Below are 115,343 nucleotides of genomic sequence, written 5' to 3'. Positions count from 1 at the left end.
CAAGTTACGTCTACTTTGATGATTCTACAAATTCGGTTTTGAGTTTAGGTAAAGTTATTCCTCCCGATTCGTTAGTTAACAATCCGAGTGTGATGAATTATTATTCCCAAATATTAGTATCAAAAAAGAGTATTGAAACAGATTATGAAATCGATCAATTTAGTAAAGACGGAATAAAATTCACGCAATTTTCTATAGATAGAGGAACAATCGTATCAAAGAGAATTGTTTTCCAGAATAAATTTAATGAGATAATTCAATTCGAATACACTTCCCGAAAAAATTTCTTTGATACTGAATATCAAAAGATTCTTCAATCGATTGGATCGATTAAACTTCTGTAAAGCGACGATCCCTCGTCGCTTACCCATAAATTTGTTAGTCCAAAATATTCGACCATGGATGATCGTTTTACAATAATGACTTGCCTTTCAATTCTGAATATGTTACACTTACTGTAACAAATAAAGAAAATTATGTCAGCATCTACAAAATTATCAACATCAGTCAAAGCGTTAAGTTATTTAGCATCCAAACATCCAATTCCACAGAACAGTTCGCAGATCGCAGAATATATTGGAACAAATGCATCGAAGCTGCGAAGATTGATGTCTTTGCTGACTAAAAGTGACATCGTAAAAAGTACGCAGGGTACAAGTGGAGGATTTTTATTAAATAAAGATCCGAAAGTTTTGCATCTTCAAGAGATTTACTGCGCTATTGAAGACAGAAAAGCATTCCATTTAGATGTAAACAAAAATGGCGGTAAACAGAAAAATGTTTCACAGACATTTAATAAATATTTTTTAAATCTCTTTGCTGATGTGCAAGTTGATATCGAAAACAAAATGAAAAAAATAAACTTACTATCAATAATGAAACAAACCGGAATCAAATCATCATTTAAATGATTTTGATATGGAGGAAAAAATGGATTTCTTAAAAGTACTTGGAATCAAAGATGAAAATCTTGGTGCATCTACTGGATTAAAGTGGTATGGACAAAAATCAGGTGATAAATTAGACGTCAAATCACCGGTTGATGGAAAACATATCGCGACAGTTTATCAAGCATCGGAAGAAGATTATGAAACCGTTGCAAAAATATCTCATGAAGCATTTCTAAAGTGGAGAAGAATACCCGCACCCAAAAGAGGTGAAGTTGTTAGACTTGTAGGACAACAATTACGAAAATTCAAAGAACCGCTTGGCAAATTAGTCTCATACGAAATGGGTAAATCTTTGCAGGAAGGATTGGGCGAAGTACAAGAGATGATTGATATTTGTGATTTTTCAGTTGGTCTTTCTCGTCAACTCTACGGTTTTACCATGCAGTCCGAAAGACCAAATCATAGAATGTATGATCAATATCATCCGCTTGGAATTGTCGGAACGATTAGCGCATTTAATTTTCCGGTTGCAGTTTGGTCGTGGAATGCAATGATTGCGACAGTCTGCGGTGATACAAACATTTGGAAACCTTCATCCAAAGTACCGTTAACTGCAATTGCAGTTCAAAACATTCTTGCTGACGTTATTAAAGAAAACGAATTGCCCGAAGGTTTATTCTCACTCGTAATTGGTAGAGGAAAAACTGTAGGCGAAAGAATGCTGAATGATAAAAGAGTTCCGTTAATTTCTGTTACTGGATCTACATCGGTTGGAAGACATGCAGCACAGGTTGTATCAAAAAGATTCGGAAGAACAATACTGGAGCTTGGCGGTAATAATGCGATAATTTTAACTCCAAATGCTGATCTTAAAATTGCTATCCCAGCAATAGTTTTTGGTGCGGTTGGAACTGCCGGACAGAGATGCACATCAACTAGAAGAATTATCTTGCATGAATCAATCTATGATAAAGTAAAAGACTCATTACTAAAAGCATACGCCACATTGAAAATCGGGACATCATTGGATGCTTCGAATCATGTTGGCCCGCTCATCGATAAAGCTGCAGTTGAAGATTTCACAAACGCAATCAAAAAAGTAAAAGAAGAAGGCGGTAAAATAATTTTTGGCGGTGAAGTTTTGCAAGGTGAAGGTTATGAATCCGGTTGTTATGTTAAACCGGCAATTGCCGAAGTAGAAAACCATTTTCAAATTGTTCAAGAAGAAACATTCGCTCCGTTACTATATTTAATTAAATATTCGGGTGAAGTCAGCAATGCTATTGAAATACAAAATAATGTTGTACAAGGACTATCATCTGCCATTTTCTCAACCGATGTAAGAGAAACAGAAGAATTCCTATCAGCATGGGGAAGTGACTGTGGAATTGCAAATGTTAACATCGGAACATCCGGTGCGGAAATCGGTGGAGCATTTGGTGGTGAAAAAGAAACCGGCGGAGGTCGTGAGTCAGGTTCTGATGCATGGAAAGCATATATGCGTCGCCAAACAAATACAATTAATTTCGGAAAAGAATTACCTCTGGCACAAGGTATTAAATTCGATATATAACTATATTGAGGCTAATGAAAAAGATACTCGGTATAAGAAAAGAAATAAAAAATAAGTGGGAGCGAAGGGTAACCTTAACTCCCACAGCCGTATCTGAACTAAGTAAGAATTTTGGAATTAAAACTTTATTCCAATTATGTGAAAAAAGAATTTTTGACGATCAAGACTACATTGATGCCGGAGCTGAAGCGAGAGAAATTCTTGATGAAGCTGAAATCATTCTTGCCGTAAAAGAAATTCCTATAAAACATATTCTCGAGAATAAAATCTATTTATTCTTCTCTCACACGATTAAAGGGCAGCCATACAATATGCCTTTGCTTCAAATCCTCATCGATAAAAAATGCACACTTATTGATTATGAACCCATTAAAGATGAAAATGATCGAAGACTCGTTTTCTTTGGTAGACATGCCGGTTATGCCGGAATGGTTAATGGTTTGTCTACTCTCGGGAAAAGATTAAGTGCGTTAGGAACTCCAAATCCATTTGAAAAAATAAAGCAAGCAAAAGATTATCCCGACTTGGAAACAGCCAAGGAAGAAATCAAAATGTTGGGAGAAAATTTAGAATTACCTGATGAAATAAATCCGTTAGTTATAGGAATTACAGGTTATGGAAATGTATCAATCGGTGCACAAAAAATAATAGATTTACTTCCGGTGACACAAATTTCGCCAAGTGAGTTAGTTACTGTCAAGTTAGAAAAAAACAAAATCTATAAAGTTGTTTTCAAAGAAGAAGATATTGTTGAACGGATTGACGGAAGTAATTTTGACTTAGAAGAATACTACAACGAACCGGAAAAATATCAGTCTAAGTTTGATCAATATTTACCTAAGGTAAATTTATTGGTCAACGCAATTTATTGGGAAGAAAAATATCCACGATTAGTTACAAAAGAATTTATTGCAAATAATTATCTTAAAAACTTAATTGCAATTGCAGATTTAAGTTGTGACATAAACGGCTCAATAGAAATGACAGAAAAAGCAACACTTTCCGGAAATCCCGTTTTCATTTACGATCCTAAAACAAACTCAATTGAAGATGGATTTCGCGGAAACGGAATTGCGCTAATGACAGTTGATAATCTGCCCGCGGAAATTCCGGTTGAATCTTCCGAATGGTTCAGTAAATCATTGATGCCGTTAGTCCCAAAATTATTTGAAGCAGATTATTCAAAGGATTTTGAGCAATTGAATTTAAGCGATGAATTAAAAAATGCATGTGTTGTTTATAAAGGTGAGTTGACACCAAACTTTAAGTATTTGGAAGAATATTTGGCAAATTAATTATTAACCACTAAGTGCACAAAGAGTCACAAAGCGATATGCAATCACTCAAAAAAGAAATAGCAGAGCAATGGAATCAACTCAAATCACTCGACAAAAAAGTGGTGATTATTTTTCTTGCTGTTGCGGTTCTTCAAACTATCTCTTGGTATTACACTTCAAGAAAATTTTTCAGAGCTAATTTTTATTATCAGTATTTCGCCGACAATCAATTTGTTAAACTCTTCGAATATTTATTCTGGTTTATTGGTGATTTTGTCACTTTATTTTTACTTCCTTCTTTAATCATTCTTTTTATCTTCAAAGAAAAAATCTCCGATTACGGAATCAAGTTTGGTGATTACAAATTTGGTTTTATTGTTACGTTAATTTCAATTGCAGTAATGCTCCCGGTTCTTTGGCTTGTCTCAGCATCGCCAGAATTCGCTGCAAAGTATCCACATCTTCAAACGGCAAAAAGTGATTGGACGATTTTTCTTATTTATGAAATCGGCATGCTGATTTACTTATTCGCTTGGGAATTTATTTGGCGCGGTTTTATGCTGTTCGGTTTAGAAAAAAAGTTTGGATATTATGCTGTCTTTATTCAGATGATTCCGTTTGTTATCCTACATAACGGCAAACCTGAACTTGAAACTTTCAGCTCGATTATCGGAGGAATAATTTTAGGAATTGTTGCATTACGTACAAGATCATTTTTATATGGAGTCTTTATTCATTTTGCAATCATGTTGGGAATCGATCTTTTTTCAACTATTCGTGGTAAAACTGAAAGTATAAGTGAATTATTATCAAGATTATTTTAAGAAATATAAAATATTCTCTATTTTTATTTCGTTAATTCAAAATCATAGGTGGCAGAATGTTATTTAGTCTGAATGTCGATCACGTTGCGTTTTTAAGAAATGCAAGAATGGAAGTCAATCCCGATCCTGTTACGTATGCTTTAATGGCAGAACAATATGGTGTTGATGGAATAGTTGTACACTTGCGTGAAGATAGAAGACATATAAACGAAAGAGATCTGCGTTTGATGCGAGAAATGTTGACTACAAAATTAGATCTTGAAATGGCTGCCGTTGAAGAGATAATCAAAATTGCAATAGATGTTCAGCCGGAATTAGTTACAATCGTTCCTGAAAAGAGGCAAGAACTCACAACAGAAGGTGGAATTAATGTAATCGATAATATTGATCATCTTAGGACAACAATTGAAAGAATGCACGAAGCCGAAATTCCGGTTTCACTTTTTATTGAACCGGAAATTGCACAGATAGACGCCTCCGCCGAAATTGAAACCGACTTTATAGAAATTCACACTGGTAATTATGCAAACGCTGTTTCGGAAGAAGATATGTTTGATGAACTCGAAAAAATAAGAATGGCCGCGAAACATGCGAAAAAATTGGGTCTTGGCGTAAATGCCGGTCACGGACTAAATTACAATAATATGAAACAATTCATAGCGATTGAAGATATTGACGAAGTAAGTATCGGTCAAGCTGTTGTCGCACGCTCTGTATTTGTCGGATTAGAAAAAGCAGTTCGAGAAATGATTGAGTTAATTCGGTTGGCTAAGTAAGATTCGATTTACGTTATTTATAAACTATTGATTCAATGTTCATAAAATTTCTTCTTACAAGTACAACCTATGACAAAAAAAGAAAAACTCCTCAAACAAAAATTAGATTATCATTACAAGTATTTTGACTTCACAAAAATCTCACCCGATCCATTGGAATTTCTTCATCGATATAACAATTATTTTGATATAGAAATTTCAGCTTTATTATCTTCAGTCTTTGCCTATGGAAATGTTAAGCAAATCAATACAACTCTTGGAAAACTGCATACAATCATGTATCGTAAGCCTTCTGAGTTCATTCAAAATTACAATCCGAAAAAAGATTATAAATTATTTAATGATATTGTTCATAGGTTTTATACATCCCAAGATATTGCATCTCTGTTTAGTACATTAAATAAAATTTACTTGACTTATGGTTCACTAAAAAAGTTATTTCTTCTATACTATTTTCAAGAAGAACAGCATTTAAAAAATACAATTCACTTCTTCTCAAGAAATATGATTGAGATTCTGGCTGATCATAAAAAACCAAGTAGGGGAATGATATTCATGTTTCCCGATCCATATAAAGGAAGTGCATGCAAAAGGACAAATTTATTACTTAGATGGATGGTTAGAAAAGATGAACTTGATTTTGGTTTATGGTATGAAATACCCACAAATAAACTTGTAATACCGGTTGATACTCACATCGCAAAAATTTGTTCTAGATTAAAATTAACTAAACAAAAAAATGTGTCATGGAAAATGGCAGAAGAGATCACTGATAATCTTAAAAAATTTGACGAGAATGATCCTGTAAAATATGATTTTGCAATTTGCCACATCGGTATGAGAAAAATGCAATTCTAAAAATCTTTATTTGTTCACTTAATCAAAATAGAATATATTAATCCTTTGAATCAAAAATCTACTAATAAAATCTTGTGAGTAAATTATGACCGATCAACATTTGAATGCAAGAAAAGAACCACCAAAATTTTATCGATGGTTAGTTCTTGTCGTAATTAGTATTGCAATGTTTGGCAATTACTATGTATATGATAGTATTGCACCGATTGCTGATATTCTTAAATCCGATCTGGGTTATTCCGATGAAAACATTGGACAGCTTTATTCATTTTATAGCATAGCCGCGATTGTTGTTTTGTTGATTGGTGGAATCATCATTGATAAATACGGTACGAAGAAATCTACATTAATGTTCGGTGCAATTTGTTCTGTCGCCGGAATTATAACTGCTCTTTCTCCTGATTTAACCATAATGATTTCCGGTAGAGTTTTATTAGGGCTTGGTGCGGAACCACTGATCGTTGCAATCACAACTGCACTTGCAAAATGGTTTAAAGGAAAAGAACTTAGCTTTGCTTTCGGAATAAATTTAACTATAGCTCGTCTCGGTTCAGTTGCAGCCGATAATTCTCCATCTTGGGCGAGCGGTGTTTATACTAACTGGCAAGACCCGTTATATTTATCCGCAATGATCGGTTTAAGCTGCGTAGTTGCCGGATTTACATATTTCATTTTAGAAGGAAATGCTGAAAAAAGATATTCACTTGGTGAGGCTGCAGAAACCGAAAAATTTGTTTGGAGTGATTTATTCAAATTCGGGAAATCTTATTGGTACATTGTTGGTCTTTGTATCGTTTTTTACTCTGCAATTTTTCCATTCAGAAGTTTTGCGATTAAATTTTTTATTGAAGCACATGGCGAATCACGTGAGTTTGCCGGATTCTTAAACAGTATTCTTCCATTATCTGCAATGATTGCAACCCCAATTTTTGGTTTGATTGTCGATAAGGTCGGAAAGCGTTCTCTTTTCATGATGGTTGGTTCGATCGTATTATTGCCAGTGTACCTGATGATGGTTTATACAGATATTTCATTGTATGTCCCAATAGTTTTGATGGGAATTGCTTTTTCATTGATACCTGCTGTCATGTGGCCATCAGTTGCATATATTGTTAAAGAAAATAGACTAGGAACTGCCTATTCATTAATGACATTAATTCAGCAAGTCGGTTTAGCTGGATTTAATTGGATGATAGGTGCGGCTAATGATTATGGTGGTGCATCTGTAGAAAATCCACAAGGTTATGAATACGGAATGTGGATATTCTCTGTTTTAGGCTTCTTCGGTTTATTCTTCTCGTTTATGTTACGAAGAAGCGAAATGGGTCCCGGCGGACATGGTTTAGAAAATCCTTCCGGTTCGAAATGAAAGAAATCCTGAATTATATTCCGGTTAGGGAATGTAGTCATGAAATAAAAGATGACAAAGTGTTTGTTATCTATGATAAATTTGAGAAAACATGGTTTGATAAAATCATCAAACCAAAGAAAGAAAAAATTGCTCGAATAGAACTTGATGAAGTAGGGTCTTTTATTTGGTTGAATTGTGACGGAAAAAATAAATCGGAAGATCTAGTTAAGTTAGCTCAGGAGAAATTTACAGATTACGAACAAATTGAGCAGAGAGTTTTACTATTTCTTACACAATTGGAAAGCAAAAAGTTTATTCGTTTTTACACCATTAAATGATGTGGTTTAAGCTTATTTTTTGTACTTTAAGACATCAATACTCTTTTTTGGAATAAATGAAAAAATATACATTCATATCAATATTTTTATTACTCGGGTTTTCATCTTTAAACGCCCAAACATTCGGATTCGGTTGCCTCGGTTTAAGTGGTTTTTACGGTGGTTACGGTATACATACTTATGAAGCATCCGGTTTGAATCAATCATTAAATTCAGTACATAATAATTTGTCGCCGCAATCCGGAACAATTAATTTTGAAAAAGCAACCGGATTCAGAGCCGGAGCAAATATACTAAGAGCGGATTTCAATAAAGTATTTATCACTGCAAAAGGATTTTTTCAATTTTCGAAAGAAACAAAGAATTTCGAATTTACCACAGGTACAGATCCATCGAAATTAGATTTGGAATTAATTACTAATCATTGGGGAATTGGTATCGATTTCGGATTTCCGGTTTTCTCATTTCTAAATCTTAAACTGATAGAAGGTGGAGTAACTTTTTATAACATCGAATTCAAAGAAAAACTTTTTGTAAATGATGAAGAAATCAGCGACGAGGCTTACACAAACGATGAGACTGAAATTGGTTATTATGTGGGCACAGGTTTGATAATTAATTTAATTGAAGGTTACATCAGCATTGAAGGTTCTGCAATGTATCACTTCTATAAAATTGATTCCGTTCAAAACTCAGACGGAATTAGTTACCCTATCGCATCGGTAAATTCACCTTTTATTGAAAAGGGTGGATTTGCTGCCGCAGTTCAACTTAATATTGGTTTTCCACTTTAAGGAGATTATATGGCACTAACAAAATTAGACAAAGCTTCCCAAATAGCTATAAGAGACTGTATGGGAGCTAAGAAGAAAGAAACAATTCTTGTAGTTACAGATGAGCTCAAACGCGAAATCGGATTATCACTTTATGAAAATGCGAAATCTTTAGGTCACGAAGCTTTATTTATCGAAATGAAATCACGCGAAATTAATGGTGAAGAACCACCGGTGTATGTAGCCGACCTAATGAAAAAATTTGATGTTGTTCTTTGTCCAACCGCAAAGTCATTAACACATACAGACGCTAGGAGAAATGCTTCGGCTTCGGGAGTCAGAGTTGCAACATTCCCGGGAATTACAAAAGAGGTAATGATACGCGGATTGAACGCAGACTATAAAAAAATTGCCGCTTTAACTCTTAAACTAAAAAAACGCTTGGAGAAAACTAATGTTGTGCGTGTTACTACTGCAAGAGGTACGGATATTACACTGCCTGTTGCAAATCGTAAAGTCATTCCAAGTAAAGGCTTATTTCATAAAAAAGGGGAAAGCGGTAATCTTCCAACCGGTGAAGCCTTTCTTGCTCCGATTGAAGGCAAATCTGAGGGTGTTTTTATTGCTGACGGTTCTTTTGCAGGAGTTGGAATGTTGAAAACTCCAATCAAAATAAAAGTTGAAAAAGGTCTTGCAACTGAAATTTCCGGAGGGAGAGAAGCTGAGCAATTATGGAAAATGATTTCAAAATTTGGAGATAAAGGAAGGAATATCGCAGAATTTGGAATCGGTACGAATGATAAGGCAAAATTAAGCGGAATGTTGCTAGAAGACGAAAAAGTTTTAGGGACTGTACATATTGCGCTCGGTGATAATAAAAGCATGGGCGGAAAAGTTCATGTTCCTTTACATTTGGATGGAGTGATCAAACAACCTGATGTCTATTTTGATGATAGACTTATAATGAAAAAGGGTAAACTCCTTATATAGATTTTTTAAAAAATATTTAAGAAAAACGATCAAAAACCGGGTTTATCGCCCGGTTTTTTGCTTTAGAATTTAGTAAGCCGGATTTTTTGTTTAATTATTAAGTATTGCGTATATTTGCAAACTAAATTTTCAAAAAATCGGGATTTACATGTCGAAATCAAAGATTTTAGAAACACTTAATCCAGCCCAAGCCGGAGCGGTAGAATTCAATTCCAAACCCCATATGATTGTAGCCGGTGCAGGATCAGGAAAAACTAAGGTATTAACTCATAAAATTGCATACATTCTCGCTGATGGATTTGAACCTGAGAACATTTTAGCGCTTACATTTACAAATAAAGCCGCTAATGAAATGAAAGAAAGAATTACTCAGTTAGTTGGTAAAAGAGCAGAAAAAATATGGATGGGCACTTTCCATTCTATACTTGCTAGAATTCTTAGAATGGAAGCAGATAAATTAAATTATAATCACAATTTCTCAATATACGATAAAGAAGACTCGGTTTCTCTTGTAGGTAACCTTATGCAAGAGTTGGAAATTGATATCGAAGGATTAAGTGCGAATAATATTCATCACCGCATTAGCAATTTGAAAAATCAAATGATTAATCCGGATGAATATGAAAAGGATTTTGCCCAAACCCCAAAAGAAAGACAAATTGCAAAAGTTTATAGAGAATATAACAGAAGATTAAAAGTAAATAACGCAATGGATTTTGACGATCTATTGCTCAAACCGATTGAATTATTTAATAGCAATCAGAGAGTTTTACAGAATTATAGAAAACAATTCAAATATATCTTGGTCGATGAATTTCAAGATACTAACAAAGCTCAGTACGAAATAATTAAATTCTTTTATACACCAAGGACAAAAGTTTGCGTTGTTGGTGATGATGCTCAAAGTATTTATGGATGGCGCGGTGCACATATAGGCAACATGTTAGATTTTGAACGCGACTTTGATAAAGCCGAAGTATTTCGACTTGAACAAAATTATAGATCAACAAAAGTAATTTTACAGGCAGCAGATTCTGTTATCAAAAACAATAAGAATCAAATCAAGAAAACACTTTGGACGGAAAATAACGATGGCGAACAGCTCACAATTCTAAAATGTGCCGATGAAAAAGATGAAGCTTTTCAAATAAGTAAACGAATTAAGAAGGAAGTTTCACAAAAGAAAATTTCATTAAATGATATTGCAATTCTTTATCGTGTTAACTCACAATCAAGAGCGTTGGAAGAAGCATTAAGAAGAGATAAAATTCCATACAAAATTGTCGGTGGTGTTGAATTTTACCGTCGTAAAGAAATTAAAGATATTATCGCATACTTAAGAATTTTAGCTAACCAGGAGGATGAAGAAAGTTTGTTAAGAATAATGAACTTTCCTCAAAGAGGAATTGGAAATACGTCAATTTCGAAGATGATTGAATTTGCGCGTAAGTTGGATCTAAGTCTTTTCACTACGATGTCAAGGGTTTTCGAAGTTATTGCTGTAAAAGAAAGAATTCAAAAAAATGTTAAGCAATTCAAACAACTTTTGGACAAATACATTGAATTGAAAGACCAACTCTCGATCGCGGAATTAAGTTCAGCATTAATTGATGAATTAGGAATTCTAAGAATTTACAAAGAAGAGAACTCACAAGATTCTAGACAACGATATGAAAACGTTCAAGAATTATTGAGAGCAATTCAAGAGTATCAAGAGGAGAATAAAGATGCTACGCTCGATAATTTTCTTGAAGAGGTTTCGTTGATTGCCGGTGTGGATCAAATGGATGAATCTCAAAATAGTGTTACTCTAATGACGATTCATTCATCCAAAGGTTTAGAATTCCCGATCGTTTTTGTTACTGGCTGCGAGGAAGATTTATTCCCACTCAATTCTAAATTTGATATGGATGCAAACGATGAAGAGGAGAGAAGATTATTTTATGTCGCGTTAACTAGAGCCGAGAAAAAAGTCTTTATCACTTATGCTAGATCGAGATACAGATTTGGTGAAGTTGCTTACCAAAGTAGATCGAGGTTTTTGGATGAAATTGATCCGGCTACTTATGCCGAATTAAATGGCGGTACGGGAAGAAAATCCGGTAGAAGAAAAAAAGCAACCGACTACGATGAATTTTATCAAGAAAGTTATGATGATGAATATAGTCAAGAGAGAAGATCAGTTAGAGTCGGAAGCAGAGTTCAGCACGAAGTTTTTGGTGAAGGTAAAATTCAATCGATTTCGGGAACCGGTGATTCGCAAAAGATTACAATCGATTTTGAAGAACACGGCGTTAAAACACTTCTAATTAAATTTGCCAATCTAAAATTAGCCTAAAAAAAAGCCCGACTTCTTCAAGAAGTCGGGCTTTTAATTTTAATCACTTGCCATAATAAATAACGGTTTTGATTCAAAACTCTTGTAGAATGGTCTAAGTCTTTCGGTATTGTAATATTTATCTACGTCAACTTTTTTCTTGAAACTTGTCACAACTTCAAGATGTTCGTTATCATATCGTCCGTTTTTAAGAGTTACTAATCTTCCGGAAGTATTTTCAAGTATTAAATCGAGAGCTAAGTTCCCGAACGCCATTGGTACAATAGAATCAATAGCATCTGGATCACCGCATCTGACAATATAACCAAGTCGTTGATTGATTACATTTACACGTTGTCCGTTATTAAACTTCGGTGAAAGTTCCTTCATTTTACTTGAAACCATGTCGCCGATACCGCCAAGTTTTTTGTGACCGAACATATCCATTTCACTGTTTTCAAAAACCATATCACTTTGTCCGTCAAACATTGCGCCTTCTGAAACTAAACAAACAGAGTAATTGCTTGGATTTTTTTGTCTGTCGTAAGTCATTAGTTCTGTCAACTGCTCAACATTAAACTTATGCTCCGGTATAATGCAACGGTTTGCTGCTCCGGCCATTGTAGGAAGCAAGGCAGTAAAACCAGCATATCTTCCGAAAACTTCAATAACTAAAAATCTTTCATGAGAACCGGCAGATGTTCTTAACATATGCGTTAATTCAATTGTTCTAGTCACACAAGTACTAAACCCGATACAATAGTCTGTACCTGGCACATCGTTATCCATTGTTTTAGGAATTGCAATGACTTTCATTCCTTGATTATGAAGATGAACACCATAGCTTAAAGTATCATCACCGCCGATTGGTATCAGGTAATCGAGTCCGAGATAATCGATATTCTTAATTACTTCATCGGTCAAATCATTAATTTCATTTGTGTACTTGTCTTTTAAATGTGTGGGGACATTTACTTTAGGTACATGTGAAGCTCGTGTTCTTGAAGAATGAAGAAAAGTTCCTCCGGTTCTGCCAACTTTGTTAACTAATTCCTCAGTCAGTTTAATATAGTTTCTGCTATTATCGTACTGATCGTCGCGTTGCATTTCAATCATACCGCCCCAACCACGGCGAATACCGATAACTTCATAACCTTCTCTGTTAGCGCGTATAGTTACAGCACGAATTGCGGGGTTCAATCCGGGTACGTCGCCACCACCGGTTAAAATTCCAATCCTACCCTTAATCTTGTTGATGTTTGCCATTCTATCTCCGTAAAGTTCTAATTTTTGCTTCGCAAATATATTAATGGAATGTTACAAATAAAAGATTATAAAAATATGAAACCTTCGAGACTGAAATGAAATATATTTCTTCAATCTCGAAGGTTAGAAAAGGCTATGGTTCTAATTCATGTTTCGCTGAGGTTTCACCTTTAGCTACATACTCTTTATAAGTAAGGTGTTTGTAAGAAAAATATTCTTTAGTAGTTTTTTTCAAAAAACCAGAAAGAAGAATAATTGAAATTAAATTTGGGAAAGTCATAAAACCAAGTGCCGCATCACCAAATCCCCAAACAGCTTCAAGTTCAGCGATAGCACCAATAAATACAAAAAGGAGAAATACCCATTTGTAAATTTTAATTGATTTTTCACCGAATAAATAATCCGACGCTCTATCGCCATAATAAGACCAACTTATTGCTGTAGAGATTGCAAATAACAAAACTGATATCGTTACAATCTTATCACCGTAGGCAAATAACCAACTTAATCCAACTTTAAATGCGTATGAAGTCAAAATACTGCTGTTCATCATTTCACCGGTAAAATTTGGATCTATAAACTTCACATAAAACTCTGTGTGATGCCAAGAACCAGTTGAAAGAATCACTAGTCCGGTTAGTGAACAAATAAGAATGGTATCAATAAATGGTTCGAGAAGTGCAACAGAACCTTCTCTTACCGGATACTTTGTTTTTGCGGTTGAGTGTGCAATTGGTGCTGATCCTTGTCCGGCTTCATTTGAATACAATCCTCGTTTAATTCCCCACATCATGGTATTTAGAATAAATAAAAACATACCCCCGGCAACACCTGCAACTTGAGCAGGTGGATTGAAAGCCATTTCAAAAATTAACATAATACTTTGACCGAGAGAATCGAAGTTTGCAAATAATATAAGCAAAGAAGCAACAACATAAACTGCGGCCATAATTGGTGCTAATAAACCGGTAACTTTACCGATTCTATTAATACCACCAATAATAACAGCGCCGACAACACTTACTAAAAGAAAACCATTTATAATTTGTTGAATTGAAAGCTGGAATCCTTCAAAGACAGCAAACTTTGATGTAAGAAAATGTTGTGAACCTACAATTTGTATCACTTCAGAATAGATTTGATCTGAAGCTGTAAATGATTGAATAGCATTACCGGTTGCGAATGAACAAATAATTGCAAAACTGGCAAATGCAACAGCGAGCCATCTCCAATTAGGTCCTAAACCTCTCTCGATAGTGTACATCGGACCGCCTTGAGTTTTACCTGTGCTATCGAAACTTCTATAATGGAGAGCTAGTGTACACTCCGAAAATTTCAATGTAGTTCCGAAGAAAGCAGTTACCCACATCCAAAAAATTGCACCTGGACCACCGTAATATAGTGCGGTTGCAACGCCGGCAATATTTCCAATACCAACTGTAGCAGATAATGCAGTAGTTAAAGCACGGAAGTGATTTAAGTCTCCCTGATCATTTGGGTCATCATAAATTCCGGCTGTAACTTTTATCCCATGCCAAATATATCTTAGTTGCGGAAACCCTAATTTGATCGAAACAAAAATACCGGTACCGAGTAAAGCAATAACCATGAAAGGAATTGAGCCGATTGGAATATCTTTGGAAGGGAAATTACCTATTGATTCAAAATTTCCGGGAAAAACCCAGACTGTTTCAAAGAAAGAAACACCCCATAAAATAAGAATAACAAATATTATTGAATAGGTTACGAGAGCAGCTAATGATTTTTTCATTATCCTCTTTATTTATTTTAGGAAATAGATTAACTACATACCAAGTGCTTCTAATATTCCCATTGAATGTAATAGGACTAAGAAAATAAGTACAGGCGCAAAATATTTGACAAATATCTGCCACAATGTAATCAGTAATGGATATTTATTAAATAAATTTTCCGCACCATTTTTTAATTCAACAAGTGCTTTATCAAATTTCCAAACGTAAGCGATAAACACTGCGATTAAAAATCCGCCTAAAGGAAGCATTATATTGGAAGTTATATAATCAACTAAATCAAAAAAGTTCAAACCAAACACTGAAAAATCAGAAAGTATATTGAACGATAGGGCAGATGGAATCCCAAGTAAAAATGTAACACCGCCAAAAACAATTACAGCTTTTTTCCGGCTCCATTTTTTTTCATCAACAAAATATGCAGTTATAACTTCAAGTAAAGACATGGCTGAAGTCAAGGCTGCTATAGTCAATAGTATGAAAAAAATTGGACCAAAAAATTCTCCTCCTGGCATCTTTGTAAAAACGACAGGCAATGTATGGAAGATTAAACCTGGTCCGGCATTTGCATCTAAACCAACCGCAAATACTGAGGTGAAAATTGCGATGCCAGCAATTAATGCAATCGAAGTATCAAGAATTACGATCTGAAATGCAGAGGATGGAACGCTATCTTTTTTTGACATGTAACTACCATAGGTGAGCATTGCACCCATTCCCATACTTAAAGTAAAGAAAGCTTGTCCGAGTGCGATTAAAAAAGTCTGTCCGTTTACTTCAGACCAATCGGGATCAAGTAAAAAATTTATACCTGCTTCAGCTCCTTCAAGAGTAATTCCACGTATCATGACAAATATGAGTAAAATGAAAAGCAACGGCATCATTATTTTACTTCCTCGTTCAATACCTTTTTGAACACCTGAAATAACAACCAACATTGTTATGACCATAAAAAAAGCAAAATAACTCATTATCCATGTAACGTTTTGTGTTAGATCAACAAAATGTTCTGCTGCTTTTGTTGGATCAGCATACTGAAAAAAATCACCGGAAATTGATTGATAAATATATCCAACTGACCAGCCTGCGATAACAGCATAAAATGATAAAATGAGAAAACCTGCGATCACGCCCATTCCGCCAACACCGGCCCAGAACTTTGAACCACTTAACGCACGGAATGCACCAACTGGATTTCGTTGTGTTGTGCGGCCGATTAATATTTCACCGACTAATACCGGCAGACCGATTACGGCAGTGCAAAGAAGGTAAATAATTATAAATGCGGAACCACCGTTTTCACCAACAACGTAAGGGAATTTCCAAATGTTTCCTAAACCGATTGCTGAACCGGCAGCTGCTAATATGAATCCAAGTTTTGAACCCCATTGTTCGCGGGAAGGTGAAGGTGTGGACATAATTTCTTCTCAACTATTTTAATGAGTAAATGATGAAATAAAAATTGTGGTCAATATGTGACATTACTAGCATAAATTCAATATAAGAAAGCAAATATTAAATAAGAATCTTATTCTCATTAAATAAATATATCAAAAATAAGATGCATTATCTTTTGATAGACTTGATTTTATTCTTTAAAACTCATATGTTCTATTAGTATTTCTCAGTAAACTTAAACTTCTTTAAAAAAGTAAAATCGAATCAGCCAAAGCAAGTAACAACCAGCCAAAATATGTTTTGTTCTGAAGTAACGAGAGAACCAGCCAACACGCATAGTCGCAAGGATGTAATTGCTTTGAGGGAAGCAACAGTACTAAGTTAAAAAATCCAGCCACTATTTTTTAACTAAACATAAAGGGTGCTTTTATGAAACTCAAACTACTACTACGTATGTTTTTACTACTCTTTTTCTTAAGTCTTGTTGGGCTTAATGCTCAAACAACTCCTGTAGTGCCGTTTGACGGATCGAATGAATCCTATAACTCTACAACAAACACGAACAAAGTTGTTAGCTATATGGAAATTATTCAGTCGATTAATGAGGTCTTCATTACTGGAGGTAATCGACTTGTCGAAATGCAAAATTCCGATGGTACTTGGGGTTGGCCTCTTGAAGGCAATAATCCGACTAATACGATTGGTCCAATTGGAATGGGTCTTGCACAAGCATATCAACAAACAGGTGAGCAAACATTCCTCGATGCACTGCAAAAAACTGGTGATTTATTGTTAACAAAAACAGTTTTCTCTCCAAGCGATGGATATCTAGCAGATGAATTGGATAGAATCTTTGGAGTAAGTACATATACAGATTACGTCAAAGCAAATTTTTATGATAAGCTTGTTAATGGCAGCTACGAAAGAGATGGTAACTTCTATAATACTGAAGACTATGTTAATTATATCAGAACATATAGAAGTGGTGGTCAAGCTAACATGGCAGCTTGGGATATTGGGCTCGGGTTAGTTGGTGCCGCAATGTGCGGTGCTAGCACTATCGAATGGATTGATGGTGTAAAAGCTGAAATTGACGAACTCGATGGGAATGCATATTATGATGTAATTGGTCTTGCTGGTGCATTGTACGGTCTCGCTTTTGTGGGGGAAGATTATGATCCAACCGCTGGTGAACATGCAGCAGCAAGTAGTATAAACGATTTGGCAGATATCTTAGTCAGCTATCAAATTAATTATGGTGGCTTTGCTTGGAATAGTGACTATGTAATTCCTGATGACGCTAATGAAGCTTTACAAGAAACAGCTTATGCGATTTTAGCACTTAATGAAATTGATAGAGCGAATTACCTAACTCAAATTGAAGGCGCTGCAAATTTCATAACCTCAGTTCAACTTTCTACTGGTGGATGGGAAAATTATTTGACATCCGGAGAAAATAATGAGATTACAGGCGAAGCACTTTGGGGATTAAGTATTTCATTCCCAACTGGAATTTCGAATGAAACTACTGGTGTAAACTATCCTTCATTACAAGTGGCAATTAATGAAGCTTCAGAAGGTGATGTAATTGTTGTAGAAGGTGGAACTCACAATGCGATCAGCATAAGTAACGATGGCATTACTGTAATTGGTAAAGACGGTGCAGTAATTAATTATAGTTCACCTGCAATAGTTATAAATGCAAGTAATGTTACTATTACTGGGTTTACATTCAATTATAACCCTAGCTATTATGCAATAAGAATTGACGGCGGTTCAGATATAGCGATTCATAATTGTAAATTTTTAACTAAGTGGGGAATAAATAATCTTACATCCAATACTATTGATGCAAGAAATAATTATTGGGATGACCAAAGAGGTCCAACACATTCATCAAATCAACTTGGCGAAGGTGCAGTTATTACAGATAATGTGAATTATTCTCCATGGTGGATTGATGACACTTTTACAAATTGGACAGGATTTACAACTCCCCTAAATGGATTAACTGGTGTTTCAATTGAACCAACTTTCACTTGGCCTGAAGCGGCTAACACAAACAGTTATGCATTGTTTGTATCAACTACCAATGATTTTTCAAGTCCTTCTACTAATCCAAACGTAATTTATTATGTAAACCAAGGTAATAATATTACTAAAGTAATGAGTGAACTTGAAGATACTTTCCCATTAGTCAACGGTAATAAATATTATTGGAAAGTTGCTGCAAGAATAGATGGAGTCTGGAAGCACTCAAAAGCATGGGAGTTTAATACTGCACCTGAAGTAAATGTATCTATTGGTCATCCTGCTGAAGGTAGTGTTATCTATACTAATTCTACAATGTTTACTTGGTCAATTGGACAGGCAATCGGTAGTATGAAATTCAAACCACAGATCGTAAAAAAAGCTACGCAACCAGATGCATTGGATTGGTCTACAACAACACTTACGGAAATAACAACTAACACATATCGCACATTTTCACTTTGCGGTGGCAGCAAGTATTATTGGAGAGTTGTGGTATTAAATAGCAGTAATCAAGTAATTTCCTTTTCAGATGTAACTTCATTTACAACTTCTGGTGGAACAACTGTAGTTGCGACACCTTCTTGGCCAATTGGGGAAGCATTGGCTTATACAAACACTCCTACACTTTATTGGTATTTAGATCAATATGCACCAGGTGTTAAATATGAAGTCACTTATGTCGCTTCAACTACCGGTGATCTTGATGGAAACGGAAGATTAATTGGTGGGATTACATTACCACTAACTAGTAACCTTTATTTAAAATTACCGACACTTTTACCTGGTACTCAATATTATTGGCAAGTCCGTTCAGAATATAATGGCACTTTTGGGGAATATTCTGATGCTGAAAGCTTCATTACAAATGGCAGCGGTACGTTGCTGGTTCCAACTCCTTCTTATCCAACAGATGATTTAGAAATCTATACGGTTTCACCGACATTTTATTGGTATCTGGAAGGAAGTTCTTTTGGTCTTACTTTCGAAATCCAATTCGGCCCTCAAGGTAATGAAAACACTTTAACCAGCCAATCAATTTATAAGAAAATAACCGGGCTTACGCCAGGCGAAACATACAAGTGGAGAGTCCGTTCATTTAATGGTATTTCTTATAGTGATTGGTCAGATTATGGTACATTTAAGATAGCCGGAGGTGTCACAAGTTCAACACCAGTCCTTAATTTCCCAATTGGTGAAGAAACTGTTTATACTAATAGACCGACTTTTTCTTGGTATTTAGATGGTTCATCATTAGGAATAACCGGTTACGTAGTTAAATATTCAACAAGTGATTTAACGGGTTCGTGGGGAACTACAAATCTTGGTACACCGGATGCAACTGATGGTCAGTTTGTAATCAACAATATTTATACGACTTTGTGGAAAGTTACTGCTGACTTAAGTTATGGGGAACAATATTACTGGGCTGTAGCTGCAAAAGATGCAAGCAATAATTTATCTACTTTCTCATCTACCGAATCATTTGTATTAGCAGGTGGACCAGGTTCGGGTAATGTTGAATTAACCATGCCTATCGGTGGTGAAACAATTTATACTGACTCACCAACCTTTAGATGGTATTTTACGGGTTCAACTCTTGGAATCGTAAGTTATCAGCTGGCTTATTCTGATAATGGCGGCTTATCATCATGGGTTTATGTAACAACAGATAAGACATTCTTTACAGTAAATAATCTTTCAGCCGGTGCAACTTACAGCTGGAAAGTTAGAGCATATTATGGTGGATCGGTTTATAGTACTTGGTCAACCATAGAAACATTTACGATCGATAATGGCTCAACAATTGCACAGCCAATAGTTGGTGGCCCTCATAACGTGACTTTAAATCAAGCTAATGTCACACTATCTTGGATCAATCCTATTCAAGGAAATGAAGATGTTACGTATGAAATTGAGTTCTCAACCTCAGGCCATTTTCAAAATAGCGAAGTATTTGAGTCATCACAAAAATATCAGCAAGTAAATAATCTTTCAGAAAATTCTGAATACTTCTGGAGAGTTAGAACAAAATCTGCGGATGGAGAATATTCTAATTATTCAACCACGGGAAAATTCAGTACCGATAATAGCGTTACCTCAGTCGAAGAAGATATTGTTCCGGTTACATATTCACTTGATCAAAATTATCCGAATCCGTTTAACCCGGCTACGACAATTTCATACTCTTTACCTAAAGCTACTTATGTAACAGTAAAAATATATAACACACTCGGTCAAGAAGTGAAAACTCTATTAAGCCAAGATATGAAAGCCGGTGTGCATTCGATTAATTGGATAGGAGATAATAACTACGGACAAAAAATATCTAGCGGTACATACATTTATCAAATTGTTGCCGGTGAATTTATGCAAGCAAAGAAAATGGTCCTATTAAAGTAAGCAATTCATTTAGTCCGATTTAACTGCGGTCTGAGTGCCGCAGAATTTAACTAAAAAATTACTAACGAAAATATAGGAAGACGAAAAATGAGAAAGCTGGCATTAACCTTATATATGTTTTTTCTTGCGATGGTGATCACCCTCTCACTCATCGCTTGTCAATCAGCATTCTTTTAGCACCTGAATGCTTTGTGAATAATAGCCCGTCAATTCAAAATGGCGGGCTTTGTTTTATATCACATAATGTCTTATTTTTAATTTCTGGTGTTGCATGTCTTTAACTATTTTCGCATTATTTGACTAGTTAAAATGGCTGCATTTTAGTATATCTGGAAAAAAGACAAATACTCGAAGTTTTTACTTGACAGATTAAAAAATACATGATATATTGAAATTACCAGCCAAAAAAGTTTTACCTCTTTTATTGAAAACGAACTTAAATCTACTTTTGAGGGAAAGTAGATTGATTAAAATAAAATTAAACCCAGCCAAAGTTTATTTTATTCACAAAGCATGAGGGTGCTTATATGAAACTAAAACTACTAACCTTATTAGCTAGTTTGCTTGTCTTTACTAGCTTAATAGTTGGTCAATCACCAACAGGACTCAATAATCAAATAAGTGGTACAATTGAGATACCAGCCGGATTAGACCCAACACTTGCCGACGGAACTCCTTATGACATATTGATTATAGAAGATCCGAGCGGAACTCCATCTTTAATCCAAACGCTTGATTTCGTTTATGATAATCTAAATGGAAATTCAGTCCCGTTCGCTGGTAACTTGAATTATAGCTCAGACTACTCATGGGCAGTTCAAATAGACGGTTATGGATATACAACTTATTTACAATATCAAACTGATGCAATTTACGGCGAATATTTGTTCTCAACGATTGATCAGCTGACTGCAGCTTCAAATTTAGCTCCAGATGGATTAGCTGACCAGACATTGACACCAACATTAACCTGGGATCCGGCTACAGGTGGAACAATTCCTTACACATACACAGTGAATATCTATGATGATGCATTATTAACATCACTCGTCTGGAGTGGAGTTCTGAATAGTGGTGATCCGGTTCCCGGCGGTCAGTTAGATTTCAATACAAATTATTGGTGGGAAGTTGTGACCGATGATGATTCCGATCCGGCACAACAAGAAACTTCAGTAGATGCTCAATTCAAAACCGGTTTTCCAGATCTCACATTGGACACGCCGGCTGATGGATTCAGTTCTTCAGACAGAACTCCGACATTAACATGGAGTACTGCTTCACCTGTATCGAATGTAACATATACTTTAGATGTTACAGGAAATAATGGTTTTGCTCAGAATTCACCTGAAACAAGTCCTTATACTTTTGGTGCAAATCTTAATTATGGTACTTATACATGGGATGTGACTATTGATGATAGCAATACACCTTTAGACAATACTCCAGTTTCGTCATCAAATGGACCTTGGACATTTGATGTAGTTCCTGAACTAGTTTCTCCTGTAAATTCAATTACCGGAGTATCTATTAAACCAACTCTTGAATGGGTGGATGATGGTGTTGCTACCGGTTATAGAATTCAAATTGCTACTTCTACGGATTTTGTAGGTGATCTCGTTTTAGAACATAGCGTAGGGGCTGGAATTGATAACTATAAATTTAATGGTTATTTCCATCCTGAAATTCCTCTCAATAATAATACAAAGTATTATTGGAGGGTAATTGCTGAAGTAGGTGGTAATGATTATGCCTCACAACCTTGGTATTTTACAACTGTAGCAAATATTAATATTAGCTTGTGGAATCCAGGCGATAATATAGAACTTTATTTATATGATCCTGCAACTTTTACATGGAGTATTAACCAAGCTCAAGGTTCACTTAAGTTCTTCTTGCAAATAATTGAGCAACCACTTGCACCAGATTATGTACAATGGGCAAGTTTTGAAATTACTGCTGCACAAGGAGCAAATCCAGTTCTATGGTTTGATAATATCAACGATTTATACCGAGCAGTTAACTCGTTAGACGGTGGTTCAAAATTTTATTGGAGAGTTTGTGCATACTATGATGATGGCAGCGCATCAAATGTATTCGATTTCGATGATCGAGTTGTCAAATATTCTTCAGTTTTTTCATTCACAACCAAAGGCGGAGCAGTAAAAGCATATCCAAGTTGGCCGATAGGCGGACCGATATATTATTTAGACCCGACATTCTACTGGTATACAATGCAGTGGGAGCCGGGAGCTCATTTTACTGTAATGTATTCAACAGATAATACAGTAGTCGGAGATTCTTTAGTAAACGGAGTAACTGAAGTTTACGCCGGAACAAATACATATGTATATATCGGAACTGATTTAAATCCGTCAACAACATATTATTGGCAAGTAAGAACACGTTACGGAAATGAATACAATTATTCATCAGTTGCAGAATTTACGACATATGATGCCCCGGGTTTAGTACCGACGGCAGCTAATCCGTCATATCCAACCGGTGGATTAGAGATATACACAACAGCACCAACATTTTATTGGTGGATAGGTGCAATGAATGTTGATGTGAATTATGAAGTTGAAGTTAGCACAGATAACACTTTCGGAACAATAGATTTTACATTTGGACCTACAACTGACTTGTATGTACAAGGCAGCGGATTATTACCGGGAGAGTACTACTATTGGAGAATCAAAGCTTCGAAGACAGGATATCCTACTGTCTATTCATCAACTGCAGAATTTAGTGTAACCGGAGGACTTAACAGTTATCCGGTAGCCAACTGGCCTGTGGGTAACCCAACAGTTTATACAAACACCCCGACACTTTCTTGGTACTTTGAAGGTTCAACGTTAGGTTGGTTCCATTACAAAGTTGTTTGGTCAAAGAAAGATAAGACGCCGGCAGAATGGTTGACACAAGTATTAGCAAATGATTCAATCTATGTAACAGCAGATATGAATGAGACCTTCTACACCTTTACCAGCCCCTTAGAATATGGAGAAACCTATTATTGGGCAGTAGCAGCGCATGATCATCCTGCTGGTCCATATTCTGATTTCGCAGAGGGTAGCTTTACAATTGCCGGCAACAATGCAAGTATAGTACAAACAAATCCTGCAAATAATACGGTAGTCTTAACAAAGAGTCCATCATTTTACTGGTATGTAACCGGTTCGTTGTTAGGAGTTACACATTTTAGAGTAACATATAGCAATACAGAGTTATTCAACGCAAACGTGGAAACTGTGACAACAACTACAACAAATGCGAGTGTTAACTCACCATTAACTGAGGGAGCTACATATTGGTGGTATGTAGAGTTATCTTATGATAATGGAGTAACCTGGGAAAATCCATCAAGTACTTGGAAGTTCACAGTAGATCCGGGAGCCAACGCAGTAGTCCCGATGGTAGGCTCACCAGCCAGAGGAGTAACGATCAGTTCAAATAGTCCGACGTTATCCTGGTTTTTACCCGCACAATCACAATCAGCCCTCTCGTACGAAGTTGAAGTATCTAACAGTTCAGACTTTAGCAATGCAACGAAGTATGAAAACCTTGAGCAATTAAAAGCAAAGGTAACTGAATTATCAGATGGAGAATACTTCTGGAGAGTAAGAAGTAAGACAGACGGATCAACATCGGAATATTCATCAGCGGGTAATTTCAAGATAGGCAGTGTAACTAGCGTAGAGGATACTGAAGAGTTACCGTTGACATACAATATAGATCAGAACTATCCTAATCCATTCAATCCAACGACAACGATAAATTACTCATTGCCTGAAGCAAATCATGTAACAATAAAGATATATGATATGTTGGGACAAGAAGTAAGAACATTGCTAAGCCAAGAAGTAAAAGCAGGCAGACACAGTGTAGAATGGAAAGGTGATAACAATTACGGAAGCAAGGTATCGAGCGGAACGTATATATACAGGATAAGTGCAGGAGAATATATGCAAGCCAAGAAGATGATTCTTCTAAAGTAATACTATTTATTTTTTGTAAAAATTTAAGTGCGGCCTGAGAGCCGCACAAACTAACTAAGAATAAAAATTTTGAAAGAAGAGAGAGGAACCTAAAATGAAAAAGCTTGCACTTACAGTTTACATGTTTGCTTGGGCAGTGGTGATTACACTTTCATTAATTGCCTGTCAATCAGCATTCTTTTAGAAATAATTGTAATCGATAAATAAATAAAAAGGCTGCTCAATATAGCAGCCTTTTTTTGTATAGCAAGTATCATTGCTCGCTTATGTTGTATATTCGGAAATTTCTAAATAAGGGAGATAAAAAAAAGCGACGAAGGATCGTCGCTTTACAAACACTTATTCTACTACTGCTAAAATATCAGCTCTTTGAATTATCTTATAATCTTTTCCCTCGACAGTTATTTCTTCTCCGCCATATTTTGCATAAAGTACTTTATCACCGACTTTGATTTTCTCTTGCAGATCTTCATCGGTTCCGACAGCAACAACAGTACCCATTATCGGTTTCTCTTTGGCTGAATCGGGAATGATTATACCGCTTGCTGTTTTAGATTCTTGCTGCATTGGTTCAATTAGAACGCGGTCATCCATTGGTTTTACTTTCATTACTTATTCTCCTTTATAGATTTAATAATTTATCAATTTTATTTTTGTCAAAACCCACTATTGGTCTGTTATTAATTAATATAACCGGTACACCGGTTTGTCCGGTTTTTCTCTGCATATCTAATGCAGCTTTTTGGTCCTTGGAAACATCGACGTCTGTAAAACGAATTTTATTTTCTCTGAAATACCGCTTAGCGGTATTACAAAAACTGCAAGTCGGTGTGCTGAATAAAATAACTTTTGGTTGATTCATTTTCTCTCACATTTTTTCTTGGGTAAGATGCAAATATGTGTAGAATAGATTCATAAAAATTAGCAGAAAAATCATAAAACTTGTATCTTGCTTAGTCTTTTAACAAACAATTTTCTTAATAAGCATCGGAGGGGGAATGCGGATTACGTCATTACTTTCCTTATTTATTCTAATAATTTTCATAGCTTTAAGCATGAATGCACAAGAAAAAATATTTCCTTATGAGGTTCATCGTCATGTACTTGATAATGGTCTCACGACGATAATTATCCCGATGGAAAGTCCTGGACTTGTTTCCTACTATAGTGTAGTAAGAACAGGAAGCCGGGATGAATGGGAACCTGGTAAATCTGGCTTTGCACATTTTTTTGAACATATGATGTTTCGTGGAACTGAAAATTTCCCGGGACCGGTTTATGATAGTTTGGTAACTAGTATTGGAGCTGATGCAAATGCCTACACAACAAATGATAGAACAGTTTATCATCTCAACTTTGCGAGCGAAGACTTGGAAATGGTAATGAATCTTGAATCAGATCGTTTCCAATATCTTAATTATTCAAAAGATGATTTCCAAACAGAAGCCGGAGCAGTTTATGGTGAATACCGGAAAAGCATTACAAGTCCGTGGTCGGTAGGTTTCGAAAAAATGTATGATATGGCATTTGATAAGCATACATATAAACATACTACTATTGGATTCGAAAGAGATATTAAGCAAATGCCCGAACAATACGAATATAGTCTAACCTTTTTTGATAGATATTACAGACCCGATAATGTGATACTTTTAATCGTTGGTGATATCAACCCAGTGGCAACGTTGGACTTAGTTAAAAAGTATTATGGGAATTGGAAACCCGGTTATGTTGAACCACAAATAACTCCGGAACCTCCACAGAAAACTGAACGCCAAGCTTTAGTAAAATTTGATGGTAAAACCTTACCTTTACTTATGATTGGATATAAAGGAGACGGATTTGATGTAAATAACAAAAATCTACTCGCAACTTATTTACTTGATGATCTAGCTTTTGGTTCGACGAGCGATATATATAAAAAGTTAGTTCTTACAGAACAAAAAGTGCAGTTTATTTCCGCCGGATTTAATTTTTCACGCGATCCCGGATTATTATTTATTTACTCTATGATAAAAAATCAAGATGATGTTGACTACGTTCGAGATGAAGTTTATATAACTCTGGAAAAGTTTAAAACAGAATTAGTAGATGAGAAAAAATTAAACGATCTTAAAAAGCGAACAAAGTATCAATTCTTAATGGCCCTCGATACTCCTGATAATGTTGCATCTGTTTTACCGTCATTTCTTTCCTATACTACAACTGTCGATGTAATTGATGATCTTTTTAATAATTTAATGCAGATCACACCTGAAGATATAAGAACAGCTGCGAATTATTATTTTCAAGAAAATAGAAGAAATGTAGTAAAAGTTGAGGGGGTACAATAATGAAAATGAAATTTAATTTTATAATTCTATTAACGGCTTTAATTATGTTAACAGCATGCTCAAATAAATCTGAAGATAATATTATTCTAATGCCAGTTAAAAATGACCCTACTGTTTCTATTAAAATATGGTTTAAAGTAGGTTCACAAAACGATCCTGAAGGTAAGGAAGGATTAGCTTCATTGACTGCAGCAATGCTGTCAGACGGGGCCACAATAAATAATTCATACGAAGATATTTTAGAAAAACTATTTCCGTTAGCGTCAGGGTATAATTGTAATTCATCAACGGAAATGACAATATATTCAGGACGAACACATGTCGATAATATTGATGAGTATTATCCATTATTCGTTGATGGATTCTTAAACCCGGCATTTGAAGAAACGGATTTCAATAGACTTAAAGATGAGACACTCAATTACTTGAAAACAAATTTGAAATATTCGAGCGATGAGGAACTTGGTAAAGCTGTATTGTACAATGAAATTTTTGAAGGAACACCATACGGACATATCTCTCCCGGTACAATATCTGCTTTAGAAAGTATAACTCTTGAAGATGTCAAATCATTTTACAATCAATATTATACTCGAAGCAATTTCGTTTTGGGAGTTGCGGGTGGCTATGAAGAATCTTTAGTTGATAAACTGCTCGAAGACTTGAGTAAACTTTCGGAAAACAAACCTGCAGAAATTGCTAAACCAAACTTTACTCCTATTGAAGGACACCAAGTTGCAATTGTAGAAAAAAATGCTCCGGCAACTGCAATTTCAATGGGTTTCCCAATTCAGATTTTACGCGGGTCAAAAGATTGGTATGCATTGGCGATTGCTAATTCTTGGTTTGGCGAACATAGGAATTCAAGTTCACATTTATACCAAGTTATTCGTGAAGCTAGGGGATTGAATTATGGCGATTATAGTTATATAGAAAATTTCCCGAATGGCGGATCTAGACAAATGCCTCCGACAAATGTTTCCAGACGACAACAAATTTTCGAAATTTGGATTCGACCTGTTCCTAATGAAACTAAACATTTCTCTTTGCGTGCAGCTTTACGTGAGTTAAAGTTACTTGTTGATGAAGGATTAACTCAATCAGAGTTTGAGCTAACCAGAAATTTCCTCAAAAAATATGTTCTTCATTACGCTCCAACCACAAGCGAAAGATTGGGTTATGCTCTTGATGATAAATTTTATGGAATTGAAGGTAGTCATTTAGAAAAATTCAGAAAAATGATGGATGAAATGACTCTTGAAGATGTCAATAATGCGGTTAAGAAATATCTACAATACGATAATATTCAGATCGCTATTATTACGAACAATGCAGATGAATTTAAAAATGCACTAGTGAATAATACGTCCTCGCCTATAGAATATTCTTCACCAAAACCTCAAAGTGTATTGGATGAAGATGTGCAAATAATCAATTATCAATTGCCAATCAAAGAAGAAAATGTAAAAATAATCCAGCTTGAGGATTTGTTCTTGTAATAGAATCTTTTCATCCGGTTAGGGGAGTTCATATGGAACTCCCTAATCTTTTTATACTACCTATACTTATTTACACTCAATCTCTTTTTATTTATATTCGCTGAATAATTAAAACAAACAGAGGATTTTACTATGGCAAAAAATTATGTTTCGAACAAAGATGAAACAGTCAGAATGTTTGAAAATGATTTTTTGGAAGCTTTATCTAGAGTGCATTGGACTGTACCTTTGTGGTTGTTTACACCTGTTGTTCTATTCTTTCTTTATAGGGGAATTTTTACTTTCAACATCTCGTTAGGCACAATACTGTTATATTTTATAATAGGTTTATTTATTTGGACATTTACAGAGTACACTTTGCATAGATTTATTTTTCACTTTAACGCAAAAAGTAAATTCGGTAAAAAGATACATTTTATGTTTCACGGTGTTCATCATGATTATCCAAAAGATTCAAGAAGATTAGTAATGCCTCCGGCTGTTTCAATTCCACTTGCGACTTTATTCTATATCTTATTCTATTATATTTTTGGCCCTTATTTGGTCGCACCATTTTTTGCAGGTTTTATAGTCGGTTATATTTTTTACGATACTACGCATTATGCTATTCATCACTTTAATATGAAAAGTAAATTCTGGTTGGCTATTAAGAACCACCATATGTTACACCATTACAAACATTCTGATAAAGGATTTGGCGTAAGTCAACCGGCGTGGGATCATGTTTTCGGAACTACATATCCTGAAGATACAATTCAAAAGTAGAACTTTTTTCAGTACTCGGTTTATAATAACATTATGAAAAACTTTATCACGAAAGCGAGGCTTGGCCTCGTCTTTTTTTTATTAATAATAAACATAGTATCGGCTCAAGTATATTTCCGTCTAAATCAATTAGGATATTTACCTAACGATATAAAGACTGCAATCATTCTCTCCGATAATGAACTTCAAGGAAGAGAGTTTGTTGTTAAAAATCAGAATGGTAAAATTTCGGATCGTGGTATTATAAAGCAGTCAATAGGGGAGTATGGAAATTTTAGATATATATACGAAATAGATTTTACTTTACTATCCAGTATCGGAAAATATTATATCCAAATTGCGGATTTTAGATCACCAAAATTTTCGATAGATCACCGGTTGTATAATTCAATTACCGATGCTGTACTTTCGTTTTATAAAGTACAAAGGTGTGGTTACACTTCACCAGTAGGACATGAAATTTGTCACATTGCAGATGCCACAAGTCTTATTGAAAATGGTGTTAATAAGAAAACTTCCATTGATGTAACTGGTGGATGGCACGATGCAGGTGATTATACAAAATTTCTAAATACGACCGCATTTACAACCTACATGCTTCTCTTTGCCTATGATTTTGATCCGGTGAAATTTGGGTTTGATAATAATCGTAACAATATACCAGATATTCTAGAGGAAGCAAAAATTGGACTTGATTGGTTAATAAGAGCATCTTACAATTCAAAATTTATAACACAAGTTCAAGATGAAGATGATCAGACAGTTGGATGGAGAATGCCTGAAGATGATCCATTACAATTCGATCGTCCGGCTTTTGTTGGTATAGGTAAAAATTTAATTGGTATTTATGTCGCAACTCTTTCATTAGCAAGTAGAATCTGGCAGGAAACACTCAGGTATAATTCTTTTGCAGAAAAATGTTTAACACTTGCCGAAAATTATTATTCATTAAGAAATAATGTTCCAAACATTTCAGGTGCGGGTACTGGTGTTTATATTGATAAGTCTTTTGAAGGTAAAATGGCATTAGGCGCTGTTGAACTCTATTTATCTACGAATCGGCAACAATTGTTAGATGAAGCAAGAACTTATGCAGATTTAGCAAAATCTGATTATTGGTGGAGTTGGGGCGATATAAATGCTCTGGCTCATTATAGGCTATCATCTTTTGATAAGACGCATGTTGAATTCCTAAAAAATAATCTTGAGCATTTTCATGAATTCAGCAAAGAAAATGTTTTTGAGCGGGGAGTTGATGTTTCTTGGGGAACTAATCATGCAATTCTTGGTGTAGTTTTACAAAATATTTTTTATGAAAAATTAACCGGTGACAAGTCATATTCAATTATGGCTTCAAAACAAAGAGATTATATTTTAGGAAGAAATCCCTGGGGGGTATCATTCGTCTCAGATTTTGGTGAAATTCACACAAAGTATTTTCATCATCAGGTGGCTCATTTTAATGGTGGTAAAATACCCGGAGCAGTAGCTGCAGGGCCAATTCCAAAATCAATATTAGAAGAACGAAAAATTGAATTTGAAAGACCTGATAGATTTGTTAAATTTCAAACAGAAGATATGGTTTATTTCGATGATAGGATGGATTATATCTCTAATGAGCCGACGATTTCTTCTAACGCAACAGCTTTATTTGTTTTTGGCTTTTTTTCATCGAGATAGACATTTTGTCTTAAATTGAATCATTCTCGTTATACAATCTCATAATTGGATTTTTACGGATAAAAATATTGCCAAAAATTAGCATAAACACACATTTTGTGGCATATTGATTGCGTAACAACTCTTGAAAAAAGAGGTTAATATGAGTTCTAGTATCCGATTAATATCATCTGGTTTTAACTTTTTAGATAAAAAGTGGGGTGGGATATACCGCGGCGGTAGTTATATGCTTATTGGACCAAGAAAATCAGGCAGAACATTACTTGGTTTGCAGTTTGCATTAGAAGCAGCTAAGTCGCAGGAAGTTTGCCTTTATTTTACCACTATGCGTCCGAAAGATTTAATGATTCAAGCAGCTTCATTAAATTTTGATATTCAGTCATACATGAACCAAAATCTCATAATTGTAGTCCGAGTTGCCCCTCCAAATGAAGTTTATGATACTCCTAATCCGGACGATTATTTAGTTGAATATATGAATGACATTATCACGGTTGTTAATCAATATAATCCACAGAGAATTATATTTGATGAATTAACTCCCTTTATAGGTTTCCGAAATTTAGAAATGATGAAAGATTCATTTTTAAAAACGCTTGAACATATTGAAGAGAGAGATGTTAGCAGCTTATTTATTATAGGTGAACCTGCAACCGAAAAAGCAGAGGAGATAGTAGATTCGCTTGCACAGTTTGTTACAGGATTAATCTATTTGCGAAAGTCTGGCAAAAAGTTAGAAGATCGTTTTCATGGCGGGCAAGTTATAATTAGCCCGAATGTCGGTCATACAGAAGGTCAATTTTCATCGGAATATAAAATTGAACCCTACAAAGGGGTAACAACTGATTACAAGAGACGCGAAGAAACAAAAGTAGTAACCGAAAGAACTGTAAACGATGAATACTCGAAATTTTCATCAATAAAAAAATCAAATGGAAATGGGCATCATTCTTCTGATGCAGGCGGTTATACTAATGTCTATACCTATAATGATTTTCAGTTGATTCTTAATAACCAAATTGCACTTTACAAAAGTACCGGTCAAACTTTTAATATTGTCTCATTCAAGCTAGATCCTACGGCAATTAGTAAGGGCTTATTAACATTGAATCAATTGCAAAATGCAATTCGTCTATCTAGTGACAAGAAAGATAAAATTTGTGCTTTTGATAATAAGGTACTAGTTTTATTGGTAAAAAGTAGTTCAAAGAATGTGATTTCGCTTATTCAAAATGTTCAAAGTAATTTACCGAGCACAGATTTTGATTACTTGAATGCAATACAAGAATATATTTCTATTTTCTCAATAGAAGTTGATGAAACAATAGATAACGCAGAGAGTTTGATAAAACATGCTATTGAAGCAGATAGAAATATGGGGAACCCATATACTCCGCTCACAAAATTCAATGAATAATGAACACCTGTTCTAAAATATTCATTATTCTCACACTCCTCCTTTTTACAACATCGTTTGCTCAAAATACCTCGGAATCCATGAAACGACGTGCACTACAGCACATGCAAGCCGGACGTTATGGCGAGGCTATTGATCAGTTAAATAAATTTATCGCACAAAATGCTCGTGAGGGAGAAGGTTATAATTTACGCGGTCTTTGTTATGAACAACGCGAAGAATATCAACTTTCTGTCCTTGATTTAAGGAGAGCAACAAGGCTGGATGCAACAAATCAAGAATACAGAAATAATCTGGAAAGAGTTTTAAATACATGGCACCAAATTTTATATCAAAGAATCGATGGTTATCAAAGAGAAATTGCAATTGATCCCATCAATCCATTTAACTACTTAGAAGTTGGTAAATCATATCGATGGTTGGAAGAATGGGCAATAGCCGAATTATGGTATGACAGGTATTTGGAGCGCGATAATAATGCATCTCCTGATGAAATCATACGATACACAGAAATATTATCACATACTGGTTCGATTCGCAAAGGAGAAATAAAATTAGCCGAATGGGTACAAAGACATCCCGATGATTGGCGCCTCTGGAGTCGTTATGGTTATTTTACAATGTGGTTGGGAAACTTTCAAAATGCTGAACGAGCATTCAGAACTGCACTAAGTTTTAAACCGTTCTTTAAAGAAGCTGAAGACGGATTAGATTTAGCATTACGACAAGGATATTTAACAAGAGAATCTCCGCGTTCTTTCGAAAGAGAGGAATATCCTATTGATAGATATTACAGGGTTCTAAGAAATAATCCTAACGATGATGGAGCTCGTTACGCATTAATTGATTATTTAATGCAAGAAAAACGATATGAAGAAGCTTATCAGCAATTACTTTATTTAGCCCCAAACCATGAAGGTACATCAACTTTTGAATCTTTGAGAGAACGAATAACAACAACAAGAGAAGAGTATTATACCGCAAAAATTGATACTGCCCTTGGTATTCTAAAGGAAGATCCAACGGATAGAGAAGCACTCATTCAAATGGTTGATTATTATTCGAACATGGAAGATTACGAACCTGTGGAAGAATTATTAAATGAGTATTTAGAATTAATCCCAAATGATGATGAACTTCGATTCAGGCTTGCAAAAGTATATTCATATCAACGCAAACTTCCTGAAGCTTATGAGCAAATTTTAATAGCCTTAGAGAATAATCCGAATAACCCGGATTATTTACTATTGGCCGGACAAATTCCTGTTTGGGATGACTCTGATTTGGATGCTGCCGAAGAAAGACTTGAAAAGGTATTGCAATTTCAACCAAGTAACATAAACGCTATTATTACACTCGGTACATTGAATTTTCAACAGCAAGAATTTGAGACTGCCCAAATATACAATCAACGCGCGATGTCATTAGCTCCGGATAATCCTGATGCCCAACAATTAAATTCAATGCTTGAATTACATTTTATTCGAGAAGAAGAAAATAGACGTTTCGAAAGATTGAATGAAGGTAGAACACTAGCTATGAATGGTTATTATAATGATGCCATTCCTTATTATGAAGAATACTTTAGTGAAGTCACCCCTACAACTGACTTAAAATATGAACTAGCAGATGTTTATGTAGGTGCTGAAAGATATTATGATGCGATAAATATGTACGATGAAGCATTAGCGGAATCTTATGACCTGGAGATGGACAAGCTTCGTGCAAAGGTAATGTATTGGAGTGATGATGCCTCTAGAGCGTTGCCCGAGTTTGAACGCTTGACTCAAGAGGATCCGTATGATACGGAAATTCAACTTTATCTTGGTGATACTTATTCAAAATTGGAGATGTTTGATAGCGCCAGAACCGTTTACAATAATATGCTTGATAATAATTTAGGACAACCCGAATTAGTTGAAGAAAGAATAGGGTGGCTGCCAATTCGACCCGAAGACGAAAGCTTTTTTACTCAAGGTATAAGATATCTAGGAAGTTATCTCTTAACGTATATGGTTGTGCAACCTGTAGCTTACGTTTTTATTGACGATCTAGATTTTCATTACAATTACTTCGGCGGAAATTTAGAAACTAGTTTCCTCCCATATTTAAGTGGTGGTGTTACTTGGATGCGAGGAAGATTAGAAAATGATTTTGGTGGGTTTAACTATACTGCCTTTAAAGGAAATTTATTTATTAGACCAATCGATGATTTGCTATTCCGTTTTAGCTATGGTGAAATGTATTCACCGGGCATTGTGCGTACCCCGATTGTCGAAGCTGGTGTTAAATATGATTATAAACATAAGGAAGGATATAGTTACGGTGTTGATTTATCATATACTCGTACTGATGCCTCAACCATTTTATATTCTCCTGGTTTAGTATTTACACGGTTAACCGGTGAACTTGCCAACTTAAAAGGATATTATGAATTTGAAACTAATATCAAGCTTGATCTTACTTATCAATTAATTAGAACGAAAGAGGGTAGTGCAATTCTAACAAATGGACTAACAATTATTCCTGAAAATTTGGGGAATAATTTTATTGGTAGAATTGGAAGAAAATTTTATCCGAATCTTTTGATAGGTTATGAATATTTATTCTCAGATTTCAAGTATACAGTTCCAGTCTATTATAGTCCCCAAGATTTTAATCAACATAGTGTATTCGCTGAATGGATGATTCTTAAAAACGAATTATGGGAAATAATGGTTGCCGGTAAACTTGGCTATATTCCACAAAGTGATTACGTAGTTAGGGAATTATCCGGACGAATTTATTACAATATTTCTGACACATTTCGTCTAATGGCAACCGGATTTGTAAGCAATTCATTTAGAGAACAATCCGGATATACATCCGCTTCTGCGTCAATAAGCGCGCTCTGGTCAATCTATTAGTCAAATTACTGTCTGATTTGGATAAAGCAACGTTCGTCTTATGTGTTACTTTAATGATTCTTTTGTAAGTTATTTAGTTGCAATGATTTAATTTAAGAGTTATATTCACATAAATTGTGTATAAAATTGAGGCATGATTCCGCTTATGTTCTCAATTGGAACAAGATATCTTATAAATAATTGTGAATTTAGCTTAATTAGAAGACTTTTATTGGCATTCAGTTTGTTTCTTAAATTTGTTATCAATATAGATTTCAAATATGCAAAATCGACTTCAAAAATATAAAATAGCTCTTGATAATAGAGAGCGTAAAGAACCAAAACGAAATGAGGGCAGAGATAAATTAAGAGCAATCATTATATCAGGATTGGTTTCACTCTTTTTATTAATTGTAATTTTAGTAACACTTCCGCTTACAGTTCTGTCTTGGAGTGGTTTATTTGTATATTCTTCCATCGTTGCACTCGTAATTTTTCTATTCGTTTTACTCTTTAGGTACTTTTCGATATTAGTAATGGCTTACCTTTATATCACTAAATATTCGGTTGAAGACAAGGAAGGCTATTATCCATTTGTTTCCATCATTGTCCCCGTATATAATGAAGGAAAGATTTTAAGAAGTTCAATCGAGTCATTGCTTGATATTGATTATCCAAACTATGAAATAATTGTGGTTAATGATGGTTCAACTGACAACACGGCCGCGGTAGCAGAAGAAGTAGTTGGTTATCAACAGGGAAGATCGGCACTTGTAAAAGTTTCATTAATCAACAAACCGAATGGTGGTAAATCAAAAGCGCTTAATGCAGGTATTCAATACTCTGAAGCTGAGTTTGTATTGTGCATGGATGGTGATTCTCAACTATCATCTAATACATTAAAGATGGGTGTTAGACATTTTGTAGATCCCAATGTCGGAGCTGTTGCTGGAAACGTAAAAGTTGAAAATCGTAAAAAAGTTTTAACTGATCTTCAGGCACTTGAGTATGTTGAAGGTCTTAATATGCCAAGAAGTGCGCAGGGCTTTTTAAGAATGGTCAATATTATCCCGGGTCCAATCGGAATATTTAGAAAAAGTGCACTCAGGGATGCCGGTTATTATTCAAGTGATACTTTTGCGGAAGATGCTGACATTACTCTTAAAATATTAGAAAAAGGTTGGAAGATAAGTTATGAACCTAATGCAATAGCTTATACGGAAGCTCCATCAAAATTACATCAACTCTTAAAACAAAGATATCGTTGGACAAGAGGAATTTTACAAGCTATAAGAAAGCATAGAAAACATATATATAACCCAACAGTTAATTTTAACAATACTCTTATACTTTGGTCAATGTTTTATGAAGCCTTAGTTTGGCCTGCGATGAATATTTTTGCTAATCTGTTTTTTATTATTGCTGCATTCTACGGTATGTCAAGTTTAGTCTTTTTCTGGTGGGTCGGTATTATGTTGTTGGATATGATGGCCGCAATTTATTGTATTGCTGCTGAAAGAGAAGAATTTAGACTTGTACCTTACTCAATTGTGTATCGGTTGATTTTTATTTTGCTTATCGACATCACAAAAGCGATGGCTACAGTTGAAGAGTTTTTAGGTATCAGTATGACTTGGGGAAAATTAGAACGTTCCGGAGTCGGGTCAACAACAAAGTCTATCAATAAACCGGATAGCGGTGTTAGATATAAAAAAGTTTAATTTATAATGGGAGTGCACTATGGAATTAATTCCTATACTATCCTTAATAGTTCTTGTTGCAACAATATCTACATTTATCCTTGCGGTGGGGGCTTACATACTTTACAAAATTCGAGAACGTAAAGGCAAAACAGCTCAAGCTCCTCAACCTTCAAGCATACCGGCAGAGTTAGTTGCTCCGACTCCTGTGATTGCCGAGCAACACACCGGCACCGGTATTAGAAGAACATTCGAGGAACCTTATCCTACAAGAGAAAGGACCGGAGAATATCAAAGAATGCCGGCCTACGAACCGCAACGAGCCCAAGGTGGTCCGGAAATGAGACCTACTTATGTTTCATCACCGCCACAATCGCCTTCTAGTAGCAGATATACGTCTGCTTCTGAAGACCGCTATTCAACTTCAGAACGTAAAAAGTTCATGCGCTATACAAAAGATGGTTATGTAGAACCGACAACCGAACGTGAAAAGAAGAAAAAAGAGGATCAACTTAAGTGGCGATAACCAGAGAACCAAAGGGTCTTCGGGTTAATTACCTGATAATATTTTTAAGCGGCTTAGTATTGCTTGCTGCAGCAATACTAATATTTATGCTTGTCGTAAAAAATGTGTATGGTAATTATGAGTTATCTGAAATTCTTCCTTCAAGGGAGAACTTAAATGTTCTTACTTGGGATAAACAAAAGAAAGTTGCAATTCTATATTCAAACTATACAGAAAATATGCTTCCCGAAGGGAGTACGTGGATAAGTGATAACATCGACACTTGGGAAACATTTATAAAAGCATCACGTATGAATTACGATCTGATTAGCGATCAAATTATTGAACTTGGCGAACACTTTGAATATCCGGTTATCATTTTACCCGCAGCCAAATCTATGAGCGACAAGCAACTGATTCAATTAAAAAAATATCTAGAAAACGGTGGAAGTATATTTGTAACTAGCGGAATCGCTACATATTCAGATGAAGCTAAATGGCGAGGTTGGGAATTTTTTACTGAAACTTTTGGGATGAATTTTTATAAAGAAATTCATCCACGTGATTTTGAACGAAAGGTACATACTCTGAGAGGTAACTTACCATTAACAGCAGGCATCCCAACAGGGTATTCCTTAAAAATTGCAACTTGGGATAGACCTATTTATGCGGAAGTTTTAGAACCACGAACAACACAAGTTAGTTTCTGGTATGACTATACCCGTGAAGCTGGTCTTGTTATGGAAGAAATTAAAAAAAGTGCTGGTATTGCTTATGGTACTTACGGCAAAGGTAGATTTGTTTGGTTTGGTTTTGAACTCAATTCAGTGCTGGGTGAGCAAGAAGATTATATCTATTTCGAAAAATTGTTTAACAATAGCATGAGTTGGCTGACATATAGACCTACGGCTTATATTAAAGACTGGCCGGCAACTTATGATGCAGCTATGATATTAGTTCCAATAATTAATGAACAACCCTCTAACATAAATAATATTTTACCGATTGTTAACAAATATAAACTTCCCGCATCGGTATTTGTGCATCCGCAAACAGCAATAAATTATCCGTCATTAATCAAATCGCTTTCGGGCAAGGTAGATATCGGACCTATAGTTGATGTAGGTTTCTTAGAATCACCATTTGACACAATAAACGCACTGTATGATAGAGAACTTCAATTCGCAAATATGGGAATAGCCAAAGATACTTTGGAATCTATTAGCGGTTCCACAGTAAAAGGATTAATGCCACAGTATGGTTATTATGACGATAATACTATTCTTGGGATGTCAAGATACGGCTATGATTACCTAGTAACCGATTCTTTGACGGACAGATCTGTTCCAAAGATAGTTTTTCGAAATGAAAAACCTATTCTCATCATAACAAAAACTGCACGTGATGATTATGAGGTTATTGAAGAATATGGGCTAACTAATAAAGATTTTCAGCGCTATACTTATGAAGAAGATATTAATAGACTGTTGTTTGAAGGCGGACTTTACGTATTAAAAATTCACACTGAATATCAGTTGCAACCACAATATGTTGATGTAATGAATGATGTTATAAAATATGCTAAAGACAATAATATTTGGTTGGCTTCGGTTGATGATATCTTAACATGGTGGAAAAGAAGAGGAAACATAGAAGTTAGATACGAATGGAGAAGTAAAAGAAGAATTAGTGTAGAAGTAACAAATCCTTCCGATAATATAGTAGAAGAATTTGTTGCCGAAGTAAATATTAATAAACCTGTAAGAAATGTCAGCATCTCATCGGAAATAATAAATACCGATATCCCGGAATATGAATTTGATCAGGGTGCAAATGCGATATACATGTATGTGAAAAACTTAAAGCCAAATGAAACTCGTATTTTCTTGATTGATTTCGAAAATGAACTTCCATTGTAAATGATAAAGAATTTGGGATTTATTTATCGATTAGCTAAATATTCACTAAATTACCGGAATAAAAAATTAACCGGTATTTATACTCATGATGAAAGTTAAATTCTTACTCGTACTTTCAGTTTTTATACTGTTTTCTTGTGTAGAAAACGTAACTGACTCAACATCAACCAGACCGACAATTCGAATAATCAGCCCAACTTCAGGAGACACTGTGCAAATTGGTTATAATTTAATAGTGTATGAAGCATCGGATTATACAGGTGGTCAAGGTTTGGACCAGTTTGAGGTAATTATTGAAAGTGTAAATGGAAGGTTTGTTGAAGTCTATGAAGCTGATCAAGGATCTAATACTGATATCTATTTAAATGTAGATTCAACTTTACTCGGTACTAAAATCGATTATTTTGTGAATGTCCGAAATGTTGAAGGCACTTATGCTACCAGTGAAGTTCAAAAAGGATTACCTGTTGTTCTAACATTGGAAGCACCTCCGGCGCCAACCAATTTAATTTTTACAAAAATATCAACAGGTTCGGGTAATCTATCTTGGGATGATAATTCAAAAACCGAAGATAATTACGAACTTTGGAGAAGAGTTGGTACTACCGAAGAATATAATTTATATAAAACCTTGCCGCAAAATACAATCAGTTTTAATGATAATGGATTATCAGAGCTTCTAGTTTATTATTATAAAGTAAGAGCAATCAATAAATATGGTGAATCTCCTTTTAGTAATGAAATAAGCTCAAAAGGCGGAGAAGCGTTTAATTTACAAGCTGTAGCTTTAGGCGCAAATCAAATATTACTTACTTGGGAAAGCGATGAAGTAAACATACTCGGATTTAAAATTCAGCGGACAAATCCAACGACTGGAAATTATGAGCAAATAGCAGTGGTTGCCCCTTCAGTAAGAGAATATACTGATAAGAGTTTACTTGCTAGTACAACATACTCATATAGAATAGCATCTTTTACAAGCACATCTCAAAGTGCTTGGTCAAATGTTGCTTCAGCAACAACAGCATCGGCGGATGTACCGGCTCCCACTAATCTAATTGCAGAGTTTGATTCTGAAGAAAGGAAAGTAATTGTTCGCTGGACTGACAATACAGATCAAGAAATTGGAACTTATGTAGAAAGACGTGAGGGAAATACCGGCAACTTTGTTCAAATAGGCAATACAACTGCGGATATAAATATATTTAAAGATTCCACTTATAATACAGAGACCACTTATTATTATAGAGCTCGTCATAGAACAGTTCAAGGATTTTATACTCCGTACAGCAATATTGACGATGTATATATTCCACTTTTGCCGCCATCAAAACCTACAACATTACAGATTTATGAAGTGCTGGGAAGTAGCAACCAGTTTTCTCTAGTATGGACAGATAATTCAAATGATGAGGATGGTTTTACTGTTTTTATTAAAGTCGGTAGTTCCGGAACATATACTTCATATGCAAATTTTGCAGCTAAATCAGGAACTGGAATATATGGAACAACAATATCAGTTCCTGATGCAAATTCTAACGAATACTTTTTTAAAGTCAGAGCATTTAAGGGAAATCTTAACTCAGATTTCTCAAATGAAGTTAGTACAAGAGGAAATACGGGAACAATTGTCCTAACAATTCCTTCAAATGCTATAACTCCGAATACTGCAGTTTTATTATGGCAAGACATTTTTGAAAATGAGTTTGTTTACTTTATTGAAAGGAAACGATTGTCCTGGCCTTCTGAAAGTGAATTTAGTGTTGTTGGAACAATCGGTGGTGCGGTAAATTCCGGAGCTACAATATCATATACTGATCGTAATTTGGATCCAAACACTCAATATGTGTTTCGTGTAAGAGCTTTACTTAACACTCAACAATACTCTAATTACTCAAATGAAGTAACAATAACAACTCCTTTTAACTAATGACTGTTGATAAAAACATATTGTCGATTTTAGAAAACTTAATTCCTTTTCCAACATTTATTTTAGATGATGACGGACGAATTGTTGATTTCAATCAAAAAGGTAAAAAATTCCTACCGGATGTAACATTCAACACAAGTATTTTTGAAGTGCTCGATAAAGAATTTACTACTGTATTAGAAAGATTACTTTATGAAGCTAAGAACTATGATAAAAGTGTTAAAGAAAATGTGCTAGTACAGAAAGGGGAGAACAATGAGGAATTTGAAGTTGCAGTGACTCCTTTTACTGATAATGTACAAAAAACATTTATAACTACAGTTAGGTTGATAATCGGCGGTAAAGGAAAAAAAGAACTGCAGCGTTTTACAATTGTTACTGAAGAGATCGATAAAATTGTACACGATGAAGATTTGTTTGAAATTATTAAATCTGTAAAGTCGGCATTCCCTTTTACTTTTATCGGGAAAGCGAAAATCCAAAAACAAATTGATATGCTTGAGGGATTTTTTTGGATTAAAGATAATTCAAGAAGATATATTCTTGTTAATCAAAAATTTGCTAATGTACTAGGAGTAAAATCTAAGCAATTAGAAGGACGCTTTGAAAAGGATGTTCTTCCTCATTTCCAAAATAAATTATACTCTACAATTGATTCTTATATTAATGAAACTACTAATTCTGTAATAATTGAAGCAACTTCTTCTGTATCACCTTACGGAGATCAACCGTATGAAGTTTTAGAGTTCCCGATACTTGATATAGATAATAATGTTGTAGCAATCGTAGGTATTTCACAAAGAGTTAAAACAAAATCATCTTCGGTAGACACTTCGAATAAACTCAGTTTTGATCTAGTAAAAGATCTTGGTCTAAAGTATTTAGTAACGGACAGTAGAGGAAGAATAATTTCTTACGATGAAAAAGTCCGGACATTCTTCCATTCGTCGCAAGATATTACAAATCAAAATATTTCTGATTTATTTGAAGACGATAATATTAGACAAGAACTTACGAATTTTCTAAAATCCCAAAACAATAAAATAGTTCTGAAATTTTCTGAAAGCATTGAATTAAATGTATTGCGGTTGCAAAATGAAAGAGAAAAGGAACCAAAAATTCTTTTGCTTTTTAATGACCAAAACAATTTAGATCCAAAAACTGCGGGGATATTAAAAATGTACGACGCAATAATGAAAATCAGTCCACAGCCAATGTTTATATATGATATAGAAAATTTAAAATTTCTTGAAGTAAATGATGCGGTTGTGAAGTTGTACGGTTATTCAAAAGATGAACTACTAAATATGGATCTAACCGATCTCTATTCACCGGAAGATATCCAAACCTTATTGGAATCCACCAACAAGAAATCGCAATCTAACGATTTCACTGGTCCGTGGCGGCATAAAAAGAAAGACGGAACTTCGATATTTGTCGAGATCAGCAAATCACAATTAGAATTTAAAGGTAAAAGTGCACACATAAATATTGTCAGAGATGTTACTGAAGACATTAAGCAGAACAAAAAAATAAAACTATTCAAATCTGCATTTGAAAATAGCAGTGATCTTATTTTTATCTCTGATAGTGATGGTTTTATTACATACGCAAATGAATCTGTAATAAGAACACTTGGCTATACAAAGCACGATCTTGACAAGAAACCATTTCTGTCTTTGTTAAAAGATGATGAGAGAGCTGATTTTAACAAGAATATTATTCACTCAACATCTAAAGAAACAAAGAAAATTAAAACAGAAATTAAGAATTCATCTTCTGAATTAGTTGAAGTATCCTTTACTGCAACACCTATTCATGAGTATAATGGGGAACTCGAGTCTATTGTACTTATTGGTAGAATAAAACAGCAACAAGTAAAAATTGTAAATGAACAATCTACTATTTCAAGTAGTAAAGGAGTTGACCCATCGTTTTTATCCAATGTGTTTCATGAAATTTTAACTCCGATCAATGTAATTCTCGGTTTTGTCCAGGAAATTAATGACGGGCTAACAAATCCAAGTTCCGAACAAGTTGAAGCAATTGATATTATAAAAGAGAATCAAAAGTTATTACTGCAAACTATGGACACGGCAGCTGAGTATTCGGCACTTGAGGATAATAAAATTCAATTCAAACCCGAAGAGATTGTCTTTGTCGATCTATTGGAAGAAATACAATCCACAACTGAAAGAACAGCGAAGACCAATAGTCTGGAACTTACTTATGGAAAAATTTCATCTTCTTTAAAACTGACGACGGACAAACATCATTTCGTAATTTTAATCACTCAGTTTTTAAAATATGCGATGCAAATAAGTAAGGAAAACAAAATTTATCTTTCGGCTTACACCTATGGTAATGATCAGTCGATAGTTAGTATAAAAGATAAACGCGACGGTATTACACCACATTTATTAAACGGATTAACAGATATTTTCACAAAGGATGAAGACTCAATTCGTAAAAGCCATGGTTTTTCACGAATAACAACAAAACTCTTTAGAAAATTAATTATCGCACTAAATGCTCGATATGAAGTAATTAGTAAAGATGATAAACCGATTGAGTATGGGATTATTTTCCCGGATATTTTAGAAATAGAAGCTGCTGAAATTGAAGATGAATTTACTGCTGCCGTTAAAGAAAGAGAGAAACAACTTAAAGAATTAGAAGAAAAACAATCAATAAAAGATAAAAAGGAAGCAGACACAGCTCAAAAAGACGTTAATATAAATGTCCATGTCACATCAACACCGGCTGAAGAACCCAAACTTGAAACACCGGTAATTCCAAAGGAAATTAAAAAAGAAGTAAAATCCGCACCAGTAATTCAGCAAAGTCGTGATAGAAAAGAGGTTAATCTTGTCTCTCTAAAATGTTTATATGTAGAAGACCAGATTGATTCTCAGATTCTATTCAAAGTGCAAATGAAAGAATTAGAAGAAATCGAATTTGCCAAGAGTTTTGAGGAAGCACTTCCTAAAATAAAGAGTAAAGAGTTTGATTTTATTGTCATGGACATTAATCTCGAAGGTGAATATAACGGTTTGGATGCACTAAGAATTATTCAAAAATTACCCGGCTATCATAATAAACCTATAATTGCAGTAACAGCATACGTTCTGCCGGGAGATCGAGATAAATTTATTGCTGCTGGATTTAGCGACTTTATTTCCAAACCTATCTTAAAAGATAAATTAGTTGATGTTTTGGAAAAAATTCTCTGATTAATATTAGTATATAAAAGAATTTGAAGCGACTTCTCTTAAGTCGCTTTTTTTTTGTTTGACAATAAAAATATTACTCACTAAGTTATACCATACAAATGTATGGTATAAGTGAAAGCCGGACTAACTAAAATTCAGAAACAGATATTAGATTTTATTATCGATAATAAATCTAATTTTGGTATGCCACCAACATTAGCAGAAATAGCAAATCATTTTAAATATAAAAATAGAGCGACGGTTCAACAGCATTTGAAGGCTATTGAAAGGAAAGGCTATCTTAAAAGGAATCCCAAAATATCTAGGGGTATAGAACTCACTCTTGATGAAAAGTTTTTTATTCCGAGGCCGGTGATTGGTGAAGCGGCAGCAGGTAACCCACTGGTTGTTTATCCGGATTCAATCGATACGATTCAATTACCTACTATTGCTCGTATTCCGAAAGAATCGTTCCTTGTTAAAGTAAAAGGGGATAGTCTAAAGGATGCATACATTTTTAATGGTGATATAGTGATTGTTGATCCAAGTTTGCAGCCAAAAAATGGCGATTTATCCATTATTGTTTTAGATGATTCCGCAGTAGTGAAAAGATTTTTTAAAAAAGCTAACTCTTTCGAATTACATTCTGAGAATCCGGATTATGATGCGATTGTTGTGGATATAAAGCACCATAATTTTAGAATTGTTGGTGTTGTGATCGGTATTTATAGAGTGATTCATAAAAAAGTAATTTAGAGTGGAGTGGGGAATTATGTGGATCCAAAAAGAATTTGGGTTGAAACCAAGAAGAAGAGGATTTCATTTAATAACTGATGAAATTCTAAAAAACTGTGAAGAAATACATAAAGTAAAAGTAGGTCTATTGCATATTTTTATTCAACATACTTCTGCATCGTTAACATTAAATGAAAATGCTTCGTCCGATGTAAGGAGTGATATGGAAAAACATTTTAATAATATTGTACCGGAAAATGCTCCATATTACCAACATACATTTGAAGGAGCAGATGATATGCCGGCTCATATTAAATCATCAATTTTAGGAGCATCTTTGACAATACCAATCAAAAATGGAAGTTTAAATATGGGAACGTGGCAAGGTGTCTATCTTTGCGAACATAGAAATAATGGCGGAGCACGAAGATTAATAATAACAATTAATGGTGAATCAAATGAATAGGGCAATACTAAACTCACCTGTTGGATATTTAGAGATTGTTGAAAATAATGATGCTATTATTAAGATTAATTATCTTGAAGAACATGTTATAATTAAAGAGAATAAATTATATTATCTAAACAAAACTATAGCTCAAATTAATGAGTATTTTAAAGGAAAAAGAAAGCAATTTGACTTAAAATTAAAACCGGAAGGAACCGATTTTCAAAAAGAAGTATGGAAAGAGGTATTAAAAATTCCATTTGGAGAAACAAGATCTTATCAAGAAATTGCAGATAATTTGGGTGATCCCGGAGCAGTACGTGCAGTAGGAAATGCTAACGGACATAATCCTATTCCCATTTTAATACCGTGCCACCGTGTGATTGGTTCGGACGGAAAATTGACTGGTTATTCTGGGGGTATTAGCAGAAAAGAATGGCTTCTTAAACATGAATTAACTTTTTCTGATGCTGAGATGCAATTAGGTTTATTTTAGCTACTAAGTATCATGAGATTTTGCTTCTATTGGATCACCGATGAGTTTTTCCGTCGTCCATTCCATATCTATCATATTTTCTTGTTGTCTCTTCGCACAAGGTTCATAAGTACAATACTTGCATAATTCCGGGTAACAATAGTCAAAATGTATTCTGACCTGAGCTTCGGGAAAAATATTATTCAAATTATCTACTATAGTTTCTTCTTCGTGATGTGAAGTTTTTATTTCAAAGTAGTATGGAATGGTAAGATGAAAATCTATAAATACTTTTTCAGCCGATTTCCAAAATCTTAAATGATGTATGTCAATCCAATATGTGTTTCGCATTTGTGAGATATTACTAACTATTTTTTCTAAAGTCTCGGGATCAGTTTCATTCATTAAACCTCCTATCGATTCTCGCACTAATCTAGAACCCGTAACTAAAATGTTAATAGCAACCCCAATAGCAAATAGAGGATCGAGAAGATAAAAATCCGTAATTAGTACTAATGTTAAACCTATAATTACACCTATGCTCGTATATGAATCCGTCAACACGTGTTTGCCATCCGCAACTAAAGCTAAAGAATGAGTTTCTTTACCCTTACGTATCAAGTAAAAACCTAAGTAAAGATTTATTACTCCGGCAACTGCAATTATAATTGTACCTATTGAAAGTTGTTCTGGTCTTGCTCCAACAACAATATCTTCAACGGATGTGTATATAATTGTAAATGCTGCAATCACAATTAGAAGTCCTTCAACTCCTGCTGAAAAGTATTCAATATTTCCGTGTCCGTATAGATGTGATTTATCCGGTGGGCGGGAACTTAATATAATACTATATAGAGCCATAGATGTAGCAGCGACATGCACAACCGATTCAGCTGCATCGGAAAAAATTGCACTTGAACCGGTGATTATATAAGCAGTTATTTTTGCAGCGAACATTCCGAAACCGACAAATAAAGATATAAGAGCCGCTTTTTTCTTTAATTGGATATTTTCGTTCTCATTCATAGTAAATAGCTAAATAATTTTTGAATCCGGAGTAAAGATACCCAAAATTAACATTAACTTGATAATTTGTTTTTAGTGAACAAATCTAAATATTTTCGACTAATTGAGAAATAATTCTCTAATATTCCTAAATCTAGGAATGAAAATGATCGAGAATGAAAGAATATATTGCGAAAAATATCTCTATATAAACTATCTCATTTTGAATCCGAAATGGCACATTTCTTGTCAAAATAATAGAAAATCAACACAGGTACCGAGATGCACAAGCAAATATTTGAACATTTCCCTAAAAAAGATAGAAGTAATTTAATAGCACTACTTCAAGAAGTACAAGAAGTTTATGGCTATCTGCCTGAATCAGCATTACAAGATGTTTCCGATTTTGTGGGTATGCCACTGAGCGGAGTTTATGGAGTGGCTACTTTTTATAATCAATTTCGTTTGACTCCGCTCGGTAAAAATGTTATTCGTGTCTGCAGAGGTACAGCTTGTCATGTTAAAAACTCAGCAAATATTTTAACAGCCTTAGAAACTGAACTGGGAATTACCGCAGGTGGAACTACACGCGATAAATTATTCACTTTAGAAACTGTGGCTTGTATTGGAGCTTGTAGTATTGCACCTGTAATTAATGTTAATGAAGAATATTATGGTAGAATTGCGGTAAAAGAAATATCCAAAATTTTAAATAAATATAAAAACGCAGCTAAACAAGATAATATGAAAAAAGAGACTGTGAGTGCATGATGAAATCTTTTCTTGAAATACAATTTAATAATGGTTATCACTCGCCTGAAAGACCAATTAATGAATTTATAACGCATTGTACGGACGAATCGTTAAGCCCATCTCAAAAAGATATTATTTTGGATTATAACCGGAGATTAAGATACGAAATTCATGATTTGCCGATTATTTTCATTGGAATGGGAACTTGCGGATTAGCTTCAGGTGCCGATAAGGTAAAGCTAGCCATTGAAGAGGAGCTGACAAAGAAAAACTTGAAAGCTATTATTGTTCCAACGGGTTGTATAGGCTATTGTGCAAAGGAAGTTCTTGTAGATATAAAATTGCCGGATGAAGAAAGAATTTGTTATTGCGAGGTAACTCCAAAAGATGTCCCTGAATTAATTCAAACAGCAATCGTAGAACAGGACATCCACAAGGAAAAATTATTAGGGACACATGGCGAGGGTAAAAGTGGTGTAAGAAGAATTAATGATATCACTTTCTTCAGAAAACAAAAAAGAATCGTTCTAGAGAACTGTGGAATAATAAATCCAGATTCTATTGACGAATTTATCTCAAGAGGCGGATTTAAAGGATTAGATAAAGCGCTTAGATTAATGTCACCCAAAGAAGTTGTAAAGGAAATTTTAGAAAGTGGACTAAGAGGAAGAGGCGGTGGGGGATTCCCAACTGGTAAAAAATGGGAGATGGCATTTAATAATAAAGCTGATCAAAAGTATTTAATCTGCAATGCTGATGAAGGTGATCCGGGCGCTTTTATGGATCGTTCAATTTTGGAAAGCGATCCTTATAGACTAATAGAAGGAATGATAATCGGCGCTTACGCAATAGGTGCAAGTTATGCTTATATCTATTGTCGTGCTGAGTACCCACTTGCAATTAAACGTTTACAAAATACTATAGATAAATGTAAAGAATATGGTTTACTCGGAAAGAACATACTGAATTCCGGATTCGATTTAGAAATCAAAATTAAAAAAGGTGCGGGCGCGTTTGTCTGTGGTGAAGAGACAGCATTGATTGCTTCAATTGAAGGTAAGAGAGGAATGCCGAGACCGAGACCTCCTTATCCCTCAGATTCCGGACTCTGGGGTAAACCAACCATTATTAATAACGTGGAAACTTTCGCAAATGTTTCGGCAATTATTTCTAAAGGTGCAGCTTGGTTCTCTTCAATTGGAACCGAATCATCTAAAGGAACTAAAGTATTTGCTCTAAGTGGTAAAATTGAAGTAAGTGGATTAGTTGAAGTCCCAATGGGAACAACTCTCCGAGAAGTTGTTTTTGATATCGGTGGTGGAATACCGGATGGAAAAAGATTTAAAGCCGTTCAAATTGGAGGACCTTCAGGCGGATGCTTACCGGATGAAGTTATGGATACATCTGTTGATTATGAGTCGTTGAAGATGGTTGGTGCAATGATGGGTTCAGGCGGTTTTGTTGTTATGGATGAAGATACATGTATGGTTGACGTTGCTAAATATTTCTTAACATTCATCCAAAATGAATCATGCGGTAAATGTGTTCCTTGCAGAGAAGGAACAAAAAGAATGTTGGAAATAATCGAACGAATTCCAGTTGCATACAATGGTAACGGAAATAAACTTGCACAATTACAAAGATTTAAAGGAATTATTCATTTACAAAGATTAGCAGATGTTATAAAAGACACATCATTATGCGGTTTAGGTCAAAGTGCACCAAATCCGGTTTTATCCGGTTTACGTTATTTCAAAGATGAATATGAAGAACATCTATATGAAAGAAAATGTACTTCGGGAGTTTGTAAAGAATTGTTGGTTTACACTGTTAATACAGAAATATGTAACGGATGTGGATTGTGTGCAAGAAAATGTCCGAGTGATGCAATTATTGGTGAGAAGAAACATCCTTATCACATCATTGAATCAAAATGTATTAAATGCGGTATGTGTGTTGAAACATGTCGTTTTGAAGCAATTATTGTCAATTAAAATTGTCGAAGGAAAATATCATGGTTGAATTGACCATTAATAATATTAAAGTAAAAGCAGAAGAGGGAATGACCATTCTAGATGCGGCTAAATCAGTTGGAATCAATGTCCCGACTTTGTGCCATATGAAAGATTTATTCCCAACCGGCGCATGTAGGTTATGCGTTGTTGAAGTTGACGGAATGCGCGGGTTGACTCCGAGTTGTGCGTATCCCGTTTCGGAAGGAATGAATGTTCATACAAATTCTGCTCGTGTTAGAATTGCTCGTAAAACTATTGTTGAGCTTCTTATTGAAAATCACCCGCAAGATTGTTTAGTATGTGTTAGAAATAAAAATTGCGAACTGCAAGATCTTTCGGAGACTTATGCAATTCGGGAACATAGATTTGTTGGCGAGCATAAAGACCATGCAATTGATATTTCCAGTGCTTCAATGGAACGTGATCCGGCTAAATGTATTCTCTGCGGCAGATGTGTTCGTGTATGTAATGAAATTCAAAAAGTCGGTGCAATTGATTTTACTAACCGTGGATTTAGCAGTAATGTTACAACCCCGTTTAACAAAGGATTGAACATAAGTGATTGTATTCTTTGTGGACAATGTATTTTAGCATGCCCAACTGCGGCACTCCGCGAGAAAAGTCATGTTAAAGTTGTTGCGGCAGCCACAAATAATAAACACAAGTACCCAATTGTTCAAATAGCTCCAGCAGTGAGAGCTAGTTTGGGTGAAGAATACAATCTTCCGATGGGCAAAAATGTAACCGGACAACTTGTAACCGGTTTACGCAGACTTGGATTTAAAAAAGTCTTTGATACTAATTTTGCAGCGGATTTGACAATAATCGAAGAAGCCTCAGAATTCATAAATAGAGTTCAAAACGGTAAAACTCTCCCTATGTTTACTAGCTGCTGCCCAGGTTGGGTTAAATATGTTGAACAAAACAGACCAAATCTTCTTCCTCATATTTCAACTTGTAAATCTCCGCACGAAATGGAAGGCGCAGTTCTAAAAACATACTATGCTAAGAAAATGGGTATTGATCCAAAAGATATTTTTGTTGTATCCATCATGCCTTGTACCGTTAAAAAATTTGAAGCTGAACGACCGGAGCTGACAGAAGAACACCTACAAGATGTTGATGCAGTTTTAACTACAAGAGAATTGGTTCGAATATTCAAAATGGCTGGAATTGATTTTGAAGATTTACCAGAAGATGAATTTGATAATCCGCTTGGCGAATCAACCGGTGCTGCCGCTATATTTGGTACTTCCGGTGGTGTAATGGAAGCTGCTGTTAGGACAGCTTACTATAAGTTAACAGGAAATAATTTAGATAAAATGGAATTGGAGGATTTACGAGGAACTGAAGGTGTAAAAGAATCATCAATCAAAATAAATGATCAAACTACAATTAATGTTGCAGTTGTAAATGGGATTGGAAATGTTGCGCCAATACTCGATGAAATTGAAGCCGGAACATCTAAGTATCATTTTATTGAAGTAATGGCTTGCCCGGGTGGATGTATAAATGGTGGTGGACAACCTATCCATCAAAGACCGGAAAAAATTCGCAAACGAGTTCAAGTTTTATATCAAATAGATGCTAATGCAAAATCTAGAAAATCACATGAGAATGAATCGGTTAAAAAACTTTATGATGAATTTTTAGTTGAACCTAACGGACATAAAGCTCATGAGATTTTACATACATCTTATATGGATAGGAAAAAGTTACTTAAAAAAAGTTGACCAATATTATGGTTGGAATTGTTTCAACAATAGGGCAGAGATGTAAAAGATGCTATTCATGCGTACGTGAATGTCCTGCGACCGCTATTCGTGTGGAGAATGGTCAAGCCGTTGTTATTGCCGAAAGATGTATAAGCTGCGGACATTGTGTAAAAGTTTGCTCTCAAAAAGCAAAAAAAATATTAAGTGATAAAGAAAGAGTATTATTCGATCTTATTCCATCCCACAAAACCATTGCAATATTTGCGCCTTCAATTGCTGCCTCATTTCCGGAAGCATATTCAAAGATTCCTGCTGCATTAAAGAAAATTGGTTTTGAAAAAGTTTGTGAGACTGCCTTTGGTGCTGATCTTGTTGCAAAATTATACAAGGAAGAATTTGAAAAGGTAAATGGAAAGACTATAATAAGTTCCCCTTGTCCCGCAGTAAATAATTATATCGAAAAATATTTTGTTGATCTTGTTCCACATTTAGCAAAGATCGTTTCTCCAATGATTGCGATGGGAAGATACCTTAAAGAAACTGAAGGTAATCATTGCAAAGTTGTTTTTGTTGGCCCTTGTGTCGCAAAAAAAAGTGAATATATTGATCCTGAAGTTGAAAATGAAATTGATGCTGTCCTGACCTTTACCGAATTGAAAGAGATTTTCGATGAACTAAAAATTGATCTTACTTTAATGGAAGATCAAGATTTCGATCCACCGTATGCTAACTTCGGCAAATCATTTCCTCTAACCGGTGGATTACTAAAAACAGCCGAAATATCTTCGGATGTGCTTGCTAGAAATGTAATAGTTGTTGACGGAAAAGAAAAAGTGGTGTCAATAATCAAGGACATTTCAGAAAATAAAATCAAATCAAAATTTGTTGATATACTTTTTTGTGAAGGCTGCATAAACGGACCGGCGATTGATACTGATCTGAACTATTACTCAAGACGAGAAAAAGTCGTTGAATTTATTGATAAGAACTTACAAAATATCGATAAGCGGGTTTGGAAATGTGATATCTATAATAGTCGTCACATAGATTTTACAAGAAACTTCCATCCTAAATCACAAAGACGACCAATGCCTTCGGAAGAAAAAATTAAAGAGATATTATCACGAACAAATAAAATCGAGAAGAAAGATGAATTGAACTGCGGAGCATGTGGTTATCCTTCTTGTCGCGAATATGCTATAGCCATTGCTAAAGATTTAGCGGAAGAAGATATGTGTCTTCCATATCTAATTGAAAAACTTGAGAATGCTTATACAGATCTCAAACAAACACAAGAGCAATTACAAAGTGCAGAAAAACTAGCTTCAATTGGCCAATTAGCAGCCGGAGTAGCTCATGAAATTAATAATCCGCTAGGCACAATTATTCTCTATGCCGCTATGCTTAAAAGAGAAGTTGAATCGAAAAAGTGTAATGTGACAAATCCTGATGACTACACGATGATTATTGACGAAGCAAACAGATGTAAGAATATTGTATCCAATTTATTGAATTTTGCAAGACACGGTAAACTTAAAATTACATCAGTGAACCTTCCTAAAATAATTGATGAAATTGTTCGATCAATAAAAATTAATCCATCTTTTAAGGATGTGATTCTCAACATAAATAACAATTGTACTGATGAAATTATTAGTGCTGATCCGGATCAAATTAAACAAGTTTTTCTGAATGTTATTACAAATGGATGTGAAGCACTTGAAGAATCCGAAATAAAAAATCTTACAATAAATCTTCGCAACGATGACACAATAATAATTACCGAAATAATCGATACTGGCTGTGGAATTCCTGAAGAAAATATGAAGAAACTTTTTACTCCATTCTTTACAACCAAAAAAATGGGAAAGGGTACCGGTCTTGGTTTAGCGATAACTTATGGTATAATCAAAATGCACAGAGGTGATATTGCTGTTAAAAGTAATCAATCTCACGGCAGTATTTTTACAATTAAACTTCCGCTTGAAAAATCAGAAAAGCGTATTATGATGAATTAGGAGAATCAAAATGTCAATTGCAGAAAAAATAAAAACAGTATTGTTAGTCGATGATGATATCGATTTGCTTGAACAAAATAGAGTATTACTGGAATCCAAAGGATTTGAAGTTGTAACAGCCGAATCAGGTAAGGAAGGTTTGGAACTATTTAATAAAGTAAAACCTTGTGCTGCGATAATCGATCTAATAATGGAAGAACATGATTCAGGTTTTATACTTTGTCATAAAATTAAAAAAACAGAACACGGTAAGAAGATACCGGTATTCATACTTACGTCGGCAACCTATGATACCGGTTTTAAATTCTCGGTAGAAACAGACGAGGAAAAAGAATGGATAAAATGCGATGGTATTTTAAATAAACCAGTTGTTCTTGATGAGCTTATAATGAAATTTGAAAATTTCTTAGACAATTGAATCTATTAGCATGCAAAACGGATACACTCCAAAAGTATTAATTATTGACGACGAAAAGGGATTACGAATCGGTACTCAACGATTGCTCGAATCGGAAGGGTATGAAGTGTCCACAGCTGAAAATGGCACTACTGGAGTTAAGCTATGTGTAGAAAATGATTTTGATATTGCATTAATTGATTTAAAAATGCCTGATATGGATGGCATTGAAGTTCTAGCAGAAATAAAGAAAGCCAAACCTAATACAATATGTTTTATTGCAACTGCTTACGCAAGTTATGACACAGCAATTGAATCAACTCGATTAGGTGCATACGGATATATACCAAAACCATTCACACCAGACGAATTACTTTATAATCTTAAAAAAGGATTTACACAAAGATTATTAATTCTTGAATCCGAAGAATTAAAGAAAGAAAGAGAAAGAAGTTTACTTGAGATTGCTAATGAAAGGAGCAGACTTAATACAATTATTCAAGCAATTACAGATGGTGTTTTAGTTATAAACAGACTAGGGGAAGTTGTTTATTCTAATAATGCTGCACTGAAATACTTGAATATAGAGGATGTAAAAATCGGTAAAATGATTTTAAATAAGCTTCCTCAAAAAGTTAATGAGCTTGTAAATAAATATCTATCTAATGACGAAGTAATTCATAAATCATACACTACACAGATTGAGATACTGCCGAACGAATTATTTATTGAAGCAATTACTTCTCCGGTTTCAAATCCTGATGAATCACTTGCCGGAGTTGTTCTTGTTATTCGGAATATAACAAATATTAAAAAAGTCGAACAAATAAAAAATCAATTCGTTTCGATGGTTGCACATGAACTTAAAACACCGGTTGCGGCAGTTCTGGGATTCCTAAAAATAATTCTTGATAAAAATCTAAACGTAAGTGAAGAACAAAAAGATGATTTCATATCTCGTTCTGTAGTTCGGCTCAAAAGTTTGTTGGATTTGGTAAACGACTTACTTGATATTTCGCGATTGGAATTAAAAACAAAGCAAAGAGAAATTGAATCACTTAATATTGATGAAATATTGCGATCAACTGTTCAGCTTCTGGAAATTGAAGCGAATAAACGCAATCTAAGTATTGTAATTAATATAGAAGATAATCTCCCAAATCTTAAAGCTGATCATGGTGAGATAACACGCATATTTACTAATATCATTAGCAACGCTGTTAAGTACAATAAGGAAAACGGAACTATTAAAATTGATACTCATGCAAATGGAAATTATTTGATAACAAGAATTAGCGATACCGGGATTGGACTAAGAGAAGAAGAAAAAGCTAATATGTTCCAAGAGTTTTATAGAGCTAAAAACGAACATACACGCGGAATCAGCGGGACAGGTTTGGGCTTAACAATCGTTAAACAAATTGTGGACTCTTATCACGGTAAAATTGAATTTGAAAGCGAATACGAAAGAGGAACAACGTTTACTATTTATTTACCCATAAATAAAAACAACTAAACAAAACGGAGATAACCATGGCTTTAATTGCAATAATTGACGATGATCCGGATATCGTTGAAGCCAGTAAACTAGTTCTAAAATCACATGGATATGATGTGGTAACCGCAAATAATCCGGATGACGGTTACAAAATTGTGAAGGAAAAGAATCCTTCACTGATAATACTTGATGTAATGATGGATGAACCTGATGATGGATTTTTCTTAGCCCAAAAATTCCGTAAAGAAAAAATTACAACACCAATTCTTATGTACACTTCGGTTTCTAAAACTACAGGTTATGATTTCGGCGCAGGCGATTTAGTACCGGTTGATGATTTTGTTGAAAAACCGATTTCACCGGAAGAGTTAATTGAAAAAGTAACTAATTTATTAAACAAAGTATAAGGAGCGGCAAGATGCTGGTAATGGAAAAAAATTCCTTATCGGAAGAAATTGAAAAGCTTGTTGATCTTTACGGTAAAGAAAGATCCTCGCTCCTTCCGATTCTACAAGCTGTAGAAAAAAAACATAAGTATATCTCGGATTTTGCTCAACAAGAAATCGCGAGAGTATTAGATATCCATCCCGTTGAAGTGTTCGGCGTAATAACTTTCTATTCTTTCTTAACTCATCAGCCAAAGGGAAGAAATGTTGTAAGACTATGCCAAACTATTACATGTGATATACTAGGCAAGAAATCAGTTGCCGATGCAATTCAACGAGAGCTTGGAATCAAATTTGGCGAGACAACAAAAGACAAAAAAATTACTCTGGAGTATGCTAACTGCCTAGGAATGTGTGATCAAGGTCCGGCTATGTTGGTTAATGATCAAGTTTATTCCCATTTAACTCCGGAAAAAGCTGTCGAAATCTTAAGTAAAATAGAGTAGAGGAGAAAATGGAAAATAAAATGAAAAGAGAAGGGGCAGTTATCTTTTCGGAATATCAACGTGGAGATGCGATCAAAAAAGCTGTTTCCATTGGTAGGGAAGATATCCTCTTCGAACTAAAAGAATCTAAACTTCGCGGCAGAGGCGGTGCTGGATTTCCAACTTCAACAAAATGGATGCTTACTGCAGCGGCAAAAGCTGATAAAAAATATGTTATTTGCAATGCGGATGAAGGTGAACCGGGAACTTTCAAAGATAGAGTTCTTCTACTTGAATATCCCGAACTGGTATTCGATGGAATGGTAGTTGGCGGTTATACAATTGGAGCTAAAGAAGGAATAGTTTATCTACGCGGTGAATATGAGTATATGTTAAAATCCTTAGAAGATTATCTTGAAGAGATGAGAAAAGATAATTTGTTAGGTAAAAATATTCTTGGGAAGCAAGGATTTGACTTCGATATTATTATTCGACTTGGTTCGGGAGCTTATGTATGCGGAGAAGAAACTGCATTAATTGAATCATTAGAAGGTCATCGTGGTGAAGCACGTAACAGACCTCCATTCCCGGTAAATACAGGATTAAATGGTAAGCCAACAACTGTAAATAATGTTGAAACATTTGCTTCAGTGGCACATATTGTTGTTAAAGGTGGAGAATGGTATAGAACTCAAGGAACTGATAAATCAACCGGATCAAAATTGTTTTCAGTATCAGGTGATTGTAAAAAACCCGGTGTCTATGAGTTACCATGGGGAACAACAGTTACTGAGTTGCTAAATATTGTTCAAGCAGAAAACACAAAAGCTGTGCAAGTCGGCGGTGCTTCGGGTGTTTGTATTCCCAAATCTCAGTTCGATAGAAAACTTGGTTACGAAGATTTAGGAACCGGTGGATCGATAATGATCTTTAATGAGAATCGTGACATGCTTCATGTGTTAAAAAACTTCATGGAATTCTTTGTTGAAGAATCGTGCGGTCAATGCACTCCATGCCGAGTAGGTAATACTAAATTGTTGGAAGGTGTTGAAATGATCGAAAGAGGCGAATATACATTCGGTTATATAAACAAATTAAAAGAGCTGGGAGAGACGATGAAGATTGCATCGAAATGCGGACTCGGTCAGTCATCTCCAAATTCATTTATCTCGATTCTTGAGAATTTCAAAGAGGAAATCTTCAATAACGGAAAGGGAGGAAAACACTAATGAAAGAAAATGGAAAAACTAGAGCTCCCGAAAGTCAGAAAGGTCATACTGTTAAAAAGGCAGAATCCTCAGAAGGAATAGGAGCAATGATAAGTGTTGAAATAAATGGCAATAAATATTCGGTGCCTTTTGGAACATCAATACTCGATGCGTGCAGAAATAATAAAATTCATATTCCTACTCTCTGTCATCATGATGATTTATGTGTTGCAGGAGTATGTCGTGTATGTCTGGTTGAAGTTGAAGGTATGAGAACGCTTCAAGCTTCTTGTGCCTACCCAATTACTCAACCAATTAAGATTCATACATCAAGCCAAAGTGTAAGAAAAGCAAGAAGACATGTCATTGATTTGTTGCTTAGTGAACATTATGGAGAATGTTATTCTTGTGTTCGTAACAATAATTGTGAACTTCAATCACTCGCCAAAGAATATGGAGTAGATCATTTCACATTCGGTCATATTGATAAACCGAAGTATGAAAAAGATAATTCTTCATTCTCGGTAGTAAGGGATATGAATAAATGTATTCTTTGCAAACGCTGCGTAAGGACATGTATCGATTTACAAGAAGTCGGGGTTCTAGAATCTATTTATCGTGGGCATGACACTCAAATTTCTACGTTCATGGAAAAACCCCTTGCGGATGTTGTTTGTATCAATTGCGGGCAGTGTATTAACCGATGTCCGACCGGTGCTCTAAACGCAAATGATCCATCAGACGAAATTTGGAAGGCAATTGAAGATCCTACAAAACATGTTGTGATTCAAACTGCTCCATCGCCACGCGCTGCAATCGGTGAAGAATTCGGTTTAGGTGCTGGTCATTCACTCACGGGTCAGATGAATACTGCTTTGAGAAGAATTGGTTTCAATAAAGTTTTTGATACAAACTTTACTGCCGATCTAACAATTTTGGAAGAGGGAACAGAGTTAATTATCCGTCTATACAAAGCTCTGGTTGAAGGTGATAAACAAATTGCACTTCCTCAATTTACTTCATGTTCACCGGGTTGGGTAAAGTACATTGAACATTTTTATCCGGATTATTTACCGCATGTTAGCTCCGCTAAATCACCACAGCAAATGTTTGGTGCGCTTATCAAAACTTGGTATGCCGAAAAAGAAGGAATTGATCCTGCTAACATTGTTAGCGTAGCATTAATGCCATGTGCTGCAAAGAAATATGAATGCAATAGACCTGAAATGGTTGATTCCGGTTATAAAGATGTCGATTATGGTTTAACAACAAGAGAACTAGCACAAATGATTAAAGAATCCGGTATCTATTTACCTGAAATGGACAAAACACATTTTGACAATCCATTTGGTGATGCTTCAGGTGCGGGACTTATATTCGGTGCTACCGGTGGTGTTATGGAAGCTGCAATTAGAACAATAATTGAACTTGTGATGGGTGAAAAAGTTGAGAATGTTTTTGATAATATGAATGTAATTCCGGTTCGTGGTTTTGAAGGTGTTCGTTACGCAGAACTTCCTATTACTAAAGTTGGTCCGGTTCCGGAAATTCTAAAACATCTTGTACCTAATTGGGATTGGCTAAAAGGAGCAACTCTTAAAGTTGCGGTTGCGCATGGTACAGCAAATGCTAAAAAGGTTATGGAAGATATAAAAGCCGGAGGTAAGTTATCAGAATGTCATTTTATTGAGTTTATGGCTTGTCCTGGAGGTTGTATAGGTGGTGGTGGTCAACCTATTCCAACATCAAAAGAGATACGTGAAAAAAGAGCAGAAGCAATCTACAATGAAGATGCATCGCTGCCTCTTAGAAAATCACACGAAAATAAACATGTCATCGATATTTATTCAGAATTCTTGACTGATGGACCTTGTGGACATAAGTCTCATAAACTCCTTCACACTCATTATACACCAAGAGGGAAGTATATTGCATAATTCATAAGGAGGGGGAAACTCCTCCTTATTTTTTTACTTAATATCCCTGTTCCAATTTCTATTTACATTAAAACCGGATATCAATATATTTAATTGAGCTTTTGTGTTTAATGCTTTGATGAAACAATAATCACATTTGAGATAAAATTATGATAGTATTAGTTCCAAAATGGGCACATCATTATGAAGAATTTTGGAATGCAATAAGAATAAGAAATCTTTGGTTCATTAAGATACGTTATATTTTTGTTGGTGCGTTGTTACTTTTTGTATTAGCTGGCGAATGGTTACTTAATCTAAAATTTTCTACTCGACAAATCTTAGTATTTCTTTTAATTACATTATACATTTTTACTTACAACTTAATTATCCAATCAGTTCGTAAAAGAATTAAATGTGTTCCCGGAAAATTTAATCCACTTCACTTATCCTTACTGCAAATTGTTCTAGATCTTTCAATTCTATTGGTTTTGATCTATTACACAGGCGGGATTGATTCACATTTTCACATTTTTGCAATTTTTCATACAATCATAGGAAGTTTAATTCTACCTGGTCATGTTATATTTACGGTGATGTCAATTTATTTACTCTCTTACGCTGCAATGTGTTTCCTTCAGTATTTTGATATACTTCATGTTCATTACTTAATTGGTCTATTTGAGAAGGAATACAATCATGGGCTGAATTACGTGCTTCTCACATTAATTATTTATTCAACAATGATCTTGATGAGCGTATATTTAGCCAATAAAATCTCTCATCAACTCTATAGGAGAGAACAGCAGTTAAAAACATCACTTGAAAAAATTCAGCAAGTTGAAGAAAAAAAACAAAAATATATTATTGGTGTTGTTCATGAAATTAAATCCCCGATTTCGGCCATTCAATCAATAGCGGACTTAATCTTACAAGAGTATATCGTTCCATTACCAGCCCAACTAAAAGAAAAAATTGAACGAATAAAAATTAGAAGTGCGGATGGTTTGAATCTTGTCAACAATGTTCTGTTTATTTCGCGTTTGCGATTGCTCAATCTAAGACCAACTGAGAGCATTGATGTAATGAATATATTGGATGGAGTAATAGATAAACGCTGTACTGATATACGTAATAAAAATATTAATCTAAAAGTAAATGATCTCAGAAATAATAAAAGGTTGTTATCGGCAGATAAAATACTATTTGAATTGGCGATCTCTAATCTACTTTGCAATGCATTCAAGTATACTCCTACGGATGGAAAAGTTCTTATCGAATTAAGAGATGATGAGAATAATCTATTTTTTGAAATATCGGATACTGGAATTGGCATACCCAAAAATGAAATACAAAATATTATGCATGAGTTTTATCGTGCCACAAATGTTAAGAGAACCGATACGGAAGGAAGTGGACTTGGGCTCGCTTTAGTTAAGGAAGTAATTGAATTACACAAAGGGGAAATCAACTTTAAGAGTCCTTCAAATATAGGAGATGATACCAATCCCGGAACTACAGTAATTCTTAAATTGCCATTTGAATCTGAGAGTCAAGATTCAACCGAGGAAATGAATTCTACAAAAGAAATCTAATATCCAAAGTAGCTATCTTGCATACGTGAAACACAAACGAAATAATTGGAAGGAAAAACATTTGTTAATTGAGCCATGTTAATTTCCTCTTTAAATAATCCATACACACTCGAACCACTTCCGCTCATTAATGAAAAAATCGCACCTTGTTCTAACAATTTCTCCTTAATTTCTTTTATCGAAGGATAACTTGTAAATACGTATTCTTCAAAATCATTTTTTACATTTTTCATATTCTTAAGAAAAGAAGCATGATTATGGAAAACTTTGCTATAGTCAATGTTAGCACTTTTAGGATAAATATTTTTAAATGCTTCTTTCGTTGAAATGTGAATACCAGGATTTACAATTACAATATTGTAGGGAAGTTCAAAATCAACAATAGTCAATTTCTCGCCTCTTGATCTACCAATCGCCGCTTTTGCTTTAATAAAAAAAGGAACATCAGATCCCAGCTCTAATGCGATTTTTATCAAACTATTATAGGAGATTTTCAAATTGAATAGTTCATTTAATGATATTAATGTTGCCGCGGCATCACTGCTGCCGCCGCCTAAACCGGCACCGGTTGGGATATTCTTTTTTAATTTAATTTTTACTAATAACTTTTTGCCAACATAATTTTCAACTGATTGATGAGCTTTCAAAACTATATTATTGTTTTCCGAATTTAACTCATCGTTATCGCATTCGAAATCGAAATGATCAGCAAGTTCAAAAGAAACCGTATCATGTAAATCATAAATTGGATAAAAGAATGTTTCGAGATCATGAAAACCATCGTCTCGTTTTTTAACAACATTCAATCCAATATTGATCTTCGCCGGTGCTTTAATTTCGATATACTTCATCAAATGTTTCCTTAATTGCTGCTGTATGAGTCGGACTTGATCCGCAACATGAACCTATAAAGAGAGGTTTATACTGTAAATAATTTCGTATGAAAGTTGAATATTCTTTCGGAGGAATACCGCATTCAATAATCTCATCAGTTACTTTTCCGGAACCACAGTTCAAATAAAATCCCCATTTTATAGCATGAAATTTAACAAATTCTATTTTATGAAAAGTCGCCGGCGAAATGCAATTTATACCAATAGCAATCGGACTAAATTGATTGATATATTCTATAACATCGTAAAGTAATTCACCGCTTAATATGTGCAGATCATCGGTTAGATACAGACTAATAATAAATGGAATATTCTGTTGGTCACACAGTTCGCAAACAATTTTTATTTCATCGAAATGACTAAATGTTTCGTTCAAGATAAAATCAACACCGGCTCGCCATAAATATTCAATATGATGCAAATGATTGAAGTATAATTCATTGTGAGAAATTGTTCTCTCTATTTGATAACAATCTTCGGCTGGTGCATTTGAACCGGCAATTAAAATATTATTTTCGCCTCGTGATTGAATCGCAAGTCTAACAGATTTCTTGACTAATTCTGCATTACTTATAGTAATTTGTTCGACATGATATGCAGTCGGATTTGTTCTAAATGTATTTGTTGTTATTATATTAGCGCCGGCATTAATATATTTTGAATGAAGTTCGATAACTTTAGCGGGGTCGGAAATATTTAAAGAACTTGACCACATTGAATTATTTTTATCGGATAAAATATTCTGAAGATTACTTCCAATTGCACCATCAAGAATCAAAGGACGATTCTTTGATTTATAAAATTCAAGTACCGATTTTCTTTCAGACATTTTATTTTTTTACGTTGTCAAAGTATTTCACTGTTTCATTAAATATCTTATCAAGATCAATCATCTGAATACATTCTAATTCATAAGGGCAAACTTTCTTCCAGCAGGGAGCACAGAATAATCCTTCAGGTATAAGTTTAACTCCTCGATCGTATAAATCGATTTCTGTCCAGCAGGACAAACCGAACCAAGCAATAACATATTTCTTTAAAGCAATAGCCAAATGCATTCCGAAGGAATCACCGGTTATTATAACTTGAGGAATACTTTCATAACAAGCACCTTTTCGAACTCCATTTGTCGTGGGAGAATTGATAATTCTATCTCCAAAAGGTTCGGCAATAATATTATTTCGTTCGGTATCTTCCGGTCCCCCGAGCAGCATAACTTTAAATCTATTTGTATTTAAGAATCTTTCGATGAGGACTTGGTGTTGTTCAATAGTCATCTTTTTGTTTGGGTACAAGTTAGAACAACCGGTATTAAAACCAATAATTTCATCTTTTTCTGTAATACCAATTTCATTTTTGTATTCTTGTATGTATTCCTTTTCTGAATTAGAAAATTCAAAAACATAATCGTTTCTTTCATATGGGATTTCAAAAGTTTCAGATAAATAATCTTGCCCAGTTCTTTGATTGACTTTGAACTTTAAATGATCATCCATCCCTAATAAATAATTATATTCGGCACCTTTGTTTAAAGGAATAATTTGACCTCTTTCATTTATTCCGAAACCTAATCGTTTCTCAGCATCGACTTGCATAGCTAATGAACCCGAGCGCTGGGATTTATCAACATTCATTACCAGATCAAATTTCATTGAACTTAGTATAGAAATTGATTCAGCATCATAAGCATATACTTTATCGATCAAGGGATTGTTCTCCAATAACTTATGAGCAACTTTTAATGTCACCCACATAATTGTCGATTCCGGATAAACTTTCTTCAAGGTTGCTAGCTGAGCTGTTGTCATTAAAACATCACCCATTGCATCTAAATTAATTATAAGAATTTTTGTGCCGAAAGAAATATTATCCTTGCAACCATCTGTCCAACAGTTATGATCGGGATAACAAGGTTTATAACCGGTAAATCGTTTACAATTAGGAATTTCTTTTGTCATAATAAATACACTCAAAAAATATTTTTAATTTGTTAATTACTGTATCAAACTCGAGTTCATTGAAATTCGGTTTTTCCGTTATTATTAATTCGTGCTCGGTATTATACGGATACCAAACTACATGATCCGTATTATAATTAATGTAAATACCAAACACAGGCAAATTATAACTGGATGCAATATGAACGAGAGAAGTATCGGGTGAAAATAAAAAATCAATTTGTTTTAACACTGCTGTCATTTTTTCAAAAGTTGGTTCTGCAGATATTAGTTTTTCATTTTCTATAATTTGTTTTGCCTTCTCAATTTCAGAGGGAGAAGAAAACAATATAATATTTATATCGTACTGCGAAAAATACGAAATCAATTTCTTATATCTTTCAATTCCCCAAAAACGTGCTTCGCTTCCGGCTGAAATATTAATACCTACCAAGAATTTCTTTTCTTCAAAAAGATTGTTTATTAATTCATCTGCATACTGTAAAGCTTCAGTGGTCGGTTGATAGTTTACTTTAATTTTATTTTGGTCAAATGGAATATTTAAAAAATTCAAAAATTGTAGATAACGTTCCATTATGTGATGTTTAGTAGGATCAAGATAAGGAACAAGATGAGTAAATATTTTTTTTGATTTTTTATTATATCCAACTTTGTTTTTTACATTCAGCAAACCAATAAAGAACGAAACAGAAGTTGAAACGTCGTCATGTAAATCAAACAACGCTTGGTATTCTGAATTATTAATTTCTTCTTGTAGAATTTTTATTTCTTTTAACTTTTTCGGGAAAACTAATGTTCTATCCACATTCGCATCATTCTCAAAGATGAAATGATTCTTTCTATCGGCAAGAACATGAATTTCACAACCGGTATGCTCTTTAATGTTCTTAATTAAATGCGTCGTAACTAATGCATCACCAATGCGATTTAATCTTATCAATAAGATTTTATCTTTACTAGAAATTATAAGCTCTGTATTTTTCTTTTCGTTTTTCCTAAAGAATAAATAAAGCGATAATAATAACTTGCGCAGGTATATTTCGATTTCTTTCATAAAGCAATATTGTTTTTTTCAATCAGCTTATCAACTTTTGATAAAACATCGTCAACATCTAATTCTAAAAAACATTCATGGTTGTAAGGACACTCAAGTTTGTTGCAAATAATACAATGTAAATCACTTTTATTTATCCATTCATGTTTACTGCCATAAGGACCTTGAAGATTTGGATCAGTGGGACCGTGCAAACTTAATGTGGGCGTTCCAATTGCAGTAGAAATGTGCATCGGACCGCTGTCATTAGCAATCAATATTTTACATTGAGAGATTAAAGAAGCCATTTGTTTGATATTAGTAACCGGGGCTTTTATTGCATTTGATTTCATAAATCGAATAATTTCTTCAGTGTCGTTTTCATCACTCGGTCCCCAGACAATTAGAATCTTAGCGCTATATTTTTGTGCAGAAGCATCTGCAATTTCGGCAAATTTAATTGGATCACATTTTTTTGAATTCCATCCTCCGCTTGGGGAGATTCCAATTACAAAATCTTTTTGTGAAAATGTATTTTCAAAAAACTGTCGAGCAAATGAAATTGATTCATCGTCAAGATCTGATTTTAGATTGCTTGGGGTAACAGATAAACCAATTTTCTTCAGAAATTCTAAATGTAAATCAGCAGCGTGAAATTTCCCGCGTTCTTCGGGTCCAAATAAATTGTATGCATATTTTCTTCCACGATAGGGAAAACCGGCTCGATATTTTGCTCCGCTTAAAAATGTTATTTGTGCAGTGAATGGATTCGCATAAAAATCAAAAATCAAATCATACTTTTCTTTTCGAATTTTACGGATGAGCTTAAATCTTCCGGATAAACTCTTGTCAGTAAAAAGATGAACATTGCTTATCTCATCAAGTAAGTTTAAAAGTTGATCACTCGGTTTTTCAGTTAAATAATCAATCGAAGCATTTGGAAAGTTTCTCTTAAGATTTTCTAAAACGACAGTAGAAAGAATTACATCCCCGATTCCTCTGAATTTAATAAGGAGTATTTTTTTTATAGAGGAATTATCAATTTTCATTACACTTTTTCAAGAGGTATTGATTTATTAATTTTTTCATGATAAACAAAAACATACAATCCTAAAATTATCAGTCCCAGATTTTCAATAATTTTTACTATTCCCACATTTTGAGAATTATTAGTTCCAAAGCATCCGCAATCTATATCCAAACCTCTGAGAACTGCGATGAAGATCATGATAGTAAAGGCTGACATCAAGGAGATAAAGATAAAAGAATTCTCTTTTACATGTTTATTAAATATAAGTAAGATCCCGCACACGACCTCTATCCATGGTAAAGCGATCGCAAAAAAGTTTATAAATATGTTAGGTAATAATTGATAGTTTTCAATAGATTCGGAGAATCCGGATGGATCGGCAATTTTTTCAATTCCCGCAAGAATGAAGATGTACCCTATAAAAAATTTAGCAGTCCACAGAATGTATTTATTTGTTAAATGTTTCATTAAAATTCACCTCCAAATTCAACGGGGTAACCGGCGTCACGCCAAGTCTCCCAACCTTCTTCAAACACAAACAATGATTTATATCCGAGTTTTAAAAGTTCAACGGCTACTTTTTTGCTTAATCCGCAGTCATCGCTGGAGCAATAAAGAATTAATGATTCATCTTTCGATAACAAAGAAAGCGAATTATGTTGTGGAGAGAATTCAACTTCCGGTAGATTAATTGAACCTAATACATGACCATCGGAATAATCCCACTGATCACGAACATCGACAAATTTTATACCTTTGTTATATAGCTTAAATGCGTTCTCCAAATCTATCAGTTTGATGTTTGTAAAATCGAGACCGCCTGTATTATTTATAGTTATCTCATTTTCATCATAAACTCCAAATTCTATAACTTCTTTTACTAAAGGAATACCATTTGGAGAAAGATAATTATAAGTAAAACCCAGAAAGAGAGAAACTAATACAATGTATAACAGAGACTTCCATCTAATATTGTTTAGCATGAGTAATCTTCTATTGTTAATTTTGTTAAATTGAAAAGTATAAAAAATTATTGAGTGTTAAAATGAAATTAGAAAACAAAAATGTGGTTGTAACAGGCGGGGCTATGGGAATTGGTCTTGCGACGACTAAAAGACTTTTAGAAGAAGGTTGTAAAGTAAACGTATGGGATATAAATGAGGGCGCAATAGAAAATGCCAGGAGAGAATTGCTAAAGTATTCAGATCGACTTTTCTTTCACAAATGTGACGTTACTAATAAAAACGAAGTATATTCAATGGCTGTTGCAGCTAAAAGTGAAATGGGTAAAGTAGATATTGTGATAAACAATGCGGGATTTGTAAAAGGCGGTTACTTAAATGAAGTAAGTGATGACGCATGGGAACAGACAATTGATGTAAATTTGACTTCATTGATTTACACTACAAAAGCATTTATTGATGATATGTATGAAAGAAATGAAGGATTTTTTGTAAACATTTCTTCAGCATCCAGTATGCTAGGTGTTTCAGAAATGGCTGTATATACTGCTACAAAATGGGCGGTTTGGGGTTTCACCGAATCCATGAGATTTGAAGCTCTTACTAAAAATAAAAAGGGTGTAAAGTTTAGTTCAATTCACCCGAGTTATTTAGCCGAAGGTATGTTTGAAGGTGCAAAACTTAATTTTCTCGGCAATTTAATTGTACCGCTAGTAAAATCACATGATGTAATTGCCAATGCAATTGTTAATGACGCACTTAAAATAGAAAAGTTATGTATAAAGCGACCGCGAACTGTCCGGCTTGCTGTTTTGTTCAGAGGAATTTTACCTGACAAACTTTTTCAAAAAGTTATTGTGATGCTCGGTATTCATAAAAGTATGAGTGGTTGGAAGGGAAGAGGTTAGAAGCAATTTCTAAATTCTAAATCCTAATTTCTAAACAATACTGAAATCCGAAATGCAGTAAAAAAAACTTGGGGATTACTCTGTCAATCTTCAACTTGGATTGAATTATTAGGGATTTCCGGTTTAACCAGCAGCACATTCTCTTTTTGCATCATGACTTTGCCCGGCTCCATACCTTTGCGTTTTGTAACAAATTTAGCAAATGTATATGCGACCGGTGCGGTTCCGGCAGTTTTAGCTTTGCTGAAATATGCTGCAATGGATGCAGCATTTTTTATAATATTTTTTGGTACACCTTCCTTGGGATTGTCAACTCTAAGAAGCACGTGTGAGCCAGCATAACCACGTGCATGAAACCAATAATCATTTTGTTTTGCAAATTTTGTTGAAAGATAATCATTGCTTTTACTGTCGCGCCCGACAAATACATGATATTTATTTTCGATAATGAAATGTCGGAATTTCATTTGTGGTTCATTTTTCTCAGTCACTTTCACATCCTTTAAGCCAAGTTTTTCTTTTAACGAAATTAATTTAGAAAGGTCATCACAATTTTCAAATTCATTTTTTAACTCAAGCAAATTATTGTAAGTGGATTCAGCCGAGTTAAATAATTCAATGGACTTGGTATAATTTATATTCTCGCCGCGTGCCTTGTCATAATAATAATCAACATTTTGTTTGGGGGAGAGTTTATCATTTAGTGGAATTTTATATATCTCTTCACTTGAAAAATCTTTAAGCGATATTTCCGTCATTCCTTTTTTAATATTACCCAAATTCGAAATCAACAAATCAGCATACATTCTGTACAAATCCTCTTTAGAACCTTCATCAACTCTTCGTTTCAGACTATTAAGTTTATTCGAATAGATCGACAATTCTTTTTCAAGATATTTAGATATTTCTTTTTTTAATCTTTGTTCTCGAGAAAGCTTGTTACCTACTGATAGTAATTTCAGCAATGCATCTTGATAATTATCATATTCAAAAACTTCAGAATCTCTTGAAAGAGAAATAAATCCGGACGGTACAAACACATATCTGTTTAGATCATTAGAATAAAATATTTGAATAGGATCATTATTTATTTGCGAGAGAATTCTCATCAGAATTTCTTTTTGCTGAATGAAATCATTAGACGAAGTTCGAGCTTTCAATTCATTAAGAATATCTTTAGTTAAATAGGAAAATGTTTTCTTAAGTTCATCTAAACTTTGTATCTCACTTTTGATCTCAGGGAGATTAAAGGAAGTATTATAGCTTTGTGAATTTAGATCATCTAAAAGTTCATTTTCATTGATGCGCTTAACCTTTCTAAAAAATTCTGGTTCTCCAATTACCGGCATGGCAATCACATTTGAAATTGTTCCTCTTATTGGAATTAGTAGGTAAATATTATCGCAGACAATCTTTATTATTCTATCGCTTTCTGCAATTTGAATATTCTTGATTTTAGTCGGTAAGAATTCAGTAAAAAAATTAGCAACATTCTTTCGTGCTTTTCTATGTTCATCTTTTATAATTAAATAAGGTTCGGATTGATTAATTGAAACAACTAAATGGCGATATTCATTTTCTTCGGTTGGAATATGAAAGTAAAGAGTTTCCTTTTCTTGAGTGAAGACTTCATAAATATTTGATCCGATTAATTTTTCGCTTAATTCAATTACTGCACGATTTAGATAGAAGTAGTTTTTATACATTATAGTAAGTTATTTAAAATATTGAAGTGATTCTAAGAGTAACCTTCTTAACTTAGAATGATATTGATAATTGAATTTACGTTCTTTCGCTCTGTGTTAAATCAAACACGGATTTGAATAATTCCAAATCATTAACACTCATAGTTATATTTCGTCTTGACTTTACGATTTTGGCGACTTCAATTGCTTTTCTTAAATGATATTCTCTAAATCCATCGGCACCACCCCAGCTAAAAGAGGGAATATATTTTGGAGGGAATCCACTTCCATAAATATTGCAAGAAACACCAATTACAGTTCCGGTATTAAATGCAGTATTAATTGCACATTTTGAATGATCACCCATAATTAATCCCATAAAATTTGTGCCAGTATCAACTTCATGACCGTTGAGCATGACTTTAATTTTGCTGTAATCATTTTTAAGATCAGAGTTATTTGAACTTGCTCCGATATTTATCCACGAACCTAAATAAGCATGACCAAGAAATCCCTCGTGCTGCTTGTTTGAGTAAGAGTGAATTATACTATTTTCTATTTCACCACCGACTTTGCAGACAGGTCCTATTGTAGTATTATGATAAATTTGTGAGTTAGCTTTTACTATTGACCTTTTACCGATGTAACTCGGACCAACAATGTAAGTGTTCGGAAATATCGTTACTTCATCATCAATATAAATTGGTCCTTCGGAAGCATCGAGCACAACATTTGGTTTAATCGTTACATTCTCACCAATTAAAATATTTTCGCCATTAATAAAGTGAACACCCAAAAAATCATTTTCATTTTTCTTTATAGAAAGTAATGCAATATCGTTGATAATTTCTTCGCCATTTTTTTGAATTAGATGCCAAGGATATTCAAAAAGATAAGCATCTATCTCGGTTTGTCTGCACTTCAATTTAGAAAAATCTGATAGAAAATCTTTATTGTTTTCAATCAATAATGATATGTTTTCATTACTTAATCTTGCGGCGATAATATCATTGTTATTGATAAATACTTCATCCTCGTCTTGCGAGATAAGAATTTCAAAGATATCCGCAGAGGGAAGCAGTCGTCCATTTATAAATAGTATATGAGAAGCATCGAATGAATTTATTTTATAAGCTTTTTTTTCTTCTCTCAAATAATTTGCAAGGTATTTTCTGGAGTGCAAAATAATATTTGATGTCTGAGAATATTTTTCAATTTTTTCTGCGATTGTAAGAACTCCACATCGCAAGTCATATACCGGACGGAAATAGGTAAGAGGTAAAAAATTTTTGAATTTAGCATCTTCGAAAATGCAGATGGTTGTATTCATATCATCCTCAATAACTGATTTTCAAAGATAATTCATTACATTATTAAGTACCAACTATTGTATTTGTTATTGAGATTTTGGTTTGATATATTTCGAAAACTTTTACACAGAGTTGGAACATTAGTGAGTATTTATTGCAGTATTTTTACTTATACCTTTCAATTTACAATTCAATTTTTCTCCGAATTAGTTCACAATTTGACTAATAATATAAATCTCAGGAGGTAAAATGTTCAAAGGACACCCGAAGGGGCTTTATGTACTCTTCTTTACTGAAATGTGGGAACGATTTGGGTTCTACACAATGCTTGCAATTTTTGTCCTTTATCTACAGGAAAATTTTAAGTGGGATGCCGCTACCGTAACAAATATTTACGGAGTATTTCTTGCAGCGGTTTATTTCACTCCAATCTTAGGCGGATGGATTGCTGATAATTTATTAGGGTATGGAAAAACAATTACGCTCGGTGCAATCACCATGGGCATAGGTTATGCATTGATGGCTATACCTACCACTTCAGAATTTCAACTTTATGCCGCACTTGGTGTTGTAGCTATTGGTAATGGATTATTTAAAGCGAATATCTCGGTACTTGTTGGAAATCTTTATGCTCACAAAGATGGGTCTCTGAAAGATGCTGGTTATAATATTTTCTATATGGGAATCAATATCGGCGCTTTCTATGCCCCAATAGCTGCTTCTTCAATCAAACAATTTTTTATTGAAAACTTTGGTACTTCACTTGCTCATGGATATAATGCTGGTTTTGCTGTTGCAGCAATTGGTATGCTTCTTTCGTTAATAATATTTTTAGTTTGGAAAAAGTATTATAAAGATGCCGATTATCAATCTAAGAACCGTAAAGATGATGATAAGGATATAGTCCTTACCAAAGAACAGGAAAAGTTAAGAATATTTGCATTAATGACAGTATTCACTATTGTAATTTTCTTCTGGATGGCATTCCATCAAAATGGCGCAGCGCTTACATTATTTGCCAGAGATTACATCACACCAACAGTTGGAAAATTCACTTACTTGCTGTTTGATGTTCTTGCATTACATGGTTTATTAGCCATACTTCTTGGAGGAGCAACGGCAATAAGTAAAGGCAGTAGTTCTAGAACCAGAGGTATTGGTGGTATATTTGCTGTAATTGGATTAATAATTGTGATAATTAAAATAAATTCTTTATCCGATCAAAATAGCATTGCTCCTGAACAGTTTGCTTATTTCAATCCAATGTTCATTGTTTTGATGACACCGCTAGTAGTTGCATTTTTTAGATTTCTTAATAAAAGAGGAATTGAGCCTTCGTCACCTGCAAAAATTGGTATAGGAATGTTGTTAACTGCTGCGGCGTTTATGATTATGATGGTAGCTTCTTTAGGTTTACCAGGTGTATATTCTCTTAATGAAGGTACATCGGCAATTACAGTTTCTCCGTTCTGGTTAATCTCAACATATTTTGTTGTTACAATCGGAGAACTTCACTTAAGCCCTATGGGCTTATCATTCGTTTCAAAAACAGCACCGCCAAGAATGAAAGGATTAATGATGGGTCTGTGGTTCGGCGCAACAGCTGTTGGTAATTATTTATCTGGATTTGTCGGAAGATTCTATCAGAATTGGGAAGTTTGGCAATTCTTTGCATTGCTTGTTGTTACTTCGATTATAGCAGCAATATTTGTAAGAATTTTCTTAAACAAACTTAAACGCGCTACACAATAATTTTAATAAGCCCGTCACTCGACGGGCTTTTTTATTAAAATATTTCTTAAATTTCGTAATCATTAATGCAATTCATAAATGGACTTTTTAAACAAAAAAATAATAAAATACCCAATAATTCTAATTGCAGCAGGAATTATACTTTTAATTCTTTTTGATAAAGTATTTATGCCTTGGTATGTATCTGCAGATGAAGTTATTGTCCCAGATTTTGTTGGTCAACCCAAGGTAAATGCAATAGAAGCACTAAAACAGTTAAACTTGCAACCTATTGAAGAAGGCCCGAAATACGATGAACAATTTCCAAAAGATCACGTAATTTTTCATATTCCTGAACCCGGTTCAAAAGTTAAAGTCGGTAGGCGAGTTTACTTATATATTAGTGGCGGCGAACCATTAATAAAAATGCCACAATTATTAGGCAAAACTATTCGTGATGCAAAAATTACAATCGAACGTTTAGGATTAGAAGTTGACACAGTTATAAATGTTAGATCAGAATTCCCTGCAAGAACTGTGGTTGAACAAAACATAAATGAGGGTGAATTTGTAGCAAAAGGTAAAACGATTACATTAAAAATTAGCATCGGACCTCAGCTCGGAATGGTTCGTGTTCCGAATTTAATTGCTAAATCACTAACTGAAGCTGAAAGGATGTTAAGAGAATTATCTTTAAGAATAGGAAAAAAAACTTATTTGGCATCACCAAATCTTCTCCCAAACACAATAATAGATCAGTACCCGAGCGAAGATAAACTGGTAAATTACGGTGACAGTGTTGATGTTGTAATAACTCAGAGTAGATAAATGAAAAGATTATTGGCCCCATCTATATTATCGGCAAATTTTGCGAATCTAGAAAAAGAAATTCGTAAGGTTGAAATGGCTGGTGTCGATTTGATACATTGTGATATTATGGATGGTAAGTTTGTCCCGAATATTACCTTCGGACCTATTGTAATACAGGCTCTTAAAAAAATAACTCGTTTACCACTCGATGTTCATTTAATGATTGAGAAACCAGAAAATTTCTTGGAAGATTTTGTTTCTGCGGGAGCTAATATATTGACAGTACATCAAGAAGCCGTTATTCATTTACACAGAACCGTCCAAAACATTAAAGAACTAGGTGCCAAAGCCGGAGTTTCCATTAATCCTTCAACTCCTTTGAATCACTTAAATGAAATTTTAGAATATGTGGATTTAGTTTTAATTATGTCGGTTAATCCGGGATTTGGCGGACAAAAATTTATCGAAAGTTCGTTGAGAAAAATTCGCGATTTGAAAATGTTACGTGAGGAAAGAAATCTCAATTTTTTAATCGAAGTTGATGGGGGAGTCGATACAAAATCAGTTAAGTTGTTAAAAGATGCTGGTACTGACGTGTTTGTCGCCGGATCGGCAATCTTTGGTAAAGATAATACTACAGCAGCAGCACTTGAATTGAAAAATTTAATTTCATAAAATTAGTTTTACCTACCACAGAAAATCTTAATATTTTTGCTTATTTTAAGCTTTTAATTCGAGTCAATCAATATGAATTTTGAGAGAATAAATTGGTAATACATCTTGTCCAGATAAATATTCCTTATGTATTTAAGAGATATTCTAAAAAATACAATATCTACAGAGATCTATACGAAATAGATTTATTAGGACTCGAATTAAGAAGTATTGATGAAAAACTTGCAGAACAAACTCGCCACATTATATTCAGAAATAAGGAAATTTGTTATTTAAATAAAATTGAAGATGATTCTAAGGTGGATCTTCTCATTCTTGGTTCCTTTGCTATTTTTAGAGAATTATCAAAAGATATTACTGCAACCGGTAATGAAGATTTAGGCTATAAAATTGGCTCAGTCCTTAATAACTATTCAAACAAGAATAAACAATCTATAAAAATTGCATCTCAAAATATTTCCTTAACGGATCCTCAAGTAATGGGAATTGTTAATGTAACCCCGGATTCATTTTCTGATGGAGGGAAATATTATGACACAAAATTAGCAATTGAACATGCCTTGGAGTTAATTGAATTAGGAGCATGCATAATTGATGTCGGTGGAGAATCAACACGCCCGAATGCTCAACCGGTTGATGAAAAGGAAGAATTAAAACGCGTAATTCCTGTGATTGAGGGAATCAAGTCACATAAACAAAATACATTGATTTCAATCGATACTACAAAATCAAATGTTGCTTCTGAAGCAATTTCTGCCGGGGCCTCAATTGTTAATGATATTAGCGCAATGACATTTGATAAAAAAATGAAAAATGTAATTGCTGAAAAAAAAGCAACCGCAGTCATTATGCATATGAAAGGGACGCCTACTGATATGCAGAAAAATCCCTACTACGATGATGTTATTTTAGAAATTTACGATTATTTGAATGAACGGATCAAATTTGCTGAGAAAAATGGTATATCTAAAATTATTATTGATCCGGGAATAGGTTTTGGTAAAAGAATTGAAGACAATTATGAGATTTTAAACAGACTCAAAGAGTTTAGGGGATTAAATAAACCATTACTTGTCGGTCTTTCTAAAAAATCATTTTTAGGAAAAAGTTTAAATCTTGAAATCGATGAAAGAAAAGAATCAACATTAGTTGCAGAAACATTAGCTTTAAGTAATGGTGCAGATTTAATAAGAACTCATGAAGTAGAACAAACTTTAACTTCACTACAAATTTTAAAAAAGACAGCTTCTTCGGAATACAATCTACATGTGGGAAATATTTAAAATAGGATTTTTATCCGTAACCTTATTAGATGTTTTGGATATCGCTATCGTATCCTTCATTATCTATAAACTTTATACGGTTATTAGAGGAACAATAGCTTCACAAATATTTATTGGATTGGTTGTTGTACTATTACTTTCATTTATAGCTCAAGCAGCTAATTTCAAAGCGCTTGGTTGGTTATTGCAATTAGTAACAGATATTTGGGTAATTGCATTTATAATACTTTTCCAACCTGAGATTAGAAGATTACTTGTGCTAGTGGGAAGAAATCCTATTGTACGGTTGTTTATAAAAAGTGACGAGAAAAATGTAGCAGATATTATTACTGATGCTGCTTTTGAAATGGCTCAATATCAACACGGAGCATTAATGGTATTAGTCAGAACAGCCGGTATTAGAGGGGTAGTTGAAACAGGGGAAGTTATCAATGCTCGAACAAATAAAAATTTGTTAAGAACAATATTTTTCCCAAGATCACCTTTACACGATGGCGCAGTTATTATAAAAAATGACATAATAGAAGCAGCAAGATGTACACTTCCATTATCGCAAAGTACTGAATTGAATGGGATAGCATTAGGAATGAGGCACAGAGCTGGACTCGGCATTACAGAGCAAGCGGATGTTATTAGTGTAATAGTTTCTGAAGAAACCGGCGGAATTGCTATGGCACAAGAAGGAAAATTAATTAGAGGTCTTTCTAAAGAGGCTCTTCGTACTAAACTTACAGAGAGTTTAAAAGTCTCAAAAGATAAAGGTTGGAAAGGATTATTTGAGCAATTTGTGAAAGGAAAGTCTTAATTGATGACATACATTACGTTAAATAAGAATCGAGGTACAAGATGAAATTAAAATACTTTGCTCATTCAGCTTTCATGATTACAACCGATGATGGTAAAAAAATATTAATTGATCCGTTCCTTGATGATAACCCAAATTCAAATGTTCAATCGAAAGACGTTACCGCCGATTATATTATATTAACTCACGCTCATGGTGATCACATAGGTGATGCATTTAAAATTGCAGAAAGATGTAATCCATTATTTATTTGCGTCAATGAACTTGCTGAATATGTAAAATCAAAAGGATTTAATGCACATAATATGCATATTGGCGGCGGCCATAATTTTGATTTCGGCAGAGTAAAATTCACTATCGCGCATCACGGTTCACAAACTCCGGAAGGAAATTATGCAGGCGAACCCGCAGGTGTTGTATTATCAATAAACGGAATGAATATTTATCATACTGGGGACACAGGATTATTCTTAGACATGAAATTAATTGGTGAATTAAATCCAATTGATTATATGTTATTACCCATTGGTGATAATTTTACAATGGGCATTGATGATGGTGTAAGAGCCGTTGAATTTGTAAATCCTAAAAAAGCAATTCCGATGCATTACAATACATTTGGTGTAATTGAAGCTGATCCTAATGATTTCAAAAAGAAAGTAGAGAATATCGGGAAAGGTTGTATTGTAATGAATTTTGGACAAGAAATAACTCTATAATTAATCGAAAATACATGGCAAAAATTATAGCAATTGCGAATCAAAAAGGAGGAGTAGGTAAAACTACTACCTCAATTAATCTATCAGCATCTATAGCTGCGGCTGAATACAAAACACTATTAATTGACATTGACCCACAAGGTAATTCGTCATCCGGAATTGGAGTCGACAATGTTGAAAAATCTGTTTATCATACACTTATTGGGACTGAGGATGCGATAGATTGTATAACAAATTCTTATATGCCTAATCTTGACGTATTACCTGCAAACATAGATTTGGTTGGTGCCGAAGTCGAATTAGTTGGTATGGAAAAACGTGAAAGACTTTTAAAAGAATCTCTAATTTCTGTACGTGATAAATATGATTATATTTTCATTGATTGTCCTCCTTCACTTGGTCTATTAACTTTAAACGCATTAACCGCAGCTGATTCACTTATCATCCCAGTCCAATGCGAATATTTTGCTTTAGAAGGTCTCGGTCAATTATTGAACACAATCAATATTGTAAAAAAGCATTATAATGAAGCACTTATAATTGAGGGTGTATTGTTAACAATGTTTGATACTAGATTAAGATTATCCCATCAAGTAGTTGAAGAAGTAAAAAAATATTTTGGAGAAAAAGTATTCAGCACAATAATTCATAGAAATGTAAGAATATCTGAATCCCCAAGTCATCAAAAACCAGTGATATTGTATGACGCAATCTCTACAGGTGCACAAAATTATATCTCCTTAGCCGGTGAACTGCTTGAGCGGAATAAGAAGGATGAAGGAGATAACGTATGACTAAATTAAAACCCGGGCTAGGTCGCGGTTTAGATGCGTTGATTAATCCAAAAGCTCGCGAGGATCAAGATTCACCAATGGCAGTTCCGGCTGATAAAATTGAAAAAGATGATGGAAAATCATTCGACATTCTTGCTCGTGTTCCAATAAATTCTATAGTACCAAATCCGTTTCAACCACGAACAGGGTTTGAACCACAAAAGCTTGACGAATTAAAAAAATCAATTCTTGAGAACGGTTTAATTCAGCCTGTCACAGTCCGAAGAATAAACGGAACATACGAGTTAATATCAGGAGAAAGAAGATTAAGAGCTTGTAAAGATATTGGCTATAAGGAAATTCCCGCATATATAATCCAGGTAGAAACAAAAGAAGCAATGCTAGCTCTATCATTGATTGAGAATATTCAAAGAGAAGAGCTTAATGCAATTGAAATAGCGAACGCTTATAAAAGGTTGATGGATGAATGTAATTTATCCCAAGAAGAAATCGCATCTAAAGTAGGTAAGGATAGAACTACAATTACAAATTCTATCAGACTATTAAAACTTCCGGAAATAATACAGCAAAGTTTAATCAATAATGAAATATCGGCCGGACACGCTCGTGCAATTATCAATCTACCTTCAACAGATTTACAAATTGCCACACTCAATGAAATTAAGAAGAAAAATTTATCAGTAAGAAAAGTTGAAGCAATTGTTAAAAAGTTTTTAAGCAGTAAGCCTGGTAAAAAAACTACTCATTCCGCCGGAAATGGGCATTCAACCGAAGCATTATCCTTGGCTGATCTTGAAAATAAATTACGTGGCATTTTTGGAACAAAAGTAATTTGTAAACAGAAGAAAGATGGTTCCGGTGAAATTGTGCTCGAATTTTATTCTAACGATGAATTAGAACGATTATTTGAACTATTTGAATTAATTGGTAAAAGTAATTACTAAAATATTAATCCTACTAATTTTTGTTACCCTCTCAGTTTACTCTCAGACGGAACAAGATACGACCAGTAACGTCCAAACAAATGACAGCCTATTCGTAATGCAAAAATCACCATGGGGAGCTGTTTTAAGAAGTGCAATTATACCGGGATTTGGGCAGTTCTATAACGAATCATATTGGAAAATACCTGTTGTCTGGGGATTCATCGGTTACTTCGCTTATGTATGGATTGACAATAACGATTACTATAACCGGTATAATGATTTATATGTACAGAGTGATTTCACTAATTCTAGATATAGAGAATTGAGAGATTTTTTTCGAGATCAAAGAGATGAATTTGCAATTTATATCGGACTTACATATTTCCTACAACTTGTTGATGCATATGTTGATGCACATTTATTTGATTTCGATGTTACTCCGGACCCGATTACAAGAACTCCGCAGCTTGGTATTAAATTTTATTTAAGGTGATGGTTTATGAAAAATGTTCAACTCTGTCCAAATTGTAATGCGGAAAACCCAATTTATAAATACAGTTGCTCAAGTTGCAAAGCATTTCTTAGAGCGAGAGTTGTAAATATCGATTTATGGCAGACGATTGCAGCACTCATTGAATCACCAAAAGACACTTTCAAAAAAATCATTGAAGCAGAGCATAAAAATTTTGTAATCTTTCTAAATGTTCTTGTTGGAATTAAACTTTTTCTTATTTCCGTAATACTGCATAGTTTTGCTGAAATTAATTCAGTTAAAACCGATTTCTTTTTTATTAACCTGTTAGTGATTATCGGTGTGTCATTCGTTGTTTTATCTCTATTTTCTTACCTCCTAACAAAGATCAACAGTTTATTTGGATTATCGAACAGATTCAGAGATAATTACTCCGTACTTATTTACTCATTTTTACCATTGCTTATGTCACTTGTTATATTGTCACCTGTCCATTATGCATTATTTGGACCGTATTGGTTTACATATAATCCACCACCCTATATTGTTAAAGAAACTGAAGCATACGTTCTTTTATTTATTGAGGGACTATTAGTCGTTTGGGGGTTGTTTCTTGCGATTTCCGGTGTTCATGCTCAAACTAAGAACAAACCATATTCTATTGCGGTGGGATTTATTTTTTATGCTTTGTTGACAACACTTTTATATTACATACCTTTTCTACCACTTTCATAATTGTTCATATAAGAGATTAGTGAACCGTATCGAATTCCTTTACCGCTCACAATAATTTGTTCGTTATGAGTAAGTTTCATAACAGTTTTTAGAATTATCGATCCGGCTAAAATAATATCTTCACGACCTTTTAAAAATTTACCATATTTTAATAAAATTTGTGCTGCGCTATGATCTGAAAAATATTGAATGAATTTCTCTATGATCTCGTCTGTCAAAACTGATCCTTCAACCAAATTTTCATCATATTCAGTAATTCCTAAATGTACTGCTGATAGGGAAGTGGGTGTACCTGCAACGGCAATAAGTGGTATATTTTTAGTGTCAAGATTGTTAAGTTCATTAAATGTGTTTTTTACAAATTCAGTTAATAAGTTTATCTCTGAAGCTGTTGGTACATTACCATTAAAGAATCTTTCAGTTGTATTTACTGCTCCGATTGGAAAACTTTTTTTGTAGAGAATATTCTCCTTATTACCTAATATTAATTCAGTACTTCCACCGCCAATGTCCACAACAATTTTTTGATCAACATCATTAAGCACAGTTGAAGCACCAAGAAAAGTAAGTTCAGCTTCACGATCTCCATTAATAACATCTATCTCTATTCCAAGTTTATCTCTTATATCAGTAATAATCTGATTTGAATTTTTAGCTACACGCATAGCATTCGTGGCAGTACAAATAACTTTTGTAGTGTTATATTCTTCAATAAGTCTTTTGTATTTGTGTAACACCGTTTCCAGTTTTTTAATTGCTTCTAATGAAATAGCGCCATCATCTTTAAGTCCTTTTCCTAATCTAGGCGATTCATATTCGTTTAGAATAGCATTAAGTGTTCTCTTCTTAAAATCAACTTCTGCAATTAATAAGAGGACTGTATTTGAACCAATATCTATCGAAGCAATATTCATCTTTTTTTGATATTTTTTGTTAAACAAAGATCAAATGTATGGAAAATCAAACAAAATTTTCAAAACTTATAATTTATTTGACATGTGTGTTTTTCACAATATTTATAGGAAGTTATCTTGTAAAAATTGGGATGATAAATCAATTTTTTGAAGCAGAGACTATGTCAATTAAGCCGATATTTGAAGGAGTGGAACTGAAAGGTGCTTTTTTAACAATGCTCCCGGTTTTCTCGATTTCAGTAATTTCATTTATTTGTTTTATACTGTTTCTTCTAGCTTATGTTGTAGTTTCAAAAATAAATTTTAGAAATGAAGGATGGTTTTTCATAATTACTTTGTTAATTATAGTAACAACTCCATTCGAATTATATTTGTTGTTACAATATGATATAAATCTTATCCAAAAAATTTTTTCTAACGATATTAATTCAATTTATTTATTAGAAATGCTGAAACAGCGGATAGTTGCGCTAGGTCCATTTCCCTTAATTATTCTATTTTCATATTTTATCATTATCTTTCTTGCTATATTCAAACCACTCAGAAAAAGAATATGAAGATAAAAGAAAAAGAATTCGAAAGTATTTTAAGTGATTTACGATCTCTCGCGAATCAAATGGGTGCAACAGTTAGATTTGAAAGGGGAGACTTCAAAGGTGGATATTGTGTTTTGAAGGAAAGTAAAGTAATTGTTATCAATAAGTTATCCTCAACACAAAGAAAAGTTATGACACTTTCAGCAGCATTAAATGAATTGGGAGTTGATAGTGTTTATATGCCACCGCGCCTAAGAGAAATCATAGAAGAAATGGATACTAATTAATGAATATACTTGTTCTTAACGGACCGAACTTGAATTTACTTGGGAGCCGAGAGGCTGATCAATATGGCTCATTTACTTTAGATGATGTTCAAATCGAATTAAAGAAAGAATTTCCCAAATTTAGATTTGAGTTCTTTCAAAGCAATCATGAAGGTGAACTCATTGACAAAATTCAAGGAGCAGCAAGTTATTTCGATGGAATAATTATTAATCCAGGAGGTTATTCTCATACATCCGTTGCAATCCGTGATGCCTTGAGTATTTGTAAAATACCTAAAGTAGAAGTTCATATCAGTAATTTATCTCAGAGAGAAGACTTCAGAAAAACCATGATAACTGCCGCTGCCTGTGATGGTTACATATCCGGGTTTAAGATTAACAGTTATCTTGCCGGAGTTTTCTTGATAGAAAAACTGTCACGCTAATTCAAAAACTAACATCTGATACAACTAAATTATAATTCCAAGGGAAACTATCACCTTATTGCTTTATAACGACTTACAGACTTATCTTAAACAAAATATTGATATAAAACTTTAATCTTGCTATTTTTTTGTTGATTACTTATTTTATCTAAACCATAAAATGAAAGTTGATTATGAAAGACTTCGGATTAAAAAAATTATACTACTCAATAAGTGAAGTAAGTAAAATAACCGGGTTAGAGCAATATATTCTTCGTTATTGGGAATCTGAATTTGAAATTCTGAAACCTGGTAAAAATAGAGCAGGCAACAGAATTTACACCAACAAAGATATCAACTTAATATTAAGAATTAAAAAATTGCTCAGAGACGAAAAATATACTATTGAGGGAGCAAAGAAAATTCTTGAAGAAGAAAGTGGTGTTATCTTTACTGAAGAAACCTCACCTATAAAACAAACAACTACCCAACCCAAAATACGTGAAGAGCTAAATTCGCTAAAGAATGACCTTGAAGAAGTAAAGCAATTTTTGTTAGATTTACAGTCTAAATTCTAAAGCTCGGAACGTAGCGCAGCCCGGTAGCGCACTTGAATGGGGTTCAAGGGGTCGCGGGTTCAAATCCCGCCGTTCCGACCATTTGTTCAATCCAATCTTTAAGTGAGTATAATTTGCAAATCGATAAACCTCGTTCTAATTGCGGTGTTTTTGGAATTTTTAATTCTCCTTCCGCCGCCGTAAATACTTATTATGGACTTCATGCACTTCAACATAGGGGACAAGAAGCAGCTGGAATTGTAACGATAGATAAGTTAACCGATTCGAAGAATCATATTAACCACTATAAAGGTTTGGGATTAGTCTCAGAAGTTTTTGCAGATGATAAGATTTTTAATCAATTAACTGGTAATTCGGCAATTGGACATAATCGGTATTCAACGACCGGTTCTGCTCATGCTACAAAGAATATTCAACCTTTCTTAGTTAATTATAGGATGGGACATCTTGCTGTTTCGCATAACGGAAATCTAACAAATGCCAGAGCTATTCGCGAAAAATTAGTGAATGAAGGAGCAATTTTCCAAACCAGCAGCGATACTGAGGTGATACTTCACCTTATTGCAAGAAGTAGACTTGATAATCAAGTTGATCAGATTCGTGATGCTTTGACTCAAATAACGGGAGCATATAGCCTGACAATCTTGACTGATACAAAATTGATTGGAGCAAGAGATCCAAACGGAATTCGGCCCCTATGTATCGGGAAGTTAAACGGATCATTCATTCTATCATCAGAGACATGCGCTTTGGACATTTTATCAGCAGAATATGTTCGTGATGTCCAACCCGGAGAAATGGTCGTTATTGATGATGAAGTTATAAAATCCGGTGAAATTAAATCATTCAAAATAAGTGATAAAAATGAAGAAGCAAAACATTGTATCTTCGAATACATCTATTTCTCAAGACCGGATAGTAAGATATTTGGGAGCAATGTTGACAAAATGCGTCGTAAGTTAGGTAAAGTGCTTGCAACTTATCACCCGGTAAGAGATAAAGATGGTGAAAAAGTTATTGTTATGAGTGTGCCGGATAGTTCAAACACAGCTGCAATTGGTTATGAAAATCAACTTGTAAAAATGGGTATCCAATCAAAATTAGAAATTGGTTTAATTAGAAGCCACTATATCGGTAGAACATTTATTCTTCCTGGACAGGCCAAAAGAGAAGTGGGTGTAAGAATTAAATTCAATACCGTTAAAGGAGTATTGGAGAACAGAACCGTAGTAATTATAGATGATTCTATTGTACGCGGCACGACTTCAAAACAGTTAATTAAGTTGATAAGAGAAGCTAGCCCAAAAGAAATTCATTTACGAATATCATCTCCACCAATTCATTACCCGTGCCACTACGGTATGGATTTCCCATCGCGTGATGAATTAATAGCGAATAAGTTTAATAATATTGATGAAATAAGAGACTATCTTGATGTGGATAGTTTAGCATATCTTACACATGAGCAAATGTTGGAAGCCATGGTCGATCATGCTCCCAACTCTTTTTGTTCAGCATGTTTTAATGGTGAGTATCCGATTCCGATTGATTTACACTTTATTAAAGATCAGCATGATGAAAAATAGTTAGACATTTCATGAAGGGAAAGCATATAAAACAATATCTATAAATAAATTATAATATTTTTCTGAAGTTATATATAGCATTAATGATAAAATTAGACAGAATACATACTATTTCAAATTATCTTAGCCTTTCGCGGATCTTGCTAACTGCTCCCATTGCATATTTCTTAATTACATTGGAGCAAAGCAATTATCATCCATATTTTGCTGCTATCCTTATGATATTAGCCGCTGCCACCGATTATTTAGATGGTTATTTTGCACGAAAGTATGACGAAGTTAGTGAATTAGGGAAAATTATCGACCCTTTAGCAGATAAAATTGGTGTAGGGATCATTACGATTATTCTCTATTTAACTGGATATATTCCTACTTATATTTTGGTAATTATTGTGGCTCGTGATATTATTATTTTTATAGGTGGACTCATTCTTAGCAATAAAATTGGTAAAGTATTGCCCTCAAATATGCTGGGTAAAATTACAGTATTTATTTTAGGCATTTATCTTTTATTACTCGTATTAGGTCTAAAGTCATACCCAACTTTCTACAACTTATTCAATTTGTTAATTGTATTTATGTCGATTATTTCATTGCTCGGTTATGTAATCCGATCGATTGAAGTTATAAGGTTTAAAAAAAATGAACTTCTTTAAGAATATTAATTTTAATAAACTCACAGATGGTTTAAAGAAGACCAAAGAAAAATTATTTACCGGCATTAATGAAACAATAACCGGTAAAGCTAGATTAGACGATGCGACTTTAGATGAGCTTGAAGAAATTCTAATATCTTGTGATATTGGTGTTGATATTTCTGTTGAAATAATTGAAAAGTTGAGACAAAATCTCAAATCTCACCCTGATCGAAATAAAGAATCAGTATTTGAGACTCTGAAAACTACTCTTGAGGAATCATTAACTTCTGAAGAGACAGCAGATAATTTTTTTGAAAAAATATCTTCTTATAAACCATTTGTTATTCTAATCATTGGCGTTAATGGAGCAGGTAAGACCACCACAATTGGTAAGCTTGCTAATAATTTTAAGAAATCCGGTCTTAAGGTTTTTATAGGATCGGGAGATACTTTTAGAGCCGCAGCCAATGAACAATTAGACATTTGGGCTAAAAGAGCTGATGTACAAGTTATATCCAAAAACATTGGATCGGATCCGGCTGCCGTGGCTTATGAGACTTTACTTCAAGCAAAAAAGGAAAATGCCGATGTAGTCTTAATTGATACTGCCGGACGTTTACATACTAAAGGTAATCTGATGGAGGAACTTAGAAAGATTCGTAAAGTTCTCAGCAAAGTCTTAGATTATGCTCCTAATGAAACCTTGCTTGTGGTTGATGGGAATACTGGTCAAAACGGAATTATTCAAGCGAAAGAATTTTCCAAATATGCAGATTTGACTGGATTAATCGTCACCAAATTAGATGGAACAGCAAAAGGTGGTATTGTATTCCAAATTAATAAGGAACTAAACATCCCGGTGAGATTTATTGGTGTTGGCGAATCAATTGATGACTTACAAATATTTGATGCCAAAAGTTTTATTTCAGCCCTTTTCAACTAGACTTGTGAACTGAACAATTTGAATAAATATGCATTTATAATAAATCCCGTCGCGGGAAAAATAAAAAAGTTAAATGCTGCTCGATTAATTGAAGAACATTCAAAATTATTTGATGTTTCGGTCAAAATCTTTTTTACTTCTACTTCCGGTCATGCTATTAAACTTTCCAATGAATTAACATCATCAAATGAGTATAATACAATTGTTGCTGTAGGAGGGGATGGAACCGTGAATGAAGTTGTAAATGGATTCAATCTTGACAGCGATTGTCGGTTAGGAGTTCTTCCGTGGGGTTCTGGAAATGATGTTGCTAGATTCTTATATCCTTCAAATACTAAAAATTATTTGGACATTCTCTTTGAGGAAAAATTGCAAACTATTGCTGAAATAAATGTTGGAAATTGCAAAATTACCCAGGATGATGAAACTATTGTTCAAAAAAGATTTATAAATGCTGTCGGTATTGGTTTTGATGCTTATGTTGCATACTTAAATCAATTCGAAAAGAAATTTTCCGGAATTCTTTCATATTTGGTTGCCGTAATGCGTGGATTAAAATCGCTTGAGACTTTAGAACCGAAAATATTATTGAATGGTCAAATTCTTGAAGGAAAGTATCTACTATTAACTATTGGAAATGGTAAGACATCTGGGGGAGGTTTTTATTTGAATCCTGATGCCAATCCAACTGATGGAATTCTAAATCTAACAACTGTCGATATGACTGGTAAGATCGAAATAATGAAAAATTTGCCTTATGCGTTAATTAATAAATTAAAATTAGTTAAGAAAGCAAAGTTTTATGAAGACGATGAATTCAAGATAACCTTAAAGAATCCATATTATGTTCATCTTGATGGCGAGATCGGTTCTAAATCGGCGAAGGAATTTAATATCAGACTGCTTCAAAAGAGTATAAAAATTATTAAGAGTAAATAAATGTTTTTCAAAAGAACACAACACAAAAAATTTGATTACACACCGCGATTTTATGATCCAGATAAAGATGAAGAATTAAAAGATTTGGAAAGAAGAAAGCGCAGACTCGGATTCAGAACTTCAAGAGCTAGACAGAAAGTAAAAATAAAATCGCCGATTTATTACCTAATATTATTCATCATATTAGTTTTGATTTATTTGAAATTTACCGGGATAATCTGATAGAATAGAATAAGTTAGTTTACATAATATACATTATGTGCGTTTTCTTTTATCTTAGCATTTTCTCAAAAATTTCAAGTTTTTCGTTGCTTCCGAATAATACTAATATATCATCATTCTCAATTATGTAATTAGCATCAGGCATTTTTATTTCAACCTTACTTTCATCATCAAAAAATGCTGAACTCCGTGTTTTAATCATTAGTATTTCTAAACCGTATTTATTGCGAATCTTCAACTCCGCTAATGATTTACCAACAAATCCATCCGGAACAACTTTCTCAATTATCGAAAATCCATCTGATACCGTTGCCAGTTTATTCTTACTTATAGATTTTAACTCTTGTGATAAACCATCAGCAAGATTCATTTTAAAGCTTTCTTTATTGTACGCATCAATTACATCTTGTCTGGAAATAACTCCAATCAGTTTTTTGTTATCAGATTTATCCTTTACTGGAAATTCATCTCGATTTTCTCTAGAAAATAAGCTCATCACTGAATCTAAGTCTTGATCATGGTAAACAGTAACAACGACCGGATTTTTTAAATCTCGAGCAATCATAATATGCTTTAAACTCTCATATTCGGAAATTATTGGTCTCAACTCGTTTTCAGATATGACTCCGGTCAATTCTCCATCATCATTAATCGTATAACATTGACTAACATTTTTATCCATAAATAATGAGACTAGTTTAGGTAGAGCGATATTTTCTTTTATTGTAAAAATCTCTTTGTACATCGCATCTTGGACTGTTAGCGATTTTAATACATTTGTTTCTCTTCCTGAAGAAATATTAAATCCTTCGTGCTCCAAATGTTGGACATGAATTGACCTCTTGATAACAATCTGAACGATCGTAGTACTAATTACCACAGCAAGCATTAGCGGTAAAATGAAGGAATAGTCCTTTGTCATTTCAAAAATTATTAATATTGCAGATATCGGGATGCTATTAATTCCACCTAAAACGGCTCCCATTCCAACAAGAATAAAAATTGTGTACTCAAGTTGTAAACCGAAAACAAAATTCATGCTAAAAACAAAAAGATAACCTAAACATGCTCCCATAAACAATGAAGGAGCAAAAATACCACCAAAACCACCGGAATTAATAACAATTGGTACAAGTAAAAACTTTAGAATCAAAAGAGTAATTACAATTTGGACTTGTAATTCACCCGCCAAAACTCTATTTATTGCAGAATATCCTATTCCAAATATATCCTCAAAAAAGTACCCACTGATTCCAACTAATAAACCAGCAAATCCCATAACAGCCCATTGAGGAAATGATTTAAGAAATTTCTGTTTAATAATTATATTTAACGAGTTAGAATACTTTATAAAAAGTATCGCTAGAATACCTGCAGCAATTCCGAGGAATATAAAAAGGTATAAATAACTATAATCCGTAATCGCAACAGTATCAAAAACAAATACAGAACTATTCCCAAGAAAAATCCGAGAAATTGCACTGGCTGTAACAGATGCTAAAATCATGGCGGAAAATGTGGGAGCATGAAAATCATTTAATAAGATAATTTCCAAAGCAAAAAATATACCTCCGAGCGGTGTGTTGAAAATCGCTGAAATCGCTGCTCCAGCTCCGGCCGCTGTAAACATCCTCCTTCTTGAATCAGATAACCCAAACAAATTTGCAAACTTGCTCGATACACCACCACCTAGCTGTGCAGCGGGTCCCTCTGGTCCTAAAGTATTTCCGGTACCAATACTTATTACTGGAGCAATAAAGTGAAACAATGTAGTTCGGAAAGAAATGAATCCACCGCGAAGAGCGACGGCTTTAATTACTTCTGCTAATCCCCTTTTTTGTGAAGTCTCAGGAGCAAACTTGATCATCATGCTTTGGATTAACATACCAATCGCCGGAAGCAAAATGACTGTCGCTGCTCCTAAAAAGAAAAAATTATTAACTGTTTTTTCAAAGAAAAGATGGTTTAAATACTCAATAGAATGATGAAAACCAACGGCAGCTAAACCAACAATAGCACCGATTATAATCGCAAAAACACTGAAAGTTGTATATTCCGGGAGATTAAATTTCGAAAAAATATTTTGAAATTTATTCAAATATCTCCTAATGAAAAGCCATTTTTCAATTTTTTGAAATTTTGATTTATCTAAGATTTTCATTAGTCCGATTAATTATCATATTTATAAAAACCTTCACCAGTTTTTCGTCCTAATTTTTTTGCAGCTACCATTTTCTTTAGCAGTGGACACGGTCTGTATTTGGAATCATTGAATCCATCATACAAGACCTCCATAATAGCTAAGCAAACGTCAAGACCGATAAAATCTGCTAAAGTAAGTGGACCCATTGGGTGATTCATGCCTAATTTCATTACGGTATCAATTGCCTCAACATTTGCAACCCCTTCATAAAGTGCATAAATTGCTTCGTTTATCATCGGCATTAGAACACGGTTTGAAATGAATCCCGGATAATCATGTACTTCAACAGGTGTTTTACCTAGTTGCTCCGATAGATTTCGTACCAAATTATACGTTTCATCCGCGGTAGAATAACCACGAATTATCTCAACCAATTTCATTATAGGAACAGGATTCATAAAATGCATCCCGATGAATTTTTCTGGTCGGCAAACTGTAGCTAGTTCTGTAATTGAGATTGATGAGGTATTTGAAGAAAAGATGGAATCCTTCTTAACAATCGTCTCTAATTCCTTAAAAAGATTAAGTTTAGCATCTTTATTTTCAATAATTGCTTCAATAACAAAATCTGTATTCGGATCGATATTCTTAACGCCAATTACTTTTTGAATTCTTTTTAAGGTTTTCTTTTTATCATCTTCTGAGATGATTTCTTTTTTCACTTGTCGATCTAAATTTTTTGTTATTGTTGATAGCCCTCTGTCAACAAATTCATCTTTCAAATCAGTAAATTGAACTTCAAAACCATTTTGAGCAAAAACATGAGCTATTCCATTGCCCATTGTACCTGCTCCTATCACAGCTATATTTTTAATTTCCATAGATGCCCCCTTTTAATATTTTTTAACAATTAATGCGGAAGCTTCACCACCACCGATACATAGTGATGCAAGACCATATTCAGCATTTTGCCTTTTCATTTGGTGCAGCAATGTATTTAGTATTCTTGCTCCGCTTGCTCCAATTGGGTGACCGAGTGCGATTGCTCCGCCATTTACATTCACATTGGCACCATCTAGACCCAATAATTTGTTTACAGCAAGTGAAACTACTGCAAAAGCTTCGTTAATTTCAAATAAATCTATCTCTTCGATTTTCATATTAGCTTTTTTTAATACTTTTTGAATAGCATCAGCAGGAGCAGTTGTAAATTCTATTGGCGCCTTAGCAGCAGATGATTGAGCTATGATTTCTGCAATTGGTTTTAATCCAAGTTCTTTCGCCTTATCTTCAGACATAACCAATAATGCGGCTGCCCCATCATTAATTTTGGATGCATTTGCAGCTGTAACTACACCATCTTTTTCAAATGCTGGTCGCAGAGAACTGATTTTATCAAATTTGACATTACCAGGTTCTTCGTCCTTATCAATTATTGTATCGCCTTTTCTTGATTTAACAGTCACGGGAATAATCTCATCATTAAATAAGCCATCTTCTTGTGCTTTTAATGCTTTCTTATATGATTCTACAGCGAATGCATCTAACTCTTCTCGGGTAAATTTAAAATCTCTTGCGCACGATTCTGCACAGCTTCCCATATGGAAATTATTATAAACATCCCACAACCCATCATAAACCATCGAATCTATTATTTCACCATTACCCATTCGGTAACCTGCTCTTGCTTTAGGCAGAAGATATGGTGATAAAGTCATATTTTCCATTCCACCGGCGACAACAATGTCAGCATCACCAAGTTGAATTGCTTGATGAGCAAGCATTACTGATTTTAAACCACTTCCGCACATTTTATTAATTGTCAAGCACTCAGTTGAATTAGGCAAACCGGCAAAAAGTGCCGCCTGTCGGGCGGGAGCTTGTCCTAGACCAGCTGGTAATACATTCCCCATAATTACTTCATCAACTAAATTATAATCCAACTTAACTTCATCTAACACGGCTTTAATCACAGTACTTCCTAATGACGTTGCGGGTGTATTTGAAAATACACCATTGAACGATCCGATAGCAGTTCGTTTAGCAGATACAATAACGGCTTTTTTCATAATGATATTCCATTAATTAATTTTACAAAGTGATAGAAAAATATAAAAAGATGATTTGAATAGAAAGAATATGATGATTGTAAGAATGATTTTAGTTTTCGTCGATCTCAAATGAAATACAACATTTTAATTTGCCACATGGACCACTTAGCTTTGATAAATTTGAATTCAAGTTTTGATCACTAGCAAGTTGTGTAGATATCCGCTTAAAGTTATTTAAAAATGAAGCACAGCAAAACTCTCTGCCACAAGTGCCTAAACCGCCGATACTTTTTGCCTCATCACGAACACCAATTTGTCGCAGTTCAATTCTTGTTTTGAATTCTCCAGCTAATTCTTTTGCTAGTTCTCTAAAATCAACCCTACCATCGGATGTATAAAAGAAGAATAGTCTTTTTCTATCGAACTGATAATGGATATGAACTAATTTCATATTCAGACTATGCTTTTCAACAAGCTTTAGAAAAATTGGTTTTGCTTTATGTTCGTCAAGTAAATTTAAATTGTATTTTTGAAGATCTTCTTCGTTTGCAACACGAATAATTTTAGGAAGTTTTTCTCCAAAGAGTCCCAATTCTGCTCTTTTAATTTTTAGCAATTCTGAATTTTCTTTAACTATTCCAATTTCATGATAGTCTTCACCCTCAAGGATAATCTTTTCATTGACTTGAGGAATAATATTCAGATCATCGGTTAGTTCAGCAAAATGACAACCGAGCATACCTTTACATTCAACTTCGACTATTCTCCTATTATCAATAGGGATTTCCATCATACAGTCTGCACCACAAACAAGACAACCACTAATCTGTTGGTGATTTGGATGGTTAATTTTTTCTTTAACTAACACCTGATACTGTTGATTAGCGTTTACTTCGAGTTCTTTTAATTCTTCAGGTGAAATTAATTTATTGTGGATGAACGAAAAATCTATTTTATACATTTTATTTCCGAGTTAGGATAAAATTCAATTTTAAAATAAGATTTAGAATAATAACATTCAATAGGATGTTTTTATCCATTGATTCTATTAACTCATCTATTTCTTTAATCAATTCATCAATTTTTGCGTTTGGAAAGCTTTTATTGAATTTTTCAAGGGTATCCGGATAGTCATGAAAGTAGTAAAATTGATAATCTAATTTGTTTCTACGTGTATCAGTCAACCAAATATTGACCAACTTCATCACTTCAAAAACTTTTGATCTATTAAAATCATCGGTGGCGGTTTTAAGTTCATTATAGGCTGAATTATACCAGCCTCCTAAGGAATAACGCATAAATTTTATTGTAGAATCTATTAAAGAGATCATCTCGTTTTCAACTAAATTCAGTCCTTGAGTCACAGATCCTTCTGAAAAGAGTGCTGCTTTTGAAGCGGATTCTTTTTCTATTTTGAATTTACTTTCTAAAATTTCGGTAATTATATCAAAGGAAAGAGATTTAAACTGTACTTTCCAACATCTTGAAAGAATTGTAGATAACAACCAATCTTCATTCGATGTCAGCAAAATAAAAATCACGCCTTGAGGAGGTTCCTCTAAAGATTTTAAAAGTGCATTTTGAGATTCTTTATTCATCAGATGAGCATCTTCAATTATTACTGCTCTATATTTTATATCGGAGTATTCTATACTTAGAAATTTTCTTACTTCTCTGATGCTGCTAATTTTAATATTGTTAGCGCCATCAAGTTGAATTTTGTAGAAGAGATTTTTTTGTTTCTTCAATATTTCTTTTTTAAGATCGTCTAATTGTTTATCGGTTAATTTCTCGGTGCCAGAAGATTCGTTGACCTCGTTTTTTCCTCTTGGTAATGGCAGGATCAGTTTAACGAGCGGTTCTTCAAACTGTTCGATTTTTGAGTAATCTTTTGCTTGATTTATTGTCTTAATAAACTGGATAGCACTATAGAATTTCCCCACACCTGATTGACCTGAGAAAATTAATGCGTGGGGAATTCTATTATTTCTAACTAAAGATTTGAGTTGATTAACGGCATGGGGTTGCCCAATAATATTATCAAGTTGGTCAACCATATTTAGCGGAATTAATTAAAATCATCATCATCCGAATAAAAGAAGTCCTCATCACTGGGATAGTCAGGCCAAATATCTTCAATTGATTCATAGGGTTCTTCGTTATCTTCTAATTCATTCAGATTTTCAACAACTTCTAAAGGAGCGCCAATTCGCTCAGCGTAGTCAATTAGCTCTTCTTTTGTAGCAGGCCAAGGTGCGTCATCTAAATAAGAGGCTAATTCAACCGTCCATATCATATGAGTATTACTCCTCTAATAAAAGGGTTATATTTAATAATAGTTGTTTAATTTAGTTGGAAACAACTTCGAATAGATCTACGTCATCATACATGAAATTTGACGGATTCAAAGCTATTCCATTATGTCGTACTTCATAATGTAAGTGAGGACCGGTTGATAACTTTCCGGAATTACCGGTTTCAGCGATCAGATCACCACGTTTTAATTTTTGCCCCTTCTTAACATTTATACTTGATAAATGGGCATACACAGTTTGGTAACCAAATCCATGATCTATTTCCAGGGTAAGACCATATCCGCCCCTTCTACCGCTAAATGTTACAACACCACCACCAGGAGCATAAACAGGTGTTCCGATGTTTGCCACTATATCCAGACCAGGATGCATTCTTCTAATTTTTAGAATCGGGTGCATCCGCATTCCATAACTATCACTAACTCTACCTGTGGTTGGAATTATAGCTGGTATTGATTCAAATAATTTTTCATTGAGTTCTAAAGTGGTTTCAATTTCGGAATAATTATTTTTTTCCAATTGAAGTTTAGTATTGATCTCATCAACGTAGGAATTCAATCCACGGAGTAAATTATCAAATTCGATGGAATTGCTTGGGATGTATTCTTCAAATACACTACCGCCAATTCCAAACTTTCTATCTTCATCGGCAAGTGGTTCTAGGTTAACTCTCAAACGTAAATCGTTACTTTGCGCAATCAAACCTTCTAATTGTGTATCAAAATTTTGATACTTATTTATCAACTCGTTTAATTGTGTTTGAAGATTACGATTTTTCTTTTGAAGTGCTTTTACTTCTAAATCCGGATTCAATATCTCATTTACGATGAAATATCCGCTAAAGACTAGAAATGAAGAAACTATCGAAAAAAACATTACAAGAAATAGAAATTTCTTGTAAAAATTCTTTATTTCGACAAATTTCAGCTTGTTTTTTGAGAAATAGTAAAAATGCTTCATAATTTTGGTGCGAAGTTAACAAAAGTGTATAAGCAAGTCAAGCGAATAATATTGTTATTTTTATTCAAAATCATGCTCAAAATAGTCAACTACTCTGTTACTTTCTCTTTTTTTCTTAGTTATTTCGTCAGTTAAATTCTTTTGTAATTCTTTGGCTGCGTCATATCCGTAATGTTTTAGTAAATAATTCAACGCAATCACTTCAGCAATCACAGTTAAATTTTTACCGGGAACAATCGGAAGTTTTATATAAGGAATTTCTACTTCAGATATATTTATAACACTATCATCTAAACCGGTTCTGGTGTAATGTCCTTTTTCATCCCAGACTTCCATTTCAATCACGAGTTCAAGACGTTTCTGAAATCTTATTGCTCGAATACCAAACATGCTTCGCACATCTACAATTCCAACACCGCGCAATTCCATAAAGTGCTTAATCAAATCAGTGCCAGCTCCCATCAAGATACCTTCACCTTTCTTTGTGAAGATTACAACATCATCTGCGACCAATCTGTGACCACGCTCAACTAGATCAAGAGCAACTTCACTCTTCCCTATTCCGGATTTCCCAACGAATAGCATACCAACTCCGTACACATCAACAAAAGAACCGTGGATTGATATCCTTTCAGAAAATTGGTCATCTAAAAAATCACTTATTAGATAAACTAATTTAGTAGTTGAATAACTTGAACCGAAAACTGCAATCTTATGTTTATTTGCAAGTTCTATAACTTCTTCGGGAGGTTTATTTCCGTTTGTAAAAATTAGACAAGGTATTTCAAATTGGAAGATTCTCTCTAAACTAAATTTCCTCTGATCAGAATCAAGTTGTTTAAGATATCTTACCTCAGTATTTCCAAATATTTGAACACGATTGAATGAAAATAAATCAACAAACCCGGCTAAAGCCAAGCCGGGTCTGTGTAAATTTTGATCGGTTATTAAACGTTCCATTCCAACACGATCACCTAACAACTTTAGTTTAAATTGCTTTTCTACATGTTTACAAAAAAACTCTACCGTAATATTTTCTTTACGTGATATATTTTTTTTGTTGATGGTGATCATCTGGTTTTTGCTAATCTTTTTGTTTTTAATTTTCTCAATTGGCGTTCTATTTTTGAAGCTGCACCGCTTATAGATTTTCTAAAATCTTCTGTTGTATCTTCTGCTTTGAAAACTTTACCGGGAACATGGAGAGTAATTTCCGCGGATTTAATACTGTTATTATTGTGGAGAAAACTTAGAACTACATTTGCATCCATTATATCAGAATTGAATCTTGACAATTTTTGGACTTCATCTTTTATGAAGTCATTCAACGAATCCTTTGCTGTGAATTTGCGGGAAGTAATTTGGATATTCATATTTTCTCCTTTATGATTTTGGATGTGCGGATTTATATGATTTTTTTAATTTTTCAACACTAACGTGTGTATAAATTTGAGTGGTGGATAAATTTTCATGACCTAAAATTTCCTTTACTGCCATCAAATCAGCACCTCTGTTCAACATTTCAGTTGCAGAACTATGACGAAGTACGTGCGGGCTTTTCTTTTCTATGTCGGTAACCTTGCTTAGATACTTTTTTACTACCCGGTATACATACCATCGATCCAAAGAGTTTCCAGTTTGATCAACTAGAAAATTTGTGTTATTTAATTGATTGCGGGAATGAATATATCTTTCTATTAATTGAATTGACTTGTTACCTAACGGTACTATTCTAAACTTTGAACCTTTGCCAAGAACTTTAATTGTCTTGTTTGTAATATCAATATCATTCATCTTTATCGAGCAAAGTTCAGAAACTCGAAGTGAGGAACCGTATAAAAGTTCGAAGATTGCTGTATTCAAATTTCTCCTAAAAACATCATCATCTTCAGATAATAATTTAATAATTTCATCATAAGAGTCAAGATTTATTATTGAAGGAAGTTTTCTCTTATGCTTTGGGTTTGAAATCTTTTTAACGGGATTTGTTGAATTTTCAAAATTTTCGACTATGAAATCAAAATAACTTCTTAAAGAAGATAATTTCCTAGATATTGAACTTTTTGATAATTCAGATTTATTCAGGTTTATTAAATATTGTCTTACAACTTTTTCACTTATCTGACAAATAGAATCAATATTTCGTTCATTTAGAAAATCAATAAACTGAATCAGATCCTTTCGATATGCGGAGATTGTATTGTCAGAGTATCTTCTAACGTTCTCCAAATCAGATAAAAATTCGTCAATTGTTTTTGATATTACCGGCTCACTCATTCCTCTGAACCTTCGGATTCATCAGTGTCACCTTCAGGTTTTGGTTTTGTCCAACTTGCATAATCGCAATCAGGATATTTACTGCAGCCGTAAAATATTTTTGCTCTGCGTGTTCTTTTTACAACAACATCACCCTCTTTACACTTTGGGCATTTCATTCCGATATCAATTTGCTTTGTGAAATCGCAATCGGGATAATTTGAACAACCAATAAATTTTCCGAATTTTCCGTATCTATATATTGTTTTATTTTCGCATTTAGGACAAAGATCACCTGTGAATTCAGGTTCAGCGCTGGCACCACCGTTAGAGAATTCTTTTAATGATTTGATGTTTTTACAATCCGGATAATTTGTGCAAGCCAAGAATCTTCCAAATCTACCGATTCTAATATCCATAGGAGAACCGCATTTATCGCATTCTATCGGCTTAATATTTTCTTCCACTTCTTTTAAGGATGAAGCAAATGGAGTATAAAAGTCATTCAACGCTTTTTCATATTCAATTTCACCTTCTGCCATTTGATCAAGTTCTTCTTCCATTCTAGCTGTAAATCCAACCTCAACAATCTTAGGGAAGTTTTCTATTAGGAACTTGTTCACCTTTACACCCAAATCAGAGGGAAAAAGTTTTCGTTGTTCTTGGGTAACATATTCACGGTCTTGCAATGTCCCCATAATACTTGCGTATGTACTTGGTCTTCCAATTCCATTACTTTCTAATTCCTTTATCAAAGTACTTTCGGAGAAACGCGGCGGTGGTTTAGTGAAATGTTGATTTTTTACAAGATCGGATAAATCCAATTTTTGATCTTGTAACAATCCCAACGGGATTTTTCCATTTCCATTTTCTGAATCACCATTATCTTCTTTTGATTCATCATATAAAGCCATGAATCCGGGGAATTTAACAGCTGTTCCGGACGCTCTAAAAATATATTGATCGGATTTTATATTTACCGTTGTTGTCTCGAGTTGAGCGCTCTCCATTTGAGAAGCTACAAACCTTTTCCAAATCAATTCGTATAAACGGAATTGGTCTTTATTCAAATAATCTTTGACGAACTCCGGAGAATAATTTACAGAAGTTGGTCGAATTGCTTCATGCGCATCTTGAATGTTTCCTTTTGCTTTTTTCCCAAATAATCTGGGATCTGCAGGTTTGTATTCTTTACCAAATTTCTCTTCTATGTATTCTCTTGCACTATCAACGATCTCAACATTTAATCTAGTAGAATCCGTACGCATGTAAGTTATCAAACCGGTGAAACCTTCATCACCAAGTTCAAGTCCTTCGTATAAACTTTGTGCGACCATCATAGTTTTGCGTGGTCTAAATCCTAACGATTTAGAAGCCTCAGATTGCAGCGTCGAAGTTATGAACGGTGCATAAGGATTTCGCTTTGTTGCTTTTTTTGTTACTTCAGAAATATGAAAATTACTTTTGGAGTTCACATCTTCAAATAATTTTTCAGCTTCTTCTTGATTCCTAATTGCAAAATTATTCTTGAAAAATTCTTTCCACTCATCTTCATTCATTTCTGCTTTTGGCGGAACTTTTATAGTTTTATTATCCACAGAAAATAATTTAGCTTCAATTGATTCTTTCTTTTCTGTGTCAAATTTGCCAACTAGCGACCAATACTCAATTGGTATAAATTTATTTATCTCTTCTTCACGTTCACAAATTAATCTTAGAGCAACAGATTGAACTCTCCCCGCAGACAAGGAGTTACTAGATTCTTCTATCATCGCACGCCATAAAAATGGACTAAGCTTATAACCAATAATTCTATCCATTACTCTTCTAGCACGTTGTGAAATGACCAGATAGGAATTAACATGAACCGGTGAAGCCATGGATTTTTTTACAGATTCTTTTGTTATTTCATGAAACAACACTCTGTAAACTTCTTCCTTATCATGTCCATCAATAATATCAATAATATCTTGAGCAATAGCTTCGCCCTCACGGTCAGGGTCAGTTGCTATAAATACTTTATCAGCTTTTTTTGCTAAAGATTTTATTTTTTTTATCAAGTCGCCTTTACCACGCATGTTAAGCAGTTTTGGTTTGAAACCATCATCTATATCAACACCGAGTTTAGTCTTTGGTAGGTTTCTAAGATGACCGACAGTTGCTTCGACTGTATAGTTTCTGCCTAAATATTTATTTATTGTTTTAGCTTTAGAAGGCGACTCAACTAAAACGAGATTTTTTGCCATATCTGATTACCATTTAATTGATTGTATCCGAAGAATAAAGTAGAACTCTGCTCCCTGGTAGGATATCCGTATTGAAGTCAATTAGTGAGATTAATATGATCCAATTTATATCATCTTTTGTAATTAATTCTTTTGGATACATCATAATTTGTTCTAATGTCATTTCTAAATCACTATTGCTTAACAAACCTACGTTTACAAGGTGAATTAAATAGTTATAGTTATCTATTCCTATTACTTCCAACTCATCATTATCAAGCAATCTAAAATTTTTAGAGGGAGTTTTTCTATTTGCTTCTTCTTTTAATTTATTACTTAGTACTTTATCAAAAACCAAACTGAATGCTACGCCAACTGTTTGGTTATCATAAATTTTTTCTTTGTTAATAATTTTACTTACTTCATCTAAAGTATAATTTTTATTAAGTCCGTCCAATATCTTTGCAAGAACTTCCACAATTTTGTTTGTCATATTCTAATTATCCGCATATCTCGTTTAAACAATAAGTTAACTAGTCTATTCTCTTCTTTCTTCATCACTTTTTTATCTTTTTGATTCTGATCATCATAACCAATTAAGTGCAGTATTCCGTGTATTATCAATCTCAAAAGTTCATTTTGTATTGAAACGTCGTATTTTCTGGCATTTTCTTCCGCAACCGGAACGCAAATATAACATTCTCCATCTAAATTAAAAGTATCTTCTGAATAATTAAAGGTTATTATATCTGTACTACCTTCATGCTGTAAATATTCTTCATTTATTTTTGTTATATCTTCAGAGCTGATAAAATTGACTTGCAATGAAGTGATTGAAAAATTTAATTCACTTTTTAACCTTTGAAGAATATCGTGTACTTCTCGCTTTAAAATAAAATAATTCTTTTCATTTTCAACGCTTACGTTTTTCATATTAGATTATTAACTCCATACCATCGAAAGCCCCTTCGCAAACAACAGAGCTGTTCAACTCTTTCAGCAGTTCATTTGTTTCTAACTCGATTGCTTCAATCTTTCTATCCGAATAATCGGGATCATAATGGAAAAGCAATAGTTTTTTTACATTCCCAAGATTAGCAAATACTGAAGCCGAATAATTATTTGAATGTCCCCAACCAATCTTTTCACCATAGTCCTCATGCTGGTACATTGTATCGTGAATAAGAATATCTGCATCTTTAATAAATTCTACTTGAAGTCTATTTTTCTCTAAAATTTCTTCCGGTGTGGGTAGATTTCTTTTTGCATCATAATACAATTCATTATCGGTCATATAAACTATTTTATTACCGTTTTTCTCAATTTTATAAGCAAGTGTGCCTTCGGAATGGTGTGTGTTTATTGAGCTAACATTAAATCCGTTAACGTCTATATTCTGCATATTTCCTATCTCAATGTACTTAACCTTATCTTTAAATATCTCTGAAGTTACGGGGAAATAATTCGGATCCCACTGAGTTTCAAAAATTCTATCGATAGAAGCCCCATGCTTAATTTCGGCATAAATATCTAATGTACATTGATCGTTATAAATAGGACTAAAAAATGGCAGACCTTGTATATGATCCCAGTGTGTGTGAGAAATTAAAAGATGAATTTCATTACATAAGTGATTTTGCATCAATTCATTACCCAATTCTCTGATACCTGTTCCGGCATCCAATATGATAAAATTTTCATCATCGCTAATTTGAACACAGGCAGTATTACCACCAAACTTAATTGTATTTTTTCCCGGTACAGGAATCGATCCTCTTGTTCCCCAAAATTTAATTTTCATTTTTGGTATTAAATTTTATTAAGGAATCAACTGTAATTCTTGTGTATTCTATATATCTATTTGTCGATGCTTCAAAATCTAGAATTTCTGCTTCTGTTAAATCTCGTATGACTTTGCCGGGAACCCCAGCTACAAGTTTACCCGATGGTACAACGAATCCCGGTTTTACAACAGTGCCGGCAGCGACCATTGAGTTTGATTCAACTACCGCACCATCTAAAACAATTGCCCCCATTCCAATAAGACAAAGATCTTTAAGAGTACAACCATGCAATGTGACAGAATGTCCAATTGTAACATTGTTCCCTATATGAAGAGGGTATCTGCCATTAGTCACATGCAGCATTGAATTATCTTGTACATTTGTTCCGGAACCTATTTTAATATAGTGTACATCTCCGCGAATTACTGTGTTATACCACACACTTGAGTTTTCATTTATTTCAACATCACCAATTATTTTTGAACCCGAAGCTAAAAATACACTATCGTGAAGTTTTGGGAATGTATTAACATAAGGGAAAAGTTTATTTTCGTTATCTAATTTGTATAGTTTCATGCTGTTAGTTTAAAAACATTTCTTTTGATTTTTTCAATAGGGTCAAGGATTTATTAATCTGGTCATCTTGATTTAAAAGCACTGAATACCAACCTTCACTATTAAAATATTCTTTTGCAAAGTATGCTTTCAAAAGAGAAGTTATATAATCTATATCATCATTGAATTCTTTAGAATTGAGATCGATTTCTTTTTCTTGGACAAATTTCTTGAATTCACCGATTTTACTTTCTGAGATTATATTATTTTTTAAGAACAGACCGAGATCAGTTTTTATTTCGTCCGAAAGCTCCATTTTTCTATTATCAATTTGATCTCGTACAAATTGGTAAAAAATATTTTTGCTTCTAAGTTCCGCGGTAAATTTTGTTAAGGAACCTTGTGAGACATTATAATCGGGTGTAATACCACCTCCATCATAGACTTTCCTTCCTTTACTTGTCAAGAAAGATTGTTTAAGTGAATCTGATTCTTCATGGTGATCATAATTATCCGAATCAACTTCATTGCGTGTCATTACTTCAGAATAATAATCAATGTCTGACTTATAATTTCTCTGAATTGCTCTGCCTGATGGTGTATAATATCTGGAAATTGACAATCTTATCGCAGAATTATCATTCAATAAAAATGGTCTTTGAACAAGTCCCTTACCAAAAGAAGTTTCACCAACAATTAAACCTCTATCCCAATCTTGCACGGCTCCGGCAACAATCTCACTAGCTGATGCACTTCCTCTATTAATCAACACAATAAGCGGAATATTCTCAAATGAATATTTTTGTGAAGCTCTTCTTTCTTCGTTGAACTCTTCTATTCTTCCCTGAGTATAAACAATTAGTTTATCATCAGAAATAAAAAAATCAGAAACCTCAACAGATTGCTCAAATAAACCGCCGGGATTATTTCTAAGATCAAGGAGCAAATACTGCATACCTTGGTTGCTTAAAGAATTGAGGGCTTCATAAAGTTCTTCCGATGTTTTTTCGGCAAATCTTGTCAAACTTATATAACCCACACTATCTTGTAGCATTAAGGAAATTTCTACAGAGTTTATCGGGATGACATCTCTTTCAATTTCATAAACTATTTCACTTTTTTCGGATGGTCGATATATGATAATTCTAACCTTACTCCCCTTCTTTCCTCTAAGTTTTTGAATTACTTGAGTATTACTAAATCCGACAGCGGTAGTATCATCAATTTTAATAATTCTATCGCCAGGCATTATCCCTAAGCGGTCGCTTGGTGTTCCAATAATAGGAGAGACTACAGTGATTGTATCATCTATAATTTGGAATTCAATACCAATGCCTTCAAAATTTCCTTCCAACTGTTCTTCAAATGTACTTTGAACTTCTTTTGAAATGTAGACACTATGAGGATCAAGTTTTGAGAGAATACCTTCAATAGCATCTTCTGATAGAGAATCAGCGCTAATTTCTTCAAGATAATATCGTTTAGTAAGTTCTAATACTTGCTGAACTTTCTCAGTGTCCGGATCAGCCGAATCACCAATCCATTGACCAATTTGGAATCCAATAAAAAGACCAATCACTAATAAAAATAATTTACTAAAACCTTTTTTATCAGACATAATTTACTTTTGCGGTCTCATTTGCGGGAAAAAAATTACATCCCGGATTGAAGATTGATTAGTTAACAACATTACAAGTCTATCAATTCCAATTCCCAGTCCGGCAGTTGGTGGCATACCATATTCTAACGCTCTCACAAAATCTTCATCAATTTTTTGAGCCTCTTCATCACCGGCATCGGCAAATCTTTTCTGTTCTTCAAATCTTTCGCGTTGATCGATCGGATCATTTAACTCGGAGAATGCATTACAGATTTCTCTTCCGACTACGAACGCTTCAAATCTTTCAACTAGTCCCTCTTTTTCTCTGTGTTTCTTTGCTAAAGGTGATAATTCCAAAGGATAATCAATTACAAAAGTTGGTTGAATTAATTTTGATTGAACAGTCAATTCGAATAATTCATCAATCAATGTTCCTTTATTTTCAGTACCGTCTAAATCACCGCCATGTTTTTTAACGGCAGCTTTTAATTCTTCATCCGTCGAATTAATAATATCTATTCCGGTCTCTTTCTTAATCTCATCAACCATAGATACTCTTTGCCAAGGTGAAACAAAATTTATTTTTTGTCCTTCCACTTCAAATTCTGTTTTACCAAAAACTTTTTTGCAAATCGAAGTAACCATTTCTTCCACAAAATTCATCATCCATTCATAATCCTTATAAGCAACATAAAGTTCCATCATCGTAAACTCGGGATTATGTGTTCTGTCCATTCCTTCATTACGGAAATCTTTCGAGATTTCGTAAACACCTTCAAAACCACCAACAATTAATCTTTTTAGGTAAAGTTCATCTGCGATTCTTAAATATAATTCCATATCTAAAGTATTATGATGAGTAATGAAAGGTCGAGCTGAAGCACCTCCGTAAAGCGGTTGAAGTATCGGAGTCTCAACTTCCAACATTCCATTTTCATCTAGGAAGCGTCTCATTTCAGAAACGATTTTAGAACGTTTTATAAAAACATCTTTAACATCCGGATTGACGATTAAATCAACATAACGCTGACGATAACGTAATTCTTTATCCGTAAACTGATCATGAATTACTTTATTGCCTTGTTCATCGGTTGTTTCTTTTGCAATTGGTATTGGTCTTATCGATTTTGTTAAAAGCATTAAAGATTTTGCATGAACCGATGTTTCACCAGTCTTAGTTTTAAATACATAACCCTGAACGCCAATAATATCACCTATATCTAACAGCTTAAAGGCGTCATATGAATCACCAATTTCATCTTTCTTTAAATAGATTTGTATTCGTCCCGAATCGTCTTGTATATGCGTAAACGATGCCTTCCCCATTCTACGAATTGCCATAATTCTTCCGGCGATAGAAACATCCTTATTTTCATATTCTTCAAAATTTGTTTTAATTTCCGACGCTTTATTTTGCACATCAAATGAATACGCAAATGGTTGAAAACCCTTTTCTTTTAGTTCATGTAATTCTTCAAGTCGTCTCTGAATTAAACTATTAATATCCTGTTGTTGATTCTGTTCCAAAATTCCTCCTGGAATTAGTTTCTTGTAAAATTTGCTAATAGATTACAGATTTTATCCTGCACGTAACTTGCAAGTTGTGCTGGTACTAAAAAGTTATTTGCAATCAGCACTAACGCGATTGGTTCATTATCAGTTGTTTTAATATAGCCTGCTAAACTTCTTACATTCTCTAAATAACCTGATTTACCTCTGAAATTATTTTCCGCTTTAGATTTACCCATTCGCTCAATAAGTGTCCCATCAAATCCGGCAATTGACAGCGATTTGTAAAATTCCTCGAAGGAATCACTTTTATACATGTAGCTTAACAATTTTGTTACCTGGTTTGGTGTTATCAAATTAATCGGAGAAACACCCGAACCATCAACAATCTGTATGTTAGTAGGGTTGATACCCATCTGTTGAATTATCTTTTCTATAGCGATCAGTCCATTTTTTGTCGAACCATATCCAAATAATTCATAACCGATGGCTTTTAATAATTGCTCGGCATAGACATTATTGCTATTCTTATTGATCTCAGCTACAATTTCCGTTAAACGTGCTGAATGATCTTCAAATAAATATGTCAATTCGTTAAAATCAAATTGCTTACCTAATTTCGAATTTGTTTTTGCGGAACCTTTAACAACCAAGCCTTCTTCTACCAAAACTTCGTAAAATGCATTAGCAAAAAATTGGCTCGGATTATTTATTGGAATTTTTATAAAGTGGGGATCACTATTTAATGAAATTTGTCCGTCAATAATAATTTTATTGTTGTCTTCAACCTTATATTCAATCTGATTTTCTTTAATCTTACTATTTGTAAAAACGTTGTTTATGATTGAATATTTTTTCCCAAATAAGGTAAAGAAAACTTTTGATAAACTGCCAGGTTCAGTAGGTTCAAGTATTATCTCATAATTATTTTCATTTAGGACAAATGACCCACTATATGGTGAAGAACAATTGTAATCATATCTTGCTACTAACGATTTACCATACATGCTGGTTTCAAAATTATCGTCATAAAGAATCAGGTCACCTTTGATAGAATAAATACCTTGATGATTAAGTGAATCTATCCAAGATTTGAAATCGTCATTTTCTTTCCCATCTCCGGAAGTTATTGTCGGATCACCAAATCCAACAATAATAAGATTTCCTTCTAATACACCATTAATGATTTTACCATCAGTGAAAAAAGTTGTTTTAAATTTATAATCGGGTCCGAGCAATAACAGTGCAGTTGAAGTTGTAAAAAGTTTTAAAACACTGCCCGGCTTAAAAGATTTATCAGTATTTAATTTATAGATAGTTTCGCCGGTTTTTAGTGAGTAGATAGATGCGCCCCAAAATGCATTTACAAAATTTGGGTCAGAGAATATATCATCTAATTCACTTCTTAACTCCGAAATCTTACTTTGCTTGATAACATTATTTGAATCATTCTCATTCGGAATTATATTTTGTGAGAATAATAAAGTTGTTATAAATAATATTATGAAGAAGTATCTTATCATGATCTTAAATAATTTTGAATTTCCGTATAGGAGAGTTTTCTGGATTTACCAATTTGTAGTTTCCCTACCGTGAAATCACCGAAACGAATTCTTTCTAATGAACGCACTTCATATCCGAGAGCATTAAACATTCTCTTTACAAAGTGATTTCTTCCCTCCTCAACCTCAATAGCAACTAATTTGTAGTTCTTTTTTTTTGGGAAATAAATTTTTTTGAAAAAACTCTTTCGTCTATCGAGGACAATTCCTTTTATTAATCTCTCACGATGTTCTTTAGTCAGTTCCTTATCCAATCCAGCCACATATTCACGAATTATTTTCCGGCTTGGATGTGTTATGCTGTTGGCAAAATCTCCGTCATTTGTAAGTAATAAAACACCTGTAGTATCATAATCCAATCTTCCAACCGGAAAAATTGTTTTGTCTGTATTAATTAAATGAAGAACTGTTCTGCGTCCTTTTTCATCAGCAGTAGATGTAATAAATCCTTTGGGTTTGTTTAGAAGATAATAAACCTTTTTCTCAGGCCGAATTTTTTCACCATCAAGTTTTACATCATCATTATCAGCAGAAACCTCATAGGCAAAATCAGTTATAACTCTTCCATTGATAGAAATTCTACTTTCTTTTATTAATTCTTCTGATTTTCTTCTGGAAGCTACACCACATTCAGACAGATATTTATTCAATCGAACTTTCTTCTTCAGCGTCGAGTTTTGTGTCATTTTCCAGTTCTTCCTCAATTTCGTTCATCATTATCTTTCGTTTTTGTTCAAGGAAATCTTCATCTTGCATGATTTCTTCAATTTCGCGAGGTTTAGGTAAGTCTGTTATCTTGTTTAAGCCAAAGTATTTAAGAAATTCTTCTGTCGTATTATATAGTAGCGGTCGCCCGATAGTTTCGGCTCTTCCTTTAATGGTAATAAGATTTTTTTCCAATAATGTATTGATCATATAATCCGAGTTAACACCACGAATAGATTCAATCTCAGGTTTAGTAATCGGCTGTTTATAAGCAATTATGGCCAAGGTCTCTAATGCAGCTTGACTTAAACGCCGTTTACTTTTTTCAGTAGATAAAAAACCTAAATACTTTGCATTCTCCGGTTTGGTGGCAAATGAATAACCTCCGGCAATTTTAATTATGTGAAACGATAATTCCGCTTCGGTATATTTTTGATTTAGAATATCGATCGTAGATTCAATTTCAGATTGCGATAATGTTGAATCATCCCCATCAATTTCCCTAATAGCAGTAATTATTTCGTTTGAAGTAATAACTTCGTCCGAAGCAAAAATTAAGGCTTCTATAACAGAATTATATATCTTGTCCATCATTCTCCAATGCGTATAATTCAAAATCATTAAATGAATGGGATTCCCTCAAACCTAATCTTCCCATTTTTATCATTTCCAGCATCGCAATAAACGTAACTATGATTTTTATCTTGGTGTTCAATTCATGCATTAATTCAAAGAATAGAAAATTCCTTTTTGAAGTTAGCTTATTTTCGATGTATTGAATCTGTTGGTCGATTGTCACATTCCATTTTTTTACTTCGTGAACAACTTCTTTTGGTTTTTCTTCAAGCGCTTTTTTGAAAGCTTTTATTAGATCATATATAGTTATGTTCTTTAATAATGTATCAATTTCCGCTGGTGCTTCAACAACATCGTATTTGAAATAATTTCTAAAATAGATCTTTCTTTGATTTGCTTCTAAAAAGGAAAATTCTTCGGAGGCTTCCTTATACCTTTTGTATTCAAGTAAAGCCTTAACCAAATCTGCACGCGGATCAATTTCTTCACCCTCTTCATCAATTTCTTTGGGAAGAAGCATTCTCACTTTAATTTGCATCAATGTTGAAGCCATTAGAATAAAATCACCGGCAATTTCCAGATCGAGTTTTTCCATTAATCTAAGATAGATCATAAATTCTTTAGTGATGTAAGCGATTGGAATATCGTAAATATCTAGTTCATCTCGTCTAATAAAAAAAAGAAGTAAATCGAGTGGTCCCTCAAAATCGTTAAGTTTTATCTTGTACATATTATCCTAACTGCATTTTAGAACGAACTTCTTCCATTGTTTTTTGTGCAATGCTTTTACCTTTGCTTTCACCGTCAAACAAAATAGCTTCAACTTGCTTAATATCTTTCTCTAGCTCTTTTCTTTTAGAAATCATAGGAGCTAAAAAATCATTGATCTTTTCAGAACATTTCATTTTACAATCCACACAACCAAGTTCACCCGATCTGCAACCAGCCGCAATTTCCTCTTCATTTTCATGATTAAATTTTTGATGATAGCTAAAGACAACACAAACTTCGGGTCTGCCGGGATCATTTTTTCTAACTTTTTGAGGATCGGTAACTGCTTTTCTCAATTTATTTTTTACTTCTTCCGGTTCATCCGAAAGAAGAATTGTATTATTTAGTGATTTGCTCATCTTAGCGTTTCCATCCAAACCAACCAAACGGGAAAATTTTGTCAACAACGGTTCTGGTTCGGGGAAAACAATGCCGTATTGATTATTAAACTTACGAGCAACTTCTCTGGTAATTTCAACATGAGGTACTTGATCTTCCCCAACCGGGACGGCATCACCTTTATAGAGAAGAATATCGGCAGATTGTAAAACCGGATAACCTAGATGTCCATAAATTACGTTCTGAATATTCAGATCTCTCACTTGTTCTTTTACTGTTGGATTTCTTTCTAATCTAGCTTGTGTCACAAGCATTGAAAAAATTAAAAATAATTCAGTGTGTTCTTTAATTTGCGATTGACGGAAAAAAGGACTTTTAACCGGATCGAGCCCTGCAGCTAACCAATCAATTACCATTTCAATAGTATTTGAATAAATTTGAGACGTGTCGAGTGAAGTTGTTAATACATGATAATCAGCAATTAAATGAAAGCTGTCATAATTATCTTGCAATTGTATCCAATTTTCAAGTGCACCAACGTAGTGACCAAGGTGAAGTTTGCCCGTTGGTCTCATTCCGCTTAATATTCGTTTTTTAGCCATAAAAGAGTCTTTTTTGTGGAAAAGGATTAGTTTAACTGATAAAGATAATGAAATTATTTGAGATTTGAAGTCAATTTTTAGTTAATGAAACAAGAAAGGTTTCCATTTTTCTTCAAGTCTTCCAGCAGAATTTTTTATAAACATGATATGATTTGGAGTATATGGTTTTATACGCATTTGCATGAACGCTTCTTCCGGAGTTCTATCCCCTTTCTTATTGTTGCATGGAAGACAAGCAGCAACAAGATTTTCCCATGAATCTTCTCCGCTTCTCGATTTTGGAATAACGTGATCCAAAGTTAAAGGTACATCACCTCTTCCACAATACGCACATCTATGTCCGTCTCGTTTCAATATATTCTTTCTTGTTAGAATAATTTTTTGAAATGGGATTGCGATATAACTGTTGAGTCTTATTACGCTAGGCCATGGAAAAGATTTTGTAACTGAACGAACCTCTCTATCGTCTCGGTTTGCAATTAATTCAGCTTTTCCGAGAAAGAGAAGAATCATCGCTTTTTTAACATTACAAATAGATAAAGGTTCGTAACTCTGATTTAACAGAAGGACTTTAGAATTTAACGCGCCGTTTGTTTGCTTGTGAAGTTCGAATGCTTACCTCCAGTAAGATAAATTTCGCTGCAGAATATAACAGAATTATTAGTCAATAAAAACCTATTCACCTTTGCTGATTATTCCTCCAGCTAAAACAAAGCCATTCGAATCATATATTACAGCAGATTGACCAGGAGTAATAGCTGATTTTGGTTCATCAAATTCAATCACAAACTCTGTATCTGAAAATGAAATAACTTTTGCAGTTGAACCTTTGTCGTTATATCTAATCTTTGCAAAAACTATTTGGCCTAATTCTAAATTCAAAGTACTAACATAGTTTACTTCTTCGGCATAAAGTGTCGATTGATTTATTTCTTCTTTATCACCTATTTCTATTGTATTACTTCGATGATCAATTTTTTTTACATAGACCGGCTTCCCCATTGCGACGCCGAGACCTTTTCTTTGTCCAACAGTATAAAAAGGAATTCCTCTATGAGTTCCTACTTTCTCACCATGATAGATCATCTCACCTTGTTCTATATTTTCAATGACATCCGGAATTCTTTCTTTTAAAAATCTTTCGTAGTTGTTATCTGCTACAAAACATATTTCTTGACTATCAGGTTTTCCGGCAGTTTTCAAACCAAACTTTTCAGCTAATCCACGAACTTGAGTTTTATTATAATTTCCAAGCGGAAACAAAGTTCTGCTTAAACTTTCTTGAGTTAATCCCCAAAGTGCATATGATTGATCTTTTCTATTATCAGCAGAATTTCTTAGTCTATAACGATTATTTTCATGATCATATTCCACTATGGCATAATGTCCGGTTGCAACAAATTTTGCGTCTAAGGCATCTGCTTTAAGAAGAAGTTCTTCCCATTTAATTTTGCGATTACATATTACACATGGATTTGGTGTTCTGCCGCTCAAATACTCATCAACAAAATTATCGATCACTGCGTTTTCAAATGCTTTTGTAAAATCTACTGTGTAATGAGGAATATTAAATTTATTTGCAACATTTTTCGCATCGAAGATTGCGTCAAGTGAGCAGCATCCTGATTCGTGTTTTGGAGCTCCTCCGACCTCCATGAAGCCCCAAGTCTTCATTGTTACACCAATTACATCATACCCTTGTTCATGAAGCAATGCAGCAGCTACAGAGGAGTCTACACCACCACTCATTGCAACGATTACTCTATTATCGTTCAAAGTACTACCTTTCTATAAATCGATATATTATCTTAAAACCAAATCATAAATATAATAATTTACATAACTACTTACTAAACAATAACTTAAGAGTGCATAAATTGTATTTTTAGTATTTTTGAAGCACTCTAAGCTTGTAAATCAAATCAGTGAGAGTTTTTAGTGTAAAGGATTGCAAAGACCGTCACGTAGTTATCGGAATGACTCATGGTGATTTTTAATTCTTTATCTGGATTTATGAAATCGTTTAATTGACCAAAAAGATGAACATTGGGCATTCCATTCGGTTCGTTGTATATCTCAATATTTTTCCAACTCGTACCCTTTTTCCAACCGGTTGACATCGCTTTGTAAATTGCTTCTTTAGCAGCAAACCTTGCAGCATAATGTTGGTACTTATTTTTTTTTGATTCACAGTATTGAAGCTCTTTTTCAGTATAAATTTTATTTAAGAATTTATCACCGAATTTTTCAATACTTTTTTTTATTCGATCAATCTCGATTATATCAACACCAATTCCAAAAATCATATTAATATCCTACCGCTTTACCGAAACCTCGTTTATCTGATGAACCCCAAATAATTCCATCAGATTGATCAATAAATATTCCCTCAACTCTACCCAACGATTTTACCTCATTAAGCATATGACCACGATTATTGAGATTATCAATTAAATCTGTGGCTAATCCAAATCTTTCATAATCCAATCGATCAGGCAGCCATTGATGATGAAATCTTGGAGCATTGATAGCTTCTCTAATATCCATTCCAAAATCTAATACATTTATGATAACTTGCAAAACTGAAGTAATGATAGTTGATCCACCAGGCGAACCCAGAACCAAAATTGGATTATTATCTTTTAAAACAATTGTCGGAGTCATAGAGCTCAACATTCTTTTACCAGGTTCGATAGCATTGGCTTTACTTCCTACTAATCCAAATTGATTTGGAATCCCAACTTGCGATGAAAAATCGTCCATCTCGTTATTTAATAAAAAGCCTGCTCCTTCTAAAACAATTTTATTGCCAAATGAAGAATTTATGGTATATGTAATGCTGACTGCATTTCCAAATTTATCAACAACGGAATAGTGGGTAGTCTCGGGACTTTCATATACCGGCATATTCGGATTTGTAATTTGTTCTGAGGGAATTGCCATTTCATTAATGCTTGAAAATACTTCATTAACTCGTTTCGAGGAAATTAGAGAATCAATAATTACATCTACAAAATCACTATCACCTAAAAACTTTGCTCTATCCGAATAAACATATTTGAATATTTCACTTAAGGTATGCACATATTTTGATGATCCCCATTCTTCATCTATGAATGAAAACTTTTCAAATACTTTTAGTGATTGTAAAATTCCAATTCCACCCGCTGATGGCAGTGGCATGCCTAATATAGTATATTTTTTATAGTCACCAATCAACGGAATTCGTTCTATAACTTTATAATTTTGTAAATCTTGATGAGTTATTAATCCTCCATTTTGTGTTGACTGATCAACCAAAAGATCTGCAATCTCACCTGTATAAAAACCATCCACTCCTTTTTTTTGAATAAGCTTGAGTGTTTTGGCTAAATCTTTTTGAACGAACGAGTGTCCAACCGTAAGATTTTCACCATTATTCGTAAATATTTTACGAGACGAAGGGATTAAAACGAATTCTTTATTGTATGAATTAATAAAATTTGCTAACCAATAATCAAGTTCAAAACCCTCTTCTGCTAATTTAATTGCAGGCTCTAAAACTTCTTCGAGTGTCATTGTACCGTATTTTTCTAAAACGTAAATAAATCCAGCTACTGTTCCGGGAATTCCGATCGATTTCCAGCTTTTAAGACTCTTATTGGGATCATGTTTACCAGTAGAATCCCAAAACATATATTGAGATGACTGCCCGGGCGCGGTTTCTCGAAAATCAATTGAAGTATTCTTACCGTTGATGTGCAAAACCATGAATCCGCCACCGCCAATGTTACCTGCAGATGGATATGTAACAGCTAATGCAAAGCCTGTTGCAACGGCAGCGTCAACAGCGTTACCGCCTTTTTTAAGAATTTCAACCCCGACTTCACTTGCTAATTCACTAGCAGATACAACCATTCCATTTTTGGAATAGACTAAATCGCCTGAAGCAAATATTAAAGAGGTGACAACAAAAAAAATAAGAATTGACGTTCTAGAAGATACTGATGTTCGCATCGACGTTAATTCCCTCATTCTTCAATTGCTCGATCAAAATCAAAGTCAGTTCTTTTAAACTTTCAACGGAGGTTTTTAAATCAGAATAAAATTTTTCGTCGTAAAGAATTTTTCCGGCAAAGTTTTTCTGTTCTTTAATTTCAACAAAAAACTTATCTATTTTACTTATTAATTCATTAGAATTTTTTAATAAGATTGAAGTCTGATCGATTGTTTCAGAAATCTTTACACTGTTATTTTCGATGAATTTGTTGGAGTTCGAAACAAGTACGTTAGTTGAATCAAGTAAACTCTTAATCCCCTTTCTATTCTCGTCCAATAGCAAAGAAGTTTTGTAACTCAAATCTCGTAAAGATGCAACAGATGTTTTCAAATTATCGGCGAATTCATCATCACCAATGATGTTATTTACTGAATGAAGCGTGATTGTGAGTTCTTCAATGATTGTTCGAATATTTTCTTCCATCATTCCCAATTTTGCCATAGTGGTGGATATATCACCGGCAAAATGACCAGTTTGTGTTACATTATAATCTAATGGTTCAGCTTCATCACCGGGCATAACTTCTATTTTTTTTCCACCCATCAAATCAAGCATCATAATGGAAAATTGAGCATCTTTTTTCAGTTCAACATCATTATCTAAAATCAATTTGACAAGCACATTATTTCCATGATTTGATATCTGATCAACATAACCTTTACGAACACCATTAACGGATACTTGATCACCAAGGGAAAGTCCGGCAACCGAATTGAAACTTACCAGCAATTCTTTTTGATCGGAAAAAATATCAACATTTTTAGCCCATGCAATCACCCAGATTAATATTATGATTGATACAAGTAGGCTTATGCCCACTTTAATTTCTGTTTTCTTATCGTCCTTCATTCTCAATCAATTTTTTTATAGTGCGGAATTCATCAGAAGTTAATAATGAATCCTTAGCATAGTTATCAATTTTTAATACTATTGATGAAACGTAATCAATCCCTTCTTGAAATTCCATATCTTTAGCCTTAGCTTCAACATCTTTCCACAAAACAAGCAATGAATCCTTATATTCTCCATCAGTAATTTTATCAAAAACTTCCGCGGAAGATCTTGTTGTTAAATCCACAACTCTTCCTTCAAAATATTCTACAATTTTATCCCCGTATTTATCGCCGATATAGAAGAGAATGCCGATTAAAATTGTACCGAAAAATACGGTTGTTATAAAACAACCTTTTTTCATTGCTCATTCTCATTATTCTGTATTCTTTCGATTTCAATTTTGTTAATTCTGTTGTTGACGACTTCCTTTACCGTGAACCTGAAGTCATTATAATCAAATTGGAAATTAACTTCGGGAATTGTACCGGCATGATTAAAAATAAATCCGCCAACAGTATCATAATCTTCATCATCTGTAGAAAAATTATAGTTGAATAATTCTTCAATCAAAACAATAGATGTTTTTCCTAATACAAGAAATTTATTTTTACTTAACTCAATTATCTCTTCTTCTTCATTATCGTATTCATCTCTTATTTCACCAACTATTTCTTCCAAGATATCTTCTAACGAAACTAAACCAGAGGTTCCGCCGTATTCATCAACAACAATACCAAGATGCAAGTTTTTCGATTGAAACTCATGCATCAGTTCACTGATGTATTTTGTCTCAGGTATAAAAATAGTTTCACGAACTAAATTTTTTAATGTAATATTTTGTTTTACTGATTCGCTTTTATTTACATAAGGTAACAAATCTTTAGCGTAAATTATCCCAAGAATATTATCGAGATTATCTTCGTAAAGTGGAATTCTACTATGACCTGATTCAACAATAATTTTCAAAAGTTCATCAAATGATGTATCTATAGAAACCGACGTAATATCGACTCGAGGAGTCATAACCTCTCTTACGGTAACAGTTTTAAAACTAACTAAACCGGAAATGAGTTCTTGCTCGTCTTCTTCAATTGTACCGTTTTCAACAGAAAGTTCAGCAAGATCTGTTAATTCATAAGTGGAGATTGCACTTTTTGTTTTTCCAATCTCAAATTTAGATGAAAAAAGTTTTAGAATTTCGGTTAATGTTTTCGAGATCGGATATATTAGAACACCAACCCAATATAAGGGTAGACTTATTACTCGAGAGAATTTCAGTGGATTTTTTGAAGCCCAAACTTTTGGGGTTATCTCGCCAATTAAGAGTACAAGAATAGTAAGAACAATGATTTGGCTTAATAATGCAATTTCGGTATCAATCTGATAATATTCTGCGACATCGAGAGCTAAAG

General features: G+C 33.9%; 104 protein-coding genes and 1 tRNA gene (2 of these 105 only partly in view). 60 read left to right on the top strand and 45 right to left on the bottom strand.

The window, feature by feature from the left end:
• The 12 genes from QY331_08935 to QY331_08880 form a co-directional block, all read left to right on the top strand.
• Nucleotides 1-344 carry the 3' portion of a hypothetical protein gene (locus tag QY331_08935; GenBank protein WKZ68078.1) on the top strand. The gene continues 253 nt to the left of window position 1, outside the view, so 344 of the gene's 597 nt are visible here — the last part of the coding sequence; the start codon falls outside the window, past its left edge; its stop codon occupies nt 342-344.
• A gap of 132 nt (nt 345-476) precedes the next feature.
• Nucleotides 477-911: an Rrf2 family transcriptional regulator gene (locus QY331_08930; protein ID WKZ68077.1), complete on the top strand. Its 435-nt coding sequence runs from the start codon at nt 477-479 to the stop codon at nt 909-911.
• A 19-nt stretch (nt 912-930) separates the two neighbouring features.
• Nucleotides 931-2,463: an aldehyde dehydrogenase family protein gene (locus QY331_08925; protein WKZ68076.1), complete on the top strand. Its 1,533-nt coding sequence runs from the start codon at nt 931-933 to the stop codon at nt 2,461-2,463.
• Nucleotides 2,464-2,477: 14 nt separating this feature from the next.
• Entirely contained in the window at nt 2,478-3,758 is a 1,281-nt protein-coding gene (locus QY331_08920; protein WKZ68075.1) for a bifunctional lysine ketoglutarate reductase /saccharopine dehydrogenase family protein, read from the top strand.
• A gap of 38 nt (nt 3,759-3,796) precedes the next feature.
• The gene (locus QY331_08915; protein WKZ68074.1) at nt 3,797-4,564 is read left to right on the top strand and encodes a hypothetical protein; all 768 of its coding nucleotides are present in this window, start codon (nt 3,797-3,799) and stop codon (nt 4,562-4,564) included.
• A gap of 56 nt (nt 4,565-4,620) precedes the next feature.
• Complete coding sequence (locus tag QY331_08910; protein WKZ68073.1) at nt 4,621-5,340, top strand: pyridoxine 5'-phosphate synthase; 720 nt, start codon at nt 4,621-4,623, stop codon at nt 5,338-5,340.
• Nucleotides 5,341-5,409: 69 nt separating this feature from the next.
• Entirely contained in the window at nt 5,410-6,198 is a 789-nt protein-coding gene (locus QY331_08905) for a TIGR02757 family protein (protein WKZ68072.1), read from the top strand.
• 85 nt (nt 6,199-6,283) lie between these two features.
• The gene (locus QY331_08900; protein ID WKZ68071.1) at nt 6,284-7,567 is read left to right on the top strand and encodes an MFS transporter; all 1,284 of its coding nucleotides are present in this window, start codon (nt 6,284-6,286) and stop codon (nt 7,565-7,567) included.
• On the top strand, nt 7,564-7,887 hold the full coding sequence (locus QY331_08895; GenBank protein WKZ68070.1) for a PqqD family protein: 324 nt from the start codon (nt 7,564-7,566) through the stop codon (nt 7,885-7,887). Before QY331_08900 ends, QY331_08895 begins: the two co-directional genes overlap by 4 nt.
• A 56-nt stretch (nt 7,888-7,943) precedes the next feature.
• On the top strand, nt 7,944-8,681 hold the full coding sequence (locus tag QY331_08890; protein ID WKZ68069.1) for a hypothetical protein: 738 nt from the start codon (nt 7,944-7,946) through the stop codon (nt 8,679-8,681).
• A 9-nt stretch (nt 8,682-8,690) separates the two neighbouring features.
• The gene (locus tag QY331_08885; GenBank protein WKZ68068.1) at nt 8,691-9,650 is read left to right on the top strand and encodes an aminopeptidase; all 960 of its coding nucleotides are present in this window, start codon (nt 8,691-8,693) and stop codon (nt 9,648-9,650) included.
• A 148-nt stretch (nt 9,651-9,798) separates the two neighbouring features.
• The gene (locus QY331_08880; GenBank protein WKZ68067.1) at nt 9,799-11,988 is read left to right on the top strand and encodes a UvrD-helicase domain-containing protein; all 2,190 of its coding nucleotides are present in this window, start codon (nt 9,799-9,801) and stop codon (nt 11,986-11,988) included.
• A 39-nt stretch (nt 11,989-12,027) separates the two neighbouring features.
• On the opposite strand, the gene QY331_08875 is transcribed toward QY331_08880, so the two are convergent.
• From QY331_08875 to QY331_08865, 3 genes are all read right to left on the bottom strand, one after another.
• Nucleotides 12,028-13,233 (bottom strand): ATP-dependent 6-phosphofructokinase, encoded by a 1,206-nt coding sequence (locus tag QY331_08875; protein WKZ68066.1) that lies wholly within the window; start codon nt 13,231-13,233, stop codon nt 12,028-12,030.
• Between the two features lie 133 nt (nt 13,234-13,366).
• Nucleotides 13,367-15,004 (bottom strand): alanine/glycine:cation symporter family protein, encoded by a 1,638-nt coding sequence (locus QY331_08870; protein ID WKZ68065.1) that lies wholly within the window; start codon nt 15,002-15,004, stop codon nt 13,367-13,369.
• A 33-nt stretch (nt 15,005-15,037) separates the two neighbouring features.
• Nucleotides 15,038-16,423 (bottom strand): sodium-dependent transporter, encoded by a 1,386-nt coding sequence (locus QY331_08865; GenBank protein WKZ68064.1) that lies wholly within the window; start codon nt 16,421-16,423, stop codon nt 15,038-15,040.
• Between the two features lie 409 nt (nt 16,424-16,832).
• Here QY331_08865 and QY331_08860 point away from each other — a divergent pair, with 409 nt between their 5' ends.
• Both QY331_08860 and QY331_08855 read left to right on the top strand, forming a co-directional pair.
• Entirely contained in the window at nt 16,833-20,837 is a 4,005-nt protein-coding gene (locus QY331_08860) for a FlgD immunoglobulin-like domain containing protein (GenBank protein WKZ68063.1), read from the top strand.
• A gap of 527 nt (nt 20,838-21,364) precedes the next feature.
• Complete coding sequence (locus QY331_08855) at nt 21,365-24,835, top strand: FlgD immunoglobulin-like domain containing protein (protein WKZ68062.1); 3,471 nt, start codon at nt 21,365-21,367, stop codon at nt 24,833-24,835.
• 339 nt (nt 24,836-25,174) lie between these two features.
• Here the strand turns inward: QY331_08855 and QY331_08850 are convergent, their stop codons facing one another.
• Together QY331_08850 and QY331_08845 are read right to left on the bottom strand one after the other, a co-directional pair.
• Nucleotides 25,175-25,444, bottom strand: a complete 270-nt coding sequence (locus QY331_08850; protein WKZ68061.1) for a co-chaperone GroES — start codon at nt 25,442-25,444, stop codon at nt 25,175-25,177.
• Nucleotides 25,445-25,457: 13 nt separating this feature from the next.
• On the bottom strand, nt 25,458-25,697 hold the full coding sequence (locus QY331_08845) for a glutaredoxin domain-containing protein (protein WKZ68060.1): 240 nt from the start codon (nt 25,695-25,697) through the stop codon (nt 25,458-25,460).
• Between the two features lie 136 nt (nt 25,698-25,833).
• Between QY331_08845 and QY331_08840 the strand changes: the two genes are divergently transcribed.
• The 14 genes from QY331_08840 to QY331_08775 all read left to right on the top strand — a co-directional run bounded on the left by QY331_08840 (nt 25,834) and on the right by QY331_08775 (nt 46,359).
• Nucleotides 25,834-27,168, top strand: coding sequence for a pitrilysin family protein (locus QY331_08840; GenBank protein ID WKZ68059.1), 1,335 nt, complete (start codon nt 25,834-25,836; stop codon nt 27,166-27,168).
• Nucleotides 27,168-28,667, top strand: a complete 1,500-nt coding sequence (locus QY331_08835) for a pitrilysin family protein (protein ID WKZ68058.1) — start codon at nt 27,168-27,170, stop codon at nt 28,665-28,667. Before QY331_08840 ends, QY331_08835 begins: the two co-directional genes overlap by 1 nt.
• Before the next feature lie 132 nt (nt 28,668-28,799).
• Nucleotides 28,800-29,432, top strand: coding sequence for a sterol desaturase family protein (locus QY331_08830; protein ID WKZ68057.1), 633 nt, complete (start codon nt 28,800-28,802; stop codon nt 29,430-29,432).
• A gap of 33 nt (nt 29,433-29,465) precedes the next feature.
• On the top strand, nt 29,466-31,112 hold the full coding sequence (locus QY331_08825) for a glycoside hydrolase family 9 protein (protein ID WKZ68056.1): 1,647 nt from the start codon (nt 29,466-29,468) through the stop codon (nt 31,110-31,112).
• 142 nt (nt 31,113-31,254) lie between these two features.
• Nucleotides 31,255-32,529, top strand: coding sequence for an RAD55 family ATPase (locus QY331_08820; protein WKZ68055.1), 1,275 nt, complete (start codon nt 31,255-31,257; stop codon nt 32,527-32,529).
• Nucleotides 32,530-32,609: 80 nt separating this feature from the next.
• Nucleotides 32,610-35,435: a tetratricopeptide repeat protein gene (locus tag QY331_08815; GenBank protein ID WKZ68054.1), complete on the top strand. Its 2,826-nt coding sequence runs from the start codon at nt 32,610-32,612 to the stop codon at nt 35,433-35,435.
• 260 nt (nt 35,436-35,695) lie between these two features.
• Entirely contained in the window at nt 35,696-37,135 is a 1,440-nt protein-coding gene (locus tag QY331_08810; protein ID WKZ68053.1) for a glycosyltransferase, read from the top strand.
• Nucleotides 37,136-37,154: 19 nt separating this feature from the next.
• Nucleotides 37,155-37,640 carry a hypothetical protein gene (locus QY331_08805; GenBank protein WKZ68052.1) on the top strand — a complete coding sequence of 162 codons (486 nt, stop codon included), beginning with the start codon at nt 37,155-37,157 and terminating at the stop codon, nt 37,638-37,640.
• Nucleotides 37,631-39,538, top strand: a complete 1,908-nt coding sequence (locus QY331_08800) for a hypothetical protein (protein ID WKZ68051.1) — start codon at nt 37,631-37,633, stop codon at nt 39,536-39,538. Before QY331_08805 ends, QY331_08800 begins: the two co-directional genes overlap by 10 nt.
• 85 nt (nt 39,539-39,623) lie before the next feature.
• Nucleotides 39,624-41,468 carry a fibronectin type III domain-containing protein gene (locus tag QY331_08795; GenBank protein ID WKZ68050.1) on the top strand — a complete coding sequence of 615 codons (1,845 nt, stop codon included), beginning with the start codon at nt 39,624-39,626 and terminating at the stop codon, nt 41,466-41,468.
• Entirely contained in the window at nt 41,468-44,701 is a 3,234-nt protein-coding gene (locus tag QY331_08790; GenBank protein ID WKZ68049.1) for a PAS domain S-box protein, read from the top strand. The genes QY331_08795 and QY331_08790 overlap by 1 nt, the downstream gene beginning before the upstream one ends.
• Nucleotides 44,702-44,812: 111 nt before the next feature.
• Nucleotides 44,813-45,436 carry a transcriptional repressor LexA gene (lexA, locus tag QY331_08785; GenBank protein ID WKZ68048.1) on the top strand — a complete coding sequence of 208 codons (624 nt, stop codon included), beginning with the start codon at nt 44,813-44,815 and terminating at the stop codon, nt 45,434-45,436.
• Nucleotides 45,437-45,452: 16 nt separating this feature from the next.
• Nucleotides 45,453-45,881: a secondary thiamine-phosphate synthase enzyme YjbQ gene (locus QY331_08780; protein WKZ68047.1), complete on the top strand. Its 429-nt coding sequence runs from the start codon at nt 45,453-45,455 to the stop codon at nt 45,879-45,881.
• Nucleotides 45,874-46,359, top strand: a complete 486-nt coding sequence (locus QY331_08775) for a methylated-DNA--[protein]-cysteine S-methyltransferase (protein WKZ68046.1) — start codon at nt 45,874-45,876, stop codon at nt 46,357-46,359. The genes QY331_08780 and QY331_08775 overlap by 8 nt, the downstream gene beginning before the upstream one ends.
• A 3-nt stretch (nt 46,360-46,362) precedes the next feature.
• On the opposite strand, the gene QY331_08770 is transcribed toward QY331_08775, so the two are convergent.
• The gene (locus tag QY331_08770; protein ID WKZ68045.1) at nt 46,363-47,364 is read right to left on the bottom strand and encodes a cation diffusion facilitator family transporter; all 1,002 of its coding nucleotides are present in this window, start codon (nt 47,362-47,364) and stop codon (nt 46,363-46,365) included.
• Nucleotides 47,365-47,625: 261 nt separating this feature from the next.
• Between QY331_08770 and nuoE (QY331_08765) the strand changes: the two genes are divergently transcribed.
• The 11 genes from nuoE (QY331_08765) to QY331_08715 all read left to right on the top strand — a co-directional run bounded on the left by nuoE (QY331_08765) (nt 47,626) and on the right by QY331_08715 (nt 61,329).
• Nucleotides 47,626-48,114, top strand: a complete 489-nt coding sequence (nuoE, locus tag QY331_08765; GenBank protein ID WKZ68044.1) for an NADH-quinone oxidoreductase subunit NuoE — start codon at nt 47,626-47,628, stop codon at nt 48,112-48,114.
• Entirely contained in the window at nt 48,114-50,090 is a 1,977-nt protein-coding gene (locus QY331_08760) for an NADH-quinone oxidoreductase subunit NuoF (protein WKZ68043.1), read from the top strand. The genes nuoE (QY331_08765) and QY331_08760 overlap by 1 nt, the downstream gene beginning before the upstream one ends.
• A 20-nt stretch (nt 50,091-50,110) precedes the next feature.
• Nucleotides 50,111-51,844, top strand: coding sequence for an NADH-dependent [FeFe] hydrogenase, group A6 (locus tag QY331_08755; GenBank protein ID WKZ68042.1), 1,734 nt, complete (start codon nt 50,111-50,113; stop codon nt 51,842-51,844).
• Nucleotides 51,845-51,852: 8 nt separating this feature from the next.
• Complete coding sequence (locus tag QY331_08750; protein ID WKZ68041.1) at nt 51,853-53,844, top strand: [Fe-Fe] hydrogenase large subunit C-terminal domain-containing protein; 1,992 nt, start codon at nt 51,853-51,855, stop codon at nt 53,842-53,844.
• 10 nt (nt 53,845-53,854) lie between these two features.
• On the top strand, nt 53,855-54,262 hold the full coding sequence (locus tag QY331_08745; protein WKZ68040.1) for a response regulator: 408 nt from the start codon (nt 53,855-53,857) through the stop codon (nt 54,260-54,262).
• Between the two features lie 10 nt (nt 54,263-54,272).
• Nucleotides 54,273-55,757, top strand: a complete 1,485-nt coding sequence (locus QY331_08740) for a response regulator (GenBank protein ID WKZ68039.1) — start codon at nt 54,273-54,275, stop codon at nt 55,755-55,757.
• A 17-nt stretch (nt 55,758-55,774) separates the two neighbouring features.
• Nucleotides 55,775-56,146, top strand: a complete 372-nt coding sequence (locus QY331_08735; GenBank protein WKZ68038.1) for a response regulator — start codon at nt 55,775-55,777, stop codon at nt 56,144-56,146.
• A gap of 20 nt (nt 56,147-56,166) precedes the next feature.
• Entirely contained in the window at nt 56,167-56,631 is a 465-nt protein-coding gene (nuoE, locus tag QY331_08730) for an NADH-quinone oxidoreductase subunit NuoE (protein WKZ68037.1), read from the top strand.
• Between the two features lie 8 nt (nt 56,632-56,639).
• Entirely contained in the window at nt 56,640-57,839 is a 1,200-nt protein-coding gene (locus QY331_08725) for an NADH-ubiquinone oxidoreductase-F iron-sulfur binding region domain-containing protein (GenBank protein ID WKZ68036.1), read from the top strand.
• A complete protein-coding gene (locus tag QY331_08720; protein ID WKZ68035.1) occupies nt 57,839-59,755 on the top strand; it encodes an NADH-dependent [FeFe] hydrogenase, group A6 in 1,917 nt (638 codons plus the stop codon). Before QY331_08725 ends, QY331_08720 begins: the two co-directional genes overlap by 1 nt.
• Nucleotides 59,756-59,904: 149 nt before the next feature.
• On the top strand, nt 59,905-61,329 hold the full coding sequence (locus QY331_08715; protein WKZ68034.1) for a HAMP domain-containing sensor histidine kinase: 1,425 nt from the start codon (nt 59,905-59,907) through the stop codon (nt 61,327-61,329).
• Here the strand turns inward: QY331_08715 and ispE are convergent.
• The 7 genes from ispE to QY331_08680 are packed head-to-tail and all read right to left on the bottom strand — an operon-like array spanning nt 61,326 to nt 67,226.
• On the bottom strand, nt 61,326-62,180 hold the full coding sequence (gene ispE, locus QY331_08710; protein WKZ68033.1) for a 4-(cytidine 5'-diphospho)-2-C-methyl-D-erythritol kinase: 855 nt from the start codon (nt 62,178-62,180) through the stop codon (nt 61,326-61,328). The genes QY331_08715 and ispE overlap by 4 nt on opposite strands.
• A complete protein-coding gene (locus tag QY331_08705) occupies nt 62,161-63,051 on the bottom strand; it encodes a homocysteine S-methyltransferase family protein (GenBank protein ID WKZ68032.1) in 891 nt (296 codons plus the stop codon). Before QY331_08705 ends, ispE begins: the two co-directional genes overlap by 20 nt.
• 1 nt (nt 63,052) lies before the next feature.
• Nucleotides 63,053-64,180 (bottom strand): glycosyltransferase family 9 protein, encoded by a 1,128-nt coding sequence (locus QY331_08700; protein WKZ68031.1) that lies wholly within the window; start codon nt 64,178-64,180, stop codon nt 63,053-63,055.
• Nucleotides 64,161-65,234 (bottom strand): glycosyltransferase family 9 protein, encoded by a 1,074-nt coding sequence (locus tag QY331_08695; GenBank protein WKZ68030.1) that lies wholly within the window; start codon nt 65,232-65,234, stop codon nt 64,161-64,163. Before QY331_08695 ends, QY331_08700 begins: the two co-directional genes overlap by 20 nt.
• Nucleotides 65,231-66,262, bottom strand: a complete 1,032-nt coding sequence (locus tag QY331_08690) for a glycosyltransferase family 9 protein (GenBank protein WKZ68029.1) — start codon at nt 66,260-66,262, stop codon at nt 65,231-65,233. The genes QY331_08695 and QY331_08690 overlap by 4 nt, the downstream gene beginning before the upstream one ends.
• A complete protein-coding gene (locus tag QY331_08685) occupies nt 66,262-66,711 on the bottom strand; it encodes a MauE/DoxX family redox-associated membrane protein (protein ID WKZ68028.1) in 450 nt (149 codons plus the stop codon). The genes QY331_08690 and QY331_08685 overlap by 1 nt, the downstream gene beginning before the upstream one ends.
• Entirely contained in the window at nt 66,711-67,226 is a 516-nt protein-coding gene (locus tag QY331_08680; GenBank protein WKZ68027.1) for a rhodanese-like domain-containing protein, read from the bottom strand. The genes QY331_08685 and QY331_08680 overlap by 1 nt, the downstream gene beginning before the upstream one ends.
• A 62-nt stretch (nt 67,227-67,288) precedes the next feature.
• On the opposite strand from QY331_08680, the gene QY331_08675 reads away from it, so the two are divergent.
• Nucleotides 67,289-68,113, top strand: coding sequence for an SDR family NAD(P)-dependent oxidoreductase (locus tag QY331_08675; protein WKZ68026.1), 825 nt, complete (start codon nt 67,289-67,291; stop codon nt 68,111-68,113).
• A gap of 83 nt (nt 68,114-68,196) precedes the next feature.
• Here QY331_08675 and QY331_08670 read toward each other — a convergent pair whose 3' ends face one another.
• Complete coding sequence (locus tag QY331_08670) at nt 68,197-69,819, bottom strand: NFACT RNA binding domain-containing protein (protein ID WKZ68025.1); 1,623 nt, start codon at nt 69,817-69,819, stop codon at nt 68,197-68,199.
• A gap of 76 nt (nt 69,820-69,895) precedes the next feature.
• Nucleotides 69,896-71,128 carry a putative sugar nucleotidyl transferase gene (locus QY331_08665; protein ID WKZ68024.1) on the bottom strand — a complete coding sequence of 411 codons (1,233 nt, stop codon included), beginning with the start codon at nt 71,126-71,128 and terminating at the stop codon, nt 69,896-69,898.
• 229 nt (nt 71,129-71,357) lie between these two features.
• On the opposite strand from QY331_08665, the gene QY331_08660 reads away from it, so the two are divergent.
• The 10 genes from QY331_08660 (at nt 71,358) to QY331_08615 (ending at nt 80,058) form a co-directional block, all read left to right on the top strand.
• Nucleotides 71,358-72,860 carry a peptide MFS transporter gene (locus QY331_08660; GenBank protein ID WKZ68023.1) on the top strand — a complete coding sequence of 501 codons (1,503 nt, stop codon included), beginning with the start codon at nt 71,358-71,360 and terminating at the stop codon, nt 72,858-72,860.
• Nucleotides 72,861-72,938: 78 nt separating this feature from the next.
• Entirely contained in the window at nt 72,939-73,667 is a 729-nt protein-coding gene (locus tag QY331_08655) for a PASTA domain-containing protein (protein WKZ68022.1), read from the top strand.
• Complete coding sequence (gene rpe / locus QY331_08650; GenBank protein ID WKZ68021.1) at nt 73,668-74,324, top strand: ribulose-phosphate 3-epimerase; 657 nt, start codon at nt 73,668-73,670, stop codon at nt 74,322-74,324. It abuts the gene before it with no gap.
• Between the two features lie 92 nt (nt 74,325-74,416).
• Nucleotides 74,417-75,607 (top strand): dihydropteroate synthase, encoded by a 1,191-nt coding sequence (gene folP / locus QY331_08645; GenBank protein WKZ68020.1) that lies wholly within the window; start codon nt 74,417-74,419, stop codon nt 75,605-75,607.
• Nucleotides 75,591-76,412, top strand: a complete 822-nt coding sequence (cdaA, locus tag QY331_08640) for a diadenylate cyclase CdaA (GenBank protein ID WKZ68019.1) — start codon at nt 75,591-75,593, stop codon at nt 76,410-76,412. Before folP ends, cdaA begins: the two co-directional genes overlap by 17 nt.
• 41 nt (nt 76,413-76,453) lie before the next feature.
• Entirely contained in the window at nt 76,454-77,131 is a 678-nt protein-coding gene (locus QY331_08635; GenBank protein ID WKZ68018.1) for a metal-dependent hydrolase, read from the top strand.
• Between the two features lie 14 nt (nt 77,132-77,145).
• The gene (locus QY331_08630; GenBank protein WKZ68017.1) at nt 77,146-77,925 is read left to right on the top strand and encodes an AAA family ATPase; all 780 of its coding nucleotides are present in this window, start codon (nt 77,146-77,148) and stop codon (nt 77,923-77,925) included.
• A complete protein-coding gene (locus QY331_08625) occupies nt 77,922-78,869 on the top strand; it encodes a ParB/RepB/Spo0J family partition protein (protein WKZ68016.1) in 948 nt (315 codons plus the stop codon). The genes QY331_08630 and QY331_08625 overlap by 4 nt, the downstream gene beginning before the upstream one ends.
• A 97-nt stretch (nt 78,870-78,966) precedes the next feature.
• Nucleotides 78,967-79,344: a DUF5683 domain-containing protein gene (locus QY331_08620; protein WKZ68015.1), complete on the top strand. Its 378-nt coding sequence runs from the start codon at nt 78,967-78,969 to the stop codon at nt 79,342-79,344.
• Between the two features lie 6 nt (nt 79,345-79,350).
• A complete protein-coding gene (locus QY331_08615) occupies nt 79,351-80,058 on the top strand; it encodes a Yip1 family protein (GenBank protein WKZ68014.1) in 708 nt (235 codons plus the stop codon).
• On the opposite strand, the gene QY331_08610 is transcribed toward QY331_08615, so the two are convergent.
• Entirely contained in the window at nt 80,031-80,972 is a 942-nt protein-coding gene (locus QY331_08610) for a Ppx/GppA phosphatase family protein (GenBank protein ID WKZ68013.1), read from the bottom strand. The genes QY331_08615 and QY331_08610 overlap by 28 nt on opposite strands.
• 38 nt (nt 80,973-81,010) lie before the next feature.
• Between QY331_08610 and QY331_08605 the strand changes: the two genes are divergently transcribed.
• The 10 genes from QY331_08605 to QY331_08560 all read left to right on the top strand — a co-directional run bounded on the left by QY331_08605 (nt 81,011) and on the right by QY331_08560 (nt 87,105).
• Complete coding sequence (locus QY331_08605) at nt 81,011-81,529, top strand: hypothetical protein (protein WKZ68012.1); 519 nt, start codon at nt 81,011-81,013, stop codon at nt 81,527-81,529.
• The gene (locus QY331_08600; protein WKZ68011.1) at nt 81,526-81,795 is read left to right on the top strand and encodes a hypothetical protein; all 270 of its coding nucleotides are present in this window, start codon (nt 81,526-81,528) and stop codon (nt 81,793-81,795) included. Before QY331_08605 ends, QY331_08600 begins: the two co-directional genes overlap by 4 nt.
• Nucleotides 81,795-82,220 carry a type II 3-dehydroquinate dehydratase gene (locus QY331_08595; protein ID WKZ68010.1) on the top strand — a complete coding sequence of 142 codons (426 nt, stop codon included), beginning with the start codon at nt 81,795-81,797 and terminating at the stop codon, nt 82,218-82,220. The genes QY331_08600 and QY331_08595 overlap by 1 nt, the downstream gene beginning before the upstream one ends.
• Nucleotides 82,221-82,393: 173 nt before the next feature.
• A complete protein-coding gene (locus QY331_08590) occupies nt 82,394-82,777 on the top strand; it encodes a MerR family transcriptional regulator (protein WKZ68009.1) in 384 nt (127 codons plus the stop codon).
• A gap of 4 nt (nt 82,778-82,781) precedes the next feature.
• A tRNA-Pro gene (locus QY331_08585) sits at nt 82,782-82,858 on the top strand.
• A gap of 32 nt (nt 82,859-82,890) precedes the next feature.
• Nucleotides 82,891-84,363 carry an amidophosphoribosyltransferase gene (gene purF / locus QY331_08580; GenBank protein WKZ68008.1) on the top strand — a complete coding sequence of 491 codons (1,473 nt, stop codon included), beginning with the start codon at nt 82,891-82,893 and terminating at the stop codon, nt 84,361-84,363.
• A gap of 83 nt (nt 84,364-84,446) precedes the next feature.
• Complete coding sequence (locus QY331_08575; GenBank protein ID WKZ68007.1) at nt 84,447-85,019, top strand: CDP-alcohol phosphatidyltransferase family protein; 573 nt, start codon at nt 84,447-84,449, stop codon at nt 85,017-85,019.
• A complete protein-coding gene (ftsY, locus tag QY331_08570; GenBank protein WKZ68006.1) occupies nt 85,006-85,944 on the top strand; it encodes a signal recognition particle-docking protein FtsY in 939 nt (312 codons plus the stop codon). Before QY331_08575 ends, ftsY begins: the two co-directional genes overlap by 14 nt.
• An 18-nt stretch (nt 85,945-85,962) precedes the next feature.
• Nucleotides 85,963-86,883, top strand: coding sequence for a YegS/Rv2252/BmrU family lipid kinase (locus tag QY331_08565; GenBank protein WKZ68005.1), 921 nt, complete (start codon nt 85,963-85,965; stop codon nt 86,881-86,883).
• The gene (locus tag QY331_08560) at nt 86,884-87,105 is read left to right on the top strand and encodes a hypothetical protein (protein WKZ68004.1); all 222 of its coding nucleotides are present in this window, start codon (nt 86,884-86,886) and stop codon (nt 87,103-87,105) included.
• A gap of 49 nt (nt 87,106-87,154) precedes the next feature.
• Here the strand turns inward: QY331_08560 and QY331_08555 are convergent, their stop codons facing one another.
• The 29 genes from QY331_08555 to QY331_08415 form a co-directional block, all read right to left on the bottom strand.
• Nucleotides 87,155-89,266, bottom strand: a complete 2,112-nt coding sequence (locus tag QY331_08555; protein WKZ68003.1) for a chloride channel protein — start codon at nt 89,264-89,266, stop codon at nt 87,155-87,157.
• A gap of 8 nt (nt 89,267-89,274) precedes the next feature.
• Entirely contained in the window at nt 89,275-90,129 is an 855-nt protein-coding gene (locus tag QY331_08550) for a 3-hydroxybutyryl-CoA dehydrogenase (GenBank protein ID WKZ71293.1), read from the bottom strand.
• Nucleotides 90,130-90,141: 12 nt separating this feature from the next.
• On the bottom strand, nt 90,142-91,317 hold the full coding sequence (locus QY331_08545) for an acetyl-CoA C-acetyltransferase (GenBank protein ID WKZ71292.1): 1,176 nt from the start codon (nt 91,315-91,317) through the stop codon (nt 90,142-90,144).
• A 91-nt stretch (nt 91,318-91,408) separates the two neighbouring features.
• Complete coding sequence (ricT, locus tag QY331_08540; protein ID WKZ71291.1) at nt 91,409-92,260, bottom strand: regulatory iron-sulfur-containing complex subunit RicT; 852 nt, start codon at nt 92,258-92,260, stop codon at nt 91,409-91,411.
• Between the two features lies 1 nt (nt 92,261).
• A complete protein-coding gene (locus QY331_08535) occupies nt 92,262-93,356 on the bottom strand; it encodes a hypothetical protein (protein WKZ71290.1) in 1,095 nt (364 codons plus the stop codon).
• Nucleotides 93,357-93,367: 11 nt separating this feature from the next.
• Nucleotides 93,368-93,595, bottom strand: a complete 228-nt coding sequence (locus QY331_08530; protein WKZ71289.1) for a DUF2795 domain-containing protein — start codon at nt 93,593-93,595, stop codon at nt 93,368-93,370.
• A gap of 52 nt (nt 93,596-93,647) precedes the next feature.
• Nucleotides 93,648-94,490 (bottom strand): M23 family metallopeptidase, encoded by an 843-nt coding sequence (locus tag QY331_08525; protein ID WKZ71288.1) that lies wholly within the window; start codon nt 94,488-94,490, stop codon nt 93,648-93,650.
• Nucleotides 94,491-94,634: 144 nt separating this feature from the next.
• On the bottom strand, nt 94,635-95,648 hold the full coding sequence (gene hprK / locus QY331_08520; GenBank protein ID WKZ71287.1) for an HPr(Ser) kinase/phosphatase: 1,014 nt from the start codon (nt 95,646-95,648) through the stop codon (nt 94,635-94,637).
• The gene (gene raiA / locus QY331_08515; protein ID WKZ71286.1) at nt 95,645-95,947 is read right to left on the bottom strand and encodes a ribosome-associated translation inhibitor RaiA; all 303 of its coding nucleotides are present in this window, start codon (nt 95,945-95,947) and stop codon (nt 95,645-95,647) included. The genes hprK and raiA overlap by 4 nt, the downstream gene beginning before the upstream one ends.
• 10 nt (nt 95,948-95,957) lie before the next feature.
• A complete protein-coding gene (locus QY331_08510; GenBank protein ID WKZ71285.1) occupies nt 95,958-96,851 on the bottom strand; it encodes a tyrosine-type recombinase/integrase in 894 nt (297 codons plus the stop codon).
• The gene (gene topA / locus QY331_08505) at nt 96,848-99,076 is read right to left on the bottom strand and encodes a type I DNA topoisomerase (protein ID WKZ71284.1); all 2,229 of its coding nucleotides are present in this window, start codon (nt 99,074-99,076) and stop codon (nt 96,848-96,850) included. The genes QY331_08510 and topA overlap by 4 nt, the downstream gene beginning before the upstream one ends.
• Nucleotides 99,077-99,089: 13 nt before the next feature.
• On the bottom strand, nt 99,090-99,548 hold the full coding sequence (locus QY331_08500) for a DUF494 family protein (protein WKZ71283.1): 459 nt from the start codon (nt 99,546-99,548) through the stop codon (nt 99,090-99,092).
• On the bottom strand, nt 99,545-99,988 hold the full coding sequence (ybeY, locus tag QY331_08495) for an rRNA maturation RNase YbeY (protein WKZ71282.1): 444 nt from the start codon (nt 99,986-99,988) through the stop codon (nt 99,545-99,547). The genes QY331_08500 and ybeY overlap by 4 nt, the downstream gene beginning before the upstream one ends.
• A gap of 1 nt (nt 99,989) precedes the next feature.
• Nucleotides 99,990-100,856 (bottom strand): MBL fold metallo-hydrolase, encoded by an 867-nt coding sequence (locus tag QY331_08490; protein WKZ71281.1) that lies wholly within the window; start codon nt 100,854-100,856, stop codon nt 99,990-99,992.
• On the bottom strand, nt 100,846-101,415 hold the full coding sequence (locus QY331_08485) for a gamma carbonic anhydrase family protein (protein ID WKZ71280.1): 570 nt from the start codon (nt 101,413-101,415) through the stop codon (nt 100,846-100,848). Before QY331_08485 ends, QY331_08490 begins: the two co-directional genes overlap by 11 nt.
• Before the next feature lie 4 nt (nt 101,416-101,419).
• A complete protein-coding gene (locus QY331_08480; protein WKZ71279.1) occupies nt 101,420-103,012 on the bottom strand; it encodes a S41 family peptidase in 1,593 nt (530 codons plus the stop codon).
• 3 nt (nt 103,013-103,015) lie between these two features.
• Nucleotides 103,016-104,521, bottom strand: a complete 1,506-nt coding sequence (gene lysS, locus QY331_08475; GenBank protein WKZ71278.1) for a lysine--tRNA ligase — start codon at nt 104,519-104,521, stop codon at nt 103,016-103,018.
• A gap of 14 nt (nt 104,522-104,535) precedes the next feature.
• Entirely contained in the window at nt 104,536-106,026 is a 1,491-nt protein-coding gene (gene dacB / locus QY331_08470; protein WKZ71277.1) for a D-alanyl-D-alanine carboxypeptidase/D-alanyl-D-alanine-endopeptidase, read from the bottom strand.
• The gene (locus QY331_08465) at nt 106,023-106,751 is read right to left on the bottom strand and encodes a pseudouridine synthase (GenBank protein ID WKZ71276.1); all 729 of its coding nucleotides are present in this window, start codon (nt 106,749-106,751) and stop codon (nt 106,023-106,025) included. The genes dacB and QY331_08465 overlap by 4 nt, the downstream gene beginning before the upstream one ends.
• Nucleotides 106,708-107,364, bottom strand: coding sequence for an SMC-Scp complex subunit ScpB (gene scpB, locus QY331_08460; protein WKZ71275.1), 657 nt, complete (start codon nt 107,362-107,364; stop codon nt 106,708-106,710). The genes QY331_08465 and scpB overlap by 44 nt, the downstream gene beginning before the upstream one ends.
• Nucleotides 107,345-108,076, bottom strand: a complete 732-nt coding sequence (locus QY331_08455; GenBank protein WKZ71274.1) for a segregation/condensation protein A — start codon at nt 108,074-108,076, stop codon at nt 107,345-107,347. The genes scpB and QY331_08455 overlap by 20 nt, the downstream gene beginning before the upstream one ends.
• Before the next feature lies 1 nt (nt 108,077).
• Nucleotides 108,078-109,058, bottom strand: coding sequence for a tryptophan--tRNA ligase (gene trpS, locus QY331_08450; protein WKZ71273.1), 981 nt, complete (start codon nt 109,056-109,058; stop codon nt 108,078-108,080).
• A gap of 81 nt (nt 109,059-109,139) precedes the next feature.
• Nucleotides 109,140-109,571: an HNH endonuclease gene (locus QY331_08445; GenBank protein ID WKZ71272.1), complete on the bottom strand. Its 432-nt coding sequence runs from the start codon at nt 109,569-109,571 to the stop codon at nt 109,140-109,142.
• A 162-nt stretch (nt 109,572-109,733) separates the two neighbouring features.
• Entirely contained in the window at nt 109,734-110,834 is a 1,101-nt protein-coding gene (mnmA, locus tag QY331_08440) for a tRNA 2-thiouridine(34) synthase MnmA (GenBank protein WKZ71271.1), read from the bottom strand.
• A 146-nt stretch (nt 110,835-110,980) separates the two neighbouring features.
• Nucleotides 110,981-111,364, bottom strand: a complete 384-nt coding sequence (gene acpS / locus QY331_08435) for a holo-ACP synthase (GenBank protein WKZ71270.1) — start codon at nt 111,362-111,364, stop codon at nt 110,981-110,983.
• Between the two features lies 1 nt (nt 111,365).
• Nucleotides 111,366-113,054, bottom strand: coding sequence for a gamma-glutamyltransferase (gene ggt, locus QY331_08430; protein ID WKZ71269.1), 1,689 nt, complete (start codon nt 113,052-113,054; stop codon nt 111,366-111,368).
• Nucleotides 113,032-113,946: an MlaD family protein gene (locus QY331_08425; protein ID WKZ71268.1), complete on the bottom strand. Its 915-nt coding sequence runs from the start codon at nt 113,944-113,946 to the stop codon at nt 113,032-113,034. The genes ggt and QY331_08425 overlap by 23 nt, the downstream gene beginning before the upstream one ends.
• Nucleotides 113,933-114,292: a hypothetical protein gene (locus QY331_08420; GenBank protein WKZ71267.1), complete on the bottom strand. Its 360-nt coding sequence runs from the start codon at nt 114,290-114,292 to the stop codon at nt 113,933-113,935. The genes QY331_08425 and QY331_08420 overlap by 14 nt, the downstream gene beginning before the upstream one ends.
• On the bottom strand, nt 114,289-115,343 hold the 3' portion of the coding sequence (locus QY331_08415) for a hemolysin family protein (protein WKZ71266.1). The gene runs 244 nt beyond the window's last position; the window shows 1,055 of its 1,299 coding nt (coding positions 245-1,299); its start codon lies beyond the right edge, outside the window — the gene reads right to left on this strand; its stop codon occupies nt 114,289-114,291. The genes QY331_08420 and QY331_08415 overlap by 4 nt, the downstream gene beginning before the upstream one ends.

This window comes from Melioribacteraceae bacterium (genome assembly GCA_030584085.1).
Taxonomy (GTDB): domain Bacteria; phylum Bacteroidota; class Ignavibacteria; order Ignavibacteriales; family Melioribacteraceae; genus SURF-28.
This window is presented reverse-complemented; position numbering and strand designations above follow the sequence as displayed.

Bases quoted from the DNA above. Each gene is read 5' to 3' on its own strand.
- QY331_08930 (WKZ68077.1), top strand. From the start codon at position 477: ATGTCAGCATCTACAAAATTATCAACATCAGTCAAAGCGTTAAGTTAT.
- QY331_08925 (WKZ68076.1), top strand. From the start codon at position 931: ATGGATTTCTTAAAAGTACTTGGAATCAAAGATGAAAATCTTGGTGCA.
- QY331_08920 (WKZ68075.1), top strand. From the start codon at position 2,478: ATGAAAAAGATACTCGGTATAAGAAAAGAAATAAAAAATAAGTGGGAG.
- QY331_08915 (WKZ68074.1), top strand. From the start codon at position 3,797: ATGCAATCACTCAAAAAAGAAATAGCAGAGCAATGGAATCAACTCAAA.
- QY331_08910 (WKZ68073.1), top strand. From the start codon at position 4,621: ATGTTATTTAGTCTGAATGTCGATCACGTTGCGTTTTTAAGAAATGCA.
- QY331_08905 (WKZ68072.1), top strand. From the start codon at position 5,410: ATGACAAAAAAAGAAAAACTCCTCAAACAAAAATTAGATTATCATTAC.
- QY331_08900 (WKZ68071.1), top strand. From the start codon at position 6,284: ATGACCGATCAACATTTGAATGCAAGAAAAGAACCACCAAAATTTTAT.
- QY331_08895 (WKZ68070.1), top strand. From the start codon at position 7,564: ATGAAAGAAATCCTGAATTATATTCCGGTTAGGGAATGTAGTCATGAA.
- QY331_08890 (WKZ68069.1), top strand. From the start codon at position 7,944: ATGAAAAAATATACATTCATATCAATATTTTTATTACTCGGGTTTTCA.
- QY331_08885 (WKZ68068.1), top strand. From the start codon at position 8,691: ATGGCACTAACAAAATTAGACAAAGCTTCCCAAATAGCTATAAGAGAC.
- QY331_08880 (WKZ68067.1), top strand. From the start codon at position 9,799: ATGTCGAAATCAAAGATTTTAGAAACACTTAATCCAGCCCAAGCCGGA.
- QY331_08875 (WKZ68066.1), bottom strand. From the start codon at position 13,233: ATGGCAAACATCAACAAGATTAAGGGTAGGATTGGAATTTTAACCGGT.
- QY331_08870 (WKZ68065.1), bottom strand. From the start codon at position 15,004: ATGAAAAAATCATTAGCTGCTCTCGTAACCTATTCAATAATATTTGTT.
- QY331_08865 (WKZ68064.1), bottom strand. From the start codon at position 16,423: ATGTCCACACCTTCACCTTCCCGCGAACAATGGGGTTCAAAACTTGGA.
- QY331_08860 (WKZ68063.1), top strand. From the start codon at position 16,833: ATGAAACTCAAACTACTACTACGTATGTTTTTACTACTCTTTTTCTTA.
- QY331_08855 (WKZ68062.1), top strand. From the start codon at position 21,365: ATGAAACTAAAACTACTAACCTTATTAGCTAGTTTGCTTGTCTTTACT.
- QY331_08850 (WKZ68061.1), bottom strand. From the start codon at position 25,444: ATGAAAGTAAAACCAATGGATGACCGCGTTCTAATTGAACCAATGCAG.
- QY331_08845 (WKZ68060.1), bottom strand. From the start codon at position 25,697: ATGAATCAACCAAAAGTTATTTTATTCAGCACACCGACTTGCAGTTTT.
- QY331_08840 (WKZ68059.1), top strand. From the start codon at position 25,834: ATGCGGATTACGTCATTACTTTCCTTATTTATTCTAATAATTTTCATA.
- QY331_08835 (WKZ68058.1), top strand. From the start codon at position 27,168: ATGAAAATGAAATTTAATTTTATAATTCTATTAACGGCTTTAATTATG.
- QY331_08830 (WKZ68057.1), top strand. From the start codon at position 28,800: ATGGCAAAAAATTATGTTTCGAACAAAGATGAAACAGTCAGAATGTTT.
- QY331_08825 (WKZ68056.1), top strand. From the start codon at position 29,466: ATGAAAAACTTTATCACGAAAGCGAGGCTTGGCCTCGTCTTTTTTTTA.
- QY331_08820 (WKZ68055.1), top strand. From the start codon at position 31,255: ATGAGTTCTAGTATCCGATTAATATCATCTGGTTTTAACTTTTTAGAT.
- QY331_08815 (WKZ68054.1), top strand. From the start codon at position 32,610: ATGAAACGACGTGCACTACAGCACATGCAAGCCGGACGTTATGGCGAG.
- QY331_08810 (WKZ68053.1), top strand. From the start codon at position 35,696: ATGCAAAATCGACTTCAAAAATATAAAATAGCTCTTGATAATAGAGAG.
- QY331_08805 (WKZ68052.1), top strand. From the start codon at position 37,155: ATGGAATTAATTCCTATACTATCCTTAATAGTTCTTGTTGCAACAATA.
- QY331_08795 (WKZ68050.1), top strand. From the start codon at position 39,624: ATGATGAAAGTTAAATTCTTACTCGTACTTTCAGTTTTTATACTGTTT.
- QY331_08790 (WKZ68049.1), top strand. From the start codon at position 41,468: ATGACTGTTGATAAAAACATATTGTCGATTTTAGAAAACTTAATTCCT.
- QY331_08780 (WKZ68047.1), top strand. From the start codon at position 45,453: ATGTGGATCCAAAAAGAATTTGGGTTGAAACCAAGAAGAAGAGGATTT.
- QY331_08775 (WKZ68046.1), top strand. From the start codon at position 45,874: ATGAATAGGGCAATACTAAACTCACCTGTTGGATATTTAGAGATTGTT.
- QY331_08770 (WKZ68045.1), bottom strand. From the start codon at position 47,364: ATGAATGAGAACGAAAATATCCAATTAAAGAAAAAAGCGGCTCTTATA.
- nuoE (WKZ68044.1), top strand. From the start codon at position 47,626: ATGCACAAGCAAATATTTGAACATTTCCCTAAAAAAGATAGAAGTAAT.
- QY331_08760 (WKZ68043.1), top strand. From the start codon at position 48,114: ATGAAATCTTTTCTTGAAATACAATTTAATAATGGTTATCACTCGCCT.
- QY331_08755 (WKZ68042.1), top strand. From the start codon at position 50,111: ATGGTTGAATTGACCATTAATAATATTAAAGTAAAAGCAGAAGAGGGA.
- QY331_08750 (WKZ68041.1), top strand. From the start codon at position 51,853: ATGGTTGGAATTGTTTCAACAATAGGGCAGAGATGTAAAAGATGCTAT.
- QY331_08745 (WKZ68040.1), top strand. From the start codon at position 53,855: ATGTCAATTGCAGAAAAAATAAAAACAGTATTGTTAGTCGATGATGAT.
- QY331_08740 (WKZ68039.1), top strand. From the start codon at position 54,273: ATGCAAAACGGATACACTCCAAAAGTATTAATTATTGACGACGAAAAG.
- QY331_08735 (WKZ68038.1), top strand. From the start codon at position 55,775: ATGGCTTTAATTGCAATAATTGACGATGATCCGGATATCGTTGAAGCC.
- nuoE (WKZ68037.1), top strand. From the start codon at position 56,167: ATGGAAAAAAATTCCTTATCGGAAGAAATTGAAAAGCTTGTTGATCTT.
- QY331_08725 (WKZ68036.1), top strand. From the start codon at position 56,640: ATGGAAAATAAAATGAAAAGAGAAGGGGCAGTTATCTTTTCGGAATAT.
- QY331_08720 (WKZ68035.1), top strand. From the start codon at position 57,839: ATGAAAGAAAATGGAAAAACTAGAGCTCCCGAAAGTCAGAAAGGTCAT.
- QY331_08715 (WKZ68034.1), top strand. From the start codon at position 59,905: ATGATAGTATTAGTTCCAAAATGGGCACATCATTATGAAGAATTTTGG.
- ispE (WKZ68033.1), bottom strand. From the start codon at position 62,180: ATGAAGTATATCGAAATTAAAGCACCGGCGAAGATCAATATTGGATTG.
- QY331_08705 (WKZ68032.1), bottom strand. From the start codon at position 63,051: ATGTCTGAAAGAAAATCGGTACTTGAATTTTATAAATCAAAGAATCGT.
- QY331_08700 (WKZ68031.1), bottom strand. From the start codon at position 64,180: ATGACAAAAGAAATTCCTAATTGTAAACGATTTACCGGTTATAAACCT.
- QY331_08695 (WKZ68030.1), bottom strand. From the start codon at position 65,234: ATGAAAGAAATCGAAATATACCTGCGCAAGTTATTATTATCGCTTTAT.
- QY331_08690 (WKZ68029.1), bottom strand. From the start codon at position 66,262: ATGAAAATTGATAATTCCTCTATAAAAAAAATACTCCTTATTAAATTC.
- QY331_08685 (WKZ68028.1), bottom strand. From the start codon at position 66,711: ATGAAACATTTAACAAATAAATACATTCTGTGGACTGCTAAATTTTTT.
- QY331_08680 (WKZ68027.1), bottom strand. From the start codon at position 67,226: ATGCTAAACAATATTAGATGGAAGTCTCTGTTATACATTGTATTAGTT.
- QY331_08675 (WKZ68026.1), top strand. From the start codon at position 67,289: ATGAAATTAGAAAACAAAAATGTGGTTGTAACAGGCGGGGCTATGGGA.
- QY331_08670 (WKZ68025.1), bottom strand. From the start codon at position 69,819: ATGTATAAAAACTACTTCTATCTAAATCGTGCAGTAATTGAATTAAGC.
- QY331_08665 (WKZ68024.1), bottom strand. From the start codon at position 71,128: ATGAATACAACCATCTGCATTTTCGAAGATGCTAAATTCAAAAATTTT.
- QY331_08660 (WKZ68023.1), top strand. From the start codon at position 71,358: ATGTTCAAAGGACACCCGAAGGGGCTTTATGTACTCTTCTTTACTGAA.
- QY331_08655 (WKZ68022.1), top strand. From the start codon at position 72,939: ATGGACTTTTTAAACAAAAAAATAATAAAATACCCAATAATTCTAATT.
- rpe (WKZ68021.1), top strand. From the start codon at position 73,668: ATGAAAAGATTATTGGCCCCATCTATATTATCGGCAAATTTTGCGAAT.
- cdaA (WKZ68019.1), top strand. From the start codon at position 75,591: ATGTGGGAAATATTTAAAATAGGATTTTTATCCGTAACCTTATTAGAT.
- QY331_08635 (WKZ68018.1), top strand. From the start codon at position 76,454: ATGAAATTAAAATACTTTGCTCATTCAGCTTTCATGATTACAACCGAT.
- QY331_08630 (WKZ68017.1), top strand. From the start codon at position 77,146: ATGGCAAAAATTATAGCAATTGCGAATCAAAAAGGAGGAGTAGGTAAA.
- QY331_08625 (WKZ68016.1), top strand. From the start codon at position 77,922: ATGACTAAATTAAAACCCGGGCTAGGTCGCGGTTTAGATGCGTTGATT.
- QY331_08620 (WKZ68015.1), top strand. From the start codon at position 78,967: ATGCAAAAATCACCATGGGGAGCTGTTTTAAGAAGTGCAATTATACCG.
- QY331_08615 (WKZ68014.1), top strand. From the start codon at position 79,351: ATGAAAAATGTTCAACTCTGTCCAAATTGTAATGCGGAAAACCCAATT.
- QY331_08610 (WKZ68013.1), bottom strand. From the start codon at position 80,972: ATGAATATTGCTTCGATAGATATTGGTTCAAATACAGTCCTCTTATTA.
- QY331_08605 (WKZ68012.1), top strand. From the start codon at position 81,011: ATGGAAAATCAAACAAAATTTTCAAAACTTATAATTTATTTGACATGT.
- QY331_08600 (WKZ68011.1), top strand. From the start codon at position 81,526: ATGAAGATAAAAGAAAAAGAATTCGAAAGTATTTTAAGTGATTTACGA.
- QY331_08595 (WKZ68010.1), top strand. From the start codon at position 81,795: ATGAATATACTTGTTCTTAACGGACCGAACTTGAATTTACTTGGGAGC.
- QY331_08590 (WKZ68009.1), top strand. From the start codon at position 82,394: ATGAAAGACTTCGGATTAAAAAAATTATACTACTCAATAAGTGAAGTA.
- QY331_08575 (WKZ68007.1), top strand. From the start codon at position 84,447: ATGATAAAATTAGACAGAATACATACTATTTCAAATTATCTTAGCCTT.
- ftsY (WKZ68006.1), top strand. From the start codon at position 85,006: ATGAACTTCTTTAAGAATATTAATTTTAATAAACTCACAGATGGTTTA.
- QY331_08560 (WKZ68004.1), top strand. From the start codon at position 86,884: ATGTTTTTCAAAAGAACACAACACAAAAAATTTGATTACACACCGCGA.
- QY331_08555 (WKZ68003.1), bottom strand. From the start codon at position 89,266: ATGAAAATCTTAGATAAATCAAAATTTCAAAAAATTGAAAAATGGCTT.
- QY331_08550 (WKZ71293.1), bottom strand. From the start codon at position 90,129: ATGGAAATTAAAAATATAGCTGTGATAGGAGCAGGTACAATGGGCAAT.
- QY331_08545 (WKZ71292.1), bottom strand. From the start codon at position 91,317: ATGAAAAAAGCCGTTATTGTATCTGCTAAACGAACTGCTATCGGATCG.
- ricT (WKZ71291.1), bottom strand. From the start codon at position 92,260: ATGTATAAAATAGATTTTTCGTTCATCCACAATAAATTAATTTCACCT.
- QY331_08535 (WKZ71290.1), bottom strand. From the start codon at position 93,356: ATGGTTGACCAACTTGATAATATTATTGGGCAACCCCATGCCGTTAAT.
- QY331_08530 (WKZ71289.1), bottom strand. From the start codon at position 93,595: ATGATATGGACGGTTGAATTAGCCTCTTATTTAGATGACGCACCTTGG.
- QY331_08525 (WKZ71288.1), bottom strand. From the start codon at position 94,490: ATGTTTTTTTCGATAGTTTCTTCATTTCTAGTCTTTAGCGGATATTTC.
- hprK (WKZ71287.1), bottom strand. From the start codon at position 95,648: ATGATCACCATCAACAAAAAAAATATATCACGTAAAGAAAATATTACG.
- raiA (WKZ71286.1), bottom strand. From the start codon at position 95,947: ATGAATATCCAAATTACTTCCCGCAAATTCACAGCAAAGGATTCGTTG.
- QY331_08510 (WKZ71285.1), bottom strand. From the start codon at position 96,851: ATGAGTGAGCCGGTAATATCAAAAACAATTGACGAATTTTTATCTGAT.
- topA (WKZ71284.1), bottom strand. From the start codon at position 99,076: ATGGCAAAAAATCTCGTTTTAGTTGAGTCGCCTTCTAAAGCTAAAACA.
- QY331_08500 (WKZ71283.1), bottom strand. From the start codon at position 99,548: ATGACAAACAAAATTGTGGAAGTTCTTGCAAAGATATTGGACGGACTT.
- ybeY (WKZ71282.1), bottom strand. From the start codon at position 99,988: ATGAAAAACGTAAGCGTTGAAAATGAAAAGAATTATTTTATTTTAAAG.
- QY331_08490 (WKZ71281.1), bottom strand. From the start codon at position 100,856: ATGAAAATTAAATTTTGGGGAACAAGAGGATCGATTCCTGTACCGGGA.
- QY331_08485 (WKZ71280.1), bottom strand. From the start codon at position 101,415: ATGAAACTATACAAATTAGATAACGAAAATAAACTTTTCCCTTATGTT.
- QY331_08480 (WKZ71279.1), bottom strand. From the start codon at position 103,012: ATGTCTGATAAAAAAGGTTTTAGTAAATTATTTTTATTAGTGATTGGT.
- dacB (WKZ71277.1), bottom strand. From the start codon at position 106,026: ATGATAAGATACTTCTTCATAATATTATTTATAACAACTTTATTATTC.
- QY331_08465 (WKZ71276.1), bottom strand. From the start codon at position 106,751: ATGACACAAAACTCGACGCTGAAGAAGAAAGTTCGATTGAATAAATAT.
- scpB (WKZ71275.1), bottom strand. From the start codon at position 107,364: ATGATGGACAAGATATATAATTCTGTTATAGAAGCCTTAATTTTTGCT.
- QY331_08455 (WKZ71274.1), bottom strand. From the start codon at position 108,076: ATGTACAAGATAAAACTTAACGATTTTGAGGGACCACTCGATTTACTT.
- trpS (WKZ71273.1), bottom strand. From the start codon at position 109,058: ATGGCTAAAAAACGAATATTAAGCGGAATGAGACCAACGGGCAAACTT.
- QY331_08445 (WKZ71272.1), bottom strand. From the start codon at position 109,571: ATGATTCTTCTCTTTCTCGGAAAAGCTGAATTAATTGCAAACCGAGAC.
- acpS (WKZ71270.1), bottom strand. From the start codon at position 111,364: ATGATTTTTGGAATTGGTGTTGATATAATCGAGATTGATCGAATAAAA.
- ggt (WKZ71269.1), bottom strand. From the start codon at position 113,054: ATGCGAACATCAGTATCTTCTAGAACGTCAATTCTTATTTTTTTTGTT.
- QY331_08425 (WKZ71268.1), bottom strand. From the start codon at position 113,946: ATGAAGGACGATAAGAAAACAGAAATTAAAGTGGGCATAAGCCTACTT.
- QY331_08420 (WKZ71267.1), bottom strand. From the start codon at position 114,292: ATGAAAAAAGGTTGTTTTATAACAACCGTATTTTTCGGTACAATTTTA.